At 42.8% G+C, this 115,343-nt stretch carries 103 protein-coding genes, 14 tRNA genes, 9 rRNA genes, 1 other RNA gene and 3 other annotated features (2 of these 130 only partly in view); of the genes, 7 read left to right on the top strand and 120 right to left on the bottom strand.

What is annotated here, in order from left to right; all coding sequences use genetic code 11:
- The 88 genes from rpoC to metG all read right to left on the bottom strand — a co-directional run.
- Window positions 1–1,348, bottom strand: the 5' end (the start) of a protein-coding gene (gene rpoC / locus NST15_RS00695) for a DNA-directed RNA polymerase subunit beta' (protein ID WP_035703898.1). 2,252 nt of this gene lie to the left of the window's left edge; only the first 1,348 of its 3,600 coding nucleotides appear in the window; its start codon is at window positions 1,346–1,348; the stop codon falls past the left edge of the window.
- Window positions 1,349–1,409: 61 nt separating this feature from the next.
- The gene (gene rpoB, locus NST15_RS00690) at window positions 1,410–4,991 is read right to left on the bottom strand and encodes a DNA-directed RNA polymerase subunit beta (protein WP_007496297.1); all 3,582 of its coding nucleotides are present in this window, start codon (window positions 4,989–4,991) and stop codon (window positions 1,410–1,412) included.
- A gap of 255 nt (window positions 4,992–5,246) precedes the next feature.
- A complete protein-coding gene (locus tag NST15_RS00685; RefSeq protein WP_007496296.1) occupies window positions 5,247–5,852 on the bottom strand; it encodes a class I SAM-dependent methyltransferase in 606 nt (201 codons plus the stop codon).
- A 96-nt stretch (window positions 5,853–5,948) separates the two neighbouring features.
- Window positions 5,949–6,314 carry a 50S ribosomal protein L7/L12 gene (gene rplL / locus NST15_RS00680; RefSeq protein WP_008345418.1) on the bottom strand — a complete coding sequence of 122 codons (366 nt, stop codon included), beginning with the start codon at window positions 6,312–6,314 and terminating at the stop codon, window positions 5,949–5,951.
- A gap of 42 nt (window positions 6,315–6,356) precedes the next feature.
- A complete protein-coding gene (gene rplJ / locus NST15_RS00675; RefSeq protein ID WP_003217048.1) occupies window positions 6,357–6,857 on the bottom strand; it encodes a 50S ribosomal protein L10 in 501 nt (166 codons plus the stop codon).
- 69 nt (window positions 6,858–6,926) lie between these two features.
- Window positions 6,927–7,067 (bottom strand) — a sequence feature (ribosomal protein L10 leader region).
- 46 nt (window positions 7,068–7,113) lie between these two features.
- Complete coding sequence (rplA, locus tag NST15_RS00670; protein WP_007496292.1) at window positions 7,114–7,812, bottom strand: 50S ribosomal protein L1; 699 nt, start codon at window positions 7,810–7,812, stop codon at window positions 7,114–7,116.
- A 99-nt stretch (window positions 7,813–7,911) separates the two neighbouring features.
- Window positions 7,912–8,337 (bottom strand): 50S ribosomal protein L11, encoded by a 426-nt coding sequence (gene rplK / locus NST15_RS00665; RefSeq protein ID WP_003216956.1) that lies wholly within the window; start codon window positions 8,335–8,337, stop codon window positions 7,912–7,914.
- Between the two features lie 171 nt (window positions 8,338–8,508).
- Window positions 8,509–9,042 (bottom strand): transcription termination/antitermination protein NusG, encoded by a 534-nt coding sequence (nusG, locus tag NST15_RS00660; protein WP_003217197.1) that lies wholly within the window; start codon window positions 9,040–9,042, stop codon window positions 8,509–8,511.
- A 171-nt stretch (window positions 9,043–9,213) separates the two neighbouring features.
- Window positions 9,214–9,390 (bottom strand): preprotein translocase subunit SecE, encoded by a 177-nt coding sequence (secE, locus tag NST15_RS00655; protein ID WP_008345422.1) that lies wholly within the window; start codon window positions 9,388–9,390, stop codon window positions 9,214–9,216.
- 34 nt (window positions 9,391–9,424) lie between these two features.
- The gene (rpmG, locus tag NST15_RS00650; protein WP_008356502.1) at window positions 9,425–9,574 is read right to left on the bottom strand and encodes a 50S ribosomal protein L33; all 150 of its coding nucleotides are present in this window, start codon (window positions 9,572–9,574) and stop codon (window positions 9,425–9,427) included.
- 76 nt (window positions 9,575–9,650) lie between these two features.
- The gene (gene sigH / locus NST15_RS00645; protein ID WP_008345424.1) at window positions 9,651–10,307 is read right to left on the bottom strand and encodes an RNA polymerase sporulation sigma factor SigH; all 657 of its coding nucleotides are present in this window, start codon (window positions 10,305–10,307) and stop codon (window positions 9,651–9,653) included.
- 63 nt (window positions 10,308–10,370) lie between these two features.
- The gene (gene rae1, locus NST15_RS00640) at window positions 10,371–10,883 is read right to left on the bottom strand and encodes a ribosome-dependent mRNA decay endonuclease Rae1/YacP (RefSeq protein WP_007496285.1); all 513 of its coding nucleotides are present in this window, start codon (window positions 10,881–10,883) and stop codon (window positions 10,371–10,373) included.
- Window positions 10,884–10,885: 2 nt separating this feature from the next.
- On the bottom strand, window positions 10,886–11,635 hold the full coding sequence (gene rlmB, locus NST15_RS00635; RefSeq protein ID WP_017359163.1) for a 23S rRNA (guanosine(2251)-2'-O)-methyltransferase RlmB: 750 nt from the start codon (window positions 11,633–11,635) through the stop codon (window positions 10,886–10,888).
- Window positions 11,619–12,050 (bottom strand): Mini-ribonuclease 3, encoded by a 432-nt coding sequence (locus tag NST15_RS00630; RefSeq protein ID WP_008345428.1) that lies wholly within the window; start codon window positions 12,048–12,050, stop codon window positions 11,619–11,621. Before NST15_RS00630 ends, rlmB begins: the two co-directional genes overlap by 17 nt.
- A 3-nt stretch (window positions 12,051–12,053) precedes the next feature.
- The gene (gene cysS, locus NST15_RS00625) at window positions 12,054–13,454 is read right to left on the bottom strand and encodes a cysteine--tRNA ligase (RefSeq protein WP_008345429.1); all 1,401 of its coding nucleotides are present in this window, start codon (window positions 13,452–13,454) and stop codon (window positions 12,054–12,056) included.
- The gene (gene cysE / locus NST15_RS00620) at window positions 13,451–14,104 is read right to left on the bottom strand and encodes a serine O-acetyltransferase (protein WP_017366453.1); all 654 of its coding nucleotides are present in this window, start codon (window positions 14,102–14,104) and stop codon (window positions 13,451–13,453) included. The genes cysS and cysE overlap by 4 nt, the downstream gene beginning before the upstream one ends.
- A gap of 81 nt (window positions 14,105–14,185) precedes the next feature.
- Window positions 14,186–14,415, bottom strand: a binding site (T-box leader).
- Window positions 14,416–15,867: a glutamate--tRNA ligase gene (gene gltX / locus NST15_RS00615; RefSeq protein WP_007496275.1), complete on the bottom strand. Its 1,452-nt coding sequence runs from the start codon at window positions 15,865–15,867 to the stop codon at window positions 14,416–14,418.
- A 94-nt stretch (window positions 15,868–15,961) separates the two neighbouring features.
- Window positions 15,962–16,438, bottom strand: coding sequence for a 2-C-methyl-D-erythritol 2,4-cyclodiphosphate synthase (ispF, locus tag NST15_RS00610; RefSeq protein WP_007496273.1), 477 nt, complete (start codon window positions 16,436–16,438; stop codon window positions 15,962–15,964).
- A gap of 3 nt (window positions 16,439–16,441) precedes the next feature.
- Window positions 16,442–17,131 carry a 2-C-methyl-D-erythritol 4-phosphate cytidylyltransferase gene (ispD, locus tag NST15_RS00605; RefSeq protein ID WP_008345432.1) on the bottom strand — a complete coding sequence of 230 codons (690 nt, stop codon included), beginning with the start codon at window positions 17,129–17,131 and terminating at the stop codon, window positions 16,442–16,444.
- Window positions 17,132–17,144: 13 nt separating this feature from the next.
- Complete coding sequence (locus tag NST15_RS00600) at window positions 17,145–18,245, bottom strand: PIN/TRAM domain-containing protein (protein ID WP_003217214.1); 1,101 nt, start codon at window positions 18,243–18,245, stop codon at window positions 17,145–17,147.
- A gap of 153 nt (window positions 18,246–18,398) precedes the next feature.
- On the bottom strand, window positions 18,399–19,478 hold the full coding sequence (gene disA, locus NST15_RS00595) for a DNA integrity scanning diadenylate cyclase DisA (protein WP_007496267.1): 1,080 nt from the start codon (window positions 19,476–19,478) through the stop codon (window positions 18,399–18,401).
- A 2-nt stretch (window positions 19,479–19,480) separates the two neighbouring features.
- Window positions 19,481–20,860: a DNA repair protein RadA gene (radA, locus tag NST15_RS00590; RefSeq protein WP_017359160.1), complete on the bottom strand. Its 1,380-nt coding sequence runs from the start codon at window positions 20,858–20,860 to the stop codon at window positions 19,481–19,483.
- Window positions 20,861–20,953: 93 nt separating this feature from the next.
- A complete protein-coding gene (clpC, locus tag NST15_RS00585; protein WP_007496263.1) occupies window positions 20,954–23,389 on the bottom strand; it encodes an ATP-dependent protease ATP-binding subunit ClpC in 2,436 nt (811 codons plus the stop codon).
- Window positions 23,386–24,477 carry a protein arginine kinase gene (locus tag NST15_RS00580; RefSeq protein ID WP_065459669.1) on the bottom strand — a complete coding sequence of 364 codons (1,092 nt, stop codon included), beginning with the start codon at window positions 24,475–24,477 and terminating at the stop codon, window positions 23,386–23,388. Before NST15_RS00580 ends, clpC begins: the two co-directional genes overlap by 4 nt.
- 4 nt (window positions 24,478–24,481) lie before the next feature.
- On the bottom strand, window positions 24,482–25,039 hold the full coding sequence (locus NST15_RS00575; protein ID WP_007496258.1) for a UvrB/UvrC motif-containing protein: 558 nt from the start codon (window positions 25,037–25,039) through the stop codon (window positions 24,482–24,484).
- 14 nt (window positions 25,040–25,053) lie between these two features.
- Complete coding sequence (locus NST15_RS00570; RefSeq protein ID WP_003217184.1) at window positions 25,054–25,518, bottom strand: CtsR family transcriptional regulator; 465 nt, start codon at window positions 25,516–25,518, stop codon at window positions 25,054–25,056.
- 177 nt (window positions 25,519–25,695) lie between these two features.
- Window positions 25,696–25,811: ribosomal RNA gene (rrf, locus tag NST15_RS00565) — 5S ribosomal RNA — on the bottom strand.
- Between the two features lie 61 nt (window positions 25,812–25,872).
- A 23S ribosomal RNA gene (locus NST15_RS00560) occupies window positions 25,873–28,803 on the bottom strand.
- Window positions 28,804–28,984: 181 nt separating this feature from the next.
- A 16S ribosomal RNA gene (locus tag NST15_RS00555) occupies window positions 28,985–30,533 on the bottom strand.
- Between the two features lie 127 nt (window positions 30,534–30,660).
- Window positions 30,661–30,736: transfer RNA gene (locus tag NST15_RS00550), tRNA-Ala, on the bottom strand.
- Window positions 30,737–30,743: 7 nt separating this feature from the next.
- Window positions 30,744–30,820: transfer RNA gene (locus NST15_RS00545), tRNA-Pro, on the bottom strand.
- A 7-nt stretch (window positions 30,821–30,827) separates the two neighbouring features.
- A tRNA-Arg gene (locus tag NST15_RS00540) sits at window positions 30,828–30,904 on the bottom strand.
- A gap of 11 nt (window positions 30,905–30,915) precedes the next feature.
- Window positions 30,916–31,001 (bottom strand) — tRNA-Leu (locus NST15_RS00535).
- A 12-nt stretch (window positions 31,002–31,013) separates the two neighbouring features.
- Window positions 31,014–31,085, bottom strand: a tRNA-Gly gene (locus tag NST15_RS00530).
- A gap of 30 nt (window positions 31,086–31,115) precedes the next feature.
- Window positions 31,116–31,198 (bottom strand) — tRNA-Leu (locus tag NST15_RS00525).
- A gap of 7 nt (window positions 31,199–31,205) precedes the next feature.
- Window positions 31,206–31,281: transfer RNA gene (locus tag NST15_RS00520), tRNA-Lys, on the bottom strand.
- Window positions 31,282–31,318: 37 nt separating this feature from the next.
- A tRNA-Thr gene (locus NST15_RS00515) sits at window positions 31,319–31,394 on the bottom strand.
- A 33-nt stretch (window positions 31,395–31,427) separates the two neighbouring features.
- Window positions 31,428–31,503 (bottom strand) — tRNA-Val (locus NST15_RS00510).
- Window positions 31,504–32,271: 768 nt separating this feature from the next.
- Window positions 32,272–32,387: ribosomal RNA gene (gene rrf / locus NST15_RS00505) — 5S ribosomal RNA — on the bottom strand.
- A gap of 61 nt (window positions 32,388–32,448) precedes the next feature.
- Window positions 32,449–35,379, bottom strand: a 23S ribosomal RNA gene (locus NST15_RS00500).
- 181 nt (window positions 35,380–35,560) lie between these two features.
- Window positions 35,561–37,109, bottom strand: a 16S ribosomal RNA gene (locus tag NST15_RS00495).
- Together the 16S, 23S and 5S rRNA genes with 9 tRNA genes alongside form the textbook arrangement of a ribosomal RNA operon.
- 342 nt (window positions 37,110–37,451) lie before the next feature.
- Complete coding sequence (lysS, locus tag NST15_RS00490) at window positions 37,452–38,951, bottom strand: lysine--tRNA ligase (RefSeq protein WP_025206611.1); 1,500 nt, start codon at window positions 38,949–38,951, stop codon at window positions 37,452–37,454.
- Window positions 38,952–39,041: 90 nt separating this feature from the next.
- Window positions 39,042–40,043 (bottom strand): tRNA dihydrouridine synthase DusB, encoded by a 1,002-nt coding sequence (gene dusB, locus NST15_RS00485; protein WP_035391540.1) that lies wholly within the window; start codon window positions 40,041–40,043, stop codon window positions 39,042–39,044.
- A complete protein-coding gene (locus tag NST15_RS00480; RefSeq protein ID WP_017366448.1) occupies window positions 40,036–40,269 on the bottom strand; it encodes a helix-turn-helix transcriptional regulator in 234 nt (77 codons plus the stop codon). Before NST15_RS00480 ends, dusB begins: the two co-directional genes overlap by 8 nt.
- Entirely contained in the window at window positions 40,221–40,724 is a 504-nt protein-coding gene (gene folK, locus NST15_RS00475) for a 2-amino-4-hydroxy-6-hydroxymethyldihydropteridine diphosphokinase (RefSeq protein WP_007496156.1), read from the bottom strand. Before folK ends, NST15_RS00480 begins: the two co-directional genes overlap by 49 nt.
- Complete coding sequence (folB, locus tag NST15_RS00470) at window positions 40,721–41,083, bottom strand: dihydroneopterin aldolase (protein ID WP_035704045.1); 363 nt, start codon at window positions 41,081–41,083, stop codon at window positions 40,721–40,723. The genes folK and folB overlap by 4 nt, the downstream gene beginning before the upstream one ends.
- Window positions 41,076–41,933, bottom strand: coding sequence for a dihydropteroate synthase (gene folP, locus NST15_RS00465; protein ID WP_041506532.1), 858 nt, complete (start codon window positions 41,931–41,933; stop codon window positions 41,076–41,078). Before folP ends, folB begins: the two co-directional genes overlap by 8 nt.
- Window positions 41,934–41,942: 9 nt before the next feature.
- The gene (pabC, locus tag NST15_RS00460) at window positions 41,943–42,791 is read right to left on the bottom strand and encodes an aminodeoxychorismate lyase (RefSeq protein ID WP_035704048.1); all 849 of its coding nucleotides are present in this window, start codon (window positions 42,789–42,791) and stop codon (window positions 41,943–41,945) included.
- A complete protein-coding gene (pabA, locus tag NST15_RS00455) occupies window positions 42,788–43,381 on the bottom strand; it encodes an aminodeoxychorismate/anthranilate synthase component II (RefSeq protein WP_008341810.1) in 594 nt (197 codons plus the stop codon). The genes pabC and pabA overlap by 4 nt, the downstream gene beginning before the upstream one ends.
- A gap of 13 nt (window positions 43,382–43,394) precedes the next feature.
- A complete protein-coding gene (locus NST15_RS00450; RefSeq protein ID WP_342498755.1) occupies window positions 43,395–44,813 on the bottom strand; it encodes an anthranilate synthase component I family protein in 1,419 nt (472 codons plus the stop codon).
- 124 nt (window positions 44,814–44,937) lie between these two features.
- Window positions 44,938–45,861 (bottom strand): cysteine synthase A, encoded by a 924-nt coding sequence (gene cysK / locus NST15_RS00445; protein WP_008341814.1) that lies wholly within the window; start codon window positions 45,859–45,861, stop codon window positions 44,938–44,940.
- A 77-nt stretch (window positions 45,862–45,938) separates the two neighbouring features.
- Complete coding sequence (locus NST15_RS00440) at window positions 45,939–46,841, bottom strand: peptidyl-prolyl cis-trans isomerase (RefSeq protein ID WP_025206605.1); 903 nt, start codon at window positions 46,839–46,841, stop codon at window positions 45,939–45,941.
- Window positions 46,842–46,893: 52 nt separating this feature from the next.
- Window positions 46,894–47,769: an Hsp33 family molecular chaperone HslO gene (hslO, locus tag NST15_RS00435; RefSeq protein ID WP_007496169.1), complete on the bottom strand. Its 876-nt coding sequence runs from the start codon at window positions 47,767–47,769 to the stop codon at window positions 46,894–46,896.
- Between the two features lie 15 nt (window positions 47,770–47,784).
- Window positions 47,785–48,561 (bottom strand): type III pantothenate kinase, encoded by a 777-nt coding sequence (locus tag NST15_RS00430; protein ID WP_008341820.1) that lies wholly within the window; start codon window positions 48,559–48,561, stop codon window positions 47,785–47,787.
- A 163-nt stretch (window positions 48,562–48,724) separates the two neighbouring features.
- On the bottom strand, window positions 48,725–50,629 hold the full coding sequence (gene ftsH / locus NST15_RS00425; protein WP_035704054.1) for an ATP-dependent zinc metalloprotease FtsH: 1,905 nt from the start codon (window positions 50,627–50,629) through the stop codon (window positions 48,725–48,727).
- Between the two features lie 95 nt (window positions 50,630–50,724).
- Window positions 50,725–51,264 carry a hypoxanthine phosphoribosyltransferase gene (gene hpt / locus NST15_RS00420; RefSeq protein ID WP_007496175.1) on the bottom strand — a complete coding sequence of 180 codons (540 nt, stop codon included), beginning with the start codon at window positions 51,262–51,264 and terminating at the stop codon, window positions 50,725–50,727.
- A gap of 15 nt (window positions 51,265–51,279) precedes the next feature.
- Window positions 51,280–52,683 (bottom strand): tRNA lysidine(34) synthetase TilS, encoded by a 1,404-nt coding sequence (gene tilS, locus NST15_RS00415; protein ID WP_017366442.1) that lies wholly within the window; start codon window positions 52,681–52,683, stop codon window positions 51,280–51,282.
- 96 nt (window positions 52,684–52,779) lie between these two features.
- Complete coding sequence (locus NST15_RS00410; RefSeq protein ID WP_326110641.1) at window positions 52,780–53,790, bottom strand: protein kinase family protein; 1,011 nt, start codon at window positions 53,788–53,790, stop codon at window positions 52,780–52,782.
- On the bottom strand, window positions 53,774–54,508 hold the full coding sequence (locus NST15_RS00405) for a VWA domain-containing protein (RefSeq protein WP_057078742.1): 735 nt from the start codon (window positions 54,506–54,508) through the stop codon (window positions 53,774–53,776). The genes NST15_RS00410 and NST15_RS00405 overlap by 17 nt, the downstream gene beginning before the upstream one ends.
- A gap of 76 nt (window positions 54,509–54,584) precedes the next feature.
- A complete protein-coding gene (gene spoIIE / locus NST15_RS00400) occupies window positions 54,585–57,068 on the bottom strand; it encodes a stage II sporulation protein E (RefSeq protein WP_035391551.1) in 2,484 nt (827 codons plus the stop codon).
- Window positions 57,069–57,270: 202 nt separating this feature from the next.
- Window positions 57,271–57,342, bottom strand: a tRNA-Glu gene (locus tag NST15_RS00395).
- 25 nt (window positions 57,343–57,367) lie between these two features.
- Window positions 57,368–57,441, bottom strand: a tRNA-Met gene (locus tag NST15_RS00390).
- 179 nt (window positions 57,442–57,620) lie between these two features.
- On the bottom strand, window positions 57,621–58,019 hold the full coding sequence (locus NST15_RS00385) for a S1 domain-containing RNA-binding protein (protein WP_003217901.1): 399 nt from the start codon (window positions 58,017–58,019) through the stop codon (window positions 57,621–57,623).
- An 82-nt stretch (window positions 58,020–58,101) separates the two neighbouring features.
- Entirely contained in the window at window positions 58,102–58,476 is a 375-nt protein-coding gene (locus tag NST15_RS00380) for a septum formation initiator family protein (RefSeq protein WP_007496186.1), read from the bottom strand.
- 18 nt (window positions 58,477–58,494) lie between these two features.
- Complete coding sequence (gene yabQ / locus NST15_RS00375; protein WP_060780672.1) at window positions 58,495–59,133, bottom strand: spore cortex biosynthesis protein YabQ; 639 nt, start codon at window positions 59,131–59,133, stop codon at window positions 58,495–58,497.
- Entirely contained in the window at window positions 59,130–59,438 is a 309-nt protein-coding gene (gene yabP, locus NST15_RS00370) for a sporulation protein YabP (protein ID WP_007496190.1), read from the bottom strand. Before yabP ends, yabQ begins: the two co-directional genes overlap by 4 nt.
- Window positions 59,439–59,512: 74 nt before the next feature.
- Window positions 59,513–59,773, bottom strand: a complete 261-nt coding sequence (locus NST15_RS00365) for an RNA-binding S4 domain-containing protein (RefSeq protein ID WP_008341839.1) — start codon at window positions 59,771–59,773, stop codon at window positions 59,513–59,515.
- Window positions 59,770–61,254: a nucleoside triphosphate pyrophosphohydrolase gene (gene mazG, locus NST15_RS00360; protein WP_322536158.1), complete on the bottom strand. Its 1,485-nt coding sequence runs from the start codon at window positions 61,252–61,254 to the stop codon at window positions 59,770–59,772. The genes NST15_RS00365 and mazG overlap by 4 nt, the downstream gene beginning before the upstream one ends.
- The gene (locus NST15_RS00355; protein WP_326110644.1) at window positions 61,244–62,848 is read right to left on the bottom strand and encodes a polysaccharide biosynthesis protein; all 1,605 of its coding nucleotides are present in this window, start codon (window positions 62,846–62,848) and stop codon (window positions 61,244–61,246) included. The genes mazG and NST15_RS00355 overlap by 11 nt, the downstream gene beginning before the upstream one ends.
- 201 nt (window positions 62,849–63,049) lie before the next feature.
- Window positions 63,050–63,586, bottom strand: a complete 537-nt coding sequence (gene spoVT / locus NST15_RS00350) for a stage V sporulation protein T (RefSeq protein ID WP_007496196.1) — start codon at window positions 63,584–63,586, stop codon at window positions 63,050–63,052.
- A gap of 139 nt (window positions 63,587–63,725) precedes the next feature.
- Window positions 63,726–67,259: a transcription-repair coupling factor gene (gene mfd, locus NST15_RS00345; RefSeq protein ID WP_008341846.1), complete on the bottom strand. Its 3,534-nt coding sequence runs from the start codon at window positions 67,257–67,259 to the stop codon at window positions 63,726–63,728.
- A 67-nt stretch (window positions 67,260–67,326) separates the two neighbouring features.
- Window positions 67,327–67,557: an anti-sigma-F factor Fin family protein gene (locus tag NST15_RS00340; protein ID WP_003217967.1), complete on the bottom strand. Its 231-nt coding sequence runs from the start codon at window positions 67,555–67,557 to the stop codon at window positions 67,327–67,329.
- Window positions 67,558–67,612: 55 nt separating this feature from the next.
- A complete protein-coding gene (gene pth, locus NST15_RS00335) occupies window positions 67,613–68,179 on the bottom strand; it encodes an aminoacyl-tRNA hydrolase (protein WP_007496201.1) in 567 nt (188 codons plus the stop codon).
- A 140-nt stretch (window positions 68,180–68,319) separates the two neighbouring features.
- Window positions 68,320–68,946 carry a 50S ribosomal protein L25/general stress protein Ctc gene (locus NST15_RS00330; protein ID WP_008341853.1) on the bottom strand — a complete coding sequence of 209 codons (627 nt, stop codon included), beginning with the start codon at window positions 68,944–68,946 and terminating at the stop codon, window positions 68,320–68,322.
- A gap of 138 nt (window positions 68,947–69,084) precedes the next feature.
- Window positions 69,085–70,038, bottom strand: a complete 954-nt coding sequence (locus NST15_RS00325; protein WP_003217907.1) for a ribose-phosphate diphosphokinase — start codon at window positions 70,036–70,038, stop codon at window positions 69,085–69,087.
- A 22-nt stretch (window positions 70,039–70,060) separates the two neighbouring features.
- Window positions 70,061–71,431 carry a bifunctional UDP-N-acetylglucosamine diphosphorylase/glucosamine-1-phosphate N-acetyltransferase GlmU gene (gene glmU / locus NST15_RS00320; RefSeq protein WP_039962487.1) on the bottom strand — a complete coding sequence of 457 codons (1,371 nt, stop codon included), beginning with the start codon at window positions 71,429–71,431 and terminating at the stop codon, window positions 70,061–70,063.
- 198 nt (window positions 71,432–71,629) lie between these two features.
- A complete protein-coding gene (gene spoVG, locus NST15_RS00315) occupies window positions 71,630–71,926 on the bottom strand; it encodes a septation regulator SpoVG (protein ID WP_008357439.1) in 297 nt (98 codons plus the stop codon).
- 224 nt (window positions 71,927–72,150) lie between these two features.
- On the bottom strand, window positions 72,151–72,528 hold the full coding sequence (ridA, locus tag NST15_RS00310) for a 2-iminobutanoate/2-iminopropanoate deaminase (protein ID WP_008341860.1): 378 nt from the start codon (window positions 72,526–72,528) through the stop codon (window positions 72,151–72,153).
- Window positions 72,529–72,566: 38 nt separating this feature from the next.
- A complete protein-coding gene (gene purR / locus NST15_RS00305) occupies window positions 72,567–73,400 on the bottom strand; it encodes a pur operon repressor (RefSeq protein WP_007496210.1) in 834 nt (277 codons plus the stop codon).
- A 55-nt stretch (window positions 73,401–73,455) separates the two neighbouring features.
- A complete protein-coding gene (gene ispE / locus NST15_RS00300; protein WP_017359321.1) occupies window positions 73,456–74,325 on the bottom strand; it encodes a 4-(cytidine 5'-diphospho)-2-C-methyl-D-erythritol kinase in 870 nt (289 codons plus the stop codon).
- A 147-nt stretch (window positions 74,326–74,472) separates the two neighbouring features.
- Window positions 74,473–74,658: a small, acid-soluble spore protein, alpha/beta type gene (locus NST15_RS00295; protein ID WP_017366434.1), complete on the bottom strand. Its 186-nt coding sequence runs from the start codon at window positions 74,656–74,658 to the stop codon at window positions 74,473–74,475.
- A 162-nt stretch (window positions 74,659–74,820) separates the two neighbouring features.
- A complete protein-coding gene (locus NST15_RS00290) occupies window positions 74,821–75,078 on the bottom strand; it encodes a Veg family protein (protein WP_003217979.1) in 258 nt (85 codons plus the stop codon).
- Between the two features lie 213 nt (window positions 75,079–75,291).
- A complete protein-coding gene (gene yabG, locus NST15_RS00285) occupies window positions 75,292–76,176 on the bottom strand; it encodes a sporulation peptidase YabG (protein WP_007496216.1) in 885 nt (294 codons plus the stop codon).
- A gap of 287 nt (window positions 76,177–76,463) precedes the next feature.
- Window positions 76,464–77,342, bottom strand: a complete 879-nt coding sequence (gene rsmA / locus NST15_RS00280; RefSeq protein WP_008341873.1) for a 16S rRNA (adenine(1518)-N(6)/adenine(1519)-N(6))-dimethyltransferase RsmA — start codon at window positions 77,340–77,342, stop codon at window positions 76,464–76,466.
- Window positions 77,335–77,895 (bottom strand): ribonuclease M5, encoded by a 561-nt coding sequence (gene rnmV, locus NST15_RS00275; RefSeq protein ID WP_008341876.1) that lies wholly within the window; start codon window positions 77,893–77,895, stop codon window positions 77,335–77,337. The genes rsmA and rnmV overlap by 8 nt, the downstream gene beginning before the upstream one ends.
- A 160-nt stretch (window positions 77,896–78,055) precedes the next feature.
- Window positions 78,056–79,258 carry a ubiquitin-like domain-containing protein gene (locus NST15_RS00270; RefSeq protein ID WP_342498754.1) on the bottom strand — a complete coding sequence of 401 codons (1,203 nt, stop codon included), beginning with the start codon at window positions 79,256–79,258 and terminating at the stop codon, window positions 78,056–78,058.
- A 244-nt stretch (window positions 79,259–79,502) separates the two neighbouring features.
- A complete protein-coding gene (locus NST15_RS00265) occupies window positions 79,503–80,270 on the bottom strand; it encodes a TatD family hydrolase (protein WP_007496220.1) in 768 nt (255 codons plus the stop codon).
- An 81-nt stretch (window positions 80,271–80,351) separates the two neighbouring features.
- Window positions 80,352–82,352: a methionine--tRNA ligase gene (gene metG, locus NST15_RS00260; RefSeq protein ID WP_008341884.1), complete on the bottom strand. Its 2,001-nt coding sequence runs from the start codon at window positions 82,350–82,352 to the stop codon at window positions 80,352–80,354.
- 515 nt (window positions 82,353–82,867) lie between these two features.
- Between metG and NST15_RS00255 the strand changes: the two genes are divergently transcribed.
- Complete coding sequence (locus NST15_RS00255) at window positions 82,868–83,158, top strand: AbrB/MazE/SpoVT family DNA-binding domain-containing protein (protein WP_087975202.1); 291 nt, start codon at window positions 82,868–82,870, stop codon at window positions 83,156–83,158.
- 44 nt (window positions 83,159–83,202) lie between these two features.
- Here NST15_RS00255 and rsmI read toward each other — a convergent pair whose 3' ends face one another.
- The 25 genes from rsmI to tadA form a co-directional block, all read right to left on the bottom strand.
- Window positions 83,203–84,084: a 16S rRNA (cytidine(1402)-2'-O)-methyltransferase gene (rsmI, locus tag NST15_RS00250; protein ID WP_008341890.1), complete on the bottom strand. Its 882-nt coding sequence runs from the start codon at window positions 84,082–84,084 to the stop codon at window positions 83,203–83,205.
- Window positions 84,059–84,358, bottom strand: a complete 300-nt coding sequence (locus NST15_RS00245) for a GIY-YIG nuclease family protein (protein WP_019744059.1) — start codon at window positions 84,356–84,358, stop codon at window positions 84,059–84,061. The genes rsmI and NST15_RS00245 overlap by 26 nt, the downstream gene beginning before the upstream one ends.
- On the bottom strand, window positions 84,345–85,088 hold the full coding sequence (locus NST15_RS00240) for a tRNA1(Val) (adenine(37)-N6)-methyltransferase (RefSeq protein WP_046527641.1): 744 nt from the start codon (window positions 85,086–85,088) through the stop codon (window positions 84,345–84,347). Before NST15_RS00240 ends, NST15_RS00245 begins: the two co-directional genes overlap by 14 nt.
- A 55-nt stretch (window positions 85,089–85,143) precedes the next feature.
- Window positions 85,144–85,497, bottom strand: coding sequence for a DNA replication initiation control protein YabA (gene yabA, locus NST15_RS00235; RefSeq protein WP_342498753.1), 354 nt, complete (start codon window positions 85,495–85,497; stop codon window positions 85,144–85,146).
- 14 nt (window positions 85,498–85,511) lie between these two features.
- Complete coding sequence (locus NST15_RS00230; RefSeq protein ID WP_007496230.1) at window positions 85,512–86,339, bottom strand: stage 0 sporulation family protein; 828 nt, start codon at window positions 86,337–86,339, stop codon at window positions 85,512–85,514.
- 2 nt (window positions 86,340–86,341) lie between these two features.
- A complete protein-coding gene (gene holB / locus NST15_RS00225) occupies window positions 86,342–87,331 on the bottom strand; it encodes a DNA polymerase III subunit delta' (protein WP_065461504.1) in 990 nt (329 codons plus the stop codon).
- An 11-nt stretch (window positions 87,332–87,342) separates the two neighbouring features.
- Window positions 87,343–87,783, bottom strand: coding sequence for a YaaR family protein (locus NST15_RS00220; RefSeq protein WP_008341898.1), 441 nt, complete (start codon window positions 87,781–87,783; stop codon window positions 87,343–87,345).
- Between the two features lie 12 nt (window positions 87,784–87,795).
- On the bottom strand, window positions 87,796–88,125 hold the full coding sequence (locus NST15_RS00215) for a cyclic-di-AMP receptor (RefSeq protein ID WP_012008640.1): 330 nt from the start codon (window positions 88,123–88,125) through the stop codon (window positions 87,796–87,798).
- 79 nt (window positions 88,126–88,204) lie between these two features.
- Complete coding sequence (gene tmk, locus NST15_RS00210; RefSeq protein WP_342498752.1) at window positions 88,205–88,843, bottom strand: dTMP kinase; 639 nt, start codon at window positions 88,841–88,843, stop codon at window positions 88,205–88,207.
- Window positions 88,840–90,246: an aminotransferase class I/II-fold pyridoxal phosphate-dependent enzyme gene (locus tag NST15_RS00205; protein ID WP_035704076.1), complete on the bottom strand. Its 1,407-nt coding sequence runs from the start codon at window positions 90,244–90,246 to the stop codon at window positions 88,840–88,842. Before NST15_RS00205 ends, tmk begins: the two co-directional genes overlap by 4 nt.
- 77 nt (window positions 90,247–90,323) lie before the next feature.
- Window positions 90,324–91,388, bottom strand: a complete 1,065-nt coding sequence (locus NST15_RS00200; RefSeq protein ID WP_035704077.1) for a toxic anion resistance protein — start codon at window positions 91,386–91,388, stop codon at window positions 90,324–90,326.
- Between the two features lie 21 nt (window positions 91,389–91,409).
- A complete protein-coding gene (locus tag NST15_RS00195; RefSeq protein ID WP_017359333.1) occupies window positions 91,410–92,024 on the bottom strand; it encodes a 5-bromo-4-chloroindolyl phosphate hydrolysis family protein in 615 nt (204 codons plus the stop codon).
- 128 nt (window positions 92,025–92,152) lie between these two features.
- Window positions 92,153–92,344 carry a sigma factor G inhibitor Gin gene (locus tag NST15_RS00190; protein ID WP_017359334.1) on the bottom strand — a complete coding sequence of 64 codons (192 nt, stop codon included), beginning with the start codon at window positions 92,342–92,344 and terminating at the stop codon, window positions 92,153–92,155.
- Window positions 92,345–92,514: 170 nt separating this feature from the next.
- Window positions 92,515–92,630, bottom strand: a 5S ribosomal RNA gene (rrf, locus tag NST15_RS00185).
- Between the two features lie 61 nt (window positions 92,631–92,691).
- Window positions 92,692–95,622 (bottom strand): 23S ribosomal RNA (locus NST15_RS00180).
- A gap of 98 nt (window positions 95,623–95,720) precedes the next feature.
- Window positions 95,721–95,796 (bottom strand) — tRNA-Ala (locus NST15_RS00175).
- A 14-nt stretch (window positions 95,797–95,810) separates the two neighbouring features.
- Window positions 95,811–95,887 (bottom strand) — tRNA-Ile (locus tag NST15_RS00170).
- 96 nt (window positions 95,888–95,983) lie between these two features.
- Window positions 95,984–97,532, bottom strand: a 16S ribosomal RNA gene (locus NST15_RS00165).
- Between the two features lie 276 nt (window positions 97,533–97,808).
- On the bottom strand, window positions 97,809–98,072 hold the full coding sequence (locus NST15_RS00160; RefSeq protein ID WP_008342006.1) for a pro-sigmaK processing inhibitor BofA family protein: 264 nt from the start codon (window positions 98,070–98,072) through the stop codon (window positions 97,809–97,811).
- Between the two features lie 66 nt (window positions 98,073–98,138).
- Window positions 98,139–98,363 (bottom strand): YaaL family protein, encoded by a 225-nt coding sequence (locus NST15_RS00155; RefSeq protein ID WP_008342008.1) that lies wholly within the window; start codon window positions 98,361–98,363, stop codon window positions 98,139–98,141.
- 18 nt (window positions 98,364–98,381) lie between these two features.
- Entirely contained in the window at window positions 98,382–98,978 is a 597-nt protein-coding gene (recR, locus tag NST15_RS00150) for a recombination protein RecR (protein WP_003218094.1), read from the bottom strand.
- Window positions 98,979–98,993: 15 nt separating this feature from the next.
- Window positions 98,994–99,317 (bottom strand): YbaB/EbfC family nucleoid-associated protein, encoded by a 324-nt coding sequence (locus NST15_RS00145; RefSeq protein WP_008342011.1) that lies wholly within the window; start codon window positions 99,315–99,317, stop codon window positions 98,994–98,996.
- Window positions 99,318–99,342: 25 nt separating this feature from the next.
- On the bottom strand, window positions 99,343–101,055 hold the full coding sequence (gene dnaX / locus NST15_RS00140) for a DNA polymerase III subunit gamma/tau (RefSeq protein WP_065461502.1): 1,713 nt from the start codon (window positions 101,053–101,055) through the stop codon (window positions 99,343–99,345).
- A 331-nt stretch (window positions 101,056–101,386) separates the two neighbouring features.
- Window positions 101,387–101,651: signal recognition particle sRNA large type (gene ffs / locus NST15_RS00135), an RNA gene on the bottom strand.
- A 76-nt stretch (window positions 101,652–101,727) separates the two neighbouring features.
- Window positions 101,728–102,204: a tRNA adenosine(34) deaminase TadA gene (gene tadA / locus NST15_RS00130; protein ID WP_065461500.1), complete on the bottom strand. Its 477-nt coding sequence runs from the start codon at window positions 102,202–102,204 to the stop codon at window positions 101,728–101,730.
- Between the two features lie 79 nt (window positions 102,205–102,283).
- Here tadA and NST15_RS00125 point away from each other — a divergent pair, with 79 nt between their 5' ends.
- The 4 genes from NST15_RS00125 (at window position 102,284) to NST15_RS00110 (ending at window position 105,544) form a co-directional block, all read left to right on the top strand.
- Complete coding sequence (locus NST15_RS00125) at window positions 102,284–102,838, top strand: isochorismatase family cysteine hydrolase (RefSeq protein ID WP_113747071.1); 555 nt, start codon at window positions 102,284–102,286, stop codon at window positions 102,836–102,838.
- Between the two features lie 45 nt (window positions 102,839–102,883).
- Window positions 102,884–104,185: a glycoside hydrolase family 18 protein gene (locus tag NST15_RS00120; RefSeq protein WP_113747070.1), complete on the top strand. Its 1,302-nt coding sequence runs from the start codon at window positions 102,884–102,886 to the stop codon at window positions 104,183–104,185.
- A 79-nt stretch (window positions 104,186–104,264) separates the two neighbouring features.
- Window positions 104,265–104,888, top strand: a complete 624-nt coding sequence (locus NST15_RS00115; protein WP_017366700.1) for a deoxynucleoside kinase — start codon at window positions 104,265–104,267, stop codon at window positions 104,886–104,888.
- Window positions 104,885–105,544: a deoxynucleoside kinase gene (locus tag NST15_RS00110; protein ID WP_024719578.1), complete on the top strand. Its 660-nt coding sequence runs from the start codon at window positions 104,885–104,887 to the stop codon at window positions 105,542–105,544. The genes NST15_RS00115 and NST15_RS00110 overlap by 4 nt, the downstream gene beginning before the upstream one ends.
- An 84-nt stretch (window positions 105,545–105,628) precedes the next feature.
- On the opposite strand, the gene NST15_RS00105 is transcribed toward NST15_RS00110, so the two are convergent.
- The 5 genes from NST15_RS00105 to pdxS form a co-directional block, all read right to left on the bottom strand.
- A tRNA-Ser gene (locus NST15_RS00105) sits at window positions 105,629–105,721 on the bottom strand.
- Window positions 105,722–105,978: 257 nt separating this feature from the next.
- Entirely contained in the window at window positions 105,979–106,809 is an 831-nt protein-coding gene (locus NST15_RS00100) for a methyl-accepting chemotaxis protein (protein ID WP_129548016.1), read from the bottom strand.
- Window positions 106,810–106,910: 101 nt separating this feature from the next.
- Window positions 106,911–108,185, bottom strand: a complete 1,275-nt coding sequence (serS, locus tag NST15_RS00095; RefSeq protein WP_008342028.1) for a serine--tRNA ligase — start codon at window positions 108,183–108,185, stop codon at window positions 106,911–106,913.
- A gap of 48 nt (window positions 108,186–108,233) precedes the next feature.
- Window positions 108,234–108,449: a binding site (T-box leader), on the bottom strand.
- A gap of 53 nt (window positions 108,450–108,502) precedes the next feature.
- Window positions 108,503–109,093, bottom strand: coding sequence for a pyridoxal 5'-phosphate synthase glutaminase subunit PdxT (gene pdxT, locus NST15_RS00090; protein WP_065461496.1), 591 nt, complete (start codon window positions 109,091–109,093; stop codon window positions 108,503–108,505).
- A 20-nt stretch (window positions 109,094–109,113) separates the two neighbouring features.
- Complete coding sequence (gene pdxS / locus NST15_RS00085) at window positions 109,114–109,998, bottom strand: pyridoxal 5'-phosphate synthase lyase subunit PdxS (protein WP_025206589.1); 885 nt, start codon at window positions 109,996–109,998, stop codon at window positions 109,114–109,116.
- A gap of 246 nt (window positions 109,999–110,244) precedes the next feature.
- Here pdxS and NST15_RS00080 point away from each other — a divergent pair, with 246 nt between their 5' ends.
- Window positions 110,245–111,723 carry a PLP-dependent aminotransferase family protein gene (locus NST15_RS00080; RefSeq protein ID WP_008342034.1) on the top strand — a complete coding sequence of 493 codons (1,479 nt, stop codon included), beginning with the start codon at window positions 110,245–110,247 and terminating at the stop codon, window positions 111,721–111,723.
- Between the two features lie 41 nt (window positions 111,724–111,764).
- Here the strand turns inward: NST15_RS00080 and NST15_RS00075 are convergent, their stop codons facing one another.
- Window positions 111,765–113,090, bottom strand: coding sequence for a D-alanyl-D-alanine carboxypeptidase family protein (locus tag NST15_RS00075; RefSeq protein WP_008342036.1), 1,326 nt, complete (start codon window positions 113,088–113,090; stop codon window positions 111,765–111,767).
- Window positions 113,091–113,250: 160 nt separating this feature from the next.
- Window positions 113,251–114,717, bottom strand: a complete 1,467-nt coding sequence (gene guaB, locus NST15_RS00070) for an IMP dehydrogenase (protein ID WP_008342039.1) — start codon at window positions 114,715–114,717, stop codon at window positions 113,251–113,253.
- A 121-nt stretch (window positions 114,718–114,838) separates the two neighbouring features.
- Here guaB and NST15_RS00065 point away from each other — a divergent pair, with 121 nt between their 5' ends.
- On the top strand, window positions 114,839–115,343 hold the 5' portion of the coding sequence (locus tag NST15_RS00065; protein ID WP_050826822.1) for a YaaC family protein. 464 nt of this gene lie beyond the right edge of the window; only the first 505 of its 969 coding nucleotides appear in the window; its start codon is at window positions 114,839–114,841; its stop codon lies beyond the right edge, outside the window.

The following is a 115,343-nucleotide window of genomic DNA, read 5'->3' as shown; positions in this document are numbered from 1 at the left end:
AGTCAGCGTTGTAGGCAGTACATACAAGTGGATGCAGACGAATTGCGCGTCCTTCCACAAGTGTAGGTTCAAACGCTTGAATACCAAGTCTGTGAAGAGTTGGTGCACGGTTTAGTAAGACTGGATGCTCACGAATCACTGATTCTAAAACATCCCAAACTTCCGGCTGCACGCGCTCAATCTTACGTTTCGCACTCTTAATGTTGTGAGCTAATCCTTTTTCAACAAGCTCCTTCATCACGAATGGTTTGAATAGTTCAAGAGCCATTTCTTTCGGAAGTCCACACTGATACATTTTCAAATGTGGTCCAACGACGATAACGGAACGTCCAGAATAGTCAACACGTTTACCAAGCAAGTTTTGACGGAAACGCCCTTGTTTCCCTTTCAGCATGTGAGAAAGAGATTTCAATGGTCTATTTCCTGGTCCTGTTACTGGTCGGCCTCTACGTCCATTATCAATCAAGGCATCGACAGCTTCTTGAAGCATACGCTTCTCGTTCTGAACGATGATGCTTGGCGCGCCAAGATCTAATAAACGTTTCAGACGATTGTTACGGTTGATGACACGACGATAAAGGTCGTTCAAGTCAGAAGTAGCAAAACGTCCGCCATCAAGCTGAACCATTGGACGTAATTCTGGTGGAATAACCGGAAGTACATCAAGGATCATCCAAGACGGTTTGTTTCCTGAGTTACGGAAAGCTTCCAACACTTCAAGGCGTTTGATCGCACGTGTACGACGCTGTCCTTGAGCTGTTTTTAGCTCTTCTTTGAGTGTATCTACTTCTTTCACAAGATCGATATCTTGAAGAAGTTTGTTAATTGCTTCTGCACCCATAGCTGCTTGGAAGGTGTTACCGTATTTATCTAAATAAGCACGGAATTCTTTCTCAGAAAGAAGTTGTTTCTTCTCAAGCGGTGTGTTGCCCGGATCAGTCACGACGTAAGAAGCGAAGTAAATCACTTCTTCTAACGCACGTGGTGACATATCTAGAACAAGACCCATACGGCTTGGGATACCTTTGAAATACCAAATGTGGGAAACTGGGGCAGCCAGTTCGATATGCCCCATTCTCTCACGACGGACTTTTGCCCGTGTTACTTCTACACCACAACGGTCACATACAACACCCTTATAACGAACGCGTTTATACTTTCCACAATGACATTCCCAGTCTTTTTGCGGTCCGAAGATACGTTCACAAAAGAGACCATCTTTTTCCGGTTTCAGTGTACGATAGTTAATCGTTTCAGGCTTTTTCACTTCACCAAAAGACCAAGAACGGATTTTATCAGGTGATGCGAGACCGATGTTCATATACTCAAAATTGTTCACATCTAGCAAGGGGCCTACCTCCCTTTTAATCTTCGGGTTATACCCTAGTCACTTGCTCTAATCGTTTCTGCTATTCTTTTGTGACTGCGTCACGTTCAAGATCGACAGGTGCGAGGTCTGCAGCATCTTCGTCATTAGATAACGCTAATCCGTCTGCTTTCTTCGTTTCCTCATCGTCTTCTAAATCTCTCATTTCTATCTCTTCTTCATCGCCAGATAGAATTTTCACATCCATACCTAAACTTTGAAGTTCTTTAATTAATACTTTGAATGATTCAGGGACACCTGGTTCAGGTACGTTATCCCCTTTGACGATCGCTTCGTATGTTTTCACACGACCCACAACGTCATCCGATTTTACAGTTAAGATTTCTTGAAGTGTATATGCTGCACCGTAAGCTTCAAGTGCCCATACTTCCATCTCTCCGAAACGCTGTCCACCAAACTGTGCTTTACCGCCCAGTGGCTGCTGCGTAACAAGTGAGTATGGTCCAGTTGAACGTGCGTGAAGTTTATCGTCAACCATGTGAGCCAGTTTGATCATATACATGATTCCAACAGATACACGGTTGTCGAATGGTTCACCAGTTCGACCATCATAAAGGACTGTTTTCGCATCACGGGACATACCTGCTTCTTCAAGCGTTTCCCAAACATCTTCCTCACGAGCACCATCAAATACTGGTGACGCAATGTGGATGCCTAGGTAACGTGCAGCCATACCCATATGAAGCTCAAGTACCTGACCGATATTCATACGAGATGGTACCCCTAGAGGGTTTAACATGATATCAATCGGTGTTCCATCTGGAAGATACGGCATATCTTCTTCTGGAAGGATCTTGGAGATAACCCCTTTGTTACCATGTCGTCCGGCCATTTTGTCACCTTCAGAAATTTTACGCTTCTGAACGATGTATACACGGACTAACTGGTTAACACCTGGTGGTAATTCATCTCCATCTTCACGGTTAAAGACTTTGACATCGTGGATGATTCCGCCGCCGCCGTGTGGTACACGTAGAGACGTATCACGTACTTCACGAGCCTTTTCACCGAAGATTGCATGTAATAGACGTTCTTCAGCTGTTAGTTCTGTTACACCTTTAGGCGTTACTTTCCCGACAAGAAGGTCTCCGTCTTTTACTTCTGCACCAATACGGATGATTCCACGCTCGTCAAGGTTGCGTAAAGCATCTTCCCCAACGTTTGGAATATCACGCGTAATTTCTTCTGGTCCAAGCTTTGTATCACGAGCTTCTGATTCATATTCTTCAATATGAATAGAAGTGTAGACGTCATCTTTTACAAGGCGCTCACTCATAATGATCGCATCCTCATAGTTGTAACCGTCCCAAGTCATGAAGCCGACCATGACGTTACGTCCTAGAGCCAATTCACCTTTTTCCATAGAAGGACCGTCTGCAAGGATTTCTCCTTTGACGACTTCATCTCCAACACTTACAATTGGGCGCTGGTTGTAGCAAGTCCCTTGGTTAGAGCGGACAAATTTCAGCAAGCTGTATTTGTCTAGGTTTCCTTTGACTTGTTGTCCGTCAACGTCTTCATAACGGCGAACCCAAATATTCTTCGCTTCAACACGTTCTACAACACCTGGGTAACGGCAGATCACAGCAGCACCAGAGTCTTTACCTGATACATACTCCATACCTGTACCAACAATCGGTGATTCCGGCTGCATCAAAGGCACAGCCTGACGTTGCATGTTTGCTCCCATTAGAGCACGGTTAGAGTCATCGTTTTCTAAGAATGGGATACATGCTGTCGCCGCAGAAACAACCTGCTTTGGCGAAACATCCATGTAGTCAACGCGGTTTCGAGGAACAACTGTGTTTTCCCCTCTAAAACGAGCAATGATATTATCATCGATAAACGAACCATCTTCACCTAATATAGCGTTCGCTTGTGCTACAACGTAGTTATCCTCTTCATCAGCCGTTAAGTAATCGATTCTCGGCGTCACTTTACCTGTTTCAGGGTCAACCCGGCGGTAAGGTGTTTCAATAAAGCCGAAGCGATTCACTTTCGCAAATGAAGATAGAGAGTTGATCAAACCAATGTTTGGACCCTCTGGTGTTTCAATCGGACACATACGACCATAGTGAGAATAGTGAACGTCACGAACTTCCATTCCTGCACGCTCACGTGTCAAACCACCCGGTCCAAGCGCTGACAGACGACGTTTGTGCGTCAATTCAGCAAGCGGGTTTGTTTGATCCATGAACTGAGAAAGCTGAGAGCTACCAAAGAACTCTTTGATAGAAGCGATCACAGGACGAATGTTGATCAGCTGCTGAGGTGTGATCGTGTTCGTGTCTTGAATCGACATTCTTTCACGAACAACACGCTCCATTCTGCTCAAACCAATACGGAATTGGTTTTGCAGAAGTTCACCTACAGAACGCAGACGACGGTTACCAAGGTGATCGATATCATCTGTGTCACCTACTCCATGAAGCAGGTTAAAGAAGTAACTGATTGAAGCAATGATGTCAGAAGGCGTGATGTTCTTCACAGCTTCCTCTACATATGCGTTACCAATCACGTTGATCACTTGCTCGCCTTCTTGATCAGTTGGTGCATAAATCTTGATAGATTGAAGTTCTACTTCATCCTCTACTACGCCACCGTTTGGATAAAGCTTTCTAAATCCGATGCCGTTTTCTAAGTATGGGAGAACTTTATCAAGCACTCTTCTATCTAAAATTTGACCTTTTTCTGCTAGGATTTCACCTGTTTCAGGATCAACTAGCGTTTCAGCCAATTTTTGATTGAATAGTCTATTTTTAATATGAAGCTTCTTATTAATCTTGTAGCGTCCAACATTTGCTAAGTCATATCTCTTCGGATCAAAGAAGCGAGAGTCTAGCAAGCTTTTCGCATTTTCAACAGTTGGTGGCTCTCCGGGACGAAGACGCTCGTAGATTTCGAGAAGTGCTTTATCGGCATTCTCTGTATTGTCTTTTTCCAACGTGTTGCGTAAGTATTCATTCTCGCCAATGAGGTCAAGAATCTCTTGATCAGAGCTGAAGCCGAGAGCACGCAAAAGAACCGTAACCGGCAACTTACGTGTGCGATCGATGCGTACATAGACTACATCCTTCGCATCAGTTTCGTATTCTAACCATGCGCCACGGTTTGGAATGACAGTCGCAGTAAAACCTTTTTTACCGTTTTTGTCTACTTTACCACTGAAATATACACTTGGAGAACGTACTAACTGAGAAACGATTACACGTTCCGCACCATTAATGATAAAAGTACCTGTGTCTGTCATGATTGGGAAATCACCCATAAACACATCTTGGTCTTTTACTTCTCCAGTTTCTTTGTTAATTAAACGAACTTTTACTCTTAGTGGAGCAGAGTAAGTTACATCACGTTCTTTTGATTCTGCTACAGGATACTTAGGATCCCCTAGGCTGTAATCAATGAATTCAAGAGAAAGGTTACCAGTAAAATCCTCAATTGGGGATATATCTTGAAACATCTCTCTAAGACCCTCATCAAGAAACCACTGATAAGAAGAGGTTTGAATTTCAATGAGATTTGGTAATTCTAACACTTCGCTTATGCGTGCGTAGCTTCTGCGCTGGCGGTGTCGTCCATACTGAACTAGTTGACCTGTCAACTGATTCACCCCTCAAATCATGCGTATTATATGTGTAAAAAGTATTTCTGTCTTTCAAATGTCAGTAAAGAAATACTTTTACAAGACAAAAGAAAAAAGGGTTTCTAAAATAAGAAAACCACATCCAAAAACAAATACCGATTTTATTAGTTTTCCCAAGTATGCATAATTTATACAAAATAGTTGTTTTTTAAGCCTATCAAGCAAAATATACACATTGGCATTTTATAATGTTAACACAGCTAGGAAACTGCGTCAAACTTTTTTAGCTTTGATAATATAGTAGCCCTTTTTTTTCATAACGACCGTCACTTCTCCAAAAAGCTGCTCTAATTTCTCAATCGCAGATGGTCCACCTTGTTTTTTCTGAATAACCACCCACAACTCACCTTCCGGCAATAAATGATCAGCACTTTTTTCAAAGATCGCATGTACTACTTTCTTCCCTGCCCGTATTGGGGGATTGGTCAGTATAGAGGCAAAAGCAGCTGATGAATGAACATTCGAGAACAAATCACTTTGATAGATGCGGACATTATCAATGCGATTATGCTTAGCGTTTTCCTTTGAAAGTTCGACTGCTCTTTCGTTCACATCAATCATATGAATGGTGCGGCCTGTCATTTCGTTTGCTAACGATAAGCCGATCGGTCCATAACCGCAACCGACATCTAAGACGTCGCCATCCAAGTCAGGTTCTTCAAAAGCTTCAATTAAAAGCCTCGAACCATAGTCGACTTCTTTCTTAGAAAACACTCCACTGTCACTTGTAAAAGTAAAGCTACGGTTTCTCAAGGTGAAGTCCCATGTCTGTTTATTGCTTTTCACTGATGGCTTTTCCGTATAATAGTGGTCACTCATGGTGAATGGACCTCCTCTGGATTCAATCGTTTCAGGAGATAAGAAAAGAAAAAGCCCGCCAGTAAAAGCGAGCTTTCCCAAAAGATTAGGCGAAGATTACTTAACTTCTACAGAAGCGCCAACTTCTTCAAGCTTAGCTTTAAGTTCTTCAGCTTCTTCTTTAGCAATACCTTCTTTAAGTGGTTTTGGAGTGTTGTCAACAAGTTCTTTAGCTTCTTTCAAGCCAAGACCAGTGATTTCACGAACCACTTTGATAACTTTGATTTTTTGGTCTCCAGCACCAGCAAGTACTAGATCAAAATCAGTTTTTTCTTCAGCAGCAGCACCGCCACCAGCAGCTACAGCTACAGGAGCAGCAGCAGTTACGCCAAATTCTTCTTCGATTGCTTTTACTAAGTCGTTTAACTCAAGTACAGTTGCTTCTTTAACTGAAGCAATGATTTCTTCGATATTTAAAGCCATTTGTAATTCCTCCATTTTAAGTTTTTTTACGTCAAGTACGCATTAAGCGCCTTGTTCTTCTTTTTGATCTGCAACTGCTTTAGTAGCAAGAGCAAGGTTACGAACTGGAGCTTGAAGAACGCTAAGCAACATAGAAAGTAAGCCTTCGCGAGACGGAAGTTCCGCAAGAGCCTTCACTTCTTCTACAGTCGCTACGTTTCCTTCGATAACACCAGCTTTGATTTCTAAAGCTTCGTGGCTTTTCGCAAATTCGTTGATGATTTTCGCAGGTGCGATTACATCTTCGTTACTGAATGCGATAGCGTTTGGACCTGTTAAGAAATCGTTTAAACCCGTTAGTTCAACTTGTTCAACTGCACGGCGAGTCAAAGTATTTTTGTAAACTTTGAATTCTACGCCAGCATCACGAAGCTGTTTACGAAGTTCAGTCACTTCAGAAACTGAAAGACCGCGGTAATCTACGATTACAGTAGACATACTGTCTTTAAATTTAGAAGTAATTTCATCAACGACAACTTTTTTAGTATCGATTGCATTGCTCATGGTTACACCTCCTGTACATTCTTTGTGTAACACTTATACCGATCAGGTCATCACGTTCCTAACGAACGGTTCTCCATATAAAAAGCCTCCATTAAGACATGGAGGCTGTATATACAAGCATACGTTTACGTAAGACTGTGACATATACACCTCGGCGGGTTAATTAAGCCATAAGGCCCCTGCTGTCTACGGTATAAATGATTATTCTATTTTACAACATTTTGATATTATCAAAACGGTTGTGATAAGTCAAGAATTATTTTGCAGAGAAAGAAGATGGATCCACTTTCACGCCAGGGCCCATAGTAGATGTAACAGAAACGTTTTTCACGTATACACCTTTAGCCGCTGCAGGTTTTGCTTTAAGGATTGTGTCATAGATTGTTGCAAAGTTCTCAACAAGCTTTTCGTCCTCGAAAGAAACCTTTCCGATTGGCGCGTGGATGTTACCAGCTTTATCAACGCGGTATTCTACTTTACCAGCTTTGATTTCATTGATTGCTTTTTCAACTTCGAAAGTTACAGTTCCTGTTTTAGGGTTTGGCATAAGACCTTTTGGTCCAAGTACACGACCGATCTTACCAACTTCACCCATCATGTCAGGTGTCGCAACGATTACATCGAATTCGAACCAGCCTTGTTGGATTTTAGTGATGTAATCAGAATCTCCAACGTAGTCTGCTCCAGCAGCTTCTGCTTCTTTTGCTTTTTCGCCTTTAGCGAACACAAGAACGCGTTGAGTTTTACCAGTTCCGTTAGGAAGTACAACTGCACCGCGGATTTGTTGATCGTTTTTACGAGGGTCTACGCCCAAACGAAAAGCAACTTCTACAGTCGCATCAAATTTCGCTGTATTTGCTTTTTTTGTAAGAGAAACAGCTTCAGCTACATCATACGCTTTAGTACGTTCGATTAGCTTAGCAGCTTCTACATACTTTTTACCTTTTTTAGCCATTATAAAAATCCTCCTTATGTGGTTTTAGCGGAATAACCTCCCACGAATAAGGGTTGCGAACTTGTCAAAACCAAACTCGCAACCCAACAAGACAAAAAATTAATCTTCGATGACAATACCCATACTGCGTGCAGTACCTTCAACCATGCGCATAGCTGATTCAACGCTAGCAGCGTTTAAGTCAGGCATTTTTGTTTCCGCGATTTCGCGTACTTTATCACGCTTAACAGTTGCCACTTTATTACGGTTAGGTTCACCAGAACCAGACTCAATACCAGCTGCTTTTTTAAGTAAAACTGCAGCAGGTGGAGTTTTAGTAATAAATGTAAATGAACGGTCTTCAAAAACCGAAATTTCAACAGGAATGATAAGACCAGCTTGGTCAGCTGTACGAGCGTTAAACTCCTTACAGAATCCCATGATATTAACACCGGCTTGACCTAGTGCAGGTCCAACTGGTGGAGCTGGGTTAGCTTTTCCAGCAGGAATTTGCAATTTAACAACTTTAACTACTTTTTTAGCCACGAGACACACCTCCTTAAAGTCCGTGATGTGGTAATAGGGGAATCCCCCTCCCACTCAACAACTTCATTCTTTATATGAATGACGAAATAACTAGCTAGCGATCTTGAGCGAACTCAAGACGTACCTTTGCTATATTACCACTTCTATACACTCATTTCAAGCTCTTTTAAATTACAATTTATCGATCTGTGTGAACTCAAGTTCCACAGGAGTTTCTCTACCAAACATATTAACGAATACTTTGACTTTGCTTTTATCATAATCAATCTCTTCGATAGAGCCTGTGAAGTTAGCAAATGGTCCATCGATGACCTTGACTGTTTCTTTAAGTTCAAAGTCGATTTCTGTCTTGCGCTCTTCAAGTCCCATTCTCTTCAGAATGGTTTCTGCTTCGCCAGGTAATAACGCTGTCGGCTTAGAGCCTGATCCAGCTGATCCAACGAATCCTGTCACACCTGGTGTATTACGAACGACATACCAAGAATCGTCAGTCATGACGATTTCTACCAACACATATCCAGGGAATACTTTCTTTTTCACTACTTTTTTCTTACCGTTTTTAATGTCCGTTTCTTCTTCTTCTGGTACAACAACGCGGAAAATTTTATCCTGCATGCCCATTGATTCAACACGCTTTTCCAAGTTTGCTTTCACTTTGTTTTCATAGCCAGAGTACGTATGCACAACATACCAATTCTTTTCCATTTTCGTTCAGGACTATTTAGTCCTTCCCTCCCCACATTTCGTAATGTCTATTTGACGAATCTCGAGTACCGGTAAATATTTTCAAGCAATTGAAAAAACCCGTAAAACGGGTTTTTTGGCAAGTCATATTATGATCTATTATAGCACGTTCAGCAGACCATTATTCAAGTATTAATGAATTAATTCGATTAATTGTGAGATTCCTATATCAAGAAAAGAGAAAAAGATGGCAAAAAATACGACTGTTAAAATAACAGTGATCGTGTAGCGGACCATTTCGTTTTTCTTTGGCCAGCTGACCTTTTTCATTTCTTTCCCGACACTTTTTAAGAAACTGATAATACGCATGTAAAAGACCTCCACAGATTAAAGAACGCAAATCCTACTTCGTTTCTAAATGTGTTTTATGTGAATTACAAGTCTTGCAATATTTCTTAACTTCTAATCTTTCAGCTGCTGAAGCAACACTTTTCATTGTCGTATAATTGCGGCTTCCGCAGTCTTTACAGGCTAGAGTAATCTTTTTCCTCATATTTACACCTATTTTCTCGACATCATTTCCTTAGTACCTTATCACAGTGTCGAAAAAGCTGTCAATATAGGTTTGATTAGAGACTGATCTCGCGCAGCTCTAAATATTTCTCTAATTTTCTCTTTACTCTTTGGAGTGCGTTATCAATTGATTTCACATGACGGTTTAAATCTTCAGAAATCTCCTGATAGGACCTACCATCAAGATAAAGCACAAGTACCTTTCTTTCCAGCTCGCTTAGTAATTCACCCATTTTCATTTCAATATCATCAAATTCTTCTTTGCTAATGATTAAATCTTCTGGGTTAAGCGCTTTAGCACCGGAAATGACGTCCAATAATGTTCTGTCCGATTCTTCATCGTATATCGGCTTGTCTAATGATACATAGGAATTTAACGGGATATGTTTTTGGCGAGTAGCTGTTTTAATTGCGGTGATAATTTGGCGGGTAATACATAATTCTGCAAAAGCCTTAAATGAAGTAAGCTTGTCCTCTCTGAAATCGCGGATAGACTTATAAAGTCCGATCATCCCCTCTTGGACAATGTCCTCTCGATCCGCTCCAATCAAGAAATAAGATCTTGCTTTCGCACGTACAAAATTGCGGTATTTCGTTATTAAATAATCTAGCGCATCACTATCTCCGACATGAACCCTTTCAATGACTTGTTCATCTTCCAACTGGCAAAATTGCTCTCTGATGGACTTACCCTTGCTGTTGTTTAGATTCACTTCGATCCCCCCGACCGCACCTAGATAGAAATATTATACAATAATGGTTGAAATATCGTCAAGCTATTCCAAGTTTCCCCGCCGCCATTTTTCAAACGTTTTCAATACATCTTCTGACAATTCAATTTTGGATGCTGGTTTATCAGAAGTAATCTTTTTGACACGTGTTTCGATCTTTCGTTCAATCACTTCTATCTCTCTTAATAGCTCTCGTGCTGACTTACGAAGTGCCCCCTGTCCAAAAATCGCCCATTGTTCTGTATAATCAGAGGTCGCCACATGAATTTGCGTCCGAATGTTATTCAAGTCTTGTGCCAGTTTTTCAATCCGCTCATCAGCCGTTTCATTTTCTCTTGTAAAGATGACCTCTACTCGGTGGTTTGTCCGCTTCTTTTCGATTCCTTTGACCATATGGGCATCGAATACGACAATGACTCGATACCCTGTATATGCTTGATATTCTGCTAAATGTTGAATCAGCACGTCTCTGGCTTCTTCAAAGCTGTTTTCTTTTAAGTGCTGCAAACGAGGCCATGCACCTATCATGTTGTATCCATCGACTAAGAGGATGTCCATCTCTATTCTCCTAACGGATAACGTTTTCGATACACTTCATACATCAATAGACTAGCTGCAACTGATGCATTTAATGAAGTGACCTTCCCGGCCATTGGCAATTTAATCAAGAAATCACATTTTTCCTTAATCAATCGGCCAATTCCTTTTCCTTCACTGCCGATGACAAGAGCGAGAGGCATCGTGCCGTCAAATTGTCTGTAGTCCTGCTTCGCAGATGCATCTGTTCCTGCCACCCAGATTCCTCTTTCTTTCATTTCATCAAGAGCTCTGGAAAGATTGGTTACTTTTGCGACCGGGATATGTTCAATGGCTCCAGTAGATGCTTTCGCAACAGTTGTCGTCAAGCCTACCGCTCGTCGTTTTGGAATGACGATTCCATGTGCACCAACAGCATCGGCCGTACGCATGATCGACCCTAAATTGTGCGGATCTTCAATTTCATCTAAGATGATGAAAAATGGTTGTTCATTCCGCTTTTCAGCAATTTGATACAGATCGTCCAATTCTGCATATTCATATGCTGCTACTTGTGCAACGATTCCCTGGTGCTGACCTGTTACCATCTGATCAAGCTTTTTCCTCGGAACATACTGAATGGTGATATTTTGCTTTTTCGCGAGTTCAATGACCTGCTGGGCTTGTCCTTTTACAGTGTTTTCTGCCATCCAGAGCTTGTATAACTCCCGATCTGACTTCAGTGTTTCAATCACTGCATTTTTCCCAATCACATAATCATGTTGCTGACTCATTTGTCTTCCTCCCTGACGTTCCGATTTCAATCGCCTGACTAATCAACTCTTCTAAGCGTTCGTCCTGCTTCTCGATAAATAAATAACCCATGAGCGCTTCAAACGCTGTACTATAACGATACGTTTGAACGTCTGTGTTTTTAGGCACTGTGCCTGATTTTGCATTTCTTCCTCTTTTCAGCACCGCTTCTTCCGCTTCTGTGAAAAAGCCCTTCTGCTGAAGCTCAAATAAAATAGCGGCCTGAGATTTAGCTGAAACGATCTTACTTGCACGTTTATGAAGCTCATTTGGTTTGGTCGCCCCCGTTTGGAGGAGGTGATGCCTCACATATACTTCAAAAATGGCATCACCCATATAAGCAAGTGCAAGTCCGTTCAACTGTTTTCCGTCTTTCAGCTTTTCAAAATTCAACATGACCTATTCTCCTCTTTTCCAGCGCGTACCTTGAGGAGTGTCCTCCAATACAATATTCATGCTCTTTAACTGGTCACGAATTTGATCAGACAATGCGAAGTCACGATTCCTTCTAGCTTCATTCCGCTTCTCAATTAATGCTTCTACCTCTTCGTCAAGCGTGTGCTTTTCTTCTAGTGAGAAGCCGAGGACGGATGTGATTTCTTGGAACAAGCCAATAAATGCCTTGATCACTTCCTCGGAAGTATGATCATTTTCCATATAGTAATTCGCTTGTTTCGCTAGTTCAAATAAAACAGAGATGGCATTTGCCGTATTGAAGTCATCATTCATTTCAGAAATAAATGTCGCTCGCTGCTCTTCAATCTTTGTCAGCCATTCCGTGTTATCCTCTGTTAAATTGGTACTGCTCTCAAGGCGATGATGTAGATTTGAATAGGATGTTTTGAGTCTGTTAAATGCACTCTTTGTACTTTCCAATAAGTCAATGGAGTAATTGATTGGATGACGATAGTGAACAGACAGCATAAAGAAACGAAGCACATCTGGATCTTGTTCTTTAATAATGTCATGTACGAGCACAAAGTTCCCAAGTGATTTTGACATTTTTTCATTCTCAATATTAATATACCCGTTATGCATCCAATACTTCGCAAAAGGTTTTCCTGTCAAAGCCTCAGATTGAGCAATCTCATTCTCGTGATGAGGGAACGTTAAATCCTGTCCGCCAGCATGAATGTCAATCGTATCGCCTAAATACTTTTTGACCATCGCAGAGCACTCGATGTGCCACCCTGGGCGCCCTTCTCCCCACGGGCTATCCCAAGAAATCTCCTGATCCTTTGCGGCCTTCCATAGTGCAAAGTCGAGTGCATCCCTTTTCTTTTCACCTACACGAATACGGGCACCTGTCTTTAATTCATCAATCGATTGGTGAGACAGTTTTCCGTAACCTTCAAATGAGCGTGTGCTGTAATACACGTCACCATCTGCTTCATAGGCGTAGCCTTTTTCAATCAATGTGGCGATAAACGCAATGATATCATCCATATTTTCTGTCACTCGCGGGTGAAGGTCTGCTTTTTTGCAGCCTAATGCACTGACGTCCTCAAAGTATGCTTGGATAAATCGATCAGCAATCGTTGGGACATCTTCGCCTAATTCGTTTGCTGCTTTGATGAGTTTATCATCCACATCAGTAAAGTTGGATACGAAATTCACATCATAGCCGCTATATTCTAAATACTTACGTACCGTATCATATACAATGGCCGGTCTTGCATTCCCGATATGAATGTAGTTATACACGGTTGGTCCGCATACATACATTTTGACCTTTCCTGGTTCAAGCGGGACAAACTCTTCCTTCTTACGTGTCAATGTATTATAAATATTGATTGTCATGATTGTTCTTCCTTTCTGCTCAATGAAGCCAGCTCACGTTTTAGCTTTTCCATTTCTCGCTCCAATTCTTTGAAACGATCAGAAACTGGATCTGGCAAATCTTGATGATTGAGATCACGATTGATTTTCTTTCCATTTTGAACGACCACTCGCCCAGGTATACCTACAACAGTAGAATGGTCTGGTACGTCTTTTAACACAACAGACCCCGCACCAATCTTGGACCCTTTTCCTACGGTAATAGAACCGAGCACCTTAGCACCAGTCGCAATCAGCGCATCGTCCAAAATAGTTGGATGCCGCTTTCCCTTTTCTTTCCCTGTTCCCCCTAATGTCACGCCTTGGAAAACAGTGACGTTATCGCCAATTTCACATGTTTCCCCAATCACGACGCCCATGCCGTGATCAATAAAGAACCGCCGGCCGATGGTTGCTGCTGGGTGAATCTCAACCCCTGTGAAAAACCGGCTGACCTGAGAAATGATCCGCGCAAGAAAATACAGCTTACGCTTGTAAAATGCATGCGCAACACGATGAGCCCAAATCGCATGAAGCCCTGAATAGGTTAGCACTACTTCAAGATAGCTTCTAGCAGCAGGATCTTGATCAAACACAGTATCAATATCTTCTTTCAGCATTTTGAAAAACACATGCTCCCCCCGTTCTTCCCCATCAATCTCTCTTAGGACTTGCTCTCTTTTTTGGACAAATAAAAAACGCCTCTGCCATATGACAGAGACGTTTTGAAAACGCGGTTCCACTCTGTTTAGAAAGCCCTCATTTCGCAGCCTTCTCAACTTCATCCCATAACGGAGGGTACCGCCCTTGCATACTAACATACGTGTTCCTCAAGGGTCTTGAGGGTGCATTTCCAACGTCTGCCCATAAGTCTCTTTCAGCCGGTGAAGACTCTTTCTGTGATAGGCGAAAACATTGTACTTCTCCCTCTCAACGATTTTCCTTATATTTGTTTAATGCGGTTTAATACCGTCTCTTTACCTAGTAGTTCAATACTTTGCGGAAGCTCTGGGCCATGCGTTTGTCCAGTGACAGCCACACGAATTGGCATGAATAGTTTCTTACCTTTATGCCCTGTTTCTTTTTGTACCGCTTTAATGGCAGCTTTGATTTCATCAGGTGTGAAAGACTCAAGACGTTCAAGCTGACCTGCAAACGAAGCCATCACTTCTGGTACTTGCTCTTCTGCAAGAACTTCCTTTGCCTCTTGATTATACTCAATTTGCTCCTTAAAGAACAACTCTGTTAACTCAACAATTTCTGCTCCGTAGCTCAATTGCTCGTGATATAGAGAAATGAGTTTGCGCACCCACGTATTTTCTTCTTCTGTCAGCTGCTCGCTTACCTTGCCTGCCTTTTGAAGATGTGGAAGTGTAAGTGCCACAACTTGATCAAGATCAAGTGCTTTTACGTATTGGTTATTCACCCATTTTAGTTTATGCATATCAAATAGAGCTGGTGACTTAGAAAGTCGATTGACATCGAAAATATCGATGAACTGCTCTTTTGTAAATAGTTCCTCTTCGCCAACTGGAGACCATCCAAGTAGTGCAATGAAGTTAAACAAAGCTTCTGGTAAATAGCCCAAGTTCTTATACTGTTCGATGAACTGGATAATTGATTCATCACGCTTGCTTAATTTCTTGCGGTTCTCGTTTACAATCAGCGTCATATGTCCGAACAGCGGAACATCCCAGCCAAATGCATTGAAGACCATAATTTGTTTAGGTGTATTCGAGATGTGATCCTCACCACGAAGAATGTGAGTCATTTTCATCAAATGATCATCCACCGCTACAGCGAAGTTATACGTTGGTGTACCATCTTTCTTCACAATAACAAAGTCACCGATGCCGTCTGTTTCAAATGAAATCTCGCCTTTGACCATATCGTCAAATTTGATGATTTCTCCTTTAGGCACTCGGAAGCGGATGCTTGGCTCTCTTCCTTCAGCAATCAGCTTGTCCTCTTCTTCTTTTGATAAATGACTGCATTTACCAGAGTATCGAGGCATTTCACTGCGGGCAATTTGTGCTTCACGCTCTTCTTCTAGTTCTTCAGCCGTACAATAGCACTTATACGCCAAATCTTTCTCTAGCAGCTCGTCATAATATTTTTTGTAAATATCATTACGCTCTGATTGTCTGTAAGGACCGTAGCCCCCATCTTTATCAATGCTCTCATCCCAATCAATTCCGAGCCACTGCAGGTGGCGAAGCTGACTTTCTTCTCCGCCTTCTACATTACGCTTTTGATCCGTATCCTCGATTCGAATAATAAATTTGCCGCCTTGGCTGCGTGCGAACAAATAGTTGAAAAGAGCCGTTCTAGCATTCCCAATATGTAAATGACCAGTTGGACTCGGTGCATAACGAACACGCACTTCATTTCCCATGAGTTTAACTTCCTTTCATCTGCATCATGTTGTCTGACACCAATTTTTTATAAACGTATTTTATCATCAAAACCCATTCTCATCAAAACGGATTTTACTTTTTCTGAAGAAGCACTGTCGCCTGAGAGGCAATTCCTTCGCCTCTTCCTGTAAATCCAAGTTTCTCTGTCGTTGTTGCTTTGACATTCACCTGTGTGACATCTGCCTCAAGAGCTTCTGCGATTTTCTCACACATTGGCTGAATGTATGGTGCCATCTTTGGTTTTTGCGCCATGATGGTGCAATCGATATTCACCAGTGTATAGCCTTTTTCTTTTACAAGCGCCCACACGTGCTGAAGTAATTTAAAAGAGTCTGCATCTTTAAACTCCGGATCCGTGTCTGGGAAATGTCTGCCGATATCTCCTTCTGCAATCGCACCTAGGCAGGCATCCGCCACAGTATGAAGCAGTACATCCGCATCTGAATGCCCAAGTAGCCCCTTTTCATAAGGGATCGTCACACCGCCAATAATAAGAGGTCTTCCCTCTGTTAATTGATGCACATCAAAACCTTGTCCTATTCTAAACATGTTCTAGTACCCTCTTTCCGCATCCATAATTGCCTTGGCAACCAATAAATCATCCGGTGTTGTCAGTTTAATATTGGTATAGTCTCCTTGGACAATATACACACTCTCACCGTGTAATTGTTCCACAAGACTGGCGTCATCTGTTCCAAGAAAGCCTGTCCGCTCCGCATGTTCATGCGCTTCTTTTAAAATAGAATGACGAAAAGCTTGTGGGGTCTGGACTGCCCACAAGCTCTGACGTTCAATGGTTTGTTCCACTTTGCCTTCTTGAACGCGTTTGATTGTGTCTTTCACTGGTACCGCTACGACTGCGGAGCCTTTTTCAATCGCTGCTTTAACGAGCAAGTCAATCTGTGTATGCTTAATAAAAGGCCTTGCGCCATCATGAACAAGCACGATGTCCGCATCTTGCACAGCCTTCAATCCTTCGTATACACTTTGCTGCCGTTCTTCACCGCCAGTGACAAGTGAAACAGGCGTTTGAAAAGCGTGTACCTTCAGTAGCCTTTCAAAGTCACGACGCTCTTCTTCATTGATCGCTAAGATCATGCGTCTGCATTGTGAATGAGCGTCAAACACCTTCAGTGTGTGGATGATGACCGGCATTCTTTTCAATTCAATAAAAAGTTTATTGCGGCCGGCCTTCATTCGCTTCCCCTGCCCCGCAGCCGGAATAACTACTTCATAATACATGTTCGTTCTCCCTTTAGAGCGCCTTCTCCAGAAGTTTTGGCTTCGCAAAAATCATTCTTCCAGCAGCAGTTTGCAGCACACTCGTGACGAGCACATCAATGTCTTTTCCAATATAATTGCGTCCTTCTTCGACCACAATCATCGTACCGTCATCTAAGTAAGCAACACCTTGGTTATGCTCTTTCCCATCTTTGATGACCTGTACCTTCATTTCTTCCCCAGGCAGTACAACCGGTTTGACTGCATTGGCTAGATCATTGATGTTTAACACTGCTACTTTTTGAAGTTCGCATACTTTATTTAAATTAAAATCATTTGTCACAACAACACCTGAAGTTAACTTAGCGAGTTTCACAAGCTTGCTGTCAACCTCTTGAATATCTTCGAAGTCACCTTCGTAAATTTCAACTTTAATATCCAGTTCTTTTTGAATACGATTTAAAATATCAAGACCTCTTCGGCCTCTATTTCTCTTTAATACATCAGAAGAGTCTGCAATATGTTGTAATTCCTCGAGTACAAATTGAGGAATGACCATCACACCTTCTAGGAATCCAGTTTGACAAATATCTGCGATTCTTCCATCAATGATAACACTTGTGTCTAAAATTTTCAGCTTTTTATCTTCTATTTCAGGTTCATCATCAGCTGCTCCTTTTTTCTTTGTGACCTTTGCAGATCGGGAGAACAGCCCCATCATTTCATCCTTCTTCTTAAACCCTACCTGAAATCCAAGGTATCCTAAAAAGAAAGCCAGGAAAATCGGAATAATGGTACCAAAAATATGATATGGGATATTGTTTAGCGGGATCACGTTTACAATAAGATATGCTAGAATAAGTCCAAATACTAAACCGAAACTTCCAGATATAAGATCAGGAAGAGGCGCCTTCAATAGAGAATCCTCGATCCATTTCACCCAATTAACCACATAGCCTGTGCACCATTTACCAATGATAAAGAACACAGCGGCTCCTATTAGTGCTGAAGAGTAAGCATTTGTTATGAAAGGTATGTCCTTCACATTTAACAGCAGAAATAACTCTGGAATGATAAAAATCCCTACAACTGCACCGAAAATGATAAAAAACGCCTGAACGATTCTTTTTAACATACCTTCACCTCCTTTATTTTTCATCTGTCAATCCACCTTCATCTGACATTGATATATGCTTAAGTTTCCTATCATCATGAACAGAAAACAAAACCATCATTAATATACCCATATTCATCCATTTTTAACCGTATTTAAGAAAAATTTCTCTTTTTATAGCTGACGGTCGATATAATGTTTTTCTTGCAGTCTTTTTAATCCTTTTTTTATCTTTTTCGCTCTTACTTCTCCAATTCCTTCTACTTCATCCAAATCTTGTACATCTGCTTCCATAATTCGATCTAGCACACCAAATGCTTCGACCACGTTTTCAACGATCGGCATAGGCAATCTAGGAATTTTATGAAGTAATCTGTATCCTCTTGTGTACACATATTCGTCAATATTTGTAGATGCTGGATAGCCGAGTAACTTGTACAAAATTGAGTCATCTAAAAGTTCAAAGCTCGACATATCTTGGAGCTGTTTCAGCAGCACATATGGATCTTTGATCTTTTCTTTCACGTAATCTTTAATAAATAAAGCCGCTTCCTGCTCCATATCTGTAATCAGCTCATTGACTTGCAGACGGATCAAGTGTCCTTCTGTCCCAAGCTCTTTGATATACATATTGATTTCATTTTTGATTCTAAGTACCATTTCATAACGATGCAGCACGGATAATACATCACCAAAGGTCACAAGTTCTTCAAATTCTAAGGCGCTTAACGCAGAAATGGCATGATCTAAAATGGTTTTATATTTCTCCAGTGTTTGTATCGCTTGGTTGGCCTTCGTCAAAATAAAACCAATATCTTTCAGCGTATATCGTCGATTCCCTTGGTATAAGGTAATGACATTCCGACGCTCAGAAATGGCAATGATTAAGCAGCCTGTCTGCTTTGCTACACGTTCAGCTGTTCGGTGTCTCATGCCTGTTTCTGATGAATGAATGGTTGCATCTGGCATGAGCTGTGTATTCGCATACAAGATTTTTTGACCAGAGTCACTTAAAATAATCGCTCCATCCATCTTCGCCAATTCATATAAATGTGCTGGGGAGAAAGCAGAATTAATATGAAATCCTCCATCTACCACACTTTTCACTTTATCGTTATAACCAACAACAATGAGCCCTCCAGTATTGGCTCTTAGGACGTTTTCAATCCCTGCCCGCAGGGGTGTCCCCGGTGCCACAAACTGGACAATATCTAAAAGATCGACTTCTCTCGCTCCTTTTTTCTCTTTTTCCATTTCTATGATCCCCCTAGTGAAATACGAAGTGCCTCTGCTACATTTTCTACACCGACTAATTCAATCCCTCTCGGTTTTTTCCATCCATCTATATTCGCCTGAGGAATAAACATTCGTTTAAATCCTAGTTTAGCAGCTTCCTGCACACGTTGTTCAATTCTTGATACTCTTCTGACTTCTCCCGTCAGACCCACTTCTCCTATAAAGCAATCTGCTTGATGCGGCGCTGCATCTTTAAAGCTTGATGCAATACTGACGGCAATAGCCAAATCAATCGCTGGTTCGTCAAGTTTCACACCACCTGCGACCTTTAAATAGGCATCTTGGTTTTGCAGCAGCAGCCCTACCCGTTTTTCTAAAACGGCCATAAGCAATGACACTCGGTTATGATCAAGGCCAGTAGCCATTCTCCGTGGATTCCCAAAGCTTGTCGGTGAAATAAGTGCTTGTATCTCCACTAGAACAGGTCTTGTTCCTTCCATTGAGGCAACAACACACGATCCAGATACACCTGCTGACCGCTCTTCTAAGAAGATTTCTGATGGGTTTAATACCTCTGTGAGCCCTTCCTCTCTCATTTCAAAAATCCCTAATTCATTCGTTGAACCAAAACGGTTTTTCACTGCCCGTAAAATACGAAACGTATGATGGCGCTCCCCTTCAAAATAAAGAACTGTATCCACCATATGCTCTAAAAGGCGCGGCCCAGCAATCGAGCCTTCCTTCGTCACATGACCAACAATAAAAATAGGAATACCATTCGTCTTGGCAATTTTCATCAGCTGTGCAGTGCATTCCCTCACCTGAGAAACAGATCCAGGAGCTGACGTGATATCGCTTTGATAAACGGTTTGAATTGAATCGACCACAACAAAAGCGGGTTTCATCTCTTGTATAGCAGACGTTATATACTCCATATCGGTTTCAGCCAAAACATGTAAAGAGGCACTTTCAATACCGAGACGGTCCGCCCTAAGCTTCGTTTGTTTGATTGATTCCTCACCAGATATGTATAACACATTCTGATTTTGATCTGATAGCTGTGCTGAAACTTGTAATAATAGTGTGGACTTCCCAATCCCAGGATCACCGCCAATAAGAACGAGTGAACCTTTGACAATTCCACTTCCTAATACTCGGTTAAATTCTTCTAAATTCGTTTTAATTCGGGGTTCTTCGGATGTTTCAATTGCAGATATAGGTGAAGGTTTTTGAATGGTTTGAACAGAATGATTAAACGCACTTCGACGATTTGCCGGCTCTTTACGAACGACCTCTTCTGTCATACTGTTCCAAGTGCCGCAGCCGGGACATTTCCCCATCCATTTGGCTGACTCATAACCGCACGATTGGCATATAAATTTTGATTTTGACTTAGCCATAGATTGAAGAATACAACTCCTTATACTGGTCAGAAAATAAGTAAAGGGAGGCATCCAACTTACTGGTATGCCTCACACTTTTTTCTTACTATATTAGTTCGTAGCAGCCGTTGCTTTTACGACAATTTCTCCATCTTCTACATCTAATACGATATGTTGGCCCTTCTCAATATTGCCTTTCAGCAATTCCTCAGAAAGTCGATCCTCGACGTGCTTTTGAATCGCTCTTCTTAGCGGACGAGCACCATACTCAAGATCTACGCCTTCGTCGGCAATCTTGGCTTTTGCTGCTTCCGTCAATTCAATTGAAAGGTCCTGCTCTTTTAGTCGTTTTGTCAATTGATCAGACATGAGAGACACAATCTCTTTTAGATGTTTCTTTTCGAGTGAGTGGAAGACAATGATTTCATCAATACGGTTGATGAACTCCGGTCTAAACGCACGTTTCAACTCACCCATTACTTTGCCTTTCATATCTTTGTAATTTTGACTTTCATCCTGCACGTTAAAGCCAACATATTTATTGCGCTTCAGCTCACTAGCTCCAACGTTTGAAGTCATAATCAAGATCGTATTTCTAAAGTCAACAGTACGACCTTTAGAATCAGTGAGACGACCATCTTCTAACACTTGAAGTAAGATGTTAAACACATCAGGGTGCGCCTTTTCAATCTCATCTAGAAGCACGACAGAATACGGCTTTCTTCTCACTTTTTCAGTCAGCTGACCGCCCTCATCATAACCCACATAGCCTGGAGGTGATCCAACAAGTCTTGAAGTCGAGTGTTTTTCCATGTACTCGGACATATCAATACGAATCATCGCTTCTTCATCACCGAAGATAGACTCAGCGAGTGCTCTTGCAAGCTCAGTCTTACCAACACCTGTTGGTCCTAAGAAAATAAAGGAGCCAATCGGACGTTTCGGATCTTTTAGTCCAGCACGGGCACGTCTTACAGCTTTTGCAACAGCAACAACTGCTTCATCCTGTCCAATGACGCGAGAGTGGAGCAATTGTTCCATGTTCAGGAGCTTATCTGTTTCTGTTTGAGCAATTTTCGAAACAGGTACACCCGTCCAGCTAGAAACAACCATTGCGATATCATCAACAGAAACCTCTGAATTCTCTTGTCCCTGCTTTTCTTTCCAAGATTTCTTCGTCACTTCTACCTTTTCGCGCAAACGTTGCTCCGTATCACGAAGAGAAGCGGCTTTTTCAAATTCTTGACTTTGAACAGCTGCATCCTTTTCCTTGCGTACTTCATCCAGCTTTTGCTCAAGTTCCTTTAGGTTAGGCGGTGTTGTGAAAGAACGTAAACGAACTTTTGAACCCGCCTCATCAATTAAGTCGATCGCCTTATCTGGAAGGAAACGATCAGAGATATAACGATCAGAAAGCTTTACCGCCGCCTCAATGGCTTCATCTGTAATAGACACACGGTGATGTGCTTCATAACGGTCTCTAAGCCCTCTTAAAATTTGAATACTTTCATCAACAGACGGCTGATCCACTTGAATTGGCTGGAATCGACGTTCAAGTGCTGCATCCTTTTCAATATATTTACGGTACTCATCTAACGTTGTTGCCCCGATACATTGAAGCTCACCACGTGCTAAAGATGGTTTTAGAATATTAGAGGCATCAATCGCACCCTCTGCTCCACCTGCACCAATCAGTGTATGAAGTTCATCAATGAAGAGAATGATATTTCCAGCCTGACGGATTTCGTCCATGACTTTTTTCAAACGATCCTCGAATTCACCACGATATTTCGTTCCCGCTACAACGGTTCCCATATCAAGTGTCATGACTCGTTTATCACGCAGAATCTCAGGCACTTCGTTGTGAATAATTTGCTGTGCGAGGCCTTCTGCGATCGCTGTTTTACCAACACCAGGCTCTCCAATCAGCACAGGGTTATTCTTTGTTCTTCTACTTAATACCTCAATGACACGCTGGATTTCTTTGCTACGGCCAATCACAGGGTCCAAGCTGTCCTCTTTCGCAATAGCCGTTAAGTCTCTTGCCAAGCTATCTAAAGTTGGTGTATTGGCATTGCTATTAGATCCTGCCGCAGATGCACCCGTTTCATTGCTGCCTAGAAGCTGCAATACTTGCTGGCGTGCTTTATTTAAGCTCACTCCGAGGTTATTTAAGACACGGGCAGCTACACCCTCTCCCTCACGAATAAGACCTAAAAGAATATGTTCTGTCCCTACATAGGAATGACCAAGCTTTCTCGCTTCATCCATAGAAAGCTCCGTAACCTTCTTCGCTCTAGGTGTGTAATGAGGAATAGCTTGAGACACCTCTTGCCCTCTTCCAATCAAGCTCTCGACTTCTTTTTGGATTTTATCTGAAACAAGGCCCAGTGCTTCTAATGCTTTTGCGGCGATGCCCTCACCTTCACGTACAAGACCAAGTAAAATATGCTCTGTTCCGATGTTCTTATGGCCTAGGCGAATGGCTTCTTCTTGTGCAAGTGCTAATACCTTTTGAGCTCTTTCAGTGAATCTTCCAAACATCATATCGTTTCATCCTCCTGTCCATTCCTATGCATTTCTAAGCGCAGCCTTTCTCTGATAATTGCTGCTCGTTTTATATCTCTTTCATTTGGTTCCAAGGCTCCTCCTGAATATTGCTGAAGGAAGCCAGGCTGTGTCAAAATCATGAGTTCATTCAGTATATTACTTGAAAGCCCCTTAATGATACCTAAATCAATTCCAAGTCGCACATCTGACAAACACTTAGCCGTTTCCTTAGATTCAATCATGCGGCAATTAGCCAAAATCCCCAAGGAACGGTACACTCTGTCTTCAAGTTCAATTTTAGACGTCTGATATAATGCCTTACGTGCAGATCGCTCTTGTTCAATGAGCTGCGCCGTCACACTATTCAAGTCATCTACAATATCTTCTTCTGATTGACCCAGTGTCATTTGATTTGAAATTTGAAAGATGTTTCCTATTGCTTCGCTACCCTCACCATAAATTCCTCTGACCACAAGACCTAATTGATTAATTGCAGGAATAATGCGATTCATTTGTCTTGTCAGGGCTAATGCTGGTAAGTGCATCATGACTGAAGCCCTAATACCTGTACCTACATTGGTTGGACAGCTCGTTAAGTATCCTCGCTTTTCAGAAAACGCATAATCCACTTGCTCTTCAATCCAGTCATCTATTTGGTTAGCTGCTTTTAGTGCATTAGCCAGCTGAAATCCTGGGAACAAGCATTGAATACGAATATGGTCTTCCTCATTCAGCATGACACTGATTTCTTCATTTTCTGAAAGCAAACAGCCGCCAAATCTTGATTCTGCTAAATTGGGGCTAATCAAATGCTTTTCAACAAGTACCCTTTTAGCCAAAGGCTGCGTTTCATTCATTCGAATCAGAACAAAGTTTCCAATTTCCTTCACTTCCTGGCTCGCAAACTTTTGCTCGAATTGCTGAAGAACAGCTTCAGCCTCCTCTTGAGAAAACTGAGTTGGGAAACGAACATGCTCTAGATTGCGTGCCAGTCGAATACGACTGCTTAGAACAATGTCACTTTCTGGTCCTTTCTGTTTCATCCATTGACTTAATGCGTCTTGAATAAAATGCTGGAGCGACATGTCGTTAATCTCCCTCCCTCTGCTGAGATTGCTCATGCTCTAATGCACGAATTTGATCTCGAACTTCCGCTGCTTTTTCAAACTCTTCCTGTTCAATCAGCTGCTTCAGTTCTTGCTGCATTAACTCAAGTTTCCGGCGAACATGCAGACTGCCAGCAATCCGTTTAGGGACTTTTCCATTATGGACTGTATTTCCACTATGGACTTTCCTTAAAACAGGATTTAAATACTGATCAAAGGTTCGATAACATTCTGCACAGCCAAAACGGCCTGTTTTCCTGAATTGCTGAAAAGTTAAGCCACACTTAGGACATTGATCCACTTCTCTTGCCTCTTGAAAAATAGATGATCCTTTATTCGCACTTGTGGTAAAGCTAGGATCAATATTCAATAAGCCTGATAATAAGTTGTGAATCGAGAAACCTTGGTTTCCACTCATAGCATATGAATCACTGTTTTCTTTTGCACATTGTTCACATATGTGCATTTCTTGTTTTTCTCCATTTATTACTTTCGTAAAGTGAAAAGTGGCTGGTCTCTCATTGCATTCTTGACAAATCAATCTTTTCACCCGCTTTACTTTAATTTCAAAGCATTCAACATCGCTTTCATCATCCGAGCCCGCAGTTCATCTCGTTCAGGTAAATCAATGTGTAAAACAGAACGGTCCATGACACTAATCATCATCTTTGCTTCTCTTTCGGATAAAATGTTGTTCTCAACAAGACGCATGATGATATGATCAGATGCAGCCTGTGATAAACGATGATATATTTGGGAAATAATGTTGTTCAATAAATCGACTTCATCATTCATTTTGACTTTAATGATACGGATATAGCCACCGCCGCCACGCTTACTTTCGACGATATAACCTCTTTCGCTCGTAAAGCGTGTATTGATAACATAGTTAATTTGTGAAGGTACGCATTGAAACTTATCTGCAATTTCATTGCGTTTAATTTCTAATATTTCTCGACCATTCTGATCCAAGACTTCCTTCAAATACTGCTCGATGATATCAGAAATATTTTGTGCCACTCCGCCTCCTCCTCCATTGACTTTGACTATATTTGACTTTAATCTTACTATAAATTTTTTCGATCGATTTTTCAAGATAATCGCTCAACTAACAATATTATTTCCACATTTATCTGGTGCCAAACGTCCCAAAAACACAAAAAAGACCAGTTCCGATTGGAACTGATCCTTTGACAAGCTTGGCGGCGTCCTACTCTCACAGGGGGAAACCCCCAACTACCATCGGCGCTGAAGAGCTTAACTTCCGTGTTCGGTATGGGAACGGGTGTGACCTCTTCGCTATCGCCACCAAACCTGATGGAGAGAATGTTCTCTCAAAACTAGATAACAATGTTCATTTTTCACATTAGAATATAGGTTAAGTCCTCGATCTATTAGTATCTGTCAGCTCCACGTGTCACCACGCTTCCACCTCAGACCTATCAACCTGATCATCTTTCAGGGATCTTACTTCCTTGCGGAATGGGAAATCTCATCTTGAGGGGGGCTTCATGCTTAGATGCTTTCAGCACTTATCCCGTCCGCACATAGCTACCCAGCGATGCCCTTGGCAGAACAACTGGTACACCAGCGGTGCGTCCATCCCGGTCCTCTCGTACTAAGGACAGCTCCTCTCAAATTTCCTGCGCCCGCGACGGATAGGGACCGAACTGTCTCACGACGTTCTGAACCCAGCTCGCGTACCGCTTTAATGGGCGAACAGCCCAACCCTTGGGACCGACTACAGCCCCAGGATGCGATGAGCCGACATCGAGGTGCCAAACCTCCCCGTCGATGTGGACTCTTGGGGGAGATAAGCCTGTTATCCCCGGGGTAGCTTTTATCCGTTGAGCGATGGCCCTTCCATGCGGAACCACCGGATCACTAAGCCCGACTTTCGTCCCTGCTCGACTTGTAGGTCTCGCAGTCAAGCTCCCTTGTGCCTTTACACTCTGCGAATGATTTCCAACCATTCTGAGGGAACCTTTGGGCGCCTCCGTTACATTTTAGGAGGCGACCGCCCCAGTCAAACTGCCCACCTGACACTGTCTCCCTGCCCGATAAGGGCAGCGGGTTAGAAGGTCAATACAGCCAGGGTAGTATCCCACCGATGCCTCCACCGAAGCTAGCGCTCCGGTTTCCAAGGCTCCTACCTATCCTGTACAAGCTGTACCAACATTCAATATCAGGCTGCAGTAAAGCTCCACGGGGTCTTTCCGTCCTGTCGCGGGTAACCTGCATCTTCACAGGTACTATAATTTCACCGAGTCTCTCGTTGAGACAGTGCCCAGATCGTTGCGCCTTTCGTGCGGGTCGGAACTTACCCGACAAGGAATTTCGCTACCTTAGGACCGTTATAGTTACGGCCGCCGTTTACTGGGGCTTCAATTCGCACCTTCGCTTACGCTAAGCGCTCCTCTTAACCTTCCAGCACCGGGCAGGCGTCAGCCCCTATACTTCGCCTTACGGCTTCGCAGAGACCTGTGTTTTTGCTAAACAGTCGCCTGGGCCTATTCACTGCGGCTTCTCGGGGCTTTAACACCCTAAGAAGCACCCCTTCTCCCGAAGTTACGGGGTCATTTTGCCGAGTTCCTTAACGAGAGTTCTCTCGATCACCTTAGGATTCTCTCCTCGCCTACCTGTGTCGGTTTGCGGTACGGGCACCTCTCACCTCGCTAGAGGCTTTTCTTGGCAGTGTGGAATCAGGAACTTCGCTACTAAATTTCGCTCGCCATCACAGCTCAGCCTTCACGGGAAACGGATTTGCCTATTTCCCAGCCTAACTGCTTGGACGCGGATATCCAATACCGCGCTTACCCTATCCTCCTGCGTCCCCCCATTGCTCAAATGGTGAGGAGGTGGTACAGGAATATCAACCTGTTGTCCATCGCCTACGCCTTTCGGCCTCGGCTTAGGTCCCGACTAACCCTGAGCGGACGAGCCTTCCTCAGGAAACCTTAGGCATTCGGTGGACGGGATTCTCACCCGTCTTTCGCTACTCATACCGGCATTCTCACTTCTAAGCGCTCCACCAGTCCTTCCGGTCTGACTTCACTGCACTTAGAACGCTCTCCTACCACTGTTCGTAAGAACAGTCCGCAGCTTCGGTGATACGTTTAGCCCCGGTACATTTTCGGCGCAGAGTCACTCGACCAGTGAGCTATTACGCACTCTTTAAATGGTGGCTGCTTCTAAGCCAACATCCTGGTTGTCTAAGCAACTCCACATCCTTTTCCACTTAACGTATACTTTGGGACCTTAGCTGGCGGTCTGGGCTGTTTCCCTTTCGACTACGGATCTTATCACTCGCAGTCTGACTCCCAAGGATAAGTCATCGGCATTCGGAGTTTGACTGAATTCGGTAACCCGGTAGGGGCCCCTAGTCCAATCAGTGCTCTACCTCCGAGACTCTTACCTTGAGGCTAGCCCTAAAGCTATTTCGGAGAGAACCAGCTATCTCCAGGTTCGATTGGCATTTCACCCCTACCCACACCTCATCCCCGCACTTTTCAACGTGCGTGGGTTCGGGCCTCCATTCAGTGTTACCTGAACTTCACCCTGGACATGGGTAGATCACCTGGTTTCGGGTCTACGACCACGTACTCATGCGCCCTATTCAGACTCGCTTTCGCTGCGGCTCCGCATCTTCTGCTTAACCTTGCACGGGATCGTAACTCGCCGGTTCATTCTACAAAAGGCACGCCATCACCCGTTAACGGGCTCTGACTACTTGTAGGCACACGGTTTCAGGATCTATTTCACTCCCCTTCCGGGGTGCTTTTCACCTTTCCCTCACGGTACTGGTTCACTATCGGTCACTAGGGAGTATTTAGCCTTGGGAGATGGTCCTCCCGGATTCCGACGGAATTTCACGTGTTCCGCCGTACTCAGGATCCACTCTGGAGAGAACAACATTTCAGTTACAGGGCTGTTACCTTCTTTGGCGGGCCTTTCCAGACCTCTTCGCTTATATCGTTCCTTTGTAACTCCGTATAGAGTGTCCTACAACCCCAAGAGGCAAGCCTCTTGGTTTGGGCTGTTCCCGTTTCGCTCGCCGCTACTCAGGGAATCGCATTTGCTTTCTCTTCCTCCGGGTACTTAGATGTTTCAGTTCCCCGGGTATGCCTTCTCATACTCTATGTATTCAAGTATGGATACTACTCCATTACGAGCAGTGGGTTTCCCCATTCGGAAATCTCCGGATCAAAGCTTGCTTACAGCTCCCCGAAGCATATCGGTGTTCGTCCCGTCCTTCATCGGCTCCTAGTGCCAAGGCATCCACCGTGCGCCCTTTCTAACTTAACCATTTCTTACTTTAGAAAGAATCACTATGTGTGATGAACTTTGCATTGCATTCAATGTGAATGTATTACTTATTGTTATCTAGTTTTCAAAGAACAATCCTGTCTCGCTAGAGACATGTTTGAAGGAATGATCCTTCAAAACTAAACAAGACGAAAACGCACGCTGCTCCATATATCCTTAGAAAGGAGGTGATCCAGCCGCACCTTCCGATACGGCTACCTTGTTACGACTTCACCCCAATCATCTGCCCCACCTTCGGCGGCTGGCTCCATAAAGGTTACCTCACCGACTTCGGGTGTTGCAAACTCTCGTGGTGTGACGGGCGGTGTGTACAAGGCCCGGGAACGTATTCACCGCGGCATGCTGATCCGCGATTACTAGCGATTCCAGCTTCACGCAGTCGAGTTGCAGACTGCGATCCGAACTGAGAACAGATTTGTGGGATTGGCTAAACCTTGCGGTCTCGCAGCCCTTTGTTCTGTCCATTGTAGCACGTGTGTAGCCCAGGTCATAAGGGGCATGATGATTTGACGTCATCCCCACCTTCCTCCGGTTTGTCACCGGCAGTCACCTTAGAGTGCCCAACTAAATGCTGGCAACTAAGATCAAGGGTTGCGCTCGTTGCGGGACTTAACCCAACATCTCACGACACGAGCTGACGACAACCATGCACCACCTGTCACTCTGTCCCCGAAGGGAAAGCCCTATCTCTAGGGTTGTCAGAGGATGTCAAGACCTGGTAAGGTTCTTCGCGTTGCTTCGAATTAAACCACATGCTCCACCGCTTGTGCGGGCCCCCGTCAATTCCTTTGAGTTTCAGTCTTGCGACCGTACTCCCCAGGCGGAGTGCTTAATGCGTTAGCTGCAGCACTAAGGGGCGGAAACCCCCTAACACTTAGCACTCATCGTTTACGGCGTGGACTACCAGGGTATCTAATCCTGTTCGCTCCCCACGCTTTCGCTCCTCAGCGTCAGTTACAGACCAGAGAGTCGCCTTCGCCACTGGTGTTCCTCCACATCTCTACGCATTTCACCGCTACACGTGGAATTCCACTCTCCTCTTCTGCACTCAAGTTTCCCAGTTTCCAATGACCCTCCCCGGTTGAGCCGGGGGCTTTCACATCAGACTTAAGAAACCGCCTGCGAGCCCTTTACGCCCAATAATTCCGGACAACGCTTGCCACCTACGTATTACCGCGGCTGCTGGCACGTAGTTAGCCGTGGCTTTCTGGTTAGGTACCGTCAAGGTGCAAGCAGTTACTCTTGCACTTGTTCTTCCCTAACAACAGAGCTTTACGATCCGAAAACCTTCATCACTCACGCGGCGTTGCTCCGTCAGACTTTCGTCCATTGCGGAAGATTCCCTACTGCTGCCTCCCGTAGGAGTCTGGGCCGTGTCTCAGTCCCAGTGTGGCCGATCACCCTCTCAGGTCGGCTACGCATCGTCGCCTTGGTGAGCCGTTACCTCACCAACTAGCTAATGCGCCGCGGGTCCATCTGTAAGTGACAGCCGAAACCGTCTTTCATCCTTGAACCATGCGGTTCAAGGAACTATCCGGTATTAGCTCCGGTTTCCCGGAGTTATCCCAGTCTTACAGGCAGGTTACCCACGTGTTACTCACCCGTCCGCCGCTAACATCCGGGAGCAAGCTCCCTTCTGTCCGCTCGACTTGCATGTATTAGGCACGCCGCCAGCGTTCGTCCTGAGCCAGGATCAAACTCTCCGAAAAAGTACAAAACCGAAGTTTTGTTTTTCGTCAGCGTTTGACTGACTACCTATGATGTATCATAGGATTTTTTTATAAAAACTCGAATTAACAGGTACGTTTTGTCTTGTTTAGTTTTCAAAGATCATATTGGTGGAGCCTAGCGGGATCGAACCGCTGACCTCCTGCGTGCAAGGCAGGCGCTCTCCCAGCTGAGCTAAGGCCCCATAAAGATGGTCGGGAAGACAGGATTCGAACCTGCGACCCCTTGGTCCCAAACCAAGTGCTCTACCAAGCTGAGCTACTTCCCGATCTTAATGGCGCGCCCGAGAGGAGTCGAACCCCTAACCTTTTGATCCGTAGTCAAACGCTCTATCCAATTGAGCTACGGGCGCTTATTTTATAATGCCGAGGGCCGGACTTGAACCGGCACGGTAGTCACCTACCGCAGGATTTTAAGTCCTGTGTGTCTGCCAATTCCACCACCCCGGCGTGGATGGTATAAGCGGAAGACGGGATTCGAACCCGCGACCCCCACCTTGGCAAGGTGGTGTTCTACCACTGAACTACTTCCGCATTACAGGATTTCTTTATGTTGTTTGGCAATGCGGGTGAAGGGACTTGAACCCCCACGTCATAAAGACACTAGATCCTAAGTCTAGCGCGTCTGCCAATTCCGCCACACCCGCATAAAAATGGTGAGCCATGAAGGACTCGAACCTTCGACCCTCTGATTAAAAGTCAGATGCTCTACCAACTGAGCTAATGGCTCGCTTTTAAAGCGACTTGTCTATCTTACCATATGAAAGTGGTGCCGGCAAGAGGACTTGAACCCCCAACCTACTGATTACAAGTCAGTTGCTCTACCAGTTGAGCTACACCGGCTTTATCTATCCTAACATTATGTAAGAATAAATATGGTGGAGGATGACGGGCTCGAACCGCCGACCCTCTGCTTGTAAGGCAGATGCTCTCCCAGCTGAGCTAATCCTCCATATTGTGTCGTTTCGAATGTCTCTCGATCTGACAAATAGTATTATATAACGATAAGATATTGTTTGTAAAGACTTTTTTAAAATAATTTTTGAATTTATTTTAAATCTGTTTTTTCAAACCTTTTCGTTAAGGCACCTAAAGAAGTTTACCACTTGTCTCTTCATTTTAAAAGTCTTTTTTTCATTTTTTTATGTTTTTTTGTTAAAAAGGGCATTAATAGCGCTTTTTCAATGTAAAAACAGCTCTTTTAAAGCTGAAAAATGTTTGTTTTATTCCTTATATCCTCAGATAACGTGCATTTAGAAACGAATTTTTTTATTATTTTATTTTTCCGAGAAACCATTTTTGTATAATTGCTTTATATTAAATTGATCATGGTCATTTTTCAAAAATTCGTCTCAATGTTCCTTTGCTTCATCAAACATTGTAGTGCTTAACTCAAATCTTCATCTTCTCTCTCATTAGCAATCCAAGATGCCCTTTGCTCTCTTATGTAGGTTTCAATGATCTAGCAGCAAGCGCAGTTCGCTACATATGGTTGCCAGAGGAGAAGATCCTTTTTAGATATGTTGACTCTTAGCAAGATGAGCGAGCGACGAGATTGGATGATAAGAATATTATAGAATGTCTAGAATTCCAGTGAAGGGGATGAAATGAATGAGTTATTGAGAATGTAGTGAAAGACCACTATTTTCATTATAAATAGATATATCATTTATTGAAACACAAAAAAGACCAGTTCCGATTGGAACTGATCCTTTGACAAGCTTGGCGGCGTCCTACTCTCACAGGGGGAAACCCCCAACTACCATCGGCGCTGAAGAGCTTAACTTCCGTGTTCGGTATGGGAACGGGTGTGACCTCTTCGCTATCGCCACCAAACCTGATGGAGAGAATGTTCTCTCAAAACTAGATAACAATGTTCATTTTTCACATTAGAATATAGGTTAAGTCCTCGATCTATTAGTATCTGTCAGCTCCACGTGTCACCACGCTTCCACCTCAGACCTATCAACCTGATCATCTTTCAGGGATCTTACTTCCTTGCGGAATGGGAAATCTCATCTTGAGGGGGGCTTCATGCTTAGATGCTTTCAGCACTTATCCCGTCCGCACATAGCTACCCAGCGATGCCCTTGGCAGAACAACTGGTACACCAGCGGTGCGTCCATCCCGGTCCTCTCGTACTAAGGACAGCTCCTCTCAAATTTCCTGCGCCCGCGACGGATAGGGACCGAACTGTCTCACGACGTTCTGAACCCAGCTCGCGTACCGCTTTAATGGGCGAACAGCCCAACCCTTGGGACCGACTACAGCCCCAGGATGCGATGAGCCGACATCGAGGTGCCAAACCTCCCCGTCGATGTGGACTCTTGGGGGAGATAAGCCTGTTATCCCCGGGGTAGCTTTTATCCGTTGAGCGATGGCCCTTCCATGCGGAACCACCGGATCACTAAGCCCGACTTTCGTCCCTGCTCGACTTGTAGGTCTCGCAGTCAAGCTCCCTTGTGCCTTTACACTCTGCGAATGATTTCCAACCATTCTGAGGGAACCTTTGGGCGCCTCCGTTACATTTTAGGAGGCGACCGCCCCAGTCAAACTGCCCACCTGACACTGTCTCCCTGCCCGATAAGGGCAGCGGGTTAGAAGGTCAATACAGCCAGGGTAGTATCCCACCGATGCCTCCACCGAAGCTAGCGCTCCGGTTTCCAAGGCTCCTACCTATCCTGTACAAGCTGTACCAACATTCAATATCAGGCTGCAGTAAAGCTCCACGGGGTCTTTCCGTCCTGTCGCGGGTAACCTGCATCTTCACAGGTACTATAATTTCACCGAGTCTCTCGTTGAGACAGTGCCCAGATCGTTGCGCCTTTCGTGCGGGTCGGAACTTACCCGACAAGGAATTTCGCTACCTTAGGACCGTTATAGTTACGGCCGCCGTTTACTGGGGCTTCAATTCGCACCTTCGCTTACGCTAAGCGCTCCTCTTAACCTTCCAGCACCGGGCAGGCGTCAGCCCCTATACTTCGCCTTACGGCTTCGCAGAGACCTGTGTTTTTGCTAAACAGTCGCCTGGGCCTATTCACTGCGGCTTCTCGGGGCTTTAACACCCTAAGAAGCACCCCTTCTCCCGAAGTTACGGGGTCATTTTGCCGAGTTCCTTAACGAGAGTTCTCTCGATCACCTTAGGATTCTCTCCTCGCCTACCTGTGTCGGTTTGCGGTACGGGCACCTCTCACCTCGCTAGAGGCTTTTCTTGGCAGTGTGGAATCAGGAACTTCGCTACTAAATTTCGCTCGCCATCACAGCTCAGCCTTCACGGGAAACGGATTTGCCTATTTCCCAGCCTAACTGCTTGGACGCGGATATCCAATACCGCGCTTACCCTATCCTCCTGCGTCCCCCCATTGCTCAAATGGTGAGGAGGTGGTACAGGAATATCAACCTGTTGTCCATCGCCTACGCCTTTCGGCCTCGGCTTAGGTCCCGACTAACCCTGAGCGGACGAGCCTTCCTCAGGAAACCTTAGGCATTCGGTGGACGGGATTCTCACCCGTCTTTCGCTACTCATACCGGCATTCTCACTTCTAAGCGCTCCACCAGTCCTTCCGGTCTGACTTCACTGCACTTAGAACGCTCTCCTACCACTGTTCGTAAGAACAGTCCGCAGCTTCGGTGATACGTTTAGCCCCGGTACATTTTCGGCGCAGAGTCACTCGACCAGTGAGCTATTACGCACTCTTTAAATGGTGGCTGCTTCTAAGCCAACATCCTGGTTGTCTAAGCAACTCCACATCCTTTTCCACTTAACGTATACTTTGGGACCTTAGCTGGCGGTCTGGGCTGTTTCCCTTTCGACTACGGATCTTATCACTCGCAGTCTGACTCCCAAGGATAAGTCATCGGCATTCGGAGTTTGACTGAATTCGGTAACCCGGTAGGGGCCCCTAGTCCAATCAGTGCTCTACCTCCGAGACTCTTACCTTGAGGCTAGCCCTAAAGCTATTTCGGAGAGAACCAGCTATCTCCAGGTTCGATTGGCATTTCACCCCTACCCACACCTCATCCCCGCACTTTTCAACGTGCGTGGGTTCGGGCCTCCATTCAGTGTTACCTGAACTTCACCCTGGACATGGGTAGATCACCTGGTTTCGGGTCTACGACCACGTACTCATGCGCCCTATTCAGACTCGCTTTCGCTGCGGCTCCGCATCTTCTGCTTAACCTTGCACGGGATCGTAACTCGCCGGTTCATTCTACAAAAGGCACGCCATCACCCGTTAACGGGCTCTGACTACTTGTAGGCACACGGTTTCAGGATCTATTTCACTCCCCTTCCGGGGTGCTTTTCACCTTTCCCTCACGGTACTGGTTCACTATCGGTCACTAGGGAGTATTTAGCCTTGGGAGATGGTCCTCCCGGATTCCGACGGAATTTCACGTGTTCCGCCGTACTCAGGATCCACTCTGGAGAGAACAACATTTCAGTTACAGGGCTGTTACCTTCTTTGGCGGGCCTTTCCAGACCTCTTCGCTTATATCGTTCCTTTGTAACTCCGTATAGAGTGTCCTACAACCCCAAGAGGCAAGCCTCTTGGTTTGGGCTGTTCCCGTTTCGCTCGCCGCTACTCAGGGAATCGCATTTGCTTTCTCTTCCTCCGGGTACTTAGATGTTTCAGTTCCCCGGGTATGCCTTCTCATACTCTATGTATTCAAGTATGGATACTACTCCATTACGAGCAGTGGGTTTCCCCATTCGGAAATCTCCGGATCAAAGCTTGCTTACAGCTCCCCGAAGCATATCGGTGTTCGTCCCGTCCTTCATCGGCTCCTAGTGCCAAGGCATCCACCGTGCGCCCTTTCTAACTTAACCATTTCTTACTTTAGAAAGAATCACTATGTGTGATGAACTTTGCATTGCATTCAATGTGAATGTATTACTTATTGTTATCTAGTTTTCAAAGAACAATCCTGTCTCGCTAGAGACATGTTTGAAGGAATGATCCTTCAAAACTAAACAAGACGAAAACGCACGCTGCTCCATATATCCTTAGAAAGGAGGTGATCCAGCCGCACCTTCCGATACGGCTACCTTGTTACGACTTCACCCCAATCATCTGCCCCACCTTCGGCGGCTGGCTCCATAAAGGTTACCTCACCGACTTCGGGTGTTGCAAACTCTCGTGGTGTGACGGGCGGTGTGTACAAGGCCCGGGAACGTATTCACCGCGGCATGCTGATCCGCGATTACTAGCGATTCCAGCTTCACGCAGTCGAGTTGCAGACTGCGATCCGAACTGAGAACAGATTTGTGGGATTGGCTAAACCTTGCGGTCTCGCAGCCCTTTGTTCTGTCCATTGTAGCACGTGTGTAGCCCAGGTCATAAGGGGCATGATGATTTGACGTCATCCCCACCTTCCTCCGGTTTGTCACCGGCAGTCACCTTAGAGTGCCCAACTAAATGCTGGCAACTAAGATCAAGGGTTGCGCTCGTTGCGGGACTTAACCCAACATCTCACGACACGAGCTGACGACAACCATGCACCACCTGTCACTCTGTCCCCGAAGGGAAAGCCCTATCTCTAGGGTTGTCAGAGGATGTCAAGACCTGGTAAGGTTCTTCGCGTTGCTTCGAATTAAACCACATGCTCCACCGCTTGTGCGGGCCCCCGTCAATTCCTTTGAGTTTCAGTCTTGCGACCGTACTCCCCAGGCGGAGTGCTTAATGCGTTAGCTGCAGCACTAAGGGGCGGAAACCCCCTAACACTTAGCACTCATCGTTTACGGCGTGGACTACCAGGGTATCTAATCCTGTTCGCTCCCCACGCTTTCGCTCCTCAGCGTCAGTTACAGACCAGAGAGTCGCCTTCGCCACTGGTGTTCCTCCACATCTCTACGCATTTCACCGCTACACGTGGAATTCCACTCTCCTCTTCTGCACTCAAGTTTCCCAGTTTCCAATGACCCTCCCCGGTTGAGCCGGGGGCTTTCACATCAGACTTAAGAAACCGCCTGCGAGCCCTTTACGCCCAATAATTCCGGACAACGCTTGCCACCTACGTATTACCGCGGCTGCTGGCACGTAGTTAGCCGTGGCTTTCTGGTTAGGTACCGTCAAGGTGCAAGCAGTTACTCTTGCACTTGTTCTTCCCTAACAACAGAGCTTTACGATCCGAAAACCTTCATCACTCACGCGGCGTTGCTCCGTCAGACTTTCGTCCATTGCGGAAGATTCCCTACTGCTGCCTCCCGTAGGAGTCTGGGCCGTGTCTCAGTCCCAGTGTGGCCGATCACCCTCTCAGGTCGGCTACGCATCGTCGCCTTGGTGAGCCGTTACCTCACCAACTAGCTAATGCGCCGCGGGTCCATCTGTAAGTGACAGCCGAAACCGTCTTTCATCCTTGAACCATGCGGTTCAAGGAACTATCCGGTATTAGCTCCGGTTTCCCGGAGTTATCCCAGTCTTACAGGCAGGTTACCCACGTGTTACTCACCCGTCCGCCGCTAACATCCGGGAGCAAGCTCCCTTCTGTCCGCTCGACTTGCATGTATTAGGCACGCCGCCAGCGTTCGTCCTGAGCCAGGATCAAACTCTCCGAAAAAGTACAAAACCGAAGTTTTGCTTTTCGCCAGTTTGACTGACTACCTATGATGTATCATAGGATTTTTTATAAAAACTCGAATTAACAGGTACGTTTTGTCTTGTTTAGTTTTCAAAGATCATCTTCGTTATCGCTCGTAAGCGACTTTAATATCTTAACATTTTTCTTCGGTTGAAGTCAAGAACTTTTTTTCATTTTCTTTTTTCAACCTCGTTGCTGTTTTGCGGCAACGAATAATAATATACCATCTGGATTCTTTTCTTGCAATAGTTTTTTTAAAAAAAGTTTCATTTTATGAAAAATAAAAAACGCCACAGATCAAATGGCGCTTTTGTTGATGTATTAACGGTTTCTCATTTGCGGGAAAAGCAGTACATCTCTGATTGATGGAGAATTTGTTAGCAGCATGATTAATCGGTCGATACCGATTCCTAGTCCGCCTGTTGGCGGCATGCCATATTCTAATGCTTCAACAAAATCGTCATCCATGAGATGCGCTTCGTCATTTCCTTCTTCACGTTCTTTTAATTGAGCTTCAAAGCGTTCTCTTTGGTCGATTGGATCATTCAGCTCGGTGAATGCATTTGCATGCTCGCGGCGCACGATGAATAGCTCAAAGCGGTCCGTGAAGCGCGGGTCTTCAGGATTTTTCTTAGCTAATGGAGAAATCTCGACTGGGTGCCCGTAAATAAAAGTAGGCTGAACCAGTGTTTCTTCTACTTTTTGCTCGAAGAACTCATTGATAATATGACCTACTGTCATGTTTTTTGTGATTTCAACACCGTGATCAGCAGCATGCTGTTTTGCTTCTTCTACAGACATCTCTTGCCAGAAGTCTACACCTGTCGCTTCTTTGACTGCTTCAACCATATGGAGTCTCTTCCATTCAGGTTTTAGATCAATTTCATCTTCTCCATATTGAATCGTTGTTGTTCCTAGTACCTCTTGGGCAATATGAGCAATCAAGTTTTCCGTTAGGTTCATGATGTCTTTATAGTCTGCATATGCTTCATACAGCTCAATCATAGTAAATTCCGGGTTATGACGAGTTGAGACTCCTTCATTACGGAATACGCGACCAATCTCGTATACTTTCTCTAGACCACCGACAATTAGACGTTTTAAATGCAGCTCGATCGCAATACGCATATAAAGCGGCATATCAAGTGCATTGTGATGAGTAATGAAAGGACGAGCTGATGCACCACCAGGGATGCTATGCATTGTTGGTGTTTCAACTTCTAGGTATCCTTTTGAATCTAAGTATCTTCTCATTGATTGAATGATTTTGCTTCGCATGATGAACGTCTGCTTACTTTCTGGATTGACAATCAAGTCAAGGTAACGCTGACGATAGCGTTGTTCTACATCTTTTAGTCCGTGATATTTATCAGGGAGCGGGCGAAGTGCTTTTGTCAGAACCTCAAAGCTAGTCGCTTTAATTGAAAGTTCTCCTACATTCGTTTTAAATACGGTTCCCGTCACACCGATAATATCGCCTAGGTCCGAGCTTTTGAATAATTCGTAAGCTTCTTCTCCTACACTATCTTTACGTACATAGATTTGAATTTGTCCTTCTAAGTCTTGAATGTGTGCAAAGCCAGCTTTCCCTTTTCCGCGTTTTGTCATCATACGGCCAGCAATTGTTACTTGAGCTGCTTTTTCTTCTAAGTCTTCTTTTGAAAACTCGTCATATTCAGCAATAATTTGTGCAGATTGATGAGAACGGTCATATCGTTCACCAAATGGATCGATACCCTCTTCTCTCATTTTATTCATCTTGTCACGTCTTACTTGGAATTGATCATTTAATTCTTCGTTATTAAGCCCTTCATTACTCATTTATATCACTCCAATAATGTATTTTGCAGAGAAAAGCAGAAAAACTGCCAGTACGTGCACTAGCAGTGAGCTACAAAAAGAAAGATAGTCTTATCCTACTTTTATTCTTTGAAGCTCTTTTGCCTCGGCTTCGATCGTAAAGTCATCTAGAACTTTTACAAGCTCCGCTCTCGTTTCACTTTGATTGATTTGGTTTCTTACATCTGCATTGCCTCGGACACCTTTTAAGTACCATGCTGCATGTTTTCTCATTTCTCTGACAGCCACATGCTCGCCTTTCAGGTCTATGAGTCTGTCTAAGTGAAGTTTGCACACAGACATTTTCTCACGCACATTAGGCTCTTCTTTTAGTTCACCCGTTTCTAAATAATGAACCGTCCGGTAAATCATCCACGGGTTTCCTAGTGCGGCTCTTCCGATCATGACAGCATCTGCACCCGTTTCATCAAGCATACGTTTTGCATCCTGAGGGGTTTTGACATCTCCATTGCCGATGACTGGAATGGAAACAGATTGTTTGACCTCTTTTATAATATCCCAATTCGCTGTTCCTTCGTACATCTGCACACGTGTCCGTCCGTGAAGCGCAACCGCTTGTCCACCTGCTCGTTCAACAGCACGGGCATTGTCGATAGCGAAGATATGGTCTTCGTCCCAGCCCATTCTCATTTTCACCGTAACAGGTTTATCTACAGCATCTACGACTGCGGATACCATTTCGTAAATCTTGTTTGGATCCAGCAGCCATTTCGCTCCTGCGTCACATTTCGTGATCTTTGGTACAGGACATCCCATATTAATATCAATAATGTCCGCCGTTGTATTCTGGTCTACAAACTTGGCCGCTTCCACGAGCGTGTCCTTTTCTCCCCCAAATATCTGAAGGCTCAACGGTTTTTCACGTTCATCAATGTACAGCATGCCCATCGTTCTGGCATTATTAATCAAGATCGCTTTGTCACTGACCATTTCAGCGCAGACTAAGCCCGCTCCAAACTCTTTCACAGTGAGTCTGAAAGCAGAGTTACACACACCAGCCATTGGTGCGAGCACTACTTTGTTTTTAATTTCAATATCTCCGATTTTAAACATCTAGTCCCCTCCTTTCCTCTTCAAGTATTGGTGAAAGTTCTTCCACCGTTATATTTAAAGCATCTGCTATTTGACCAACCATTTGGTTTGTTGGTAATCGATTGCCTCGCTCAATTTCCCCTAAGACAGAGACAGAGATGCCCAGTCTTTTGGCGAACCCTTCCTGAGTATACCCTTTTAGCTTTCGGTATGCACGAATTCTTCTACCCCACATGTCTTTTTCCATATGCTTACACCTTCTTGGTCTGTTACGGCGTTTATCTGGGCTTCGCCGATTTCTGGGCAAATCTCACTCATCGGAACAAGAACGAATAAACGTTCGTACATTCTAGGATGCGGCACTACAAGTTGTTCTGTTTCAATATTTTCACGATTATAAAGTAAAATGTCAAGGTCAGCTGTCCGTGGACCCCACCTCACTTCTCTTGTTCTGCCCAACTCCTGCTCAATGTTCTGAGTCAGTGATAGAAGTTCTTCAGGACGAAGCGAGGTGGAAATCTTCACAGCCATGTTCAAGAAGTCATCCTGATTCTCGTAGCCTACAGGTGTTGTCTCATATATAGATGAAATGGATTCAACTTGAACACCTGGATGTTCGTGAAGTTTTTTGACAGCTTCTTTTAAGTAGGTTTCCTTTTTTCCTATGTTTGAACCTAAAGCGATATATGCTGTATTGTTCATGCGCGTGATCTCGTCATTTCAATAGCAACGGACTGATAGTGTCCTGGAATTGGCGGATCTGGTTTGATTACTTTTACTGTACATTCTTGAACTGTCGAAAAGTCCTTTAACACTTGATTTGCAATTCTTTCCGTCAGCGTTTCAACGAGGTTCACTGGGTCTCCTTCTACAATATTTTTGCAGATGTTGTAGAGTTCAGCATAGTTGATGGTCTCATTTAGGTCATCCGTTTGTCCTGCCTTACTTAAATCAAGTGAAGCTGTTAGGTCCACACGAAAGCGCTGGCCTAGTTTATTCTCTTCTGCAAATACACCGTGATAGCCGTAAAATTCCATTCCGTTTACATATACTTTATCGATGATAAGCGCCTCCTTTATTCAGCATGGCATCCATCATTTTTGCCATTCTTGCGATTTCTTTTACATCGTGCACTCGGACCATCGCGCTGCCCTTTTGAATCCCAAGACAGACCGTCGCACCCGTTCCTTCAGTACGTTCTTCAGGCGGCAGGTCTAAAACTGCACCGATGAATCGTTTGCGGGATGTTGCTAGAAGCAGCGGATATCCAAGGTGGCAAAAATGTTCAAGTTCATTCATGACCATGAGGTTGTCAGTTTTATTTTTCGCAAATCCTACACCAGGGTCTAATATAATCATGTCATCACGGACACCCGCTTGTTTTACAATTTGAACACTTTCTTTCAGATCTGCAATCATATCTGAAATCAGATGGGTGTAATTCCGCTCTGGTCGATTGTGCATTAAGATAATTGGCACGTTGTGCTTCGCTGCCACATGCGCCATTTGAGGATCAGCTTTCGCCCCCCATACATCATTAATGATTGAGGCTCCCGCTTTCACTGCCTCATCTGCGACATGGGCTTTATACGTATCAATAGAAATAGGTATGTCCAATTCTTTTGTGATCTTCTCAATGACAGGAATGACCCTTGAAAGCTCCTCTTGCTCTGAGACAAGTGCCGCTCCCGGCCGAGTCGATTCACCGCCAATATCAATAATATGCGCCCCATCTTCTATGAGCTGCGCTGCATGAGCCAGCGCTTTATCAATTTGATTAAATTTTCCTCCATCTGAAAAAGAGTCCGGTGTGACATTTAAAATGCCCATGACCAATGTCTTTTCTTCATAACTAAGGGTATGGTGCTTGGCTTGTATGATTTTAGGCTGTTTTATCAATTGTTGTGTCATTGTGTCCACCTACTCTTTATAGTCTAGACGTGCTTTTGTATATTCTGTTCTCAGCTTGGTCGAAATCGTTCGGTTGTGGTTTTGCAGGACGGTGTCTCCGATATTTTTAAAAGGCACAATTCCCTGAACCGAATTGGTCATCCACGCCTCATCAGCTGAGAGCAAGTGTGAAAGTGGATATCTTCCTTCTATTAGTGGGATCCCCGAAGCTTGCAGCGTTTCGATACAATATCGACGGGTAACCCCGTTTAAAATACCGGTATCAAGTGAAGGTGTATAGATCACATCTTTTTTTCGCCAAAATAGATTTGACGTAATTCCTTCTGCCACATCGTCTTCTTTTGTTAAAAAGATCCCTTCTACCGACGGGTCGTTCCCTACTTCTCTTTTCGCCAGCAGGTTGTTCATGTAATGATGCGACTTGAGCCGTCTTGGACCTTCCGGTGTGTTTCTTCTTGTATCAAGAATGATTCCCTGTTTTTCATCTACTATTGATTCAGGCCGGAATGGGGAGATCATCACAAAAACAACAGGCTCCTCATAAGGGTCTGCAGAAAATCCATTGCCTCTGCCCGCAGAAACATTGAAGCGGATCCTCGCATGACCGCCCGTTATTTGATTTTGTTTGAATAATGTATGAATGATGTCGAGTACAAATGGTTTCTCTATTGTGGATTCGATGCAAAGGTCACGCAATGATTGATTGAGCCTTTCAAGATGCCAGTCTAACAAGAAGACTTGTCCTGCTAGAGAGGTAAATGTTTCGAATACACCGATGCCATATAGAAAACCATGATCAAAAGGAGAAAGAGTCGCGTCTTTCTCCTCTATATACTGACCGTTCAGGTAAATGATCATGCGTTTACTTCATTCCCCTTTTTACGATAGGTTTCAATGAAATTTCTGAGCATTTCTTTACCGAAGGACGTCATAATCGATTCTGGATGGAATTGAACACTTTCAATCGGAAGTTCTTTATGGCGAATGGCCATGAGTTCGCCTTCCTTTGTGCTCGCTGTTCTGACAAAGCACTCCGGCAGCGTCTCGTCTTTAACAATTAATGAATGATACCTCGTTGCGACGAGCGGATTTTGGAGTCCCGTGAAGACACCTTTGCCGTCATGTTCAATCTCTGATGTTTTCCCATGCATTAACCGCTCCGCACGAATGACATCTCCACCAAATACTTGTGCAATGGATTGATGACCTAAACAGACACCGAAGATCGGAATCTTCCCAGCAAAATGTTTGATCGCTTCCATACTAATTCCTGCTTCATCCGGACTGCAAGGTCCTGGAGAAATCATCAGGAAGTCTGGCTTGAGCTCTTCGATTTCTTGAATGGTGACTTGATCGTTTCGTTTTACAATCAGTTCTTCCCCAAGCTCACCTAAATACTGGACCAGGTTGTACGTAAATGAATCGTAATTATCAATCATTAATATCATACTCTGCTCACCTCTAACTCAAAATAGTCTCTTCTTTGCTCAACTGTAATGCTTTTTTCACTGCATAGGCTTTTTTAATCGATTCTTTGTATTCGTGCTTTGGTACAGAATCGATGACAATGCCTGCACCTGACTGCATGAAGGCTCTGCCCCCTGTACAATAAGCCGTACGAATAACGATATTAAAATGCATATCTTGATTGAATCCAAACCAGCCTATAGATCCAGTATAAAGCCCACGCCTTGTCGGCTCAAGTTCTTCTATGATTTCCATTGTTCTCACTTTTGGCGCACCTGTAATCGTGCCGCCTGGGAATACAGCTCTCATGACATCTACTGCATCACAATCATCACGCAGCTCCCCTTGGACATTTGATACAATGTGCATCACGTGTGAATATTTCTCAATGGCCATAAATTCGTTCACCTTGACTGAGCCATAAGTAGACACTCGTCCAAGATCATTCCGCTCAAGATCAACGAGCATCACATGTTCTGCGCGTTCTTTTTCATCTTCAATGAGTTCTTTTGCCAGCGCTTGATCTTCCGCATCATCCTTGCCTCTTGATCTTGTGCCAGCGATCGGTCTTGTTTCGAGCTGAATGCCTTTTTTCTTAATAAGCAGCTCTGGAGATCCACAGACAATTTGGAAATCTGGCGTGTGCAGATATGACATATATGGAGATGGATTCACGTGACGTAATGTTTTGTATAAATGATATGGGTGGGTATGAAGCTGTTCATCTTGTCTAATGGATAGGTTCACTTGGAACACGTCACCGTTCGCGATATATTGTTTAATCGTTTCTACAGCTTCCCCGAAAGCTTCTTCAGTAAAAGGTGCAGCAGGTACACATTCCGAAGAAGACACGTTGACAGGTGAATGTGCTGATTCTTCTGATGTGCTTGTCCAGCTTTGCTTTAATTCTTCGAGTCTTTGATGAACTTCACTGACAGGTTCGTCTCCTTCTGTATGAGTGATCAGCCAGAGGACGTCTTTATTATGATCAAAGACAGCGACATCATTGAATACGAGGAAATACAAATCAGGCGTCTTCAAATCATCGATGGACAGCATTTTAAAATGCTCGATATATCTTGCGTAATCATAGCTCAAAAATCCAATCGCTCCACCTTGGAAGTCAGGGTATTCGTCGTTCGTTTCGGTTTGAAGGGTTTGAAACCAATCAGCAAATGCCCTGAAAGGATCTCCCTCTTTGAAAAACACCTCACCCTGATAATGGATGGTGGTCATCCCGTCCTTCCCTTTCGCTTTAGCGATCGGATGAATGCCGGCAATACTGTATTCTCCGCCACGTGCACTTTCAAGAAGGACGTGATGTGATTCATGAGCCGTTAATTGTTCGTATCGTTTCAAGAATGCATCTTTCGTAAAAGGAATTTTGATGCCCATCGGCCTACGTTGTGTCATGTAATCATCCTTTTTTATTTTCATTAATCTTATTGTAATGCAATCCATTTTAATTAGAAAATAGTATTTGCTTTCCATCTTCAGAATTCATGAAAAAACCCCAGCAAATGCTGGGGTGTATTGTTTAATCAAATTGATAAAGCGGCGTACTAAGGTAACGTTCACCATTACTTGGAATAATCGCTAGAACCTTTTTCCCTTTACCAAGCTTCTTCGCTGTTTGAAGCGCTGCATAAATGGCTGCTCCTGAAGATATACCACCAAGGATTCCTTCTTCTTTCGCTGCCTTTCTTGCAAGTTCAAATGCATCTTCGTTTTTCACTTGGATAATGCCGTCATATACTTCTGTGTTCAAGATAGATGGAACAAAGCCTGCTCCGATGCCTTGAATTTTATGCGGACCTGGTTTCCCGCCTGATAGTACAGGAGAATCTGTTGGTTCTACCGCATAAAGCTGAATAGATGGAATGGCTTCTTTCAGGACTTCACCAGCACCTGTAATCGTACCGCCCGTACCAACTCCTGCAATAAATGCATCAAGGTCGCCGTCAAACTGTTCAAGAATCTCTTTCCCTGTTGTGCGGCGGTGAATCTCAGCATTGGCTTCATTGCTGAACTGCTGAGGCATGAAGTATCCGTGCTCTTCTGCTAATTCTTCTGCTTTTTTGATGGCACCTTTCATTCCTTCTGCACCCGGTGTTAATACAAGCTCTGCACCGTAAGCGCGTAAAAGGTTGCGGCGCTCCTGACTCATTGTATCCGGCATAACTAAAATCGCATTGATTCCTTTTGCAGCCGCGACCATCGCAAGACCGATTCCTGTGTTTCCGCTTGTTGGCTCAATGAGTGTGTCACCAGCTTTTAATGTACCTTTTGCTTCAGCATCTTCGATCATCGCTAACGCAATACGATCTTTTACACTGCTGCCTGGGTTCATATATTCAAGTTTCAAGTAGACATCCGCACTGTCTTCATCTACTAAACGGTTTAATTTAACGACTGGTGTATTTCCTATTAGTTCAAAAACTGAATTTGCAATACGAGCCATCACTAACACCTCTATCTCCGAGTAATTTTATTGTATTAATATTAAATTATCAATTTCGAAAAATTTTGTCAATGCTTTTAGTCCTGCTCTCCATCGTAAAACCATGTGACTTTTGCTTCTTTCCACAGGGTTTTGACATTCGCCTTTTCACCCAGATCTTCCATGGCGATCTGCCTTTTGATCTGATCTTTGACTTCTTCATAAGAGAAGGAGCGGCCATTTAATTTTTCTTTTAATTGTATGATGGCATAACCGTTTTTGATCTCGATCGGCTCTTTCGTCCATTCATCTGGCTGAAGCTTTTGGGCTTCTTGTATGTATAGGGCTGGAATGCTTTCTTGCTCTTCTGTGACAAATCCAAGGTCTCCGCCGTAAGGAGAGGTATATCGATCGGTGGATCGTTCAGCTGCTACAGCTTCGAAACTAGATCCGCCCTTTAAATCTTTTAATACACTTTGTGCCTCGTCTTTTGTTTTCACAACAATGTGTCGAATTCGGTATGAGTCATCATATTGATACAAGTCTTTGTTTTTTTCATAAAAGGATTTGGCTTCTTTTTCAGAAACGACCGCATCTCTCGTTAGAAGCTGTTCTAATAAAATTTGATAACGAATCTGCTCTTTCCATTCCTTTTCACTTGTATGACCGTCTTCATAGAAATTATTAGATACCGCTTTCAGCATCAGCAGCTCACGATTGATCTCTTTTGAAGATACCTCCAGCTTGTTTTCTTTCGCAAGCTGATTGACTACCTTCTGATTGATCATTTGTTCAAGTGTTGCCTTTCCGTAGCGGTCTTCCATTTTCTTTAACCATTCTTGACGTGTGACTTTCTCTTTCCCAATAGAAGCAATTTCTTCACCGCTCTTCCCATTTGAAGAAGCCTGCGACATTTGTGATTTTGTTAATACATATGCAATGACAACGGCATTAATCATGAGCAGAACGAGGATAAATGTCCATACCACTCTTGCTTTCAGTCTCATCTTTCGTCTCCTTTCCATTCTAAAAAGAAAACCCGCTGCTTAGAGCTTAGCGGGTTATTTCTTCACGTAGCTCTTCTAGCTCTTCTTTTGTAAATACATACGTTTCGTTACAAAAATGGCATTGAGCTTCTGCTTGTCCGTCTTGTTCAATCATATCCTCAATTTCGGCTTTCCCTAGGCTGATAATACCGTTGGCAAACCGTTCTTTTGAGCAGTTACAAGAAAATTCGACAGGTACAGTTTCTAAAATTTGAGGTTTTTCACCGAGCACTTCTTCTAAAATTTCTTCAGGAGTCATCCCTTTTTCAATCAGTTTAGAGATTGGTTCAATGGTTGATAATCTCTTTTCGAGTCTTTCGATGACTGCATCTTCTGTTCCAGGCAGCAATTGAATGATGAAACCGCCTGCTGCAAGGATCGAGTTATCTGGATTGACAAGAACACCCACACCTACAGAGGATGGCACTTGTTCAGAGGAGACGAGGTAATAAGTAAAGTCATCTCCAATTTCACCTGAGACAATTTCTGTTTGCCCTGTAAAGTGGTCTTTCAGTCCGATATCTTTGACAACACTTAACGTTCCAGATGTTCCAACAGCACGTCTAACGTCCAGCTTCCCATGTTCATTTAAATCAAAGTGAACTTGTGGGTTTGAGACATATCCGCGCACCTGACCTTTTGCGTTTCCATCCGCAATGATGGCTCCGATCGGCCCACCGCCTTCAATTTTGACAGTTAATTTATTCTCGCCTTTCAGCATGGCTCCCATCATGACAGTCGCTGTCATGGTTCTGCCGATTGCAGCTGAAGCAGTTGGCCACGTATGGTGTCTTCTCTGCGCTTCGTTGATTGTATCTGTTGTGTTCGCAGCATACGCACGGACTTTCCCGTCATATGCTAACGCTTTAACTAAATAATCCATTTTGATTAAACCCTCCTATAATACACCGACACGATTGCGTTCATAAATTAATTGAAGTCCTTTTAATGTGAGGAACGGATCGACAATATCAATACAGTCTGATTCATTTCCAATCAATGTAGACAAACCGCCTGTTGCAATGACTTTCGGTGTTTGTTTGGCTTGCTGCTTCATCCGTTTCACTATGCCCTCGACTTGACCAACATATCCATAAAGGATGCCGGATTGCATCGCACTAATCGTGTTTTTCCCTACGATATGATCCGGACGAACAATTTCAATCCTTGGCAGCTTAGCCGCTCTTGTATATAAAGCCTCTGTTGAGATGGTAATACCCGGTGCAATTGCGCCACCCATGTATTGTTTTTGTTCATTGATATAGCAGTAGGTTGTGGCTGTTCCAAAGTCTACCACAATGAGAGGCGCCCCATACAGGTGAATGGCCGCCACTGCGTTCACAATTCGATCAGCGCCGACTTCCTTTGGATTGTCACACATAATGTTTAATCCAGTCTTCATTCCAGGTCCAACGATTTGAGGAGTAATGTGAAAATACTTTTCGCACATTCTTTCCAGAGCAAACATCATTGGCGGAACAACAGAGGAAATGATAATCCCTTCTATCTGGTCAAACATTAGCCCTACATAGTCAAATAAGGATCGGATTGCCATACCAAATTCATCTTCTGTTTTATGACGGCTTGTTTCAATCCGCCAATGGTAGTTCAAATCGCCATTATGATAAACACCTAAAACGGTATTTGTGTTTCCTACATCTATCACGAGTAACAACTTCATCACCACTTTGAATAGTGTCTCAAAAAGAGCATTTTTCGACTTTCTATCATACCATACACGAATTGAGTTCCATTTGTAAACAATTCGAAACCGATCCATTCATGAATAGAAATAAAAAAAGCTGCCGGTGAGCCCGACAGCTTTTTATAGAAAGAGATTAGATCTCCTCATCTTCTTCTTTTTTCTTGATGTTCACTTTCACATCATCGTTTTTCTCTTCGTCATCTGCGTATACACGCTCTGGAAGCTTTCCAGTTTCGTAAAGAGATTTAATTTGTTCAGCATCTAATGTTTCCACTTCTAGAAGAGCTTGTGCGATGATTTCTAGCTTATCTTTATTCTCAGTGAGAATTTGTTTCGCACGTTCGTAGCTTTCTTTGATGAAGCGCTGAACTTCTTGGTCAATTTCGTAAGCGATCGCTTCACTATAATTCGGCTCATTGTTGAAATCACGGCCAAGGAATACTTGACCTCCTTGTGATTGACCGAATTGAAGTGGACCAAGTTTATCAGACATACCGAACTCTGTGACCATTCTTCTTGCAATGCCTGTTGCACGCTGGAAGTCGTTGTGAGCGCCTGTACTTACTTCACCAAACGTAATTTCCTCTGCAACACGACCGCCGAGCAAGCCGACGATTTTATCAAGAAGCTCTGGCTTCGTTTGGAAATAACGGTCTTCTCTTGGAAGCATGACCGCATATCCGCCTGCCTGACCACGAGGAACGATCGTTACTTTATGCACCATGTCAGCTTCGTCAAGGACAAGTCCAATGACGGTATGACCTGCTTCGTGGTACGCCACGATATTGCGTTCTTTCTTCGAAATGACACGGCTTTTCTTAGCCGGTCCAGCAATGACACGGTCAGTCGCTTCGTCGATATCACGCATATCAATTTTCTTTTTGTTTTGACGGGCAGCAACAAGCGCTGCTTCGTTTAGTAAGTTCTCAAGATCTGCCCCAGAGAAACCTGGTGTTCTGCTTGCAATGGCTTTCAAGTTGACTGTATCATCAAGCGGCTTGTTTTTCGCATGAACCTTCAGTACTTCTTCACGGCCAATGACATCTGGGCGGTCAACCGTAATTTGACGGTCAAAACGTCCCGGACGCAGCAATGCAGGATCTAGGATATCTGCACGGTTCGTTGCAGCAATGATGATAATCCCTTCGTTGGCACTAAAACCATCCATTTCAACAAGAAGCTGGTTAAGCGTTTGTTCACGCTCATCATGACCACCGCCAAGACCTGCTCCACGCTGACGACCCACTGCATCAATCTCATCAATAAAGATTAAGCAAGGTGCATTCTTTTTCGCATTTTCAAACAAATCACGTACACGTGATGCACCGACACCGACGAACATCTCGACGAAGTCAGAACCACTGATGCTGAAGAAAGGAACGCCTGCTTCTCCTGCAGATGCTCTCGCAAGCAATGTTTTACCTGTACCTGGAGGTCCTACTAGTAAAACCCCTTTAGGGATTCTTGCGCCAAGCTCCGCAAATTTACGTGGATCTTTTAAGAATTCAACCACTTCTACGAGCTCTTGTTTTTCTTCATCCGCACCGGCAACATCTTTAAATTTCACACGTTTCTTCTCTTCTGTGTAAAGCTTCGCCTTACTCTTACCAAAGTTCATGACACGGCTTCCACCGCCTTGAGCTTGGTTCAATAAGAAGAAGAACAGGATAAAGATGATGATGAATGGAATGATGGTTGTCAGAACTTGCAGCCATCCATTTGTTTCAGGTGCTGGTTCTACTTTTACATCTGTATTCTTCAGTGCACTGTAAATTTGGTCAACTCCTTGACCGTCTGGAACGTGGGTAATGAAGTATTCATCTTTCTTCGCGCCATCTAATTGACCACGAATTTCATAAACCCCTCTTACAGGCTGAATGGAGATACTCTCCACTTTTCCCGCACTTAAATTTTGCGAAAATTTGCTGTAAGACATGTTCTCAGGCTTTTGATTAGGGGATCCTAACCAACTGACAACCCCTATCACAAGTAATAAAATAAGTATATAAAAAATCGTATTACGAAAAACCCGATTCATTCCTTACCTCCTCCCACAGTAAGCACAACTATGTTCAATAGTATCATAGAAAATCATTCCAATACAACCAATAACCTCATGTAAACGTGTGCTCATTAGCCTTCGTAAACAGATGGTTTTAACACTCCAATATACGGGAGGTTTCGGTAACGTTCGGCAAAATCCAATCCATAGCCAACAACAAATGCATCTGGTACTTCAAACCCAACATAATCTGCTTTGATGTCTGCTTTGCGGCCGCTTGGTTTATCAAGCAATGTCACAATTTTAATGGAGTTTGCTTTACGGTATCGGAAAAGCTCTACCAGATAACTCAAAGTTAACCCACTGTCGATGATATCTTCCATAATTAGAATATCTCTTCCTTCAACAGAAGTATCTAGATCTTTGATGATCTTCACTTCTCCAGAAGATACGGTAGACTTTCCGTAGCTAGATACATCCATAAAATCAAGCTCTAAATATGTATCAATGTGTTTGATCAGGTCTGCCATGAATGGAAGAGCCCCTTTCAAAACACCAATAGCCAGGGGAAATTTACCATCATAATCGCTGGTTAATGTTGCACCCAGTTCCTTCACTTTTAGCTGGATCTCTTCTTCTGAGATCAAAATCTTTTCAATATCTTGTTTCATGCTTTTGCTTGCCCCCTACAAATTTTCGTGCTGTCTATATTGTAATACAATGAGATCGCTGTTTGTCATATCAATTTCTTCAAAAACGGATTTTTTCAGACCTGGGATCCAGATGATTTGATGATCCGAGTCAGTGACGATCGGCCAGCTGTCTCTTTCTGCAAGAGGCACTTTTTTATCAATAAATATATCTTTCACCTTTTTTGATCCATTCATCCCTTTAAGTTTGATTCGATCACCGTTTTTTCGTGAGCGAATGATCAAAGGAAGACGAACATGATCTTTTTGAAGCAAGAAAAAATGGTTTCCGTTCCGTGCATCCTTCGGAACATGATTTGATACCAAGATAGACTGTCCATTCGGGAGAAAAAGTTCCTCGCCAAGCTCACCTTTTAAATGATGAGTATATGACTGATCTATGACAAGCGATCGTTCAAAGGTAAACATACAGTGATCATAAGATTTGACAGCTTGTAAACCTTTTGGCAAATCTAATGATCCAGACGGTTGATCAGTATGAGATAACCAGTCCAAAGTCCCTAGAATATGCTGGTTTGAAAACGCTGATTGAGTGTTTTCATAAAGATAGTTTAATATTAGTTGAATGCCTCTTCTTTGTAAAGGCAAAGGCAGGTCAAGCAAAGGCTTCGTTTTGATCTCAATTTGCTTAGGCGTTTGATTCGTAATGACTTGATGCATTTGATCCTTTGTTAATGCCTGCAAGTACTGCTCATCCTCAGTCAGCATGTCACTTACAAACTGAAAGCTTTCATGCACATGAGGTGCCTCTTCTTTTAACACGGGAAGAACGTGTCTTCTGATCCGGTTTCTCAAGTAGTCATCGGTGTGATTGCTTTGATCAATGACATAAGGAACTTGTTCTTTTTCGCAAGCAGTGAGTACATCATCCTTAGAATATCCAATCAGCGGACGAATCAGCCACCCTTCTTGAAAAGGTCGCTTTGCTTGCATACCTGCGAGTCCTATTCCAACAGTCCCCCTTGTCAGCCTCATCACCATTGTTTCTACTTGATCGTCTCCATGATGTGCAAGCGCTATAAATTGAGCGTTGTACTGTTCCATCAATTGACGAAAGAAAGCATATCTGCACTCTCTTGCAGCTGCCTGTTTGTTTAAGCGGTTTTCTTTTGCATATTGGGTGACCTGTATACGAGCCGATTCAAAAAGGATCTCATGCTCTTTACAGTACGCTTCAACAAATGCCAAATCAGCAAAGGATTCTTCTCCTCTGAACATGTGATCTACATGGGCTGCAATCAGCTGAAAGGAACCTTTTCGACGTTTGTTTAGTTCATGCAGCAAGAGCATAGAATCTGGTCCGCCAGATACCCCGACAATGACTGTCGTATTTTCAAGGAAAACATCATGTTTTTTCAAAAAAGATTCAATTCTATTCACAACTTCCTCCTCACAAAGAGCAGGTAATTTAAAGATATACATATCCTATCACTTTCATTAGCTCCAAGCAAAGAAGAAGCCTGCTTTTTTACAGCTCTATAATAGGAATAAAACCACATAGGCACAGTAAAGAGCGAGCACACTGCATAAGATGAGAATGGTTTCAAAAAGACCGCCTGATTTTTTGCGTACTGATGTTCTTTTCGCAGCAGCAACTCTTGATCGTGAAGGTGCGGCCTGTTGATGTTGGGGAACAGCTGGCTTTTGCCTATTTTGCTGTGATGGCTCCTTCTGTCGTGATTTTCTTGAAGCAAGCAATTGCCCTTCTTTCAGCATCGCGCTTTTCATGTCTGCGGCTGATTGATATTTGCCTTGGAGAGCCGCTTTTAACACCCTCTCATATCGCTTTAATAAAGGATGTCCTTCAATCGCTCGATAAAGCTGTTTTTCTGGTTCTGCCCCTTTTTTAAATTCTTTTTTATAGGCACAGTTCACCATGACCATACTTAAAGCAAATAGATCATAAGAAGGTTCTGCTTTTCTTGTACCGAAGCCCCAGTAGCCGCGGTCAAAAAACTCGGTGTATTCCTTAATCGCCCTTCCTGCCTTCGTTGTTCCTCCAACATCAATACATCGAATCGTAGCTGGGGGGCCTGAAACGATGAGATTATCAGGCTTCAAGTCACCGAAGATCCAGCCTTCCTTATGTAAGTGAGCAAGGTTAGACAACAGTTGAATCATGAGAACGACGATCCATTCATCGCCTTTTTGTTTCACAAATTCAAGCAGCAATGGCCCTCTGACATACTCCATGACATAAAACGACCGTTTCTCTGACATACCAGGATAAAGAGCATCATCCATATCATAAAAAGAAGGCCCCATGGTTTTCACAGGAGCCTTTGAAAAGGATTTTAATACATTGACTTCAGATGCAATGAGCATACTGTCATCACTCACTTTAAGGGCCACTTGCCCCTTTGGCGATTCGGCCAGATAAACCACACCGTTCGCCCCTTTTCCCAGCTCTTTTACAATGCGGTAATGTTGGTGATGCCACTTTCCCTTTATCATCGTACCTAATGGGATGTTAGAAGCCGAATTCATCATGTTTTTCCTTCGCTTCAAGCAGCCCTTTTCGTGAACGAACTGATTTGAAATGCTGGAGTGCTTCTCGAATTGCTGGTCCTGTCGGTGTAATTCCTCCTGTTGTCAGCTTCGGGAAAATTGATGATAACGAATCGAACCGAGGCGTCCAGTTCAACACAATTTCTGCATCTGAGTTTTTCCCGGGAAATACACACATCCCAAACTGATTTTCACCAATTCTCGAATTTAGACTAATAGAGAGATCGATGAGTGCTTCTTTGACCGTTGGCAGCTTCGGTTTCATACTTGCACTCGTATCCACAAGCACAAGCACTTGAAGATGAACAGTCTCACCGAGCTCGTCCACAACTTCCATCACTTCTCCACGCTTATCTGGGGGGAGTTCTTCAATTTCAGTATCTTTGCCAAGAATTTGCTGCAATTCTTTATTCACAACACCTTGTAACGTTTGCGTCATCGCCTTTTTTGTAACCATTTGTACGGTTTGAGACAATTGCTGAACGTAGACAACCTGATGAATGCCTCCGCCTGCTAGAGCAATCCCCTCTACTTCTTTCATCGCTTCATGATCGTGTCTGTTCTCTTCCATAATGCCAATGACATTGACTGTGATCCCTTGCTCCTTTGCCAATGCGGCAATCGCAAGTGGGTCTTCCCCATGATTTGAGCAGCCATCTGTAATCAGTAAGATTTGGTTTACGTGACCTTTTCGCATCTTCATTCCTCCTGGGATTGTAACTGAATGCTTATATCCCCATCATCGCCAGAAGAAATTCATATTATACGATATTTCAAGAAATCTCTTGTTTCTGAAGATAGAATGTACCTGTCGGAATGGATGCCCATTTTGGTGTATTGTGGTCGAGCCTAATGACGACAACCGTCATATCGTCATCGATTTGACCTGCTCTTGTGCGAATGACCTCCTCCATTAATAAATCAGCAATCTCTTGCGGATCTTCTGTTTTAAAGCTCTTCATTTTTCGTTTGACCCACAAATCATGATTTTCGATATGCTTTGGTCCTTCAAAGATACCGTCGCTCATCATGATAAGGAGGTCTCCTGCCTTCATCTGTTCACTCACCACTTCTACTTCAAATTCATCAATAATGCCAATAGGCAAGTTGCTGGCCTGTACCTTCATCACTTGATCACCACGTTTAATAAAACTTGGGGTGGAGCCAATCTTGAGGAACTTACAGCTCGCATCCTGTAAATCAATGATGGATAAGTCTAATGTGGAATAGACTTCATCTGTTGTCCGTAAAGATAAAATGCTATTAATCGTTTTAATCGCTACTTTTTCATCAATACCAGACGCCAAGATTTTTTCTAACAGCTTGATCGTTTCATTGCTTTCAAAATGGGCTCTTGCTCCATTTCCCATCCCATCACTAATAGCTGCGGCATATTTACCTGCACCCAGCTCCATCATGCTGTAGCTGTCTCCAGATACTAATCCTCCGCCTTTCGCTGCATGTGCTACACCTGTAGACACTCGATACGATTTTGCAGAACCGAATACAACATGACAATAACCTGTTGGATGCTCCGCACACTGCTCTGCTTTGACTAAAACTTGTTCTTCTAAAATATCCGAGAGCATTGGAGCGATGATTTTTTCGCATTCCCCATGACCTTGGCAATAGGGAATTCTCATCTCTATATCAACATTTCCCTGTTCTAAGCTATAAATTTCAACTTGCTGAATTTCAATTCCAAAGTTCTGAAGTGCTTCTATCATCTGCTCTTCCTGAATAAAATGCTGCTCTCTTTCTCGTTTTATTTCCCGGGAAAAATCCTCCATGACTTGCGAAACACCCATCAGTTGTTCGGCCACAAGGCGCCTGCTGTCTTGGACCTTTTTCTTTAAGGTCTGATTTGCTTTATAGTAAGCTATCTCCTCTTCAATCAATTCTTCTACATGCTTTGATTTTGAGCAGTGCTGACTGAATTTCTTTTTCAACTTCCGGTTATGCTCGTACGTTTTTTCATCAGATTCATGCATAACTTGTTTCATGAGTTCATAGGTTGTATCAAAGTTCTGCACCCAGCATTTATTTTTCTTATAGCACGTTTGACAGGAACGTTCTGTGATCGTACTTAAAAAAAGATCTACATCCTCTTCCTGCTTCTTTTCCTCAGGAATGGATTCGTAAAATGTCGCAAAACTCTCAGACAGCGCATGAAATACATTAGAGAATTGATCTACCTTTTTTGCTGTCACGTCTCGTACTTTTCTGGCATATTGCTGCTGTTCCTGTACATGCTCTACCGTACCAGGAATATATTTTGCCACCTTGGACGTTACTGACTGTGGTGTGAGCAAAAACAGTGCAACTGCGATGAGTGATTCATATAGCGTTGTCATTAGCCCTGCTGACCCTTCACCGTAGAGGGAGATTAGTAAAGAACCCACAATCAAGCCGATGGCGGCTCCTGCTTTTTTCCCCTCTTTTAGTAATCCGCCTAATAAGCCCGAAAAGGCAAGCAGACTCATCTGATAAAGGTTGCCAATGTTGGCGAGACCAAGAATTAATCCAGTTACAACACCCACGGTACAACCAATACTCGCTCCTCCAATAAAGGCAAAGCTCAGCACTACATATCGTGACAAAATATGCTCTGCCTGCATTCCTTGAAATGTGATCCCAGCCAGACCTGTTAAAACTGAAGCGATTAATATCATAAAGCAAATAATTTCTTCAACCTTTAAGGAGTGTTTGATTTTCCTGACTGTAAAAATCGGCAAACTTTGAAGAAAAATCAGTGTCAAAATGAAGGCAAGTCCAGCTTCAACCCCTGCCATCACATAGTCATAGCTTTGAACCGCACCCTGCTCGAGGTATACAAAAGCTCCCCTGGTTATCAGCATTGAGAGCACAATCACAACCGGTAATGTTTTCACCGGGTCTTTGATGATAAATGAAACGACCTTTGACATGAGGAGGAACACGATCAATGACGCAAACACGAATAATGCATTTTGAGGTGATATCGTCATCGCTCCAGCGAGTAAAGCAAGACAAGCAAGCATCGCTTTATCCCTTTTAATGAGCAGCATGGACCCAAAGAAAGGCAATGCAAACGGCATAATTTCAGATAAGATAAAGGCTCGTCCCAATAAAAAGCCCAGAACAACATAAATAAACCCTTTATAGAAAAAAAGAGAATGCGTATGATGAAGAAACAGGTTTTTCATCTTTTTTAACCCTGCACTGATTCTTTCAAACCCGGCTCCCGTTAAATCAGTTCTTCTTTCTAGTTTTTCCATCTTTTCATCCCCCACCTGATATTCGTTGCTTGTCATTATAGCGAAGGTGAAAAAGAAATTTTGTCAAAAGAAGTTGTCGTTTCCATAAAACGTTCGACGCTTTATTTGCCAAAGATGCATACTTTCTTGAAAGTCGATGTCTTTCATCAGAATTTTACGAAAGCACAAAAAACAGCTTTCCTATAGAAAGCTGTTTTGAAGATGACCCGTACGGGATTCGAACCCGTGTTACCGCCGTGAAAGGGCGGTGTCTTAACCGCTTGACCAACGGGCCTTGCTTATCGTTCTTTTTAAAAGGATAGCGGCGGAGGGGATCGAACCCCCGACCTCACGGGTATGAACCGTACGCTCTAGCCAGCTGAGCTACACCGCCATAATGTAAAATGCGCTAAGAAGCACAAGAACTATAATACAAAGGATTCGCTTGTCCGTCAATAGAAAGTTTTAAATTAAATGGCAAATGCACAAAAAACGTTGAATTTGTATTAAAAAAAAGCACCCGCTAAACAGCAGATGCTTTGTTGTGAAAAATATATAGAAAGCAGCAACAAGTTAACCTCTTCTTGCTCCGCGCCCCCCACGTTTTGATTCCGTGTTACGTTTTAAAGATGTTAAGCGATCTTCGCTATCTTTTAAGAATTTGTTCATTTTTTGCTCAAACGATTCCTTCGGACGGAAATCATTTCTGCTCGGTCTTGATTGTTGTTGTTGAGGACGATCTTTTGCTTTTTTAATGGACAAGCCGATTTTACCGTCTTTTTCAACGTTAATCACTTTCACTTCAACTTGTTCACCGACTTTTAAATGCTCATTAATATCTTTTACATAGTTATCGGCTACCTCACTGATATGAACGAGACCAGTTGAACCGCCTGGCAACTCCACAAAAGCTCCAAAATTTGTAATGCCCGTAACTTTCCCTTGTAACTTGCTGCCAACTTCAATCGACATAAAAAAAGTGCTCCTCCTTAGACTTATAAAAAAATCTCATTTGTTCAATTATACATAAACTGAATTTTAAGTGTCAACAAGGCTAATCGCTCTTATTGCCCACATCAAAGATTTTTTCGCCTTTTTTAGACATATAATAGTCCCGTCGTGCCAGTTCGAGTACGTATTCTTTGCTTTTCAGCTTTTTGATTTCATCAGAAATATCTTCCTGCTTTGTTTGTAATTGCTTCAATTCTTTTTCAAGCGCAACCTTCTTCTCTTCTTTTTCTTTCAATGCAGACGATTGCGACCAGAGGGCACTTGTTACCAAAACAGCAAACATGAGCACAATGACTCCAAACACGGTAAGCCTTCTAAGGAGTCCCCGGCGTTTGCGTTTTAGGCGCTGCGCTTGCTGTTCCATTTGTTTTTGATAATCATTTTGAATTTGTGCGATATTTCTTTTTCTCTCGTTCAAGGATGAAGGCCTCCTCTCTTACTTTGTCCAGAATTGTTTCCATTTCGTTTTCATGGTACGAGATAATTTCTTGATCCCTTGTAAAATTCCTGCTCCTTTTGAGAAAAACAACCTCATTGATGTTCGCCATTTTTCGGGAATTCGATGAATAATGGTCACATTGAGTAACCAAATAAGCGGATAACAAACAATATACAGCACCTTCCACACGAGTCGAAACGCAAAACGAACAAGGCGTAAGAGCGAGTGGAACAAGAACAGAAGAACACTTATGATCAAACCGACGATCCAGCGAATGGGCTGGAAAACCATCGACATGATCAGCCTTTTCAGGAAGAGAACAGTCTGATAAATACACCTCATCACAAACTTGAGGATGTTCATATACAGCTGTTTCATCAATGCCTGGTACATCGAGAAACCTAAAGCAACAGCTAGAAAAATATAAAGTCTGAATTCTCCCTCATTGGTTAGCAGCAGGACATAAAAGAACAACAGACCCTGCACCACCCAAAAAAGGAGGTCGTGAATGACCAGCAGCCATTTTGCTGTTTTTTCCCGGTTCACAAACAGCTTGTACGTATCCAGCGATGCGCCCAGCCAGATGCCCATCGCCGCCATCGAAAGCATCGTATAAAACTGGACCGTCAGTGTCATTTAAACAGCTTGCTAAAAAATCCTTTAGCTTTCTCCCCGTGCTGCTCATCTACATAGATTAAGTCAAAGACACGCCCTTTAATGGACACAACGCCCTTTTCTACATCTAAGTTTTTCATTTGCAAATTTTCTCCGCGAATGGCAAGGACTCCCATGACAGTCTCAAGCAGAAATTCTTCATTATCAAAGCTCTCGACTTGTTTGACCCCAGTAATATCTAAATGCTTTCTGTTGCGCATTGTGACATGATGCTCGGCTTCTGATGACAACTTCGTGCCTTGAGGTTGATTATAATATTGATTCATTTATACATCCCCCATATCTCATACTTGCATTGTTACTGCATTGTATGTGACAGGCGGGACATTTAGAACAAGCCCTATTCTGCTGTTTTTTCTTCTTTTAGCACGGTATACATGCCAGCAGCTTCTTCTTTTTTCGTTGTGTCTTTTAACTCGTTGACTTGAACAGTCACAAGCTTTTGGCCAAAGCGGATTTGAAGCTCGTCCCCTTCTTTCACGTCAGAGCTGGCTTTCGCCTGCGTGCCATTAATGGAAATTCTCCCTTGATCGGCTACTTCTTTTGCCAATGTTCTTCTTTTGATTAAACGAGACACTTTTAAGAATTTATCTAGTCTCATGTAAGTTCACCTCTTTCTATGCGTTTGGCATCGTTCCACAGATCGTCCATTTCTTCTAGGGTCAAGTCCTCTAGTGAACGCCCTATGTCCTTTGCTTTTTGTTCAATATGCTGAAAGCGCCGCATGAATTTTGTGTTTGCAGAAGAGAGGGCGGTTTCAGGCTCTAGATGATAAAATCTGCCAATGTTGACGAGAACAAACAAAAGATCCCCAAATTCATCCTTCATCCGCTTTGTTGCACCTTCATCCGTCTTATCTGCCACTTCCACAAGGAATTCCTGCTTTTCTTCTTCGTATTTGTTCCAAATATCCTCTACTTCTGTCCAGTCGAAGCCCACTTTTGCTGCTTTCTTTTGGAGCTTATAGGCTTTTGTTAAAGCTGGAAGAGTCGTTGGAATGGATTGCAAAATAGAAGCTGCACGCTCCGGTTTTTCCTGCTGCTTGATTTTTTCCCAGTTGGCGACGACATCTGATGCTTCAGACACATCCGTATCACCAAACACATGCGGATGTCGTCGAATCATTTTTTCTGTGACATGCTGGATGACGTCATCCATTGAGAAATAACCATCATCTTCACCAATTTGGGCATGGAGTAAAACTTGCAGCAGTACATCTCCGAGTTCTTCAACCATATGATCTGGATCGTCTTCATCTATGGCTTCCAGCAGCTCATAACATTCTTCAATTAAATATGGTTTGAGCGACTCATTCGTTTGTTTTTGATCCCAAGGACAGCCGCCAGGACCTCTTAATGTACGAATGACTTCGCGGAAAGTGTCAAATTGCTGATAGAGCAGCTTTTCATCTTGAATGGGAGGTACATAAACACTCGTTAAGTTATTTATCGACACATCTCGATCAAGTTCAAATAAAGGAACACCTGTAATCTGCTCCTGACTGCTTCCAGCTGCCGTTACGATAAAGACTTCATAATCGTCAGGTAGCTTTTCCATGAGGGTCAGCTTCACATTCGAGGCTGTCATCTGATCATATACCTGACAGATCAGCACATGCTGGGTCAACTTCAGATCATCCGCTCTCATATCCCCTGCGTCAACGAATTGCAGCCCTTCAATTGGGTCAATCTGTAAGGAATTAAACGTCGCATCCAAAAAGCTTTGTCCACCAGTCACGTACACCTCAATCCCGCGCTCCTTCTGTTGTGAAACAAGAAGCTGCACTGTCTTTTCAGCTACAAACGGGTGACCTGGTACTGCATACACAATATCTTTCTCCTCAGCCTCTTGGAAGAGAATGTCTATGATTTCCTCATACACTGCATTAAACTGATCATGCTTTTCATATATCTCATCAAAAAAGGTCAGAGACGGGACCTCCTGCATCAATTCTGCGGTGAGTGGATGATCCTGCGTTCTCATGTATACTTCTTTCGCCTGCTTCAGCTGCTTATATACACCGAGCGTTAGCTGATCCATGTCGCCTGCCCCAAGACCAACGACTGTAATCTTACCTGCCATTTCGATTCCCTCTCATCTGTTTAAAATATAAAATCTTTTCTCCTAATGGAATGAGTCTCCATTCCTCTTCCGTAAATACGTCTAGCTTAAGAATACTATATAAAAAGGCGAAACCACCAATAAAAACTGAAGTCAGGCTCTCTAAAACAGAAAACGGACGTTTCTCAAAGGGAATGACCCAAGAAAACAATGCCTGATATCCAATTAAAACGACAGCCATGAATGCTGCTGATAAAAGAATTTTCACTGGGAATAGCTCTCTTATTGAAATCCACCCTTCATGCTTCAAATACACCGCATTGAGTGCAGCGGCGACGAGAAACCCACAAACAGTCGACCATGCGGCTCCATAAATGCCGAATAACGGGACAAGAGCCAGCGTCAACCCCCATTTCACCAGTACACTGATCAGGACCACAACAGCTGGGTACACGATATGTCCCAGACCCTGAAGTAAAGCGGTTTGCGTAATCGCCATTGATGTAAAGGCAATGGATATGCAAAATATTTGCAGCGCATCTGTCCCTAAGTCATTACGAAAAAGCATAATGTTCACAGACGATAAAATACATATAAGACCGACAGCTGAACCAATCCCCAGCACCGATGTTGCCTTAAACGATGTACGTACTTTTTCACGAATTGCTTCATGCTGCCCTTTTCTTAAGGCCGACGACAAAAACGGAACAAGAGACGTCCCAATACTAATTGCAAACACCGTCCCGAGCTGCAGGAACGGCTGACCTCGGTCATATACGCCTTTTGCCGCCTTTGCAGCTGCTTCACTCAGTCCCTCACTGCGCAGTAGCGCATACAAGTGAAAAGCATCGATCATTTGCATCCATAGGATCAGCAATCCACTCACACAAATCGTCAATGTATAAAGCACCAAACTCTTCAGCACATCTTTTTTCCGCAGTGTAGCCTGTTTTAATGTCTTGCTCGCTGACGACCGCTTCCGATAGGTCAGCCAAAGGAAAAGAAGCAAAATGAGTGAAGCCGCACTTCCAGCTATAGAAGAGAACACCGCACCCGCTCCTGTTTCATAAAGCGAATAGCCATGTCTCACAAAATAGAAAGATAAAACAAGCAGGACGCCTACTCTGATGAGTTGCTCAGCCAATTGAGAGACCGCAGTGGGGAGCATCAGCCCATCACTCTGAAAAACACCCCTCAGCATCACGGTAAGCGGCAGAAATAAAAACACAAACGAACTCATCTGGATGAGCAACATTAATTGACTGTCCGCCATGAGATTCGCAATTGTGCCTGCTCCTATGTATAAACAAAGAAATAAGGCCAAGCTCAGCAAAGTGATATACACCAAGGATACCTTTGTAATGATTCGGCGATTCTCCTCACCATGCTCGCTCAGGAGCTTGGACACCATCACAGGAAAACCAGTGGTACCGAGCATAATCGCAATGCCAAGAAAGGGATAGACCTGCTGATAAATATAAAAACCTGTGTCTCCTACGATATTTTGAAAAGGGACACGATATACGGCACTCAGTACCTTTGATAACAAGCCTGCGATGGTTAAAATCACCGCACCTTGGAAAAGCCAATGCGGCTGATTCACAGCATTTTTCATGGATGACTCCTTTATGTTCAATCAAAAAATATACCTGCATTTAAACGCACTCATTATATCATACGTGACTGGCAAGCCGTTTCTTTCTAAGGAGTAGACGATACATTCATTGTTTTGTTTCATCCCATATAAAAAACGCCGACAAAATCAGATGATTTCATCGGCATTCTTTCGTTTTATCAAAATGAAGAATTATTAGACCTAATGTTCCATTTGACGGGCTAAGAAGCCAGCTGCCGTTTCTGCCGCTTTATGCTCCACTTCTCCCATTGAACGCTCTTTAGAAAATAAGACGACGGCGCCAATTGGATCTCCGTTTGCAACAATAGGTGCAATGGTATAAGCTGATACATCATCATCAATACCATCCACAAGCTGAATTTCTTTCTTGCTGTCCTCTAATACAGAATTACGCTGATCCATTGTTCGTTCAAGTAAATCACTAATGGATTTGTTTAAGTACTCTTTTTTTGAACTGCCAGATACAGCAATATACGTATCACGATCACAGATGAGGATAGAATGACCCAAACTGTCGAATAAAGCATCAGCATATTCCTTCGCAAAGTCTCCTAGCTCACTAATCGGTGAATACTTCTTCAAAATCACTTCTCCATCGCGGTCGACAAAAATCTCAAGTGGATCTCCTTCCCGGATGCGCAATGTTCTGCGAATCTCCTTCGGTATAACCACTCTACCTAGATCATCGATGCGGCGTACAATTCCAGTTGCTTTCATTCACTGCTGCCTCTCTTTCGTTTGATGATGTGTTGGGTGAATGGAACAAAAGCGTCCACTTTATGCAACATTCACCACTTGACCCTGAGATTAGTATCCGTCACATCAAACGTAATATACACGAGAGACCAACAAAATTTTATGAAGATGGAATGGTTTCTTTTTTCACATCTTGAAGACCTCGAAGCATACGAAGAATGACTTCAAGCCACTCCTCCGTTTTCTTGCCTTTTGTTTGGACAGAAATAATCAGCTTGCTGCCTTCCATGCCAAGACCGATATCACGTCCATATTGACTGCCAAGCTCAAATAATTTTTGACCATCGATGTCGCTGCTTGCTTTTTCATCGAGAGTGAGTCTAACAATGCCTTTCTCCATCTTGATCAACTCGACACGTTCCTGCACAGCGTACACCTTCATCGTCGCAATCGTGAACAAATCAGCCACTTCTTGCGGATATTCTCCGAATCGGTCAATCATTTCATCTTGAAGCTCTTTCCGCTCTTCTATTGATCCAATCGCTCTAAACTGTTTATACATCTCGATCTTTTGTTTGCCATCAGAAATATAGCTATCTGGAATGTAGGCATCAATTTGGAGATCAATTTCCGGCTCAAATTTTTCTTGAGCAGTCGTATCGCCTCTTCTTTCTTCAATGGCTTCTTTCAGCATTTGAGAGTAAAGGTCGAATCCAACAGAATCAATAAATCCATGCTGCTGTGCACCAAGTAAGTTCCCTGCTCCTCGAATCGTTAAGTCACGCATCGCAATCTTAAAGCCTGATCCGAGCTCGGTGAATTCTTTAATAGCTTGAAGTCTTTTCTCAGCTACTTCAGAAAGCACTTTGTCTTTTCGATAAGTGAAATAAGCATAGGCCACACGATTCGAGCGCCCAACTCGTCCTCTTAACTGGTACAGCTGCGAAAGCCCCATTTTATCAGCATCATGAACAATGAGCGTGTTCACATTTGGTATGTCTACGCCCGTTTCGATAATGGTTGTACTAACGAGTACATCCGATTCACCTTCTAGGAAATTAATCATCACGGATTCCAGCTCGTTCTCACTCATTTTCCCGTGTGCGTAGCTTACTTTTGCGTCTGGAACAAGCATCGAGATTTCATCTGCTTTTCGTTCAATATCCTCCACTCGGTTATAAAGGAAGTACACTTGACCGCCTCTTGCCAGTTCTCGCTCAATAGCTTCTCTAACTAACGCACCATTGTACTCGACAACATAGGTTTGAACTGGGAAACGGTTCTCAGGTGGTGTTTCAATAACAGATAAGTCACGTACGCCAAGCATCGACATATGAAGCGTACGGGGAATTGGCGTTGCCGTTAACGTCAGCACATCAATATTGGCTTTCATTTGCTTAATTTTCTCTTTATGCGTCACACCGAAGCGCTGCTCTTCATCGATAATTAACAGTCCTAAATCCTTGTACACAATGTCTTTTGAAAGAAGACGATGCGTTCCAATGACCATATCAATCGTTCCGTTTTTCAGCCCTTTTAAGGTTTCTGTTGTTTCTTTTCGTGTACGGAAGCGGCTAAGCTGAGCGATTTTAACAGGATAGTCTTGGAATCTGTCCATAATCGTGTCAAAATGCTGCTGCGCTAAGATCGTTGTTGGTACAAGCAGTGCCACCTGCTTCCCGTCAGCAATGGCTTTGAAGGCCGCTCGAATCGCCACCTCTGTTTTTCCATAGCCCACATCTCCACAAAGCAGACGATCCATCGGGCGCTCCCGCTCCATGTCTTGCTTGATTTCATGAATCGAGCGAATTTGATCGTCTGTTTCTTGGTAAGGGAATGCAGATTCAAACTGGCGCTGCATCTCATGGTCAGGCGAGAAGGCATACCCTTTGCTTGCTTCACGTTCTGCGTACAGCTTAATCAGATCATCTGCAATGTCCTGCACAGATGATTCTACTTTTTTCTTCACACGTTTCCAGTCGCTGCCGCCTAGTTTGTACAGCTTTGGTTCTTTTCCTTCTGACCCTACATACTTCTGCACCTGATCAATTTGTTCAACGGGGACATAAAGCTTGTCGCTTCCTTGATAATGAATATTTAAATAATCTTTATGAATGCCGCCAATTTCAAGCGTTTCAATTCCTAAATACTTACCGATTCCGTGGTTAATGTGCACCACATAATCGCCCACTTGCAGCTCTGAATAGCTTTTGATTCGCTCTGCGTTCGTCAGCTTTTGCTTACGCGCCTGCTTCTTCACACGTTTCTTGAAAAGTTCACCCTCTGTAATGACAGCAATTTTGGATAAAGGTAGTTCAAAACCGGTTTGCAGCTCACCTTGTAAAATATATACCTGCCCGCTGACAAGCTCAGCATCAGGTTTAGCAAGAGCTGCTTCAATGTCATAATCATGCAAGACAGATGACAACTTCTCTGTCCGCTCTTCATCTGCACCTAAAAAGACAACCGTATAATTCTGCTTTTTGTAGCGTTCAATTTCACTTGCAAGCACATTCATCTGCCCATGGAAATTCTGCATTTGCTTACTAGATACATTGACGATATTTTGCGGATTGGTCTGCTGAACATGTCTCAAAAATAAGGAATAGTACAGAATCGATCTCGATTGCTGATTGAACAGCTCTTGAAATGGGAAGGAAAGGGCTAGATCATGCAGGATATTCCCTTCTTCCAGCAGACTAATTGTCCAATCTGCTTCTTCCTGTTCAAGCTGTTCTTCCATCTCCTGAATTCTGCTGATTTCATCTAGAATGATAATCGTATCCTGCGATGTATAATCTAGCAAACTAGCAGGCTTTTCATAGAAATAGGACAGATACTTCGTCATTTCTTGTGTCACAATACCTTCTAGCAGCTTCTCACGATCAGCAGAAATATTCTGATGGAGCAGTTCTTTTTGTTTATCCGAGTTGAATTTCTTTAAGCTGCTGGCAAGACCTTCGTCAAGCTGTTCAATCGCTCTCACTCGTTCAGGCCCTCTTACAATCAGCTCTTTCGCCGGGCCAATCTTGATTTCTTGAAGTGTTTCCAATGAACGTTGCGTGTCAGAGTGGAAGGACCGAATAGAGTCCACTTCTGTATCAAACAGCTCAATACGGATCGGGTGGTCTTCCGTTAAAGCATAAATGTCGATGATTCCTCCGCGCACACTAAAGTCTCCGGGCGCAGCGACCATGGACGTCCGGTCATAACCGATTTGCACGAGTTGTTTTGAAAACGCCTCCAAATCAATTTCTTCACCAACCTTTAAATGGATCTGACTCTCCTTCCAGAGCTCAACAGGCGGAAGCATTCTACGCACTGCAGCTGCTGGGGTTACGACAATCGGATTTTCTCCATTCGCGAGACGATTCAATACATCAAGACGCTGCGCTCTAAGCTCAGGGCTTGCCACAGCAATTTCAGATGCAATGAGTTCATTGACAGGATAAAGAAGGACCGAGCGATCTGGCATCACACTTGCTAGATCATCTGTGACCTTCTGCGCTTGATATAAGTTGTGTGTTACAATAAACATCGGACGCTTTAATTCGTCTGATATGGCGGCTGTAAATAAAGATCTGACGGAGCCTGATAGTCCGGCGAGCAGCTGTTCTTTTAACCCTTCTTTTAGTCCGTTAAAAATGGACTGAAAATCATCACTTTGTTTGATAAATGATTGTATGTTTTTCATTTGGCTCCTCCTCCCTGCTTGTTTAAAACAGAAAAACGCTTTGGTCTAATATCTACACCAAAGCTTTTTATTGAATAAAGGTATGATACTGATGGTAATCAGGATTTCTTTCGAGCGCCTCTTGGCAATCCTCACAAATGGTTTGTACATGTAAATCACCATTTTCCCTATAAGAAATCATATCGTTTCTTTCCTCATTTGTTAAGTGATGAAATCCAAGTGCTTCACTTTGGACAGCGGATTCATCTAGACTGCCAACCTTTACACCACAGTGCCGGCAGTAATAGTGCAAAGCCATACGTGATCCTCCCATGCTGAGATTTTATGATCAGTATGTGCTTTGCTTATCATTCTTATACCTTCTTGTTAAAATCATTCATCACTTCTAAAAATGGCTTTGTTAAAGCCGCTTCACAAGCTTCAACAGATGCTTGAATAGCAGATGAGATATCAGGCTGTTCTTCCTCTGAGAAGCGTCCTAGTACGTAATCGACGACCTTCATGCCGTTTTGTGGACGGCCAATGCCGATACGGAATCTGTCAAACTCTGGTGAACCTAAATGCTGAATCAACGATTTGATTCCGTTATGTCCGCCTGCACTTCCTTTTGTACGCAAACGAATCCGTCCCGTTGGCAAATCAAGATCATCATAGATGACCTTCAAATGTTCAAGGGGTATATCATAGTAATCCATCAGCGGACGCACACATTCCCCCGATAAGTTCATATATGTAAGAGGCTTCACAAGTAGAACCTTTTGCCCCGAAACAAACCCAGTTCCATATTGTCCATGGAATTTTGATTGATTTAATGGGATATCCCATTTTTTTGATAGTTCATCTATTGTCATAAACCCGACGTTATGTCTTGTTTTTTCATATTCTTTTCCTGGATTACCCAATCCAACGAACGCAATCATGAAACCAATAACCTCCTTTGTCGCACATGCACACGCCTAAAAAATGAGCCAATGTGATTGCCTCATGCAAAACGTATGAATTCTTTTCATTCTAGCACAAAAGACGTAACCACGGGAGGGTTACGTCTCTAATTGACCAGTTATTCTTCGCTGTCATCTTTTTCTTTAATGGCCTCAGGCTCTTGCGTTTCCTCTTCACTATCTGGCTCTGGAACCTCTGATTGCTGAGGCGGTAAGATCGAAGCAACAACTTCTTCTGGATCATTATTAATTTGATACGTAGACTGAACAGACAGATCACCAACTGTTAGTACGTCATTTACTTCTAAATTTGTAATATCAGCTTCAATATTTTGCGGGATATCCTTTGGTTTCGCTGTAATGGATAGCTCAAATAGTGGCTGCTGAAGCACACCGCCATCCTTTACCCCTTTGGATTCGCCAATGAGTTGTACAGGTACATCTGCGTCAATTTCTCGCTGTAAGTCGACCACTTGGAAATCAGCGTGGACAAGCTCATTTTTCAACGGATCTGTTTGCAGTTCTGTCACCATCACAGATTTTGTTTCACCGCCAACGTCTAATGTGATGATTGTGTTTTTTCCTTCATCACGTAATGTCTTTAATAAATCAATGCTGTCTAATGAAACAGCCAGGTTGTCTGTATTTTTTCCGTATATGACACCAGGAACGTGTCCTGAATGACGGATTTTTTGCAGTGTGGAACGTTTGAAATCAGTTCTTTTATTTGCTTTTAAAGTTGCCATATTCAGCACCATCCTATTTCTTTTTTGTCACTACTTTCATAAATACCCATAACTGAATCATTTTAAACATGTTTGGCTTTCATTTATCACAGCAAAAAGACCCCAAGCTGATGCCTAGGGCCTTTTCCAATCAGAAAATTAGCTGAAAAGGTAGCTTACAGATTCTTCTTCATGTACACGGATGATGGCTTCTGCAAGCAAAGGCCCAACTGAAAGCGGAATGAATTTTCCAACTTTCTTGTCATCTGTTAAGTGAATACTGTTTGTCACAACTAATTCTTTAATTTTAGAGTTTGTAATGCGTTCTACTGCTGGTCCAGACAATACTGGGTGAGTACAACAAGCATAGACTTCAGCCGCTCCATTTTCCACAAGTGCATTTGCAGCAAGTGTAATCGTACCAGCTGTATCAATGATATCATCGATGAGAATCGCCGTTTTTCCTTCAATGTTCCCAATGATGTTCATCACTTCAGCCACGTTCGGCTTCGGACGACGTTTGTCGATAATGGCGATTGGTGCTTTCAGGCGGTCCGCCATTTTGCGCGCACGCGTAACACCACCGTGGTCAGGAGACACAACAACGATATCATTCAAGTTTTTCTGTTCGAAATAGTTTGTTAAGATTGGCACAGCCATTAAGTTATCGATTGGAATATCAAAGAAACCTTGGATTTGCGGCGCATGAAGATCAAGTGCAATGACACGTGTAGCACCTGCTGTTTCAAGTAAGTTCGCAAAAAGCTTCGCTGTGATTGGCTCACGAGGTTTCGCCTTACGATCTTGACGTGCATATCCGTAATAAGGGATGACAATATTGACCGTTTTCGCAGAAGCGCGTTTTAGTGCATCTACCATAATGAGTAGCTCCATAATGTGCTCATTGACTGGCGCACTAGTAGATTGAATAACATAACAATCACAGCCGCGGATACTTTCTTCAATATTGATTTGGACTTCACCGTCACTAAAACGTTTAACAGAGCTCTTTCCTACATCAACTCCGATACGATCGGCAATTTCTTTGGCAAGTTCAGGGTTTGAATTCAAAGAGAATATCTTTAAATTCGCATCAGCATAACGATTAGACATGGTAAACCTCCGGGTATTTGGATTATTTTTTATGAATATTTTTCACATAATCTTCTTTATTGACTTGTCTTGCTCTAGCAATAGACAATGCATCCTGCGGTACATCTTCTGTAACCGTTGAACCGGCTGCAACATATGCCCCTTTTCCGACAGTGACTGGTGCAACGAGATTTGAATTGCAGCCAATAAATGCGCCATCTTCAATCTTCGTTAAGAATTTGTTCTTCCCATCATAATTAACTGTAATGGATCCACAACCAAGGTTTACATCCGCTCCGACCTCTGCATCTCCAATATAGCTAAGATGAGACGCTTTGCTTCGGTCACCGAAAACTGTTTTCTTGATTTCGACAAAATTTCCGATCTTCACTTCATCGCCAATTTTCGACAACGGGCGAATATGAGCAAACGGTCCAATTGTCACATCTACTCCAACTTCACTATCACAGACAACAGACTGCTTAATGACTGTCCGATCTCCAATTACGCTATCAACAATTTCAGTGTTCGGACCGATTGTGGCATCTGCACCAATCTTTACATTCCCTTTGATGACCGTCCCAGGATAAATCATTGTATCTTCACCGATGACTGCATCTGGCGAGATATACGTGTTCTCAGGATCAATCAAGGTTACACCATTCTTCATATGCTGATGATTAATACGTCGCTTCATGAATTGCTCTGCTTGTGATAGAGCGATACGATCATTGACTCCAAGTGTTTCTTCAAAATGCGGTGTTTGATACGCTGCAACCGTCTGTCCTTCATTCTTTAGAATTTCAATGACATCTGGCAAATAGTATTCACCTTGTGCATTTTCATTTGACACTTGCTCAATCACACGGAAGAGATCTTCATTTGAAAAGCAATAGGTTCCAGTATTAATTTCATTCACTTGACGTTCAGCATCATTTGCATCTTTATGCTCGACGATTTTTACTACAGCACCTGTTTCATCACGAATAATACGTCCATAACCTGTTGGATCATCCGCGTGTGCTGTCAAAATCGTCACTTTCGCTTGTTGTTTTTGATGCTCGTTTAACATGGCTTCCATTGTTTCCGCTGTCAATAATGGTGTATCTCCACAAATGACAATGGTTGTTCCCTTTTCCTGCGCGAGGAACGATTTAGCTTGTTTGACGGCATGTGCTGTTCCCAGCTGTTCTTCTTGAAGTGCATATTCACTTCTGTCCCCAAGCTGCTCCTTGACGTCCTCAGCTCCATGACCGACAATCGTCACAAGCTTGGCTAAAGATAGCTTTAACGCTTGATCTGCCACATGCTCGACCATTGGCTTTCCGCAAACTGGATGAAGTACTTTGTATAACTTTGACTTCATTCTTGTTCCTTTTCCCGCTGCTAAAATCACTGCGAACCGCTTATCCATTGATTGGCCTCCAATATCCCTATTATCCATAGAAAAATATATCCTAAATAAGGACTGATTTCAAGGATACAAGAGGAAGTACATTAATTTTCTAATGGTTGAAACTTAAAAGAATCATGAGGAAAAACGCAAAAAAGACAGCATTTAAAAGAAAACATTCATTTTCTCTTAAAGCTGTCTTTTTAGGTTCACATATCTTTAAGAAGCTCCAGCTTCTTCATATTCAATTGTCTCTTCCTCTTCGCCTAAGCGATGATACTCATTTAAAACAGCATCTTGGATTTTACCCCGAGTGCTTGAATTAATTGGATGTGCAATGTCGCGAAACTCTCCATCAGGCGTACGTTTGCTAGGCATTGCAACAAACAAGCCATTGTTTCCATCAATCACACGAATATCATGAACAACAAATTCGTGGTCCAGCGTGATGGATGCAATCGCCCTCATGCGACCATCGGTATTCACGCGGCGTAATCTTACGTCAGTAACTTCCACAGTAGTTCACCACCTTTTCCCAATATAAAAGCATTAATTAGGTATTCAACGATTGTGGTGATTCTCCTGCTCTTTTTTTAAACTTTTTTTGAAATATCGGGATATTTATACATTTTTTGTCATTTTGATGACGGCGCTTACATCGGTTGCGTAAAAAAAGACATCATGCCGATGCCTTTTCATACATATAATGAAACCAAACGGCCTCCAAAGAGATGGTCTGTTTATTTCACTAATGCCACAACTTCAATTTCTACAAGTGCATCTTTTGGAAGTCTGGCTACTTCTACACATGAACGAGCTGGCTTATGTGTATGGAAGTATTCACCGTACACTTCATTCACTTCAGCGAATTGTTCCATATCTTTAATGAAAACCGTTGCTTTCACGACTGTTTCAAAGGAAGCACCCGCTGCTTCAAGGACGGCTTTAAGATTATGAAACACTTGATGTGTTTGTTCTTTAATATCTCCATTCACAAAATCTCCAGCTGGCGTTAATGGAATCTGCCCTGAGCTGTAAAACATGTTATTGACGATAATCCCTTGAGAGTAAGGTCCAATGGCTGCTGGCGCGTTTTTGGTTTGAACAACTTTTGTCATATCAATCTCTCCCATTCAAATACATGTTTGATCAAAACTTAAGCTTTCGAATGAAAAAACTCGTGGAAATTACCTTCATTAATCTCAATGATTTTCTGCTTCATATCAATGGTTGAAAGCTTTAAAAGTGATACATATTCATCGACAAGACGTTCATCTACGCCTTCATCTTCTAATAAAACACCGATCCCTGCAACATTTGCATTAAATTCCTCTAGAAGATTCATCATGCCATTAATGGTTCCGCCTGCTTTCATAAAGTCATCAATAATCAACACATTGGATCCTTTATCTAAGCTCCGCTTTGCAAGTGACATGGTTTGAATTCGGTTAGAAGAACCTGATGCATAATTAATACTCACAGTTGATCCTTCAGTTACCTTATTATCTTTTCTAACGATCACAACAGGCACATTTAAATAACCTGCAACAGAATAGGCAATCGGAATACCTTTCGTCGCAACAGTCATGACAACATCAATCGGTCGATCCGAAAAAATGGTCGCAAAAAGCTTACCGATTTTCGCAAGAATCGATGGATTTCCTAAAACATCAGTTAAATATAAATAACCGCCAGGAAGCACACGTTCAGGAGTTGATAATGCCTCTCCGATATCGTTTACGACTTCGTCTGCTTCTTTTAAATGAATCTTTGGAATATATTTCACTCCGCCAGCAGCGCCAGGTACAGTAAGTAAAGTCCCTATTCCCTGCTGTTCGAAGGTCTGTTTGATAATCGTTAAGTCTTCACTAATAGAGGACTTTGCAGATTGATATCGCTCTGCAAAAAAAGTTAAAGGTACTAGTACGTGCGGGTGGGTTAACAAATAATTTGTTAAGTCCACCAATCTGCCGCTTCGACGAAACTTCATGAACTTACCCCCAGAACCCGAATAATTTATGAATAATATAACTTAATATACGGATTTAATCAAGGGTATTTTGTTCGCCGATCATGCGGACAGCGTAAACCTGATCACAAAATCCTCTCAGTCCGTTATATATTCTTTGTACCTTCGATTCATATTGAATCAAGCCAAATACAGTTGGCCCGCTGCCGCTCATTAATACAGCATCTGCTCCGAAACGCTTCATCTGTCTCTTAATCATATCGACTTCCGGATACATCTTTAATGTCACAGATTCCAACACGTTACCGAGTGAGCCGCACATCTCTTTATAATCTTTCGCTTCAATTGCTTCAATCATACGCTGTACATTTGGGTGTTCTACTTTGCTTGCGTCATATTGTCTGTAGACCTCAGCTGTAGATACCCCAATCACCGGCTTCGCTAAAATCACCCAGCAATGCGGCGGTGTCGCAATATGCTTTAGTTTCTCTCCACGTCCTGTCGCTAGCGCTGTCCCTCCGTGTACACAAAAAGAGACATCTGAGCCGATCTCCGCTCCAAGCTCAGCTAGTTCATCTAACGTGAGATTTAACTTCCACAAACGGTTTAAGCCGCGAAGCGCTGCTGCGGCATCACTGCTGCCTCCAGCTAAACCTGCTGCGACGGGAATTGCTTTTGTGATGACAATCGATACGCCTTTTTGAATACCGAATCTTGTTTTTAATAATTTAGCTGCCTGATAAGCCAAATTCCGTTGATCATCTGGCACAAAACGATTATGAGATGATACACGGATTTCGTCTTTGTCCAGCTCCGTCAGCTCTAGTCGATCTGCAAGATCTATTGTTGTCATCACCATCTCCACTTCGTGATATCCATCCGGTCTTTTTCCATGAACATCAAGTGAGAGATTAATTTTTGCCGGTGCTTTTTCTAAAATACGCAAACATTTCACCTACTTCTCCATCTAAACATAAGTATCAATATTGTATCACATTTGATGGATCTGATGAATATTGGCTTTTGCCCCCAGCACACTCACTTTTTCAAGCAAAAAAGACCAGAGACACCCGAGGTATCCCTGATCATTTCTTTATCGTTGATTCTCTTCTTGAGCCATGTGCTGTTGAGCTAATTCAATGGCACGTTTGACCATATTTCCTGCGTCACGCGCACGAATCTCTCCCCAGCCTCCATTTTTGACGGTATCATAAAATCCAAGATCCTTCGCCAGCTCGTATTTGAACTCATCTGACATAATGCCTCGGCGTCTACCCAAACGAAACAGCCCCTTTGGTCGAGAATTCGAATCATCGCCACTCCTTTGTGGCTTTCTTATTTTGCATCGATTCCTGCCTTTTACCCCTTTCAAATAATGGACAGCCTCCCATACAGAAAAAAAGGCAAAACAAAAAGCAGTAAACAAAAAGTTCACTGCCCATTAATAGGCGACTGAGCTAGCGGTATCATCGAACGTTAATTCGACCGTCTCAGTCAGTATATCTGCATAACTGTAAGAAACTCTTTCAAACGAATTCTCATCTTGATCTAATTGAATCACAAAAACAGAAGGGTACGTTTCAGCTAAAATGCCCGAACGCTCAATTGTTTTTCGGCGGCCTCCGTTAGCCTTTAACGTCAAACGTTTACCTAAGTTACCATCAAGCGATCTTTTGATGTCGGACAAAGTCTTCGCCATTGCATCCACCTCACTGAGATAATTATACAACAACGGCCCATTTTTGTCAAATAAAAATTAAATTATATCAACCAACACGAGCCATTGTCAACAAAATAATTTTGACAAACTTCTACCTTTTCTCCTCCCTATTTTTCTCAAATTCCGGTGAATTATGTATTCATATGAAATTTCTTTTTGAGCATAAAAAAAACCAGACTGAAATCAGTCGGGTTATGTCGATTCATGGTCTCTTTTATATGGCATACCTACCCTTAAAACACCCCTTGTTTCAATCCCTCCGAGACCTTTTTCTCTCGTCAGTGTATTTCGGAGCACATCCCACACGTTGATTCGATCTACAAATGGAGTGAAGCTGATCTTGGCAACAATATAGACGGGGTCAAGTGCATGAATGTTGACACGTGAGGGTGAGCTTGCAAAATTAGCACCTGCTTGAATTAATGATTCAAAATGAGATTGGCAGGCACCTGCAAAGATCACGAGCTGATCTAAATGCGGAACCTTCCTTCTTGCCTTTTGAACCGTTTCAACGAAATGACGAGAATGACGATATGCACCGATATCGTGTACACCGCCCTTTTGTTTAGAATACGCATCATGTCCTGTGATGACCAAAATATCAGGCCGGTATTGATCAATTAATGAATCAATCATGCTTGGCATTTTCTTCTCGTGGCAATGCACACCATACACAGGTACACCAATTCTTTCATATACATCTAAGCATTTCTTTAAGTATGAAGCATCTCCATCTAAATGCAGAACCTTTCCGGGCATATGAAAATACTGCTCCTGATGCTGATATTGTCCAGACGTATAATACTCTTGTTTTTCACGAAGCAGCTGATAATCTTGCCTGAGTAAGTCGAGCGATTCGTTAATTTTCCGTTCATCGTCTTTCTCTCTTGTCAGTTGCTCCTCTTTTTGAATCAAGACCAAATCTGACATCTTCGCATCGGCGATCAGCCTCACTTCATTCCCATGCAAAATGGCGGTGGCTTCGTGCTGGTCTGTCTCATCAATTCGAATGATACGAAACATAATATCCATCTGATAGGATGCCCTCGTCACCATATCTCCTATTTGAAATTGCATGCTTTTCACTCCACAATCAGGCTCTTATCCTGTTGGTATCGTCTTACGCTACACTTGTTCTTCTTTCAGGTGTGTTGTTCTTTCTAGCCTATGCCTGAACAGGTGAAGTGGTGAAAACCAAAAGAAAAAAGCCCTTATGAAAGGGCTTTGTCTTCTTTTCAGCGTGATAGAAAACCTTTGCAGTCTAGGAAGGACGAGCACTGGAGCGGAGCGAATTTGGCATTCGTGAGCACCAGAGCGCAGGACTGACAAAGAATGCGAGGGTTTGTCTACACGCTGAAAAGCCCTTATGAAAGGGCTTTGTGTAAAACATTGGACAAACGGGCAAATTCATCGATTGATAATGATTCACCACGGCGTTTCCCATCAACCTCAGCTGTTACAAGGGCTTCTTCAATGATGGCTTTATGTTTCTTGCCATCTGGCAGATTGTTCATCAAGTTATTCATCAATGTCTTCCGGCGCTGGCCAAAACTCGCACGAATCAGTTGAAAGAAAAACGTATCATTGTCTACTGAGACCGCAGGCGTTTCACGAACAGTTAGTTTGATTACCGCTGAATCCACATTTGGTTGTGGGACGAAAACCGTTTTCGGCACAACCATGACCGTCTTCGCTTCTGTATAAAATTGCACTGCAATCGACAAAGAGTTGTATTCTTTTGATGAAGGAACAGCAGCCATGCGATCTGCTACTTCTTTTTGAAGCATGACAACGATTCCTTTCAATGGAAGGTTTTCTTCAAGCAATTTCATAATAATTGGTGTCGTCACATAATAAGGAAGGTTTGCTACGACCATTACTTCTTTACAGTCAGCAAATTGTTCTTCAATCACCTTTCTTACATCTGCCTTCAATACGTCTTGATGAATAATGGTGACATTATCATATGGAGAAAGCGTATCGTTTAAAATCGGCAATAGGCGCTGGTCGATTTCAAAAGCCGTGACTTTCTTTGCCCGTTTGGCGAGCTGTTCAGTCAACGCACCGATACCAGGGCCAATTTCAATCACACCTGTCTCATCCGTAATCTCTGCATGATCGACAATGCGATCTAAAATATTCGTATCAATTAAAAAGTTTTGACCTAAGCTCTTTTTAAAAGAGAAACCGTACTTCTTCAGTATTTCCTTCGTTCTGATGGGCGTCGCAATATCTTTATTCATCGGCTTCCTCCTGCATGACGGTCTTTAAGGCCGCAATAAAATCCTCTTTCGTTATTTGGAACATGTGAAGACGCTTTTGCAGCTGCTTCGCATTTGTATATCCTATATTTAAAAGCACACCTAATCGTTCACGGCGGCGTTTTGATGCTTCGCCTCCGATAAGGCCTGCGTCAAATAAATCGTCTAACGTAATCTCGCTTTCTGATTCTTCCATTTCCTCATGGACATGTGCAAGGCATTCTCGAATACTGTCCAAGGAAGCATGCTCGACACCAATTCCTTTGTCCCGCTTCGCTTTCGCAAGGTGTTTTGGTAAAAAGGCGTGCTTACAGCCAGGGACAGCCTCTGCGATGGTTTTACGGATCTTTTCCCCAGGGAAGTCAGGATCAGTTAAAATGATAACCCCCCTCGTCTCCTGAGCAAGACGCACTTGTTGAATGACTGTATCGCCAATGGCAGATCCATTCGTTTCAATCGTATCTGCATCAACGGCCATCTTTACTCTAGCAGTGTCGTCACGACCCTCCACCACAATGATTTCTTTGATTTTCATGTATTCCTCCGCTTGCAAAAACAATCTACATTTTTTTGTCAAAAAATGAAACCTTCCATGCTGTTTTTGCGTCTAATTAATTAGAAAACAGTGCTTCTATTATAACCAAAAAAACAGAGGGTGCGCAAAGCCCTCTGTTCATATAAATGATTTGATGTGTTTATTTGAGCACTCTAATTTTCACTCGTTTATTTCCCCATTGATAAGCTGCCGACTTACTTGGGACGAACACATCAATTTTATTCCCTTTTATAGCAGATCCAGTGTCTGATGCAACGGCATACCCATAGCCTTCCACATACACTTTAGAGCCCAGCGGAATGACACTCGGATCTACTGCTATGACCTTTGCACCCGGATTTGCTTTTAAATTAAAGCCTGTAGACGTTCTACCTGTACATCCAGCACAGCTCGCTGTATAGGCTGTAGACGTCACATAGAACTCTTTTCCTGACGATTCATTACTTCTTGAAACCGCAGGTGACGCTTTAGGTTCCCTCTTGGACACTTGTGTACCAACGGCCACTAAACGATCCTTACTGTCTTTTGCAGTAACCTCTTTAATTAATTCTTTAGACACCACTTTGCCGTTTTCTTTCACAATGGCATAGTGCTTCTTTAATTTACCTTCTTCACCTTTTTCAAGCACCTTCTCTTTTCCTTTTTCAAGAGATCGATCCTTTTTATGTTTGGTATCAAAAGCAATTTTCTCTTCCACTACATCGGTGACTTTTTCCACCCGAGTGATCTTCACATCTGCGCTTTTTTTAGAAAGGTGACTATGTAACGCAGGTTTGATCTTATCGTGCTTCTTGAGCTTCAGCTCTTGTTGCTTTAAAAAGTCAGCGACCGTAGTCGAAGTGGTCCACACTTTCTTATCCTTTCCTCCATCGTTTAAGCTGACCTGGAAGGCCTGCTGAACCACAAGATCCATATTCTTTTTAATCTTGTCATTCTTTCCTGGAGTGACTTGGTCGTGCTTCCCAATATCTATCTTCTCATTCTTCAATAATGCTCCAACCGTCTGATCTGTTGTCCATATCGTTTTCTCTTTCCCATCTAGGGTGAGATGAACCGGTATAGCCGCATCATACACAATGTTCATGTTGTCTTGAATCTTTGTATTTAGACTTGGAGAGATATGATCCTCCGCCTTGGTCCTTATTCCAAGGTCTGAAAGCAGCTGTGCTACTGTCTCTTCATGTGTACGAATTGTCTTCTCTTTGCCATTGATTGAAATGGTAATAGACTGCTTAGTGAGCTCATGCGCACCGTAAGCCGTCCCAGTTCCAGCTAAAAGCAAGCAAGCGACTAGAAATAAAACCTTGCCTTTTCCTAGCTTGACAGAAAACAGATTTTTCATTTTTTGTACGATGAAAAACGCCTCCTTCTCCTCGGAGAGATTATATAGAGTATCTCAAAACCTGTCAACCCTTCCACCCACTGTACAAAAATGCTCGATTGTAAACCTATTATGGGAGATTTTTGGAAGGAAGGGAAGAAAGACTTATCGACAACTTATCCTATGAGGAGGCGCAAACGTGTAGAACTTTTTCGTTATGTTTCACAATTGGACAAGCTTAAACAAGGATTGACATCATATACTGTCAGTTTATACGGAAAACTTTTTTCGCATTTTCTGTTGTCAATGCAGCAAGCTCTTCAAAGCTCATTTCTCGCAATTCAGCAATTTGTTCTGCGATATATTTCACATAGCTCGGCTCATTCCGTTTCCCTCTAAATGGCGCTGGAGTTAAATATGGACAGTCTGTTTCAATCAACAGACGATCACTTGGAATATCCTTTACAACTTCCTTTGGTTTTTTTGCATTTTTAAATGTCACAGGTCCACCAAATGAGATATAAAAGTTCATTTCCATACATGCTTTTGCAATTTCGAGGCTGCCAGTAAAGCAGTGCATAATTCCTCCAACTTCTGCCGCTCCTTCTTCTTTTAAGATCGTCACTACATCTTCCGTAGCGTCACGGTTATGAATGATAATTGGCAGATTCACTTCTTTCGCAAGAGCAATTTGACGTCTAAAGACTTCTTTTTGCACATCTTTTGGCGACTTGTCCCAATAGTAATCTAGACCCATTTCTCCAATGGCAACAACCTTTTCATGTTGAGATAATTCTTTGATCCAAGCCAAATCTTCATCTGTCATATCAATGGCATCAACAGGATGCCAGCCGATGGCTGCATAAATAAAATCATATGCTTCAATTAGCTCCATCGCTCTCGTAATGGTTGGACGATCAAACCCGACCACCACAATCTTCTCTACCTTTTCACTTTTGGCTCTTTCAATCACCTGCTCTAAGTCTTCATTATATTGTTCAGCATTTAAGTGGGCATGTGTATCAAATAACATGGTTGATTGCTCCTTTCGACAATTCTTCTGAAAAACAAAAGGTGTTCGACGAAATGTTACACGTGGAACACCTTTGTTGAATTATAAAATTTTTGTTCCATTTGCTAGAGATTGATCTACTTCAAGAACCTGCAATTTACCACCAGTTTCTCCAGTTAAAATCATCCCCTGGGAAATTTCCCCTCTTAGTTTAACTGGTGTGAGATTCGCTACGCAGACGAGCTTCTTCCCTACCAATTCTTCTGGTTGATAATGCTTGGCAATCCCTGAGACAATTTGTCTCTTTTCAAATCCAAAATCAAGCTGAAGCTTTAAGAGACGATCAGCTTTTTTCACTGGTGCTGCTTCCAATACTTGTGCTACACGAAGGTCAACTTTCGAAAAATCATCGAAGGCGATTTCGGCACCCAGCTCAGGTAATTCAGTTTCTTCTATTTCAACTGTCTCTTCTTCTACCTTAGGCGCACTTCCCTGCATCTTCTCTTTAATGTATGCCACTTCTTCTTCAACCTCTAAACGAGGGAACAATGGCTCACCTTTTTGTACCGTCGCTTTTTGGATCGCACCGAAAGAAAGAATGCTTTCCCAGCTTTTGAGTTTCTCTTCTTCAATTCCAAGCTGGAAGAAGATTTTCTCAGGTGTTTTTGTTAAGAATGGCGTTAACAACACAGCTGTGATTCGGAGTGATTCTGCTAAATGGTACATCACCGAATGCAGTTCTTTTCGTTTTGTTTCATCCTTTGCTAACACCCATGGAGCTGTTTGATCAATATATTTATTTGTTCTGCTGATTAATGTCCAAACATTTGAAAGAGCCACTGAGAATTCGAGGTTTTCCATCGCTTCTTCATAGGCTTTCACCGTTTGTTCAGCTACAGCTTTTAGTTCCTCATCAAACTCATTGACTGGTCCCTTATAGCTGCTTAATGTACCGTCGAAGTATTTTTGCACCATCGCCACTGTACGATTAAGCAAGTTTCCTAAATCATTGGCAAGGTCATAGTTTACACGTTCCACGAATCCCTCTGGTGTAAACACACCATCTGCACCAAATGGTACTTCGCGTAGCAGATAATAACGAAGAGCATCAAGACCATAGCGATCAATTAACGTAACAGGATCTACTACGTTCCCTTTTGATTTAGACATTTTGCCATCTTTCATGAGCAGCCAGCCATGTGCAAAAATTTGTTTTGGCAACGGCAGATCAAGTGCCATAAGCATAATTGGCCAGTAAATTGTATGGAATCGTACAATTTCTTTCCCGACTAGGTGTACGTTGGCAGGCCAATATTTTTTATATTTTTCATCTTGATCGGTTCCGTAGCCAATCGCTGTTAAGTAGTTGAATAACGCATCAATCCATACATAGATGACGTGCTTCGGATTATTAGGTACTTTAATGCCCCAATCAAAAGTTGTTCTTGATACAGCTAAATCCTCTAACCCCGGTTTAATGAAGTTATTAATCATTTCATTCTTTCTTGATTCAGGCTGAATGAACGACGGGTTCTTTTCGTAATAGTCTAGTAAGCGATCAGCATACTTACTCATACGGAAGAAATATGATTCCTCTTTAATCAATTCAACAGGGTGTCCACTGTCTGGGCTTTTCCCTCCAATGACTTCCCCTTTCTCATTTCGCTCAACATCAACAAGCTGTGTTTCCGTATAGAATGTTTCATCAGGAATACTGTACCAGCCCTCATATTGATCTAAATAAATATCTCCTTGATCAAGCAGCTTTTGAAAGACTTGCTCAATGATTTTCGTATGTCTTTTTTCCGTTGTACGAATGAAATCATCGTTTGAAATGTCGAGTTTCTTCCATAGTGATTTAATGTCAGCAACGACCGGATCTAAATACTCAATCGGTGTAATATTTTGTTCTTCAGCTTTTTGCTGAATTTTTTGTCCGTGCTCATCAGTACCCGTTAAATACATCACATCATAGCCTTGCAGACGTTTATATCGAGCCATGGCATCCCCTGCCACTGTCGTATAAGCATGTCCAATATGTAATTTTCCGCTCGGATAGTAAATTGGTGTAGTCAGATAAAACGTTTTTTTCTTTTCCGGCATGTCGGAACCTCCTGCTTGTGTGTAAATGTCAAAAAACTCCCGCCCAATGGACGAGAGCGGTTATGAAATCATTAAAATGTGCATTATTCAATTATTTGTTGCGCTTGTGCTTCCTCTATGATACCATCTTAGCCTTTAAGATCAAGCATATATACATAGAACAAGATGAAAAGATCGAAAAAGAGGAGTTTTTCGAAAAAAACGACAAACCTGTCGACATTTTGTCGAATATTGTCGTATGAAATCTATTTCCAGATTTACAATTGGCTAAATTAGGGCAAAAGTCTTGTTAATCTGTTATCGTCATTTTTCATATTTTTATAGATAAATTCTGAAAAATCCTTATACACCGGTAGTTTCAAGGTCCTTTGACTTTAAGAGTCATATTTTACAAACAATAGTAAACAAAATGATTGACGATTTATGGAAACCTTGTTATGCTAGGAATGTAAGGAATTTGTCGAATAATGACGAAGATAATATTATATTAAGAATAAGAACTTTTTGGGAGGAGAATGAAGATGAAATCTACAGGTATTGTACGTAAAGTTGACGAATTAGGACGCGTGGTGATTCCAATCGAGCTTCGCCGTACGTTAGGAATCGCAGAAAAAGACGCTTTGGAAATTTATGTTGATGATGAAAAAATTATCCTAAAAAAATATAAACCAAACATGACTTGCCAAGTAACAGGTGAAGTATCAGACGATAACCTTAAACTTGCTAATGGTAAATTAGTTCTTAGCCGTGAAGGTGCAGAGCAAATCATTAACGAAATCCAAAACCAACTTCAATCACAAAAATAAGTTTTATATAAAAAGGTTCTTGCACCGTTTGCAAGAACCTTTCTTTATTGTTCAATATGATACGCATCATAGATCGTCCGCTTTGGCACACCACGTTCGACCGCAGTACGTTTAATAGCCTCTTTTGACGTTAACCCTTCCTCTATGTAATGGATCACGTGCTCTTTTTCAGATAAAGAATTCCACCAAGCTTCTTCATTCAGTTCTTCTTCATCCTGATCATTTCCTTGTACGACGAGACAGAACTCACCACGGATTTGTTGTTCTGTCACCCAAGTCAGCGCGTATTCTAAATCTCCACGAATAAACTCTTCAAATTTCTTTGTCAGTTCTCTCGTAATGGCAATATTCCGGTTCCCCCACACTTCTTTCATCACAGTCAGCGTTTCTTTTAACCGATGGGGCGCTTCATAGAAAATAATTGTTTCTTGGCGTTTCTTCAATGCTTCCAACTGTTTTTTCTTTTCCTTTTTTTGACGATCAAGAAAACCGTAAAAGAAAAATGGCTGTGGTGCGATTCCTGACGCAATAAGCGCCGTAAGTGCTGCGTTTGCACCAGGTAACGGAATGACATAGCCTCCGATGTTCGTAAAGTCTCGAACCACTTCGGCACCTGGATCAGAGATCGTCGGTAAACCGGCATCGCTCACGAGTGCAATATTCTTCCCTTCTTTTAACCATTCGATTAACTTGTGCCCACTGCTATCTTTGTTATGTTCATGATAACTCGTTAATGGGGTATCAATTTCATAGACATGACAAAGCTTTTTCGTTTGTCTCGTATCTTCTGCGGCAATATAGTCTACATCTTTTAACGTTTGTATCGCTCGAAATGTCATATCTTCTAAGTTTCCAATCGGGGTTGGTACGAGATAAAGAATACCCATTTCTGATTGACCATCAAAGCTTTTCTGTGTCTTTTTCATGTGCCGCCTCCTTTTTGATTCGCTTTTCTTCTATATACATGTCCTTTTTTCGACGTGTCCACGTTTTGAAACGATATTCCTGTTGCATGGCTTCTCTTTTGGTTAAAAAGCATTCGTGGTAATAGAGTTCCACCGGCCGTCTAGCTCTCGTATACTTTGCACCCTTCCCACTATTATGGGCAGTCAGCCTTTTTTGTAAGTCATTTGTATACCCAGCGTACAAACTGCCATCTGCACATTTCAATACATAGAAATAATGACTATGCTTCTCCATACAGTATCGTCCTGATTTCTTTTGTATACTCTTGGTCTTCTCCATAAACAAAAAGCGGCGGGAGGATTTTCAAATCCGGCTTTCCATCTTTCATCCCTTCCACTAAAATGGTATTCGCTTCTTTTCCCTGTTTCGGATATACAAATTGAATTCGTTTTGGCTCAATTCGGTATTTCTTCATCATTTCAACAATCTCAAGCAGCCGTCCAGGGCGGTGAACCATTGCCAGTTTGCCTCCTTGCTTTAACAAAGTGGAAGAAACACGAATGACATCTTCTAATGTACAATGAATCTCATGACGTGCGATCGCCAAATACTCATTTTCATTGATTTCATCCTTAGAAGGAGTCTTAAAATATGGCGGATTACAAGTAATCACGTCTACTTTGTGGTTTCCGTACCGTTTAGGCATATCATTTAAATCACCATGGATCAACTCAATCTGCTGCTCCAGTTGATTATGCGCCACACTTCTCTTTGCCATATCATATAGGCGTTCTTGAATTTCAACCCCTGTAATAGAGGCTTTAGATCTCGTCGAAAGCAGCAATGGAACGATGCCATTTCCCGTACAAAGATCAATAATCTCCCCTTTTTGAATCGGCACATACGCAAATTTTGCTAATAACACTGCATCCAATGAAAAGGCGAACACCGTTTTACTTTGAATAATTTTCATATCTTCTGCAAGCAAGTAGTCTAAACGTTCATCTTCTCTTAACGAAACCATGATGTATCCTTTCTTTTCCTGTGAAAAAGGCTCCCGATTCAGCGGAAGCCTTTTCTCATTTTTTATTTAAAAATGACAGACAGAACAAACAGTCTCCCTCTTTCCGAATGCTCCCATAATGTACATTACAAATATGGAAGCCCTCCTGATATAAACGAGCTAGGTTATCATGACCTTCTCCTATATCAGAATGACTTGGCTTCTGGGCAGAATCATGCTCTACCTCAGACGATTTATCTCGATCGGATTGATCCAGACGTTCACGCAAGTGCTGATTCTCCATCTGCAGCTGATGATTTTCTTCAATCACTTCACCGATATGATTTTTCAAATCACCTAGCTGGCGATAAAGAGAACCGATTTGTTCTTCTAAATTAATCACCGTATCAAATAGTTCCTTTTTATCCAAGGTGGCACACCTCGTTACTCAGTTGTTTGTGCAGATACAACGCCTTCTTGTAATAATTCTTCCCAAGTATATTCTATCACTTTTTCTTGCCCGGTTAATTCAACTTGCAAAATTCGTTCTAAAATATTAAGCCCTACTACCTTTGCAGAGCCATTAGACGTCTGAATCGTTTCACCGATGTCCGGTAATTGTTCTTTTGCTGTTTCGTACTCATCATTCTCATATTTCAAGCAGCACATTAAACGGCCGCAAAGCCCTGAAATTTTGGTAGGGTTTAACGAGAGGTTTTGATCTTTTGCCATTTTAATGGACACAGGTTCAAAATCTCCTAAGAAAGTTGAACAGCAAAGCATACGTCCACACGGACCAATGCCGCCTAGCATTTTTGCCTCGTCTCTTACACCGATTTGACGAAGTTCAATTCTCGTCTTAAAAATAGATGCAAGATCCTTGACCAGCTCACGGAAATCTACTCTGCCATCCGCTGTAAAATAGAAGATGACCTTGTTGCGGTCGAATGTAAATTCGACATCGACCAGCTTCATTTCCAGGCCGTGTTCACTTACTTTCTGAAGACATGTGTCAAAGGCTGCCATCGCTGCTTCTTTGTTCTCCTCAACGATGAGCCGGTCTCGTTCGTCTGCGACGCGAATCACCTTACGCAAAGGGAGAACCACATCGTGTTCATCTACTTTTTTATTGGCGATGACCACTTGCCCGTACTCAACACCTCTGACTGTTTCTACAATGACACAACTATCATTTTCTATATGAAATCCATTAGGATCGAAATAATAGATTTTGCCCGCTTTTTTAAAGCGAACACCAATTACGTTGTACAAGCTTATCCCTCCTGCAACATCAACACCAATTGCTCCATTAGCCCTTGGGCATTCACGTTGGATTGAAGTCTCTTTTTCGCTTCTAATACAGCAAGGATCTGATTCGTCACCATCTGCTGTGTGGAATGCAGCGCGTGCTGCTTCATTGTCTGGAATAAGTCTTGATAAATGACTTTATCTTCATTTCCTATTTGAATCGACAATACATCACGATATATAAATAAAAGCATATCAAGACCAGTTTCTTGAAGGTCTTTCTCTTTGAAAAAAGGCATCCATTGATCTTGTATATAAAAAAATGCATGTTCTTTTCGCTGGTGTAAGACTTCATACAATTTTATCACTTTCGCTCTAGACTCTGCAAACTGATCATTTCGACTTAATTCGAGTGCTTCTGCTAAATTATTGGTTAAATTCGACAAAAGCCTTGCGAGATCCTGAGACACGCCTTCTTGTAAAAGCTGCTGCTCCAAAGATTGCGGCTGTAGCGGCTGAAAGCTAAGCATCTGACATCTTGAAATAATCGTATCTAGCATTTTATGCGATTGTTCAGTGATTAAAACTGCCATCGTTTCCCGGTTGGGCTCCTCTAGGAACTTTAATAAACTGTTCGCAGCATTGACCGTCATTTTGTCCGCATGGAGAATGATATACATTTTCCGATGCGATTCTACGCCTGCTTTTGTAAATTCCTCCTGCAAAGCCTGCACTTGCGCCTTCTTAATTGATTGACCGTCAGGCTGCACTAGATGTAAATCTGGATGGTTGCCAGACTGAATTCTTTTGCAGTTTTGACAGGACTCACATGGTTTCACTCCTGCTTCCAAACAAAAAAAGCTCTTCGCTAAAAGCATCGCAGCATCTAGCTTTCCGGTCCCTTTTCTTCCTTCAAATAAGTAAGCATGAGCCAGTCGGTCTTTATCAATACTATTAAAAATCAGCCGCATGACGCGCGGCTGTAAATCATTCATGTCATCCCAGCTAATTGCCATGTTATCACTCTCTATGTGTAAAGGTTAATCAATAAACCTTTTATTTCTCCAATACGTTCAAGCAAATCAATCGAGGGTTTCTCCTGATTCATCATATCCTCTGTTAACTCAATCAGCTTTTCATCTAATGCTTTGACTAAAGCGAGTGTTCGTGTGTTGCCATAAATGTCAAAGCTCCTTGATGTCTCTATATTTAATCCATTATCGACTGTTTCTTTTACAAAGCGTTTCACAAGTCCTTTAAACCTAGCCAAATCTTTAAGGTTTCGTGACTTTGTCAGTTTCTTGCCAAAGACTTCGATATCGCTCAGCATGACTGTCAGCTGCTCTAAACGCATTTTACCACTTTGTGTCTCCATCGATGATTTAAACGATGCTGAAGTTTGGCTTCCTTTCATCGCTTGAAGTTCACGCTTTTCTAAAAGCAGCCGCATATCTTGATTAATTTTCACAGCAACCCATCCTTAAAATTGATGAAATTGTTCAACTGGCAGAATAAAGACGGTAGCTCCACCAACTTCAACCTCAACAGGGTATGGTACATATGAATCTGCATTTCCACCCATTGGTGATACAGGCGCGATCATTTGATCACGTTTACGGCAATTTTCCTTGATTAGCTGTAACGCTTTATCCACTCGGACATCATCACAACCAATGATAAAAGTCGTATTCCCAGACTTTAAAAATCCACCAGTCGAAGCTAATTTTGTCACGCCGAATTGATGTTCGGTCAATATTTTCAATAACTTGCTGCTATCTTGATCCTGTACAACGGCAACAATTAATTTCATTTGATTGGCCTCCTTCATTTTAGGCACAGGTGACATGCCGATGTCTTCCTCTATATTATAACAACGATTGGGAATGAGGTCATATTTGATTTTTCTTTAATGTGTCCTGAATCAGCTGAAACACTTCATTAAAGACATCCTGAACAGCCTGAGACGCATCTACTACACGGAATCGTTCTGGTGATTGCGCAATAAGCTGCTCATATCCTTCTCTGACCATTTGATGAAAATTCAGTGTTTCCATGTCTAATCGATTTTTTTCTCTTCCTTGATTGGCATCAATTCGCTTTAGACCTTCCTCTGGTGTAATGGAAAAGTAAATGGTCATTTGCGGCATCGTGCCATTAATGGCAAAATCATTAATGGATTTGACTTCTTCAATCCCAAGCCCTCTCGCATAGCCCTGATAAGCAAGGGAGCTGTCGACAAAACGATCACATAAAACAGTTTCCCCCCGCTTCAATGCCGGTTCTACTTTCTCAGCCAAATGCTGCCTTCTAGCTGCTGCATAAAGCAATGCCTCTGTTTTTGCGTCCATTTTTGTATTTTTTTCATTTAAAATGACTTCACGAATTTGCTCTGCAATATCAATGCCTCCGGGCTCACGTGTCGCCATCACTGCATAGCCTTGACGTTCCATTTCTTCGTACACTTTTCGAATCACTGTCGTTTTTCCAGCACCCTCTGGCCCTTCAAACGTAATAAACATACCGCTCATAGTGTCTCCTCTTCTATATAAACATATAATTTTCTCTGGTGAATCACCTGACTTGCTTGCACATGAACTTGATGCCCAAGCAAACGGCTTAACGTCTCAACTTGATCTGATTCAATAGGTTCTCCTTTGATCATCAAAGGAATGCCAGGCGGATAGGGAATGACCGATTCTGCACTAATCCGGCCAGCTGCTTTTTCGAATGGAACAGCTTCTACATCTCGCTTTTGCTGATCGTGCTCTAAGAAGAGCGATCCCGTTTGAGGCTCTTTTTTTATAAGCAATGAATCACTTTGCTGAAGAGCCTGCTCTATAGCTGTAAAAGGAACGTCCTTTGTCTGTCCTAGACCAAAAACGAGTAAGACTTGATGTTCATCCGCAAGTTCTGGGTGAACCTCCACCGACTCAAGCACCTTTTTTAGTTCATAGCCTGTCAGCCCTTTTGTTGAACGAATGACACATTTTAATGGATCCATAGGTAAAGAGTCAGACTCAACCACTTCGAGATTGGAGATCATATTGAACTGTGCTTTCAGATTTGCCAAGTCTCTCATGATTTCGTCCATTAACCCTTTTCCCTTCAACTCCTCCACATAAGCTCTCGCCACATCTAACGAAGCCATAATTGGATAGGAAGGTGAACTGCTTTGAAGCATCGTTAATAACGTCTTTATCCGCTTCACATCAATTCGGTCTCCTTGAAGATGAAGATAAGACCCCATCGTCATTGCCGGAAGGGTTTTATGTGCTGATTGTACCACCACGTCTGCTCCATAGGAAAGGGCAGATGGAGGAAAGGCACCGCCTAATACAAAATGAGCACCATGCGCCTCATCAACTAATACAATGATGCCAGCTTCATGACACATTTGAATGAGCCCTGATAAATCCGCTGCATGTCCGTAGTAGTTCGGATATGTCAAAACGATTGCCCGGCAGTTAGGATGTGTCGCCATAGCTTGTTTGACTGTTTCCTCCGTCACGTGAGTTGGGACGTGCAAGTACGGATCACTCTCAGTTTCTAACATAATAGGCGTCGCTCCCGCAAGCTCAATCGCATGGAACACAGACTTATGACAATTTCGCTGAACGAAAATGCCCTCCCCAGCCTGACACGCAGACATCACCATTGCCAAATTGCCAACGGTTGTGCCATTCACAAGGAAAAAACTTTGTTTAGCTCCATATAGCTTTGCCAATAAATCCTCTGCCTCTTGAATCACCCCAGTCGGATGGTGAAGATCATCTAGACCTTCAAGTTCTGTCACATCCAGCTGAAGAATGGATGCATAATAGGACCGTGCCTCATCAAAAAAGACATCTCCATTGTGATGTCCCGGAACGTGAAAAGAATAGGGCTTCTTTTCCGCATGTTGTGATAATGCTGTATATAAAGGTGTTTTCAAACAAATCGACCCTTTTCACTTAAACGATATCTTATATCTATTATAACGTTCAAACAAGTGAACTGAAAGATGGATTCTCATTCCTTTATTGGTTTATGATTCACCAGCTTCTGCTCTGCCTCATACATGCTGCTTTTTAATTGTGCTCGTTCTTGGCTCCCATGTTCTTTTACCTCCAACGTTTCCTGCAATGTTTCGGCCAATTGGCGCTGAACCTTTTTCAACGTATCTATAGGCGTTAAGGATGCATCTTCAAGAAGCTGTCCTTGCTGCTTCGATACCTGTTCATATGTTTGCTGGATACGCTGCTCAAGCGCTGAATTGGCTCGCTGCTGAATATGATTGAACGCAATCGACATTTGGTTGATCCATAAAGGAATTGATGCGGAAACAGTTGATTGAATATGATTGGCTAATGTATGGTTTGTATGCTGAATCATTCGAATTTGGGCATTACATTGCAGTGCAATTTGACGGCTCAACAGCAAATCATACTTCCGTTCTTTTAATCTCTCCATATATTCTTCTTCATCGACTTCCCGACTCATCAATTGCTCCTCTAATGTCCGATCATGTGACTGTGTTGATTCTGTTAGGGCATGTCGCTCTAACAGCGTCAATTTTGCTTCAACTGCTGCAACCTGTAACGTCATCTCTTGAAAGTATGATTGATTTTCTTCAAATAAACGCTCCAATAACTTATGGTCCGAAATTAACACGCCTCTGGCGTAACGAAGCCTTGCTGACAATCTCTCTATCTGTGCTTCTGCTTGTTTAAAACGAGATATGATCTCCTGAGTAGAACGCTTTTCTCGCTGAAAAAACCTTAAAAAAAAGCCTCGCTTCTTTGGCAATAAATCCTCTGGCTCCACTAAATGCAGTTGCTGCAAAAAAGCTTCTAGAACGTCTCCGATTTGATCAATATCTTTTTTCTCCACATATTGCATCATTTGTTTTGATTGTTCTAACAATCGTTCCTGCACACGTGTGCCATAGAAAAGCAGTTTTTGTGGATGGTCAGGGATCTTCTCAGCTCGCTGTAGCGCCTCCTGCTTTTCCTCATCAGATAAGGTATCAAACACCCGAAACGGAAGATCTGTAGTAGATGAGGCTGGTGGTATGACTGGATCTTCTGGTTTCATCGAGTTTGACTCCTTTCATGTCTATTTTTTAATCATTTTATCGGCCACTTCAAGTTCAATATGAAGTGCTTCTATATCTCTTCCTAAAACTTGCTGTAAATCATTCGTCAATTGCTTTTGCAGTTCAGTCAGCGTGACTCGAGTTTGGCTTAATGTCATTTCAAGCTCATGGCTACGATTCGGCTGATTATACAGCAGTGCATATTTCTCAGTTAATTCAACAACAGAATCCAAACTCTCAAAATAAAACCGCTGTGCATCATAAAACCGGTTCGGTTCCTTTTTTGTTATCGTATAGATGCGTCGTGCAAGCCGAAGAATTTCATAATTATGCTTGATCGTCTGTACGTTCTTCACAGCAAATAAAGCTTTCTTCAAACGAACCAGCTTTTGCCCGGCTTCTTTTAGATGCTGTTTAATATATACATAATCACTGCGAGACAGTCCGTGTTTCTTCAAAAACAACTGGAAGGCAGCCCATCGGCTTCCTGCAAACATCACACCCCACCCAATCATCGCATACAGTATCGACAATCCAACATGATGATGGAAAACACCAATACTGACAGTTAAAATCACCAGCGAAAAAAGAGTAGAGAGAACGGCCCATACAAATGTGTAAAAAATTGATTTCATGTTCATCGACTCCTATGAATAATCAGGCTCTCTGTTTATCTTATTATTTATTACGGTTGATGTCCAAACTAAGTTCCAAAAAACAGGCCCAATCCCCGATTGCCCATAAAAAAAGACCATCTAATGGTCTATGAATACAAAGGCGGCGTATGAAGATTTTTAAGCTTTCTTACATAATCAGCATAACTAGGATCCGAGGTTGATGTAGAAATTAACTTCCGTTCACAATCTCGGCATAAAAACTGATGATATAAATAAATTCCCTTTGTTTTTTTCTCTTCACAAATCAAACAAATTGCTTCTCGCTCTTTTTTGCTCATTGTGACACCTCCACTTATAGCTTCAGTATGCCCTAGCGCTTTCAATTGTATACAAAATTAAGAATGTTTTAGATGATAGTTTAGTATATGTATCCATGCCAGATCGAGTGTTTGTTCCTTTTTTAAAACACAAAAAAGACCAGTTCCGATTGGAACTGATCCTTTGAAAAGCTTGGCGGCGTCCTACTCTCACAGGGGGAAACCCCCAACTACCATCGGCGCTGAAGAGCTTAACTTCCGTGTTCGGTATGGGAACGGGTGTGACCTCTTCGCTATCGCCACCAAACCTGATGGAGAGAATGTTCTCTCAAAACTAGATAACAATGTTCATTTTTCACATTAGAATATAGGTTAAGTCCTCGATCTATTAGTATCTGTCAGCTCCACGTGTCACCACGCTTCCACCTCAGACCTATCAACCTGATCATCTTTCAGGGATCTTACTTCCTTGCGGAATGGGAAATCTCATCTTGAGGGGGGCTTCATGCTTAGATGCTTTCAGCACTTATCCCGTCCGCACATAGCTACCCAGCGATGCCCTTGGCAGAACAACTGGTACACCAGCGGTGCGTCCATCCCGGTCCTCTCGTACTAAGGACAGCTCCTCTCAAATTTCCTGCGCCCGCGACGGATAGGGACCGAACTGTCTCACGACGTTCTGAACCCAGCTCGCGTACCGCTTTAATGGGCGAACAGCCCAACCCTTGGGACCGACTACAGCCCCAGGATGCGATGAGCCGACATCGAGGTGCCAAACCTCCCCGTCGATGTGGACTCTTGGGGGAGATAAGCCTGTTATCCCCGGGGTAGCTTTTATCCGTTGAGCGATGGCCCTTCCATGCGGAACCACCGGATCACTAAGCCCGACTTTCGTCCCTGCTCGACTTGTAGGTCTCGCAGTCAAGCTCCCTTGTGCCTTTACACTCTGCGAATGATTTCCAACCATTCTGAGGGAACCTTTGGGCGCCTCCGTTACATTTTAGGAGGCGACCGCCCCAGTCAAACTGCCCACCTGACACTGTCTCCCTGCCCGATAAGGGCAGCGGGTTAGAAGGTCAATACAGCCAGGGTAGTATCCCACCGATGCCTCCACCGAAGCTAGCGCTCCGGTTTCCAAGGCTCCTACCTATCCTGTACAAGCTGTACCAACATTCAATATCAGGCTGCAGTAAAGCTCCACGGGGTCTTTCCGTCCTGTCGCGGGTAACCTGCATCTTCACAGGTACTATAATTTCACCGAGTCTCTCGTTGAGACAGTGCCCAGATCGTTGCGCCTTTCGTGCGGGTCGGAACTTACCCGACAAGGAATTTCGCTACCTTAGGACCGTTATAGTTACGGCCGCCGTTTACTGGGGCTTCAATTCGCACCTTCGCTTACGCTAAGCGCTCCTCTTAACCTTCCAGCACCGGGCAGGCGTCAGCCCCTATACTTCGCCTTACGGCTTCGCAGAGACCTGTGTTTTTGCTAAACAGTCGCCTGGGCCTATTCACTGCGGCTTCTCGGGGCTTTAACACCCTAAGAAGCACCCCTTCTCCCGAAGTTACGGGGTCATTTTGCCGAGTTCCTTAACGAGAGTTCTCTCGATCACCTTAGGATTCTCTCCTCGCCTACCTGTGTCGGTTTGCGGTACGGGCACCTCTCACCTCGCTAGAGGCTTTTCTTGGCAGTGTGGAATCAGGAACTTCGCTACTAAATTTCGCTCGCCATCACAGCTCAGCCTTCACGGGAAACGGATTTGCCTATTTCCCAGCCTAACTGCTTGGACGCGGATATCCAATACCGCGCTTACCCTATCCTCCTGCGTCCCCCCATTGCTCAAATGGTGAGGAGGTGGTACAGGAATATCAACCTGTTGTCCATCGCCTACGCCTTTCGGCCTCGGCTTAGGTCCCGACTAACCCTGAGCGGACGAGCCTTCCTCAGGAAACCTTAGGCATTCGGTGGACGGGATTCTCACCCGTCTTTCGCTACTCATACCGGCATTCTCACTTCTAAGCGCTCCACCAGTCCTTCCGGTCTGACTTCACTGCACTTAGAACGCTCTCCTACCACTGTTCGTAAGAACAGTCCGCAGCTTCGGTGATACGTTTAGCCCCGGTACATTTTCGGCGCAGAGTCACTCGACCAGTGAGCTATTACGCACTCTTTAAATGGTGGCTGCTTCTAAGCCAACATCCTGGTTGTCTAAGCAACTCCACATCCTTTTCCACTTAACGTATACTTTGGGACCTTAGCTGGCGGTCTGGGCTGTTTCCCTTTCGACTACGGATCTTATCACTCGCAGTCTGACTCCCAAGGATAAGTCATCGGCATTCGGAGTTTGACTGAATTCGGTAACCCGGTAGGGGCCCCTAGTCCAATCAGTGCTCTACCTCCGAGACTCTTACCTTGAGGCTAGCCCTAAAGCTATTTCGGAGAGAACCAGCTATCTCCAGGTTCGATTGGCATTTCACCCCTACCCACACCTCATCCCCGCACTTTTCAACGTGCGTGGGTTCGGGCCTCCATTCAGTGTTACCTGAACTTCACCCTGGACATGGGTAGATCACCTGGTTTCGGGTCTACGACCACGTACTCATGCGCCCTATTCAGACTCGCTTTCGCTGCGGCTCCGCATCTTCTGCTTAACCTTGCACGGGATCGTAACTCGCCGGTTCATTCTACAAAAGGCACGCCATCACCCGTTAACGGGCTCTGACTACTTGTAGGCACACGGTTTCAGGATCTATTTCACTCCCCTTCCGGGGTGCTTTTCACCTTTCCCTCACGGTACTGGTTCACTATCGGTCACTAGGGAGTATTTAGCCTTGGGAGATGGTCCTCCCGGATTCCGACGGAATTTCACGTGTTCCGCCGTACTCAGGATCCACTCTGGAGAGAACAACATTTCAGTTACAGGGCTGTTACCTTCTTTGGCGGGCCTTTCCAGACCTCTTCGCTTATATCGTTCCTTTGTAACTCCGTATAGAGTGTCCTACAACCCCAAGAGGCAAGCCTCTTGGTTTGGGCTGTTCCCGTTTCGCTCGCCGCTACTCAGGGAATCGCATTTGCTTTCTCTTCCTCCGGGTACTTAGATGTTTCAGTTCCCCGGGTATGCCTTCTCATACTCTATGTATTCAAGTATGGATACTACTCCATTACGAGCAGTGGGTTTCCCCATTCGGAAATCTCCGGATCAAAGCTTGCTTACAGCTCCCCGAAGCATATCGGTGTTCGTCCCGTCCTTCATCGGCTCCTAGTGCCAAGGCATCCACCGTGCGCCCTTTCTAACTTAACCATTTCTTACTTTAGAAAGAATCACTATGTGTGATGAACTTTGCATTGCATTCAATGTGAATGTATTACTTATTGTTATCTAGTTTTCAAAGAACACGTTGGTGGAGCCTAGCGGGATCGAACCGCTGACCTCCTGCGTGCAAGGCAGGCGCTCTCCCAGCTGAGCTAAGGCCCCGATTTAATAGAAGATGGTGGGCCTGAGTGGACTCGAACCACCGACCTCACGCTTATCAGGCGTGCGCTCTAACCAGCTGAGCTACAGGCCCATCTTTCATATCGAAGATATGATGTTGTAGGATCTTTTGCAAGTTCCTTCAAAACTAAACAAGACGAAAAACGTACGCTGCTCCATATATCCTTAGAAAGGAGGTGATCCAGCCGCACCTTCCGATACGGCTACCTTGTTACGACTTCACCCCAATCATCTGCCCCACCTTCGGCGGCTGGCTCCATAAAGGTTACCTCACCGACTTCGGGTGTTGCAAACTCTCGTGGTGTGACGGGCGGTGTGTACAAGGCCCGGGAACGTATTCACCGCGGCATGCTGATCCGCGATTACTAGCGATTCCAGCTTCACGCAGTCGAGTTGCAGACTGCGATCCGAACTGAGAACAGATTTGTGGGATTGGCTAAACCTTGCGGTCTCGCAGCCCTTTGTTCTGTCCATTGTAGCACGTGTGTAGCCCAGGTCATAAGGGGCATGATGATTTGACGTCATCCCCACCTTCCTCCGGTTTGTCACCGGCAGTCACCTTAGAGTGCCCAACTAAATGCTGGCAACTAAGATCAAGGGTTGCGCTCGTTGCGGGACTTAACCCAACATCTCACGACACGAGCTGACGACAACCATGCACCACCTGTCACTCTGTCCCCGAAGGGAAAGCCCTATCTCTAGGGTTGTCAGAGGATGTCAAGACCTGGTAAGGTTCTTCGCGTTGCTTCGAATTAAACCACATGCTCCACCGCTTGTGCGGGCCCCCGTCAATTCCTTTGAGTTTCAGTCTTGCGACCGTACTCCCCAGGCGGAGTGCTTAATGCGTTAGCTGCAGCACTAAGGGGCGGAAACCCCCTAACACTTAGCACTCATCGTTTACGGCGTGGACTACCAGGGTATCTAATCCTGTTCGCTCCCCACGCTTTCGCTCCTCAGCGTCAGTTACAGACCAGAGAGTCGCCTTCGCCACTGGTGTTCCTCCACATCTCTACGCATTTCACCGCTACACGTGGAATTCCACTCTCCTCTTCTGCACTCAAGTTTCCCAGTTTCCAATGACCCTCCCCGGTTGAGCCGGGGGCTTTCACATCAGACTTAAGAAACCGCCTGCGAGCCCTTTACGCCCAATAATTCCGGACAACGCTTGCCACCTACGTATTACCGCGGCTGCTGGCACGTAGTTAGCCGTGGCTTTCTGGTTAGGTACCGTCAAGGTGCAAGCAGTTACTCTTGCACTTGTTCTTCCCTAACAACAGAGCTTTACGATCCGAAAACCTTCATCACTCACGCGGCGTTGCTCCGTCAGACTTTCGTCCATTGCGGAAGATTCCCTACTGCTGCCTCCCGTAGGAGTCTGGGCCGTGTCTCAGTCCCAGTGTGGCCGATCACCCTCTCAGGTCGGCTACGCATCGTCGCCTTGGTGAGCCGTTACCTCACCAACTAGCTAATGCGCCGCGGGTCCATCTGTAAGTGACAGCCGAAACCGTCTTTCATCCTTGAACCATGCGGTTCAAGGAACTATCCGGTATTAGCTCCGGTTTCCCGGAGTTATCCCAGTCTTACAGGCAGGTTACCCACGTGTTACTCACCCGTCCGCCGCTAACATCCGGGAGCAAGCTCCCTTCTGTCCGCTCGACTTGCATGTATTAGGCACGCCGCCAGCGTTCGTCCTGAGCCAGGATCAAACTCTCCGAAAAAGTACAAAACCGAAGTTTTGTTTTTCGTCAGCGTTTGACTGACTACCTATGAAGTATCATAGGATTTTTTTATAAAAACTCGAATTAACAGGTACGTTTTGTCTTATTTAGTTTTCAAAGAACTTGTTTACCGCTTCAGAAGCGACTAGAACATCTTATCACGTCCAAGTTGTTAGTGTCAACAACTTTTTTGTTATTATGTTTTTTCGTTTCTTCGTCATCAGCGACGTATATTAATTTACCACCATATATAATCAAAGTCAACAATATTTTGCATTAAATAATAAACTTTTCAATTACGACTAAAGCTGCTACACCTGGAATGCCCAACAAACCACTAATTCCACTCGTTACAGGGTTAATGGAAACATGAAGCCCTAAACTCTCACCGAATAAATTGAGACAAAATAAAAAAAGAGCACCTGCGACAAACTTAACTCCAATAAGCCCTAACCATTTGAATGGATTCGCTTGAACACCTGACATAAACAACAATAAAACAGCTAACAAAATTGAACCAATCACAATAACAGGTTCCATAATCCTCTCATCTCCTCTTCATATGAATAGTACAAGCATATGAGAGGATTATGTAAAATAGACCTGCTACCTCCAGTTGTTTAAACGTAAATTTCTCTTTTTCGCTTCTCTCAGATAGAAAAAGTACTTCGCTTGAGCAAGCTTTAATTCGAATAGAATGTCCGGTGAAGGCTCAACGCTATTTGCGACAAGCTTTTTTTGTCTGTTCCATTCTTCCTTTTGCTTAAAAAGCTGTTGAATTAATATCTCATCGAATTCTTTTCGAATTGATTTTCTGCGAAGAAAACCCATGTACCGTACTTCTCCTTCCTACATCTCACGTCTGCCTTCTAGAGCCTTAGAAAGTGTGACTTCATCCGCATACTCTAAATCTCCACCTACTGGGAGTCCGTGAGCAATGCGAGAGAGTTTAATTCCTGATGGTTTCAACAATCTAGAGATATACATAGCTGTCGCTTCTCCTTCAATGTTTGGGTTGGTTGCAAGAATGACCTCTGTGACTTGATCGTCTTGTAATCTTTTTAATAAGTCAGGAATTTTAATATCCTCTGGTCCTATTCCGTCCATTGGAGAAATAGCTCCATGAAGCACATGATATAAGCCGTTGTATTCTTTCATTTTTTCCATTGCAATCACATCTTTTGGATCCTGCACGACACAGATCACAGATTGATCTCTTCTTGTATCTTCACAAATATAGCAAGGATCCTGATCAGTAATATGTCCGCAAACAGAACAATAAGTTAAATTACGCTTTGCATTAACAAGTGCCTTCGCAAAATCCAGCACGACGTCTTCCTGCATACTAAGAACAAAAAAAGCCAGACGGACCGCAGTTTTAGGTCCGATTCCTGGCAATTTCATAAAGCTGTCAATCAGCTTTGATATTGGTTCAGGATATTGCATCTTTAGTTATTCCTCCTAGAATAAACCTGGCATGTTCATTCCTTTTGTGAATTGACCCATTGTTTCATTCGTTAATTCATCCACTTTTTTCAATGCATCATTTGTTGCTGCAAGTACTAGGTCTTGAAGCATATCGATGTCTTCAGGATCAACAACTTCTTCATTAATTGCCACATCAACGACTTCTTTTTGTCCATTTACTTTTACAGTGACCATACCGCCACCTGCCGTACCTTCAAGGACTTTTTCTGCAAGCTCTTCTTGAGCCTTAGCCATATCCTTCTGCATTTTTTGCATTTGTTTCATCATTTTTTGCATATTTCCCATTCCACCGCGCATATGAACACCACTCTCTTTCAAATTGTTAATCTTTAATTTCAATTAAATCGGTTCCTACTAACTTCTTTGCTTCCGCAATTAATGGATCTTCTTCAGCAGAAGCTGCCTGACCATCTGCTTGTTCTTCAGGCTGATGATCTCTTAAAAATTCTTCTCTTATTTTACCCCATTGAGCGTCAGGAACGCCAACTAATTCCACTCTTTTTCCTAGCATAGATTCTAGCAGTTGCTCAAGATTGGTTCGAACACCACTTTTATCTTCGGCCACCATCTTACAATGTATTTCAAATTTGAATTTTAAAACAAAGGCATGAGTTGCCGCCGCAACTGGTTCACTATCTGTTAATAGCGCAGCGTGAGATACCTTATTTTGCTGTTTTAATTGGGCAAGAAGCTCTCCCCATTTGCCTTTTATTTTTTCTAGCTCCGGCCGCTTCGCTTCTTTTAAAATCTCATGAATTCGGCCGACAGGTGCACGATAGCCATTTTTATTACTCGTTTGAGGTCGAGGTGCTTCCGTTTTTGCTTGAGGACTCTGAGACTGAGTCATTGGAACACCTTCAGCTTTTAGCCTAGATAGCTCCTGTTCCAGCCTGTCTATTTTATTCGTTAACGCTGTTAGGTCGGAATCAGCCTCAGATGATACAGCACCAGCCGTTGACTGACAGAGCTTAACCACAGCTACTTCAAAGAAAATTCTAGGATGGTTTGTCCATTTCATTTCCTGATGGCTTTTATTCAGAACTTCAATCGTTTCATAAAGAAACTGAGGTGCCACACGTTCTGAAAGAGCCACAAACTTATCGTCGACTTTGACTTTTTCAAGGACACCTTCAAGATCCGGTGCTGTTTTGTATAGAAGCATATCTCTAAAGTAGAAGATCATATCCTCTATTAATTTAGCGGCATCTTTCCCCTGTTGAAGCAATTCATTTAATGTATCCAGCGCTATCGCAATATTTTGCTCAAAAATGGCTTCAGCAAGCTGACTAATGAAATGCTGAGATACAGCACCTGTAATGAGCAGTGCATCATCAATTGTGAGCTGTTCACCACTAAATGAGATCGCTTGGTCAAGGAGACTGAGTGCGTCACGCATGCCTCCATCTGCCGCACTAGCAATAATCTCGAGTGAACCCTCTTGTATATTTAGGCTTTCTGCATCTACAATTTTCTCCATTCGTCCAACAATATCTTTTGTCGTGATCCGTTTAAAATCAAATCTCTGACATCTTGATATGATGGTAAGAGGAATCTTATGAGGCTCTGTGGTAGCCAAAATAAAGATACAATGAGCAGGTGGTTCCTCTAGCGTTTTAAGAAGTGCATTAAATGCCCCGATAGAGAGCATATGTACCTCATCTATAATATAAACCTTATATGTAACCGCTGAAGGAGCAAATTTCACTTTATCACGTATATCCCGAATTTCATCTACCCCGTTATTTGAAGCAGCATCTATTTCAATCACGTCTGAAATCGAACCGGTCGTAATCCCTCTACAGGCATCACACTCATTACACGGTTCACTAACAGGTGATTTTTCACAGTTCACTGCCTTCGCAAATATCTTGGCAGCACTTGTTTTACCTGTTCCTCTAGGACCTGAAAATAAGTAAGCATGAGAAAACTTTTTCTGCAAAAGGGCATTTTGCAACGTTTTTGTGATGTGTTCTTGTCCAACAACATCCTCAAAAACTTGAGGTCTGAACACTCGGTATAAAGCTTGATAACTCACAAATACGCCCTCCTCCATTTATCATCATGTTCATTATACATGATGCAACGATCAATTCAAAAGTACACCTTTATTTTCTAACAAACGAAAAAGAGCATTTCCTTTAAAGACTTTTTACTTTTCTTGATTAAAAAATGTGTTTTCCTGCTTTCTGAAAATGTCTGCCAGATCAACAAGAACATTTGTTCCGCTTATAAATTACTTCAAAAATACCTCACCCCGAAAATGGCTTTTTTGCTATTTGTATAAACAAAACAACTGATATATTCTTTCAATAGCAACAAAAAACTCACCTAGATAAACTAGATGAGTTACATTTAATATTGATTTACCGTGCACCTTCTGTCGATTCGCTACCCCAAGCGTTACTTAAACAGTTAGCTCGGCCCAGGCAACCCTGCGGCACATGAGAGGTTTCACTTAATGCTGCTTCCTTCCGGACCTGACATGGTTCATGAATTCCCATTGCGCAGGACCCAGACGTCAACACCACTTATTTAAGGCAGACCTTGAAGTAAACGAACCTTGAGAAGGGATTCGGCCTCGCTAGAGCGGATTGCGAGTACAGGGCACCGCTACCTCCCCGCTTAGCACGGCAAAATGAATATTAAATTGTTGGTGACGCAGACATAAGTATACCTTCTAAGTGATAAAATTGCAAACGACATCCATTCATTTACTTTTCGACTGCTTCTTACGCTGACGGAGGTCTCGAAAGAACTGACTTAACAGCTCACCACACTCATTTTCAAGCACACCGCCAATGACTTCAGACTGATGATTGAACCGCTCATCGTCCAATAAATTCATTAAAGTACCAGCACATCCACCTTTAGGATCATAGGCACCAAAAACGACCTTTTTCACTCTTGAAAGTACAATAGCGCCTGCACACATTGGGCACGGTTCGAGTGTAACATAAAGTACAGCATCTTCTAAACGCCAGCTACCAGTCATTTTACACGCTTCATCAATAGCAAGTAATTCCGCATGAGCAATTGATCGCTGTTCACTTTCCCTTAAATTGTGAGCACGGCTTACAATTTGATCATCAACAACGATGACGGCACCGATTGGAACTTCTCCTATTTGTTTTGCTTTCAAAGCTTCAGAAATAGCTTCTTGCATAAACTGTTCATCTTTCGTCATAGTACGGCTCTCTTTTCATGTTTTTTTAAAGGATATTGAGGTTAACATATTATCACAATCTTTTAAAGGGGGTCTTGATTTGCCAAAACAACAAAAGGCACTACTTATTATTGACATGATCAATAATTTTGATTTCGAAATGGGACATGTGCTTGCTGAAAAAACAGAGCAAATGACCAATAAAATTTTAGCCCTTAAACGACACGCTTTCAAGAAAAATTGGCCAATTATCTATATCAACGACCACTATGGACTCTGGAAGGCTGATATCAAAGCTGTTATGGAAACATGCAAAAACGAAAGAAGTACCCCTATTTTAGAACAAATGGCACCATCTAAAGATGATTACTTCTTAATTAAACCTAAGCACTCTGCCTTTTACGGAACAGCACTAGAGACACTCCTAAATGAATTAGGTGTGCAAGATCTTATTTTAACTGGAATTGCCGGAAACATCTGTGTCCTGTTCACTGCAAATGACGCTTACATGCGAGAGTACAACCTTACTGTACCTAAAGATTGTATTGCTTCAAATGATGATAGGGACAACGAGTACGCTTTAACCATGATGGAGAACGTTCTTCTTGCCAAAATCACAACAACTAAAGAGATCACGGATGAAAATCAAACATGATTTATCCATCACCCTCATAAATTGTTAGCAATAACAAAGGGGGCGTTGACCATTCAAATTTATGTTGTCAAAAGAGGAGATACATTAAATGAAATTGCCATGCGTTTTAAAACAACGGCAAATGAAATCATTCGGACCAACGACATCGAAACACCAAATCAACTAGTCGTTGGACAAACAATTGTCATCCCTATTAGAGGTCAATTTTATGAGGTCAAACAAAATGATACACTTTATCAAATTGGAAGAAGATTTCAAATTTCGGTAGAAGAATTGGCACGTGTGAATCGGATTCGGCCTGAAGCCATATTGCCTATTCGTTTTTTGCTTTATATTCCACAAAGACCGAAAAGAAATATTAATTCTAATGCTTATATAGAACCTCGCGGAAACCAAGTCAGCGAAAATTTAAAGCAAGCAGCCAGAGAAGCATCTCCATACTTAACACATCTCGGTGCCTTTAGTTTTCAAGCACAAAGAGACGGCACACTTCGCGAGCCACCGTTAGATCAATTACCTCAAATTGCCGCTCAAAGCAGAACGGTTTTAACCATGGTAGTCACAAATCTAGAGAATGATAAATTTAGTGATGAACTCGGGCGAATCCTTTTAACAAATCAATCTGTCAAAACGACATTATTAAATGAAATCGTCCGCGTTGCTCAAAAGTATCAATTAAAAGAAATCCATTTTGACTTTGAATATTTACGCCCAGTTGATAAAGAAGCTTACCTTCAATTTTTAAGAGAGGCAACAACTCGTTTTCATCAACAGGGTTGGACTATTTCTGTGGCACTCGCTCCTAAAACAAGCAGTAAACAGAAAGGAAAGTGGTATGAGGCGCATGACTATGAAGCAATTGGTAAGATTGTTGATCATGTTGTACTGATGACTTATGAGTGGGGCTACAGCGGCGGGCCTGCACAAGCCGTCTCTCCGATCGGCCCTGTCCGCCAAGTCATTGAATACGCACTGACTGTCATACCTGCCAATAAAATTGTGATGGGGCAGAATTTATATGGTTATGATTGGACGCTTCCTTATGTTCAAGGAGGCCCTATCGCCAAAGCCGTCAGCCCTCAACAAGCGATTGCCATTGCTAGAGAGAATAATGTATCCATTTTATATGACGAAACAGCACAAGCACCTTATTTCCGTTATACAGATGCTAACAACAAAGAACACGAGGTTTGGTTTGAAGATGCAAGATCCATTCAAGCCAAATTTAATCTCATTAAAGAGTTAAACCTAAATGGAATTGCTTACTGGAAATTAGGTCTATCCTTCCCACAAAACTGGTTGTTGTTATCAGATCAATTTAATATTGAAAAAAGAACAACATCGTAATTCATTGGCTCTATCTCTCAGAAGGGGTATGGTACAATATACATTGGTTTGACAACTTTATAGATAGAGGAGAACGCCTATGTATCCTGCCCCTTTTATTGCAGTGGAAGGCCCAATTGGAGCCGGAAAAACAACCTTGGCTACAATGCTTTCAAAGGAATTTCAATTTCCTTTAGTAAAAGAAATTGTAGAAGAAAATCCATTCTTAGATAAATTTTATGAAGATATGGAACAATGGAGCTTTCAGCTTGAGATGTTCTTTCTATGTAATCGGTTTAAACAGTTAGAATCTATTGAAGAGAACTATGTCAAAAAACAGCAGCCGATTGTCACTGATTATCATGTCTATAAAAATATGATATTTGCAGAAAGAACCTTATCCAAAAAGCACATGGATAAATACAGAAAGATTTATCACTTGCTGACAGATGATCTTCCTAAACCAAATGCCATGATCTATATAAAAGCCAGCCTTCCCACCTTACTTGATAGAATAAAGATGAGAGGCCGATCTTTTGAAGAAGACATTGATCCAGCTTATTTAAAAACCCTGATTGAAGATTATGAGTTGGCCATCGAGCATTTAAAACAAACTGACCCAGGGCTTCCTATCATTACAATTGAAGGCGATCATACAGACTTCGTTTCCTCACAGCAAGATTACCAGCAAATTGTACAGAACATAAAGGAGCAAGTACTATGAAAAATATTGAAATACCAAAGGATGCTGTCATTACAATTGCAGGGACAGTTGGTGTCGGAAAATCGACCATGACGAAAACAATAGCGGACAAGCTAGGGTTTCAAACTTCTCTCGAAAAAGTAGATGATAATCCATACTTAGAGCCTTTTTATTCGGATTTCCAAAGATGGAGCTTTCATTTACAGGTCTATTTTCTAGCTGAACGTTTTAAGGAACAGAAACGAATCTTCGAGTCTGGTGGAGGTTATGTACAAGATCGATCAATTTATGAGGACACTGGTATTTTTGCTAAAATGCACGCAGACAAAGGTACCATGTCAGAGGTAGACTATGAAACGTATACGAGTCTATTTGAGGCGATGGTGATGACACCTTACTTCCCTCACCCAGATGTCCTCATTTACTTACATGGGGATTTAGATCATATATTACATCGTATTGAAGAGCGCGGGAGAGAGATGGAAACTCAAACCGATCGAGCATATTGGGAAGAAATGTACACTCGATATACGGAATGGATTGAACAATTTGATCTGTGCCCTGTGATTAAAATTAATATTGAAGATTACGACTTACTTCATGATGAAAGCTCACTTGATCCAATTCTTCATGAAATTGCTTCTGTTATTCAAAAAAATCGCTCTAACACAAAATAAAAAAAACCGCTGCATTTCTCGAATGCAGCGGTTTGACAATTTCCAATTTTTATGCGTTTCAATTCAACTAAGGTAAAATCAATATGGCGGAGGAAGAGGGATTCGAACCCCCGCGGGCTTTGACACCCCTGTCGGTTTTCAAGACCGATCCCTTCAGCCGGACTTGGGTATTCCTCCGTATCGACAAGAATTAATATATCATATCATCTTATTTTAAGTCAACATCTTTTCGAAAAAAATTTCAACATTTGATTTTGGTATGATGTTTAGCCTTTTGTCTTCTTTTCAGCGTGATAGAAAACCTTTGCAGTCTAGGAAGGACGAGTACTGGCGCGGAGCGAATTTAGCATTCGTGAGCACCAGCACGCAGGACTGACAAAGAATGCGAGGGTTTGTCTACACGCTGAAGCAGCCGATTATCGGCTGCTCTTCATTTATTTCGTATCCTGTCTAATGTCTTCAATAAAAAGATTCATCTCTTCTTTAAAATCATTTAATGATTCGATAATCTTTGTAAAGTCTGTCACTTGTTTAGCTTGTTCGTTTGTTGAACTGCTGATTTGCGAGATATTTTCTGATAGAGTGCCAATGCTGTCTTGGATTTCTTTTAAAAATGCATTAATGGTTTCAGCTGCTTCCTTTGATCCATCTGATAACTTACGTACCTCGTCTGCAACAACAGCAAAGCCTTTTCCATTTTCACCTGCTCTTGCCGCTTCAATTGCAGCATTGAGTCCTAACAGGTTTGTTTGTCTCGCAATACCGCCAATGGTTTTGACGACTTCTTCAATGTTTGCGGATTTCTCTTCTGCTCTTCCGGCCTGCTCACTAATTTCTAAGCTTGTAGCCGCCAGTTCTTGTGAATGAGCAGCAATTTGCTCAATTCCACCTTGTAACTCTTTCGCTACTTTATTGATATGTTCCATATAGCCGCTTAATTTCTTCTCACGATGATGTGAAAAAGCCACTAAAAAAGAACCAATCACATTTCTATCTTCATCAAAAATCGGATAACCTTTTACAGCAATTTCATAACCATATAAAGACTCTGGCAAATGCCCATCATATTCTTGTCCTCTTAATGTCGTCGCCACGTTTTGGTCCTCTGGGTTTAAAGCGTCCCCTACTTTAATGCCAAAATCTACTGTGGTCGATGGATAATAGCAAAGTACCTTCTCTGTGTCAGTGATGCCGAAAAGGACACTTTCATCTAGAACTTTTCTGAGTAATTGAGCCATTTCAACATAATAGTCAAGCCTATTCAAGGTTATTCCTTCTTTCCTAGATGCTTTTAGTTCTTTTATCGGCTTATTTTAGAAAAACTGTAGAAGTTTAGGTAAAAAGAATAAGATGCCATGACGGCATCTTATTTTATCACTTCTTTATTTCCCATATAAGGACGTAACACCTCAGGAATGATCACTGTTCCATCCTCTTGTTGATAGTTTTCTAAAATGGCTGCAACAGTTCTTCCTACTGCTAAACCAGATCCATTTAATGTGTGGACGTGTTCTGGCTTTGCTTTAGGCTCAGGGCGGAAACGAATGTTTGCTCGTCTCGCTTGGAACGCTTCAAAGTTACTGCAAGAAGAAATTTCACGATACGTATTTTGGCTTGGAATCCATACTTCGATATCGTATTTCTTCGCAGCCGTAAAGCCTAAATCTCCTGTACACATGCTCATGACACGGTATGGCAGGTTCAATAATTGAAGAACTTTTTCTGCTTGGTTTGTTAGTTTCTCTAATTCTTCATAAGAATCTTCTGGTCTGACAAATTTCACAAGCTCTACTTTATTAAATTGGTGCTGACGGATGAGTCCGCGCGTATCTCTGCCGGCAGAACCAGCTTCTGATCTAAAGCAAGCACTAAATGCTGCATAATTGATTGGCAGCTGCTCTCCTTCAAGAATTTCGTCACGGTGCATGTTCGTAATTGGCACTTCAGCCGTTGGAATGAGGAAATAATCTTCTTCTCGAATTTTAAAAGCATCCTCTTCAAACTTTGGAAGCTGTCCAGTTCCTGTCATGCTTGCTCTGTTGACCATATAAGGTGGTAGTACTTCAGTAAAACCAAATTCATCTACGTGTAAATCCAGCATAAAGTTATAAAGTGCACGCTCTAACCGTGCGCCTAGCCCTTTATAAAAAACGAAGCGGCTTCCTGTCACTTTTCCTGCACGTTCAAAATCTAAAATCTTCAGCTCATCTGCTACATCCCAATGCGGCTTTGGCTCAAATGAGAAGGCTGGCTGTTCGCCCCATTTTCTCACTTCAATGTTGTCATCTTCTGTTTCACCGACTGGTACAGAATCATGAGGGATGTTTGGAATTGAGAACAGGATGGTTTGCAGGCTTTCCTCTACTGTTCTTAATTCATCATCCAACTTCTTAATCTCATCGCCTACCTCACGCATTTCTTGAATAATGTGATCAGCGTCTTTCTTTTCTCTCTTTAGAACAGCCACTTGCTGTGATACTTCATTTCTTCGGCTCTTTAATACTTCTGTTTTGCCGATTAATTCTCTTCTTTTTTGATCCAGTTCACCAAACTTATCAAAATCCGCTAAATCTTCACCTCGATGGGCTAATTTTTCTTTGATTTGATCAAAATCCGTGCGCAGTTGTTTAATATCCAGCATGTGTAACACTCCTTTTTTATCGAAAAATAAAAAGAGCCCTCATCCCATGAAAGGGACGAGAGCTCTCGCGTTGCCACCCTGATTGAAAACACGCCAAAAGCATGCTTTCCTCTTTCCTCTGTAACGGCATCACCGTAAATGCTTACTTCGTGTTTCAGCATTTCGCTCAAGGATGGATTCAGAATGCATCTTTCACCGATTCTCACCAACCATCGGCTCTCTGAGAAAGAGGGGCTTCTTACTATTTCCCGTCAACGCTTTTTCGATCTTTGATTGTGATTTTAATGTACTATAAGTTTTATCTCTTTTCAACCGTTTTATACAGCAAGCTTCGTTTTATAGGACTCGACCATCTCAACAAACAGCTGTGTTAACCGATGGTCGTCTGTCAGCTCTGGATGAAAAGAACAACCTAAGATATTGTTTTCTTTCGCCATCACAATCCTGCCGTCATACTCAGCCATGACCTCTACGCTCTCATCTGCGCTGATGATATGAGGCGCACGGATGAACACTCCTGTAAACGGCGTATCCAGTCCTTTCACTTCTACATCTGCTTCAAAGCTGTCTACCTGTCTGCCAAACGAATTACGTGCAACAGATACATTTAACAGTCCAAGATGAGCATCTTCTCGATCTTCTATATGCTTTGCCAGCATAATTAAACCGGCACAAGTCCCAAATATCGGTTTACCTTGAGCAGCGAACGCTTTAATCGGTTCAATGAATTGGTACGTATCCATGAGTCTTCTCATCGTCGTACTTTCACCACCAGGGATAATGAGACCGTCAACAATTTCTAACTCCTCTACCCGCTTGATGATCTTTCCCGCTGCGCCACAAGCTTCAATCGATTGAATATGCTCTCTCACCGCTCCTTGAAGCCCTAGTACACCAATTGTTAGCATGTTCGTTTGCGCTCCCTTAATTACCAGCCACGCTCTTGCATACGCTCTTCTGGCAATAGATTTGAAATTTCAATTCCTTTCATCGCTGTTCCAAGCTCTTTAGAAAGCTCTGCAATCAGACGGTAATCTGTGAAATGAGTCGTTGCTTCTACAATCGCTTTTGCAAATTTAGCTGGATTGTCTGATTTGAAGATACCAGAGCCGACAAATACACCATCTGCTCCAAGCTGCATCATTAATGCTGCATCTGCTGGTGTCGCAACACCTCCAGCTGCAAAGTTTACAACTGGCAATTTGCCTTCTTTTTTAATTTGAACCAATAATTCATAAGGTGCGCCTAAATTTTTGGCTTCTGTCATCAATTCATCTTCACTCATTGCCGCCACTTTACGAATTTGAGCATTGACCTTTCTCATATGACGGACAGCTTCTACAATGTTTCCTGTACCAGGCTCACCTTTTGTACGTAGCATTGAAGCGCCTTCTGCAATACGGCGAGTCGCCTCACCTAGGTCACGACAGCCACATACGAAAGGTACCGTGTATTCATTTTTATTTAAATGGAATTCCTCATCTGCGGGCGTCAGCACTTCACTCTCATCAATATAATCAACACCAAGTGCTTCAAGAACACGAGCTTCCACGATGTGGCCGATACGTGCTTTTGCCATGACTGGAATCGTTACTGCATTTTGTACTTCTTCTACGATTCTTGGATCTGCCATACGGGCAACACCGCCTGCTGCACGGATATCAGCTGGTACCCGTTCTAGTGCCATTACTGCCACTGCGCCTGCTTCTTCTGCGATTTTTGCCTGCTCAGCATTGACGACATCCATAATGACGCCACCTTTTTGCATTTCTGCCATTCCACGTTTTACTCGTTCAGTTCCCTTATTGCTCACAATTGTTTCCTCCCATTTGTCTATTCGATTGATTCAACACCTTTATCATACAAGCGATAGAGTATAACAATAAAGAGAATAGTATAACAATTCAATTAGCTCATAAAAAAGAAGAAACCCTTATATATCAAGGTTTCATAGTTAAAAAGGCATCATTCCCTCTTTTAAGTGTTATTAACATGTTATAATGCATCTATAACAATTCGAAACCATCTATAACAATTCCACACCCATTGGAGGATTTTCATGCATATTGATATCCATCGACATTCAGATACATCTCTTTCAAATCAGATTTATTTTTCCATCGTTGATCACATTCAATCAGGTCTGCTTCAGCAAGGCGATAAGCTGCCGACTGTACGTGATCTAGCGAAACAGCTAAATGTAAGTCTTGTCACAGCGGCAAAAGCCTATACACGGCTTAAGGACGACGGATTTTTAACGACTGTACAAGGGAAAGGTACGTTTGTGAATGAGCAGCATGAGCAAACTGACATCCCGGTTCAATCATCTACTTCTTTCGATTGGCAGTTATCGATCCCAGATTATTTACCAAGGTCTCAATTCGCTCAGTATCACTATGTCGAAGAAGCCATTAATCTTTCTTCCTCTATGATTGATCCTGGTCTTTTACCTAACCGGTATTTAGAAAAAGAAATGCAGCATGTCCTAGCCCGTCATCCTCAAATCATGTCAAAATACGGAGAAATACAAGGTGACCTTCAGCTTCGTCAGGTCATTCAATCATTTCTAGAAAAATTAGATGTTCCTTCTACTCCTGAAAATATCCTTGTCACTAGCGGTTCTCAGCAAGGACTTGATTTAGTGGCACGTACATTTATCGGGCCGGATGATGTAGTTGTCATGGAGGCGCCCACCTATCCAGGCGCAATTGATGTCTTTATGGGGAGAGGGGCACGAATTATTACGGTTCCTGTCGATCATGAAGGAATGAACATGAAACAGCTTCAAAGCATTTGTGATAAATATAAACCAAAGCTCATCTATACCATTCCTACTTTTCACAGTCCTACAGGCGCCAGTATGTCGATGAAACGAAGAAAACAGCTGCTTTTACTGGCACAAAGCATTGATTGTCTCATTGTAGAAGATGATCCTTATCGTGAGCTTTATTTTGAAAAGAAACCGCCGGCACCCATTAAAAGCCTAGATCACGATGGACACGTCATATATTTACGAGGATTAAGCAAGACACTGGCTCCAGGATGCAGAATTGGAATTATTACAGCGTCAGGCTCTATATTTAACCGTTTATTAGCTGCAAAAGCCAATAATGATTTAGGGAGCCCGCTTCTCACCCAAAAGGCGATCTTACCGTTTCTCACTTCCAAGAAAATGATCGATCATACGAAAAAATTAAGAACTGCCTTGAAGGTGAGACGCGATTTGATGATGGATGTGTTGACAAAGCATGCGCCAAAGGACGTCACCTGGCAAATCCCACAGGGCGGGCTCAATTTGTGGCTTAGTTTTCCTTCCTGGGTCGATACACGTGCCCTATTACATGAGGCACGGAAGCAGCAAATCACCTTCCTGCCTGGCTCTGTCTGCTATCCTGGGGAGCCGAAGCAGAATTATATACGTCTCAGTTTTTCTTATGTGAACGAAAAGGCACTGACGGAAGGGATGGAAAAGTTATGTGGTATTTTTCAGCAGGCCTTGTCTACACCTCAAAACCACAAACAATCTCTTTTCTTTTAACGATAAAAAAACTGCTCTCACATATAGAGAGCAGTTTTTTATTAGAACCAACCTTTTACTGTGTCGACGATTCCGCCCCAAATGCCAGCGAAGAATCCACCTACACCACGCATTGCAAGGATGAACCAGTTTGCTTTTTCATCACCTGTTTTCGTCACAAGCTCAACACCTGATTGGTCTTTACTCAAATAGCCGTAGTCCTTCTCATCACCAGAATAAGAAGTCGTCAGCATGCCAACCTTCGTTCCTTTTTTAATAGGAGCTTCTAGGTTCTTTTTATCAATATTTACTTTCGCTTTATAGCTCTTCTCATCACCATTTTTAACCGGTACAGAGAAAGCTTCTTTCGTCACGACGGGTACTTCTTTATCTTTCCCTTTATCGACTTCGATGTTTTCATGTCCCTTGATTTGTTGGCCTTTTTTGTACATTTCTTTCATCGTGAAGTTTTTAAAGGCATAATCGAACAATTTTTTCGCCACATCAAAACGAGCTGTATGAAGATTTCCTTTAGCATTCAGGACAACTGCGATCACACGCATGTCACCACGTTTTGCTGTACCTGTGAAGCTAGAACCAGCTGAATCAGTAGAGCCCGTTTTCAGACCGTCTACGCCTTCATATTCTTTCACAAGTCCTTTAAGCATAAAGTTCCAGTTTGGCATGTCCATTTCGTCATCTGTGCCTTCTCTGAACTTTGTTTTCGCGATGCTTGCTGTTTCAAGAATTTCTGGATGATCTTTGATGAGATGCTGTGCAAGCAAAGCCATATCCTTTGCGGAAACTTCGCTTTCTTCATCAGGTCCCGTACCTTTTGGCTGTTTGCCATGTAAGTCTTTATTTTCTAATCCAGTTGCATTCACGAATTTGTAATTGGTTAAGCCAAGTTCTTTTGCTTTTGCATTCATTTTTTCAACAAACTTTGATTCTGATCCAGCGATTACCTCTGCTAGACCAATTGCTGCTGCATTTGCTGAATAAATAGCCGTTGCTTGATAAAGTTCTTTGACAGTATACGAACCATCTTTTCTCAATGGAACATTGGATAAACTGCGGTCCTGAGAAATTTCGTACACGTAATCATCTGGCGTATATGTTTGATCCCATTTCACTTTGCCTTCAGCAATCGCCTCTAGTAATAGATACTCTGTCATCATCTTTGCCATACTTGCAATAGGCAGTCTTTGTTCTGCGTTTTTACTATAAAGAATTTTACCTGTAGAAGCTTCAATAAGGATGGCTGCTTTCGCATTCACATTGAATGGATCTTCAGCCGCTTTTGCTTTGGACATTGGGGTAAATGCAGTAACAATCAATGCCAATGCAAGGATAGAGACCATAAGCTGTTTCAACATCTTGCTGTTCAATCGTCATACCTCCGTATTCATCTTTTTTCGACGTTTTTCATATATATTTAATCCACAAGGGCTTATTTCGACACAACAGTATAAATTTTATCACAATAAAGACAAAAAAAATAGACAGAGTCATAGACCCTGTCAAATGTAATTTGATTGTCACAATTTATCAAGAAATTGTGTAGTTTGGTGATTCTTTTGTAATTTGTACATCATGTGGATGACTCTCACGAAGACCTGCACCTGTCATGCGAATGAATTGTGCTTCTTCTCTAAGAGTACGTAAGTCCTGTGTTCCACAGTAGCCCATACCAGAGCGAATACCGCCAACGAGTTGGTAAACAGTGTCAACAACTGGTCCTTTATACGGTGTACGTCCTTCGATACCTTCTGGAACGAATTTTTTATTATCTTCTTGGAAGTAACGATCTTTACTTCCTTTTTCCATTGCAGCAACAGAACCCATACCACGATATACTTTGAAACGTCTACCTTGGAAAATTTCTGTTTCTCCTGGGCTTTCAGATGTACCAGCAAGCAGGCTTCCCAGCATAACAGCATGTCCACCAGAAGCTAATGCTTTCACGATATCACCTGAATATTTAATTCCACCATCTGCAATAATAGATTTACCATGTTTTCTTGCTTCTGTTGCACAGTCATAAATCGCTGTGATTTGTGGTACACCGACCCCTGCAACAACACGTGTTGTACAAATCGATCCTGGTCCAATACCCACTTTTACAATATCTGCTCCAGCCTCAAACAATGCTTTTGTTGCTTCAGCTGTTGCAACGTTACCAGCAATGATGTTAAGAGAAGGATACGTTTCACGGATTTTCGATACAGTGTCTAGAACACCTTGAGAATGACCGTGTGCTGTATCAATGACGATCACATCAACATTGGCTTCTACTAATTTTTTCACACGAGTCATTGTATCGCCAGTGACACCTACAGCGGCACCAACAATTAAACGGCCATGTGCATCTTTAGAGGAGTTAGGGAATTCGATCACTTTTTCAATATCTTTGATGGTGATGAGACCTTTTAATGTTCCTTCGTCATCTAAAAGAGGTAATTTTTCAATTTTATATTGCTGAAGGATTTTTTCAGCTTCTTCTAATGTTGTTCCAACAGAAGCTGTCACAAGTTCCTCTTTTGTCATCACGTCGCTAATCTTCATTGAATAATCCGAAATAAAACGAAGGTCACGGTTCGTAATAATCCCAACAAGCTTTTGATCTTGTTCGTTATTAACAATCGGTACACCAGAAATACGATATTTACCCATTAAATGTTCTGCATCGAATACTTGATGATCCGGTGTTAAGAAAAATGGATTTGTAATAACACCACGCTCTGAACGTTTTACTTTGTCCACTTGTTCAGCTTGCTGCTCAATAGACATGTTCTTATGGATGATTCCAAGACCACCTTGACGTGCCATTGCAATCGCCATTTGTGATTCCGTCACAGTATCCATTCCTGCACTAATAATTGGAATGTTCAGCTTTAAAGTGCTTGTTAACTCAACTGATAAATTGACATCACGCGGAAGCACCTCAGACTTTGCTGGAACAAGCAACACATCGTCAAACGTCAAACCTTCTTTTGAAAATTTACTTTCCCACATTAGTAAATCCCCCTCTTTTCGGCAAAATATTATATGTAGATTATCAACTAGGAAACAGCATGTCAAGGAAGCAACAAACAGTTGCAATTTTTAGAAAATATAAAGAGAGTTGAGGAAGAAGATGAAAAGTTCAGGATGGAAGGATTTAAAACGTTTTTACTCACTTGAAACTTCCCAAAAGTTTCTATTTCAACAGTACGAGAAACGGAACATTCAGGAGGCAAACCAGCAGGCCTATAAAAACTGTGAACGATTTATTTACTTTTTAAAGCACGGTCATACATTTTATGACCAAGCTGCATCAGCTCCACTTGAACTAAAACCGATTTTATTGTTTTATGGAATGGCACAGCTGTTAAAGGCATGTTTGCTGACAGTGGATCCCGACTATCCTTCTCAAACCTCTGTCTTAGCTCATGGTGTCACCTCAAGAAAAAGAAAGAAGCAACATTATCGCTTTAGTGAGGATGAAGTCAAGATTCAGCGAAACGGATTATGTATGCATGTATTAAAGCACTTATTTCATTTAAATGGTCTTGAAGATGAGCGATTTACGATGATCAAACTCCTTTCAAAAATACCTGAAATGGGTCATATTCTTGAGTTTCAAAAACAGCCCGCGACTT

The sequence above is a fragment of the Bacillus sp. FSL R5-0820 genome, assembly GCF_038593385.1.
Classification (GTDB): Bacteria; Bacillota; Bacilli; order Bacillales; family Bacillaceae; genus Bacillus; species Bacillus altitudinis.
The sequence above is the reverse complement of the archived record's forward strand: the minus strand, read 5'-3'. Positions and strand labels throughout refer to the sequence as shown.

Bases quoted from the DNA above. Each gene is read 5' to 3' on its own strand.
- yabP (WP_007496190.1), bottom strand. From the start codon at position 59,438: ATGAATCAATATTATAATCAACCTCAAGGCACGAAGTTGTCATCAGAA.
- ridA (WP_008341860.1), bottom strand. From the start codon at position 72,528: ATGACAAAAGTTGTTCAAACCAAAAACGCGCCAGCAGCCATTGGACCT.
- rpmG (WP_008356502.1), bottom strand. From the start codon at position 9,574: ATGAGGAAAAAGATTACTCTAGCCTGTAAAGACTGCGGAAGCCGCAAT.
- ispD (WP_008345432.1), bottom strand. From the start codon at position 17,131: ATGTATTATGAAGTAGTTATTCCGGCTGCGGGGCAGGGGAAGCGAATG.
- NST15_RS00270 (WP_342498754.1), bottom strand. From the start codon at position 79,258: ATGAAAAATCTGTTTTCTGTCAAGCTAGGAAAAGGCAAGGTTTTATTT.
- NST15_RS00240 (WP_046527641.1), bottom strand. From the start codon at position 85,088: ATGGTTTCGTTAAGAGAAGATGAACGTTTAGACTACTTGCTTGCAGAA.
- NST15_RS00190 (WP_017359334.1), bottom strand. From the start codon at position 92,344: ATGAGCAAAAAAGAGCGAGAAGCAATTTGTTTGATTTGTGAAGAGAAA.
- NST15_RS00600 (WP_003217214.1), bottom strand. From the start codon at position 18,245: ATGTTAAAAAGAATCGTTCAGGCGTTTTTTATCATTTTCGGTGCAGTT.
- NST15_RS00080 (WP_008342034.1), top strand. From the start codon at position 110,245: ATGCATATTGATATCCATCGACATTCAGATACATCTCTTTCAAATCAG.
- spoIIE (WP_035391551.1), bottom strand. From the start codon at position 57,068: ATGGAAAAACTAGAAAGAAGAACTGATTTAACGGGAGCCGGGTTTGAA.
- NST15_RS00365 (WP_008341839.1), bottom strand. From the start codon at position 59,773: ATGAGACTAGATAAATTCTTAAAAGTGTCTCGTTTAATCAAAAGAAGA.
- rnmV (WP_008341876.1), bottom strand. From the start codon at position 77,895: ATGAAAATCAAAGAAATCATTGTGGTGGAGGGTCGTGACGACACTGCT.
- NST15_RS00355 (WP_326110644.1), bottom strand. From the start codon at position 62,848: ATGAAAAATGCTGTGAATCAGCCGCATTGGCTTTTCCAAGGTGCGGTG.
- nusG (WP_003217197.1), bottom strand. From the start codon at position 9,042: ATGGAAAAGAATTGGTATGTTGTGCATACGTACTCTGGCTATGAAAAC.
- NST15_RS00255 (WP_087975202.1), top strand. From the start codon at position 82,868: ATGAAGATGAAATCTACAGGTATTGTACGTAAAGTTGACGAATTAGGA.
- NST15_RS00580 (WP_065459669.1), bottom strand. From the start codon at position 24,477: ATGTCGCTCCAGCATTTTATTCAAGACGCATTAAGTCAATGGATGAAA.
- NST15_RS00410 (WP_326110641.1), bottom strand. From the start codon at position 53,790: ATGAATTCGGCTTCTAACATCCCATTAGGTACGATGATAAAGGGAAAG.
- rae1 (WP_007496285.1), bottom strand. From the start codon at position 10,883: ATGGACATCCTCTTAGTCGATGGATACAACATGATAGGTGCATGGCCT.
- NST15_RS00160 (WP_008342006.1), bottom strand. From the start codon at position 98,072: ATGGAACCTGTTATTGTGATTGGTTCAATTTTGTTAGCTGTTTTATTG.
- folP (WP_041506532.1), bottom strand. From the start codon at position 41,933: ATGACACAACAATTGATAAAACAGCCTAAAATCATACAAGCCAAGCAC.
- NST15_RS00405 (WP_057078742.1), bottom strand. From the start codon at position 54,508: ATGCGAAAAGGTCACGTAAACCAAATCTTACTGATTACAGATGGCTGC.
- yabG (WP_007496216.1), bottom strand. From the start codon at position 76,176: ATGCAATTTCAAATAGGAGATATGGTGACGAGGGCATCCTATCAGATG.
- NST15_RS00265 (WP_007496220.1), bottom strand. From the start codon at position 80,270: ATGTTATTTGATACACATGCCCACTTAAATGCTGAACAATATAATGAA.
- NST15_RS00115 (WP_017366700.1), top strand. From the start codon at position 104,265: ATGTATCCTGCCCCTTTTATTGCAGTGGAAGGCCCAATTGGAGCCGGA.
- NST15_RS00450 (WP_342498755.1), bottom strand. From the start codon at position 44,813: ATGACACAACGTAGGCCGATGGGCATCAAAATTCCTTTTACGAAAGAT.
- spoVT (WP_007496196.1), bottom strand. From the start codon at position 63,586: ATGAAAGCAACTGGAATTGTACGCCGCATCGATGATCTAGGTAGAGTG.
- pdxT (WP_065461496.1), bottom strand. From the start codon at position 109,093: ATGCTAACAATTGGTGTACTAGGGCTTCAAGGAGCGGTGAGAGAGCAT.
- NST15_RS00480 (WP_017366448.1), bottom strand. From the start codon at position 40,269: ATGGAAAAAGACATGTGGGGTAGAAGAATTCGTGCATACCGAAAGCTA.
- clpC (WP_007496263.1), bottom strand. From the start codon at position 23,389: ATGATGTTTGGAAGATTCACTGAAAGAGCTCAAAAGGTATTAGCACTT.
- NST15_RS00630 (WP_008345428.1), bottom strand. From the start codon at position 12,050: ATGTTGAATTTTGAAAAGCTGAAAGACGGAAAACAGTTGAACGGACTT.
- rplA (WP_007496292.1), bottom strand. From the start codon at position 7,812: ATGGCTAAAAAAGGTAAAAAGTATGTAGAAGCTGCTAAGCTAATCGAA.
- disA (WP_007496267.1), bottom strand. From the start codon at position 19,478: ATGGAAAAAGAGAAAAAAGGAGCGAGAGAAGTCGATCTTTTAGATATT.
- glmU (WP_039962487.1), bottom strand. From the start codon at position 71,431: ATGGATAAGCGGTTCGCAGTGATTTTAGCAGCGGGAAAAGGAACAAGA.
- cysS (WP_008345429.1), bottom strand. From the start codon at position 13,454: ATGACAATCAATATTTATAATACATTGACACGTAAGAAGGAAGAGTTT.
- dusB (WP_035391540.1), bottom strand. From the start codon at position 40,043: ATGTTTAAAATCGGAGATATTGAAATTAAAAACAAAGTAGTGCTCGCA.
- NST15_RS00685 (WP_007496296.1), bottom strand. From the start codon at position 5,852: ATGAGTGACCACTATTATACGGAAAAGCCATCAGTGAAAAGCAATAAA.
- folK (WP_007496156.1), bottom strand. From the start codon at position 40,724: ATGAACAATACAGCATATATCGCTTTAGGTTCAAACATAGGAAAAAAG.
- NST15_RS00330 (WP_008341853.1), bottom strand. From the start codon at position 68,946: ATGGCAACTTTAAAAGCAAATAAAAGAACTGATTTCAAACGTTCCACA.
- secE (WP_008345422.1), bottom strand. From the start codon at position 9,390: ATGCGTATTATCAGTTTCTTAAAAAGTGTCGGGAAAGAAATGAAAAAG.
- NST15_RS00110 (WP_024719578.1), top strand. From the start codon at position 104,885: ATGAAAAATATTGAAATACCAAAGGATGCTGTCATTACAATTGCAGGG.
- ftsH (WP_035704054.1), bottom strand. From the start codon at position 50,629: ATGAATCGGGTTTTTCGTAATACGATTTTTTATATACTTATTTTATTA.
- yabQ (WP_060780672.1), bottom strand. From the start codon at position 59,133: ATGACACTGACGGTCCAGTTTTATACGATGCTTTCGATGGCGGCGATG.
- rsmA (WP_008341873.1), bottom strand. From the start codon at position 77,342: ATGAATAAAGATATTGCGACGCCCATCAGAACGAAGGAAATACTGAAG.
- NST15_RS00340 (WP_003217967.1), bottom strand. From the start codon at position 67,557: ATGGCTTTGCACTATTACTGCCGGCACTGTGGTGTAAAGGTTGGCAGT.
- hpt (WP_007496175.1), bottom strand. From the start codon at position 51,264: ATGAAACAAGATATTGAAAAGATTTTGATCTCAGAAGAAGAGATCCAG.
- guaB (WP_008342039.1), bottom strand. From the start codon at position 114,717: ATGTGGGAAAGTAAATTTTCAAAAGAAGGTTTGACGTTTGACGATGTG.
- tmk (WP_342498752.1), bottom strand. From the start codon at position 88,843: ATGAGCGGTATGTTTATTACGTTTGAAGGGCCAGAGGGTGCTGGAAAA.
- NST15_RS00215 (WP_012008640.1), bottom strand. From the start codon at position 88,125: ATGAAATTAATTGTTGCCGTTGTACAGGATCAAGATAGCAGCAAGTTA.
- pabC (WP_035704048.1), bottom strand. From the start codon at position 42,791: ATGATCATTTACCTGAACGGTCAGTATATAGAGGAGAAAGACGCGACT.
- NST15_RS00195 (WP_017359333.1), bottom strand. From the start codon at position 92,024: ATGAAATCAATTTTTTACACATTTGTATGGGCCGTTCTCTCTACTCTT.
- cysK (WP_008341814.1), bottom strand. From the start codon at position 45,861: ATGGCTCGTATTGCAAATTCAGTTTTTGAACTAATAGGAAATACACCA.
- lysS (WP_025206611.1), bottom strand. From the start codon at position 38,951: ATGAGTAATGAAGGGCTTAATAACGAAGAATTAAATGATCAATTCCAA.
- NST15_RS00155 (WP_008342008.1), bottom strand. From the start codon at position 98,363: ATGGGTTTTCTTCGCAGAAAATCAATTCGAAAAGAATTCGATGAGATA.
- recR (WP_003218094.1), bottom strand. From the start codon at position 98,978: ATGCAATATCCTGAACCAATATCAAAGCTGATTGACAGCTTTATGAAA.
- rplJ (WP_003217048.1), bottom strand. From the start codon at position 6,857: ATGAGCAATGCAATCGATACTAAAAAAGTTGTCGTTGATGAAATTACT.
- NST15_RS00145 (WP_008342011.1), bottom strand. From the start codon at position 99,317: ATGCGCGGTGGAATGGGAAATATGCAAAAAATGATGAAACAAATGCAA.
- holB (WP_065461504.1), bottom strand. From the start codon at position 87,331: ATGGCAATTAGCTGGGATGACATGAATGATTTACAGCCGCGCGTCATG.
- NST15_RS00325 (WP_003217907.1), bottom strand. From the start codon at position 70,038: ATGTCTAATCGTTATGCTGATGCGAATTTAAAGATATTCTCTTTGAAT.
- NST15_RS00290 (WP_003217979.1), bottom strand. From the start codon at position 75,078: ATGGCGAAGACTTTGTCCGACATCAAAAGATCGCTTGATGGTAACTTA.
- pabA (WP_008341810.1), bottom strand. From the start codon at position 43,381: ATGATATTAATGATTGATAATTACGATTCATTTACGTACAACCTGGTC.
- metG (WP_008341884.1), bottom strand. From the start codon at position 82,352: ATGCCGGAAAAGAAAAAAACGTTTTATCTGACTACACCAATTTACTAT.
- NST15_RS00200 (WP_035704077.1), bottom strand. From the start codon at position 91,388: ATGAAACCAGAAGATCCAGTCATACCACCAGCCTCATCTACTACAGAT.
- hslO (WP_007496169.1), bottom strand. From the start codon at position 47,769: ATGGATTATTTAGTTAAAGCGTTAGCATATGACGGGAAAGTCCGTGCG.
- radA (WP_017359160.1), bottom strand. From the start codon at position 20,860: ATGGCTAAGTCAAAATCAAAATTTATATGCCAATCGTGCGGTTATGAG.
- rlmB (WP_017359163.1), bottom strand. From the start codon at position 11,635: ATGAGTCAGCAACATGATTATGTGATTGGGAAAAATGCAGTGATTGAA.
- mazG (WP_322536158.1), bottom strand. From the start codon at position 61,254: ATGGCAGGTAAGATTACAGTCGTTGGTCTTGGGGCAGGCGACATGGAT.
- ispF (WP_007496273.1), bottom strand. From the start codon at position 16,438: ATGTTTAGAATAGGACAAGGTTTTGATGTGCATCAATTAACAGAGGGA.
- NST15_RS00385 (WP_003217901.1), bottom strand. From the start codon at position 58,019: ATGTCGATTGAAGTTGGCAGCAAGTTACAAGGGAAAGTTACGGGCATT.
- NST15_RS00245 (WP_019744059.1), bottom strand. From the start codon at position 84,358: ATGGAGAAGCATAGTCATTATTTCTATGTATTGAAATGTGCAGATGGC.
- tadA (WP_065461500.1), bottom strand. From the start codon at position 102,204: ATGACGAAAGATGAACAGTTTATGCAAGAAGCTATTTCTGAAGCTTTG.
- rplL (WP_008345418.1), bottom strand. From the start codon at position 6,314: ATGGCTTTAAATATCGAAGAAATCATTGCTTCAGTTAAAGAAGCAACT.
- rsmI (WP_008341890.1), bottom strand. From the start codon at position 84,084: ATGAAAAAGACACAGAAAAGCTTTGATGGTCAATCAGAAATGGGTATT.
- mfd (WP_008341846.1), bottom strand. From the start codon at position 67,259: ATGAAAAACATACAATCATTTATCAAACAAAGTGATGATTTTCAGTCC.
- gltX (WP_007496275.1), bottom strand. From the start codon at position 15,867: ATGGGAAATGAAGTGCGTGTTCGTTATGCACCGAGTCCAACTGGTCAT.
- serS (WP_008342028.1), bottom strand. From the start codon at position 108,185: ATGCTGGATATTAAACAACTGCGCACGGATTTTGATCAAATCAAAGAA.
- pth (WP_007496201.1), bottom strand. From the start codon at position 68,179: ATGATTGCGTTCGTTGGATTGGGTAATCCAGGAAAAGAATATGAAAAA.
- purR (WP_007496210.1), bottom strand. From the start codon at position 73,400: ATGAAGTTTCGTCGAAGCGGCAGATTGGTGGACTTAACAAATTATTTG.